This window comes from Imbroritus primus, assembly GCF_964332355.1.
Classification (GTDB): Bacteria; Pseudomonadota; Gammaproteobacteria; order Burkholderiales; family Burkholderiaceae; genus Imbroritus; species Imbroritus primus.
Genome location: NZ_OZ201293.1, coordinates 568,527 through 683,869, shown reverse-complemented (window position 1 = coordinate 683,869; position 115,343 = coordinate 568,527). Strand labels below are relative to the sequence as shown.

105 protein-coding genes (2 of these 105 cut by a window edge) are annotated in these 115,343 nt (G+C 63.0%); 35 read left to right on the top strand and 70 right to left on the bottom strand.

Going from position 1 to position 115,343, the window contains the following annotated elements:
- From ACQ3C8_RS03100 to rfbB, 23 genes are all read right to left on the bottom strand, one after another.
- Positions 1-406 carry the 5' portion of a KpsF/GutQ family sugar-phosphate isomerase gene (locus ACQ3C8_RS03100; protein ID WP_428852421.1) on the bottom strand. Its footprint begins 575 nt before the window's first position, so 406 of the gene's 981 nt are visible here — the first part of the coding sequence; its start codon is at positions 404-406; its stop codon lies off the left edge, out of view.
- Between the two features lie 38 nt (positions 407-444).
- Positions 445-1,518 (bottom strand): MraY family glycosyltransferase, encoded by a 1,074-nt coding sequence (locus ACQ3C8_RS03095; RefSeq protein WP_428852420.1) that lies wholly within the window; start codon positions 1,516-1,518, stop codon positions 445-447.
- Between the two features lie 4 nt (positions 1,519-1,522).
- A complete protein-coding gene (locus ACQ3C8_RS03090) occupies positions 1,523-2,302 on the bottom strand; it encodes a glycosyltransferase family 2 protein (protein WP_428852419.1) in 780 nt (259 codons plus the stop codon).
- Positions 2,299-3,258, bottom strand: a complete 960-nt coding sequence (locus ACQ3C8_RS03085) for a glycosyltransferase family 2 protein (protein WP_428852418.1) — start codon at positions 3,256-3,258, stop codon at positions 2,299-2,301. The genes ACQ3C8_RS03090 and ACQ3C8_RS03085 overlap by 4 nt, the downstream gene beginning before the upstream one ends.
- A 1-nt stretch (position 3,259) precedes the next feature.
- Positions 3,260-4,153, bottom strand: a complete 894-nt coding sequence (locus tag ACQ3C8_RS03080) for a glycosyltransferase (protein ID WP_428852417.1) — start codon at positions 4,151-4,153, stop codon at positions 3,260-3,262.
- Positions 4,154-4,171: 18 nt separating this feature from the next.
- Entirely contained in the window at positions 4,172-4,900 is a 729-nt protein-coding gene (locus ACQ3C8_RS03075; RefSeq protein WP_428852416.1) for a TylF/MycF/NovP-related O-methyltransferase, read from the bottom strand.
- 1 nt (position 4,901) lies between these two features.
- Entirely contained in the window at positions 4,902-5,969 is a 1,068-nt protein-coding gene (locus tag ACQ3C8_RS03070; RefSeq protein ID WP_428852415.1) for a polysaccharide pyruvyl transferase family protein, read from the bottom strand.
- Positions 5,966-6,517: a class I SAM-dependent methyltransferase gene (locus ACQ3C8_RS03065; RefSeq protein ID WP_428852414.1), complete on the bottom strand. Its 552-nt coding sequence runs from the start codon at positions 6,515-6,517 to the stop codon at positions 5,966-5,968. Before ACQ3C8_RS03065 ends, ACQ3C8_RS03070 begins: the two co-directional genes overlap by 4 nt.
- A gap of 65 nt (positions 6,518-6,582) precedes the next feature.
- Positions 6,583-8,427, bottom strand: coding sequence for an asparagine synthase (glutamine-hydrolyzing) (gene asnB, locus ACQ3C8_RS03060; RefSeq protein WP_428852413.1), 1,845 nt, complete (start codon positions 8,425-8,427; stop codon positions 6,583-6,585).
- A gap of 1 nt (position 8,428) precedes the next feature.
- Positions 8,429-9,742 carry an ABC transporter ATP-binding protein gene (locus tag ACQ3C8_RS03055; protein WP_428852412.1) on the bottom strand — a complete coding sequence of 438 codons (1,314 nt, stop codon included), beginning with the start codon at positions 9,740-9,742 and terminating at the stop codon, positions 8,429-8,431.
- On the bottom strand, positions 9,742-10,563 hold the full coding sequence (locus ACQ3C8_RS03050; RefSeq protein WP_428852411.1) for an ABC transporter permease: 822 nt from the start codon (positions 10,561-10,563) through the stop codon (positions 9,742-9,744). Before ACQ3C8_RS03050 ends, ACQ3C8_RS03055 begins: the two co-directional genes overlap by 1 nt.
- A complete protein-coding gene (locus ACQ3C8_RS03045; protein WP_428852410.1) occupies positions 10,564-11,451 on the bottom strand; it encodes a hypothetical protein in 888 nt (295 codons plus the stop codon).
- Positions 11,452-11,687: 236 nt separating this feature from the next.
- Positions 11,688-12,791: a hypothetical protein gene (locus tag ACQ3C8_RS03040; protein WP_428852409.1), complete on the bottom strand. Its 1,104-nt coding sequence runs from the start codon at positions 12,789-12,791 to the stop codon at positions 11,688-11,690.
- A gap of 2 nt (positions 12,792-12,793) precedes the next feature.
- Positions 12,794-14,194, bottom strand: a complete 1,401-nt coding sequence (locus ACQ3C8_RS03035; RefSeq protein ID WP_428852408.1) for an MBOAT family O-acyltransferase — start codon at positions 14,192-14,194, stop codon at positions 12,794-12,796.
- 11 nt (positions 14,195-14,205) lie between these two features.
- The gene (locus tag ACQ3C8_RS03030; RefSeq protein WP_428852407.1) at positions 14,206-15,021 is read right to left on the bottom strand and encodes a class I SAM-dependent methyltransferase; all 816 of its coding nucleotides are present in this window, start codon (positions 15,019-15,021) and stop codon (positions 14,206-14,208) included.
- Between the two features lie 263 nt (positions 15,022-15,284).
- Complete coding sequence (locus ACQ3C8_RS03025; RefSeq protein ID WP_428852406.1) at positions 15,285-17,645, bottom strand: glycosyltransferase family protein; 2,361 nt, start codon at positions 17,643-17,645, stop codon at positions 15,285-15,287.
- On the bottom strand, positions 17,642-18,568 hold the full coding sequence (locus ACQ3C8_RS03020; protein WP_428852405.1) for a glycosyltransferase: 927 nt from the start codon (positions 18,566-18,568) through the stop codon (positions 17,642-17,644). Before ACQ3C8_RS03020 ends, ACQ3C8_RS03025 begins: the two co-directional genes overlap by 4 nt.
- Before the next feature lie 14 nt (positions 18,569-18,582).
- On the bottom strand, positions 18,583-19,680 hold the full coding sequence (locus ACQ3C8_RS03015; RefSeq protein ID WP_428852404.1) for an NAD-dependent epimerase/dehydratase family protein: 1,098 nt from the start codon (positions 19,678-19,680) through the stop codon (positions 18,583-18,585).
- Entirely contained in the window at positions 19,677-22,115 is a 2,439-nt protein-coding gene (locus ACQ3C8_RS03010; protein WP_428852403.1) for a hypothetical protein, read from the bottom strand. Before ACQ3C8_RS03010 ends, ACQ3C8_RS03015 begins: the two co-directional genes overlap by 4 nt.
- Entirely contained in the window at positions 22,112-22,654 is a 543-nt protein-coding gene (rfbC, locus tag ACQ3C8_RS03005) for a dTDP-4-dehydrorhamnose 3,5-epimerase (RefSeq protein WP_428852402.1), read from the bottom strand. Before rfbC ends, ACQ3C8_RS03010 begins: the two co-directional genes overlap by 4 nt.
- On the bottom strand, positions 22,651-23,529 hold the full coding sequence (gene rfbA, locus ACQ3C8_RS03000) for a glucose-1-phosphate thymidylyltransferase RfbA (RefSeq protein ID WP_428852401.1): 879 nt from the start codon (positions 23,527-23,529) through the stop codon (positions 22,651-22,653). Before rfbA ends, rfbC begins: the two co-directional genes overlap by 4 nt.
- A gap of 19 nt (positions 23,530-23,548) precedes the next feature.
- A complete protein-coding gene (rfbD, locus tag ACQ3C8_RS02995) occupies positions 23,549-24,463 on the bottom strand; it encodes a dTDP-4-dehydrorhamnose reductase (RefSeq protein WP_428852400.1) in 915 nt (304 codons plus the stop codon).
- A complete protein-coding gene (rfbB, locus tag ACQ3C8_RS02990; protein ID WP_428852399.1) occupies positions 24,453-25,523 on the bottom strand; it encodes a dTDP-glucose 4,6-dehydratase in 1,071 nt (356 codons plus the stop codon). The genes rfbD and rfbB overlap by 11 nt, the downstream gene beginning before the upstream one ends.
- Before the next feature lie 263 nt (positions 25,524-25,786).
- On the opposite strand from rfbB, the gene ACQ3C8_RS02985 reads away from it, so the two are divergent.
- Complete coding sequence (locus ACQ3C8_RS02985; RefSeq protein WP_428852398.1) at positions 25,787-26,611, top strand: symmetrical bis(5'-nucleosyl)-tetraphosphatase; 825 nt, start codon at positions 25,787-25,789, stop codon at positions 26,609-26,611.
- A 107-nt stretch (positions 26,612-26,718) separates the two neighbouring features.
- Here ACQ3C8_RS02985 and ACQ3C8_RS02980 read toward each other — a convergent pair whose 3' ends face one another.
- The 7 genes from ACQ3C8_RS02980 to ACQ3C8_RS02950 all read right to left on the bottom strand — a co-directional run bounded on the left by ACQ3C8_RS02980 (position 26,719) and on the right by ACQ3C8_RS02950 (position 32,204).
- Complete coding sequence (locus ACQ3C8_RS02980; protein ID WP_428852397.1) at positions 26,719-27,465, bottom strand: lysophospholipid acyltransferase family protein; 747 nt, start codon at positions 27,463-27,465, stop codon at positions 26,719-26,721.
- A 6-nt stretch (positions 27,466-27,471) separates the two neighbouring features.
- Complete coding sequence (locus ACQ3C8_RS02975; protein ID WP_428852396.1) at positions 27,472-28,749, bottom strand: dihydroorotase; 1,278 nt, start codon at positions 28,747-28,749, stop codon at positions 27,472-27,474.
- Positions 28,750-28,862: 113 nt separating this feature from the next.
- The gene (locus tag ACQ3C8_RS02970) at positions 28,863-29,828 is read right to left on the bottom strand and encodes an aspartate carbamoyltransferase catalytic subunit (protein WP_009521448.1); all 966 of its coding nucleotides are present in this window, start codon (positions 29,826-29,828) and stop codon (positions 28,863-28,865) included.
- Between the two features lie 38 nt (positions 29,829-29,866).
- Positions 29,867-30,394 (bottom strand): bifunctional pyr operon transcriptional regulator/uracil phosphoribosyltransferase PyrR, encoded by a 528-nt coding sequence (pyrR, locus tag ACQ3C8_RS02965; RefSeq protein ID WP_428852395.1) that lies wholly within the window; start codon positions 30,392-30,394, stop codon positions 29,867-29,869.
- Positions 30,391-30,807 (bottom strand): Holliday junction resolvase RuvX, encoded by a 417-nt coding sequence (gene ruvX / locus ACQ3C8_RS02960; RefSeq protein WP_009521446.1) that lies wholly within the window; start codon positions 30,805-30,807, stop codon positions 30,391-30,393. The genes pyrR and ruvX overlap by 4 nt, the downstream gene beginning before the upstream one ends.
- Entirely contained in the window at positions 30,800-31,369 is a 570-nt protein-coding gene (locus ACQ3C8_RS02955; RefSeq protein WP_009521445.1) for a YqgE/AlgH family protein, read from the bottom strand. The genes ruvX and ACQ3C8_RS02955 overlap by 8 nt, the downstream gene beginning before the upstream one ends.
- An 85-nt stretch (positions 31,370-31,454) precedes the next feature.
- A complete protein-coding gene (locus tag ACQ3C8_RS02950; protein WP_428852394.1) occupies positions 31,455-32,204 on the bottom strand; it encodes a pseudouridine synthase in 750 nt (249 codons plus the stop codon).
- 164 nt (positions 32,205-32,368) lie between these two features.
- Here ACQ3C8_RS02950 and ACQ3C8_RS02945 point away from each other — a divergent pair, with 164 nt between their 5' ends.
- Positions 32,369-33,970 carry a cryptochrome/photolyase family protein gene (locus tag ACQ3C8_RS02945; RefSeq protein WP_428852393.1) on the top strand — a complete coding sequence of 534 codons (1,602 nt, stop codon included), beginning with the start codon at positions 32,369-32,371 and terminating at the stop codon, positions 33,968-33,970.
- A 77-nt stretch (positions 33,971-34,047) separates the two neighbouring features.
- Here ACQ3C8_RS02945 and ACQ3C8_RS02940 read toward each other — a convergent pair whose 3' ends face one another.
- Positions 34,048-34,218 (bottom strand): rubredoxin, encoded by a 171-nt coding sequence (locus tag ACQ3C8_RS02940; protein ID WP_009521442.1) that lies wholly within the window; start codon positions 34,216-34,218, stop codon positions 34,048-34,050.
- Between the two features lie 196 nt (positions 34,219-34,414).
- Here ACQ3C8_RS02940 and hemL point away from each other — a divergent pair, with 196 nt between their 5' ends.
- Positions 34,415-35,707, top strand: a complete 1,293-nt coding sequence (gene hemL / locus ACQ3C8_RS02935) for a glutamate-1-semialdehyde 2,1-aminomutase (RefSeq protein ID WP_428852392.1) — start codon at positions 34,415-34,417, stop codon at positions 35,705-35,707.
- A 78-nt stretch (positions 35,708-35,785) separates the two neighbouring features.
- Here hemL and ACQ3C8_RS02930 read toward each other — a convergent pair whose 3' ends face one another.
- Entirely contained in the window at positions 35,786-37,708 is a 1,923-nt protein-coding gene (locus ACQ3C8_RS02930) for a hypothetical protein (protein WP_428852391.1), read from the bottom strand.
- Positions 37,709-38,178: 470 nt separating this feature from the next.
- Here ACQ3C8_RS02930 and ACQ3C8_RS02925 point away from each other — a divergent pair, with 470 nt between their 5' ends.
- Genes ACQ3C8_RS02925 through ACQ3C8_RS02915 form a run of 3 tightly spaced genes read left to right on the top strand, consistent with a single transcriptional unit; the run spans position 38,179 to position 40,156 of the window.
- Positions 38,179-38,805: a LemA family protein gene (locus ACQ3C8_RS02925; protein WP_009521439.1), complete on the top strand. Its 627-nt coding sequence runs from the start codon at positions 38,179-38,181 to the stop codon at positions 38,803-38,805.
- On the top strand, positions 38,805-39,626 hold the full coding sequence (locus ACQ3C8_RS02920) for a TPM domain-containing protein (protein WP_428852390.1): 822 nt from the start codon (positions 38,805-38,807) through the stop codon (positions 39,624-39,626). The genes ACQ3C8_RS02925 and ACQ3C8_RS02920 overlap by 1 nt, the downstream gene beginning before the upstream one ends.
- 8 nt (positions 39,627-39,634) lie before the next feature.
- Positions 39,635-40,156 carry a TPM domain-containing protein gene (locus ACQ3C8_RS02915; RefSeq protein WP_428852389.1) on the top strand — a complete coding sequence of 174 codons (522 nt, stop codon included), beginning with the start codon at positions 39,635-39,637 and terminating at the stop codon, positions 40,154-40,156.
- A 98-nt stretch (positions 40,157-40,254) separates the two neighbouring features.
- Here the strand turns inward: ACQ3C8_RS02915 and ACQ3C8_RS02910 are convergent, their stop codons facing one another.
- Positions 40,255-40,728: a hypothetical protein gene (locus ACQ3C8_RS02910; RefSeq protein WP_428852388.1), complete on the bottom strand. Its 474-nt coding sequence runs from the start codon at positions 40,726-40,728 to the stop codon at positions 40,255-40,257.
- A gap of 341 nt (positions 40,729-41,069) precedes the next feature.
- On the opposite strand from ACQ3C8_RS02910, the gene ACQ3C8_RS02905 reads away from it, so the two are divergent.
- On the top strand, positions 41,070-42,386 hold the full coding sequence (locus ACQ3C8_RS02905) for an ankyrin repeat domain-containing protein (RefSeq protein WP_428852387.1): 1,317 nt from the start codon (positions 41,070-41,072) through the stop codon (positions 42,384-42,386).
- A gap of 138 nt (positions 42,387-42,524) precedes the next feature.
- Here the strand turns inward: ACQ3C8_RS02905 and groL are convergent, their stop codons facing one another.
- Positions 42,525-44,171, bottom strand: a complete 1,647-nt coding sequence (groL, locus tag ACQ3C8_RS02900) for a chaperonin GroEL (protein WP_009524222.1) — start codon at positions 44,169-44,171, stop codon at positions 42,525-42,527.
- A 32-nt stretch (positions 44,172-44,203) separates the two neighbouring features.
- A complete protein-coding gene (groES, locus tag ACQ3C8_RS02895) occupies positions 44,204-44,494 on the bottom strand; it encodes a co-chaperone GroES (RefSeq protein ID WP_009524221.1) in 291 nt (96 codons plus the stop codon).
- A 579-nt stretch (positions 44,495-45,073) separates the two neighbouring features.
- Here groES and ACQ3C8_RS02890 point away from each other — a divergent pair.
- Complete coding sequence (locus ACQ3C8_RS02890; protein ID WP_428852386.1) at positions 45,074-46,444, top strand: MFS transporter; 1,371 nt, start codon at positions 45,074-45,076, stop codon at positions 46,442-46,444.
- A 79-nt stretch (positions 46,445-46,523) separates the two neighbouring features.
- Here ACQ3C8_RS02890 and ACQ3C8_RS02885 read toward each other — a convergent pair whose 3' ends face one another.
- The 6 genes from ACQ3C8_RS02885 to ACQ3C8_RS02860 all read right to left on the bottom strand — a co-directional run bounded on the left by ACQ3C8_RS02885 (position 46,524) and on the right by ACQ3C8_RS02860 (position 51,981).
- Positions 46,524-46,859, bottom strand: coding sequence for a cytochrome C oxidase subunit IV family protein (locus tag ACQ3C8_RS02885; protein ID WP_428852385.1), 336 nt, complete (start codon positions 46,857-46,859; stop codon positions 46,524-46,526).
- A gap of 7 nt (positions 46,860-46,866) precedes the next feature.
- Entirely contained in the window at positions 46,867-47,547 is a 681-nt protein-coding gene (locus ACQ3C8_RS02880) for a heme-copper oxidase subunit III family protein (protein WP_428852384.1), read from the bottom strand.
- Between the two features lie 29 nt (positions 47,548-47,576).
- Positions 47,577-48,191, bottom strand: coding sequence for a cytochrome c oxidase subunit 3 (locus ACQ3C8_RS02875; RefSeq protein WP_428852383.1), 615 nt, complete (start codon positions 48,189-48,191; stop codon positions 47,577-47,579).
- Complete coding sequence (gene ctaD, locus ACQ3C8_RS02870) at positions 48,188-49,936, bottom strand: cytochrome c oxidase subunit I (RefSeq protein WP_428852382.1); 1,749 nt, start codon at positions 49,934-49,936, stop codon at positions 48,188-48,190. The genes ACQ3C8_RS02875 and ctaD overlap by 4 nt, the downstream gene beginning before the upstream one ends.
- Entirely contained in the window at positions 49,933-51,090 is a 1,158-nt protein-coding gene (locus tag ACQ3C8_RS02865; RefSeq protein ID WP_428852381.1) for a c-type cytochrome, read from the bottom strand. The genes ctaD and ACQ3C8_RS02865 overlap by 4 nt, the downstream gene beginning before the upstream one ends.
- Positions 51,091-51,471: 381 nt before the next feature.
- On the bottom strand, positions 51,472-51,981 hold the full coding sequence (locus tag ACQ3C8_RS02860) for a hypothetical protein (RefSeq protein ID WP_428852380.1): 510 nt from the start codon (positions 51,979-51,981) through the stop codon (positions 51,472-51,474).
- Positions 51,982-52,225: 244 nt separating this feature from the next.
- Between ACQ3C8_RS02860 and ACQ3C8_RS02855 the strand changes: the two genes are divergently transcribed.
- Complete coding sequence (locus ACQ3C8_RS02855) at positions 52,226-53,197, top strand: Bug family tripartite tricarboxylate transporter substrate binding protein (protein ID WP_428852379.1); 972 nt, start codon at positions 52,226-52,228, stop codon at positions 53,195-53,197.
- A gap of 38 nt (positions 53,198-53,235) precedes the next feature.
- Here ACQ3C8_RS02855 and ACQ3C8_RS02850 read toward each other — a convergent pair whose 3' ends face one another.
- The 6 genes from ACQ3C8_RS02850 to ACQ3C8_RS02825 all read right to left on the bottom strand — a co-directional run bounded on the left by ACQ3C8_RS02850 (position 53,236) and on the right by ACQ3C8_RS02825 (position 59,947).
- Positions 53,236-54,834, bottom strand: a complete 1,599-nt coding sequence (locus ACQ3C8_RS02850) for a phosphoethanolamine transferase (RefSeq protein ID WP_428852378.1) — start codon at positions 54,832-54,834, stop codon at positions 53,236-53,238.
- A gap of 196 nt (positions 54,835-55,030) precedes the next feature.
- Positions 55,031-56,311: a sensor histidine kinase gene (locus tag ACQ3C8_RS02845; RefSeq protein WP_428852377.1), complete on the bottom strand. Its 1,281-nt coding sequence runs from the start codon at positions 56,309-56,311 to the stop codon at positions 55,031-55,033.
- 13 nt (positions 56,312-56,324) lie between these two features.
- Positions 56,325-57,023, bottom strand: coding sequence for a response regulator transcription factor (locus ACQ3C8_RS02840; RefSeq protein ID WP_009524209.1), 699 nt, complete (start codon positions 57,021-57,023; stop codon positions 56,325-56,327).
- 100 nt (positions 57,024-57,123) lie between these two features.
- The gene (locus tag ACQ3C8_RS02835; RefSeq protein ID WP_428852376.1) at positions 57,124-57,546 is read right to left on the bottom strand and encodes a DUF3293 domain-containing protein; all 423 of its coding nucleotides are present in this window, start codon (positions 57,544-57,546) and stop codon (positions 57,124-57,126) included.
- Positions 57,543-59,159: a glucan biosynthesis protein gene (locus ACQ3C8_RS02830; RefSeq protein WP_428852375.1), complete on the bottom strand. Its 1,617-nt coding sequence runs from the start codon at positions 59,157-59,159 to the stop codon at positions 57,543-57,545. Before ACQ3C8_RS02830 ends, ACQ3C8_RS02835 begins: the two co-directional genes overlap by 4 nt.
- Positions 59,160-59,458: 299 nt before the next feature.
- The gene (locus ACQ3C8_RS02825) at positions 59,459-59,947 is read right to left on the bottom strand and encodes a hypothetical protein (protein WP_428852374.1); all 489 of its coding nucleotides are present in this window, start codon (positions 59,945-59,947) and stop codon (positions 59,459-59,461) included.
- Positions 59,948-60,250: 303 nt separating this feature from the next.
- Between ACQ3C8_RS02825 and ACQ3C8_RS02820 the strand changes: the two genes are divergently transcribed.
- Complete coding sequence (locus ACQ3C8_RS02820) at positions 60,251-60,754, top strand: acyl-CoA thioesterase (protein WP_428852373.1); 504 nt, start codon at positions 60,251-60,253, stop codon at positions 60,752-60,754.
- Between the two features lie 3 nt (positions 60,755-60,757).
- Here ACQ3C8_RS02820 and ACQ3C8_RS02815 read toward each other — a convergent pair whose 3' ends face one another.
- A complete protein-coding gene (locus tag ACQ3C8_RS02815; RefSeq protein WP_428852372.1) occupies positions 60,758-61,543 on the bottom strand; it encodes an SDR family oxidoreductase in 786 nt (261 codons plus the stop codon).
- A gap of 169 nt (positions 61,544-61,712) precedes the next feature.
- Here ACQ3C8_RS02815 and dacB point away from each other — a divergent pair, with 169 nt between their 5' ends.
- A complete protein-coding gene (gene dacB / locus ACQ3C8_RS02810; protein ID WP_428852371.1) occupies positions 61,713-63,299 on the top strand; it encodes a D-alanyl-D-alanine carboxypeptidase/D-alanyl-D-alanine endopeptidase in 1,587 nt (528 codons plus the stop codon).
- Between the two features lie 19 nt (positions 63,300-63,318).
- On the opposite strand, the gene ACQ3C8_RS02805 is transcribed toward dacB, so the two are convergent.
- From ACQ3C8_RS02805 to ACQ3C8_RS02765, 9 genes are all read right to left on the bottom strand, one after another.
- Positions 63,319-64,308 (bottom strand): L-threonylcarbamoyladenylate synthase, encoded by a 990-nt coding sequence (locus tag ACQ3C8_RS02805; RefSeq protein WP_428852370.1) that lies wholly within the window; start codon positions 64,306-64,308, stop codon positions 63,319-63,321.
- A complete protein-coding gene (locus tag ACQ3C8_RS02800) occupies positions 64,308-65,549 on the bottom strand; it encodes a 5-(carboxyamino)imidazole ribonucleotide synthase (protein WP_428852369.1) in 1,242 nt (413 codons plus the stop codon). Before ACQ3C8_RS02800 ends, ACQ3C8_RS02805 begins: the two co-directional genes overlap by 1 nt.
- 83 nt (positions 65,550-65,632) lie before the next feature.
- Positions 65,633-66,139 carry a 5-(carboxyamino)imidazole ribonucleotide mutase gene (gene purE, locus ACQ3C8_RS02795; RefSeq protein ID WP_428852368.1) on the bottom strand — a complete coding sequence of 169 codons (507 nt, stop codon included), beginning with the start codon at positions 66,137-66,139 and terminating at the stop codon, positions 65,633-65,635.
- A 13-nt stretch (positions 66,140-66,152) separates the two neighbouring features.
- Positions 66,153-67,061, bottom strand: coding sequence for a phosphoribosylaminoimidazolesuccinocarboxamide synthase (locus ACQ3C8_RS02790; RefSeq protein WP_009524199.1), 909 nt, complete (start codon positions 67,059-67,061; stop codon positions 66,153-66,155).
- Positions 67,062-67,221: 160 nt separating this feature from the next.
- Positions 67,222-68,283 carry a class II fructose-bisphosphate aldolase gene (gene fba / locus ACQ3C8_RS02785; protein ID WP_428852367.1) on the bottom strand — a complete coding sequence of 354 codons (1,062 nt, stop codon included), beginning with the start codon at positions 68,281-68,283 and terminating at the stop codon, positions 67,222-67,224.
- 52 nt (positions 68,284-68,335) lie between these two features.
- On the bottom strand, positions 68,336-69,784 hold the full coding sequence (gene pyk / locus ACQ3C8_RS02780) for a pyruvate kinase (protein WP_428852366.1): 1,449 nt from the start codon (positions 69,782-69,784) through the stop codon (positions 68,336-68,338).
- Between the two features lie 61 nt (positions 69,785-69,845).
- Entirely contained in the window at positions 69,846-71,042 is a 1,197-nt protein-coding gene (locus ACQ3C8_RS02775) for a phosphoglycerate kinase (protein WP_428852365.1), read from the bottom strand.
- Between the two features lie 184 nt (positions 71,043-71,226).
- Entirely contained in the window at positions 71,227-71,550 is a 324-nt protein-coding gene (locus ACQ3C8_RS02770) for an AzlD domain-containing protein (protein WP_009524195.1), read from the bottom strand.
- Complete coding sequence (locus tag ACQ3C8_RS02765) at positions 71,547-72,404, bottom strand: AzlC family ABC transporter permease (protein WP_428853019.1); 858 nt, start codon at positions 72,402-72,404, stop codon at positions 71,547-71,549. Before ACQ3C8_RS02765 ends, ACQ3C8_RS02770 begins: the two co-directional genes overlap by 4 nt.
- 354 nt (positions 72,405-72,758) lie before the next feature.
- Between ACQ3C8_RS02765 and ACQ3C8_RS02760 the strand changes: the two genes are divergently transcribed.
- The 14 genes from ACQ3C8_RS02760 to ACQ3C8_RS02695 all read left to right on the top strand — a co-directional run bounded on the left by ACQ3C8_RS02760 (position 72,759) and on the right by ACQ3C8_RS02695 (position 92,089).
- Complete coding sequence (locus ACQ3C8_RS02760; protein WP_009524193.1) at positions 72,759-73,679, top strand: branched-chain amino acid transaminase; 921 nt, start codon at positions 72,759-72,761, stop codon at positions 73,677-73,679.
- A gap of 14 nt (positions 73,680-73,693) precedes the next feature.
- Positions 73,694-73,909: a zinc-finger domain-containing protein gene (locus ACQ3C8_RS02755; RefSeq protein ID WP_009524192.1), complete on the top strand. Its 216-nt coding sequence runs from the start codon at positions 73,694-73,696 to the stop codon at positions 73,907-73,909.
- A 186-nt stretch (positions 73,910-74,095) separates the two neighbouring features.
- On the top strand, positions 74,096-75,118 hold the full coding sequence (waaF, locus tag ACQ3C8_RS02750) for a lipopolysaccharide heptosyltransferase II (RefSeq protein WP_009524191.1): 1,023 nt from the start codon (positions 74,096-74,098) through the stop codon (positions 75,116-75,118).
- Positions 75,119-75,149: 31 nt separating this feature from the next.
- On the top strand, positions 75,150-75,599 hold the full coding sequence (locus ACQ3C8_RS02745; RefSeq protein WP_428852364.1) for a YybH family protein: 450 nt from the start codon (positions 75,150-75,152) through the stop codon (positions 75,597-75,599).
- Between the two features lie 133 nt (positions 75,600-75,732).
- Complete coding sequence (locus ACQ3C8_RS02740) at positions 75,733-76,809, top strand: YheT family hydrolase (protein ID WP_428852363.1); 1,077 nt, start codon at positions 75,733-75,735, stop codon at positions 76,807-76,809.
- Positions 76,802-77,425 (top strand): DUF2946 family protein, encoded by a 624-nt coding sequence (locus ACQ3C8_RS02735; RefSeq protein ID WP_428852362.1) that lies wholly within the window; start codon positions 76,802-76,804, stop codon positions 77,423-77,425. The genes ACQ3C8_RS02740 and ACQ3C8_RS02735 overlap by 8 nt, the downstream gene beginning before the upstream one ends.
- Before the next feature lie 428 nt (positions 77,426-77,853).
- The gene (locus ACQ3C8_RS02730) at positions 77,854-79,710 is read left to right on the top strand and encodes a ShlB/FhaC/HecB family hemolysin secretion/activation protein (protein ID WP_428852361.1); all 1,857 of its coding nucleotides are present in this window, start codon (positions 77,854-77,856) and stop codon (positions 79,708-79,710) included.
- Positions 79,711-79,727: 17 nt separating this feature from the next.
- Positions 79,728-88,190, top strand: coding sequence for a hemagglutinin repeat-containing protein (locus tag ACQ3C8_RS02725; protein WP_428852360.1), 8,463 nt, complete (start codon positions 79,728-79,730; stop codon positions 88,188-88,190).
- Positions 88,191-88,201: 11 nt separating this feature from the next.
- On the top strand, positions 88,202-88,663 hold the full coding sequence (locus ACQ3C8_RS02720; RefSeq protein ID WP_428852359.1) for a hypothetical protein: 462 nt from the start codon (positions 88,202-88,204) through the stop codon (positions 88,661-88,663).
- A 36-nt stretch (positions 88,664-88,699) separates the two neighbouring features.
- Positions 88,700-89,245 (top strand): hypothetical protein, encoded by a 546-nt coding sequence (locus ACQ3C8_RS02715; RefSeq protein ID WP_428852358.1) that lies wholly within the window; start codon positions 88,700-88,702, stop codon positions 89,243-89,245.
- A gap of 50 nt (positions 89,246-89,295) precedes the next feature.
- Complete coding sequence (locus tag ACQ3C8_RS02710; protein ID WP_428852357.1) at positions 89,296-90,066, top strand: hypothetical protein; 771 nt, start codon at positions 89,296-89,298, stop codon at positions 90,064-90,066.
- A 10-nt stretch (positions 90,067-90,076) separates the two neighbouring features.
- Complete coding sequence (locus ACQ3C8_RS02705; protein ID WP_428852356.1) at positions 90,077-90,538, top strand: hypothetical protein; 462 nt, start codon at positions 90,077-90,079, stop codon at positions 90,536-90,538.
- 133 nt (positions 90,539-90,671) lie between these two features.
- Complete coding sequence (locus ACQ3C8_RS02700) at positions 90,672-91,481, top strand: hemagglutinin repeat-containing protein (protein ID WP_428852355.1); 810 nt, start codon at positions 90,672-90,674, stop codon at positions 91,479-91,481.
- A 374-nt stretch (positions 91,482-91,855) separates the two neighbouring features.
- The gene (locus ACQ3C8_RS02695) at positions 91,856-92,089 is read left to right on the top strand and encodes a hypothetical protein (RefSeq protein WP_009523090.1); all 234 of its coding nucleotides are present in this window, start codon (positions 91,856-91,858) and stop codon (positions 92,087-92,089) included.
- 147 nt (positions 92,090-92,236) lie between these two features.
- On the opposite strand, the gene ubiA is transcribed toward ACQ3C8_RS02695, so the two are convergent.
- The 6 genes from ubiA to recG all read right to left on the bottom strand — a co-directional run bounded on the left by ubiA (position 92,237) and on the right by recG (position 99,038).
- A complete protein-coding gene (ubiA, locus tag ACQ3C8_RS02690; protein ID WP_428853018.1) occupies positions 92,237-93,094 on the bottom strand; it encodes a 4-hydroxybenzoate octaprenyltransferase in 858 nt (285 codons plus the stop codon).
- A gap of 169 nt (positions 93,095-93,263) precedes the next feature.
- Positions 93,264-93,758, bottom strand: coding sequence for a Dps family protein (locus ACQ3C8_RS02685; protein WP_009523088.1), 495 nt, complete (start codon positions 93,756-93,758; stop codon positions 93,264-93,266).
- Between the two features lie 116 nt (positions 93,759-93,874).
- Complete coding sequence (locus ACQ3C8_RS02680) at positions 93,875-95,338, bottom strand: catalase (RefSeq protein ID WP_009523087.1); 1,464 nt, start codon at positions 95,336-95,338, stop codon at positions 93,875-93,877.
- Positions 95,339-95,403: 65 nt separating this feature from the next.
- On the bottom strand, positions 95,404-95,538 hold the full coding sequence (locus ACQ3C8_RS02675) for a hypothetical protein (protein ID WP_428852354.1): 135 nt from the start codon (positions 95,536-95,538) through the stop codon (positions 95,404-95,406).
- 132 nt (positions 95,539-95,670) lie between these two features.
- Positions 95,671-96,672 carry a LysR substrate-binding domain-containing protein gene (locus tag ACQ3C8_RS02670; RefSeq protein ID WP_428852353.1) on the bottom strand — a complete coding sequence of 334 codons (1,002 nt, stop codon included), beginning with the start codon at positions 96,670-96,672 and terminating at the stop codon, positions 95,671-95,673.
- 206 nt (positions 96,673-96,878) lie between these two features.
- The gene (gene recG, locus ACQ3C8_RS02665) at positions 96,879-99,038 is read right to left on the bottom strand and encodes an ATP-dependent DNA helicase RecG (protein WP_428852352.1); all 2,160 of its coding nucleotides are present in this window, start codon (positions 99,036-99,038) and stop codon (positions 96,879-96,881) included.
- 212 nt (positions 99,039-99,250) lie between these two features.
- On the opposite strand from recG, the gene queA reads away from it, so the two are divergent.
- From queA to secF, 5 genes are all read left to right on the top strand, one after another.
- Positions 99,251-100,363 (top strand): tRNA preQ1(34) S-adenosylmethionine ribosyltransferase-isomerase QueA, encoded by a 1,113-nt coding sequence (gene queA, locus ACQ3C8_RS02660; protein ID WP_428852351.1) that lies wholly within the window; start codon positions 99,251-99,253, stop codon positions 100,361-100,363.
- A complete protein-coding gene (tgt, locus tag ACQ3C8_RS02655) occupies positions 100,357-101,496 on the top strand; it encodes a tRNA guanosine(34) transglycosylase Tgt (RefSeq protein WP_428852350.1) in 1,140 nt (379 codons plus the stop codon). The genes queA and tgt overlap by 7 nt, the downstream gene beginning before the upstream one ends.
- 134 nt (positions 101,497-101,630) lie before the next feature.
- Positions 101,631-101,957, top strand: coding sequence for a preprotein translocase subunit YajC (gene yajC, locus ACQ3C8_RS02650; RefSeq protein WP_428852349.1), 327 nt, complete (start codon positions 101,631-101,633; stop codon positions 101,955-101,957).
- A 138-nt stretch (positions 101,958-102,095) separates the two neighbouring features.
- Positions 102,096-103,970: a protein translocase subunit SecD gene (gene secD / locus ACQ3C8_RS02645; RefSeq protein WP_037030331.1), complete on the top strand. Its 1,875-nt coding sequence runs from the start codon at positions 102,096-102,098 to the stop codon at positions 103,968-103,970.
- An 84-nt stretch (positions 103,971-104,054) separates the two neighbouring features.
- Positions 104,055-105,026 (top strand): protein translocase subunit SecF, encoded by a 972-nt coding sequence (secF, locus tag ACQ3C8_RS02640; RefSeq protein ID WP_009523079.1) that lies wholly within the window; start codon positions 104,055-104,057, stop codon positions 105,024-105,026.
- A 95-nt stretch (positions 105,027-105,121) separates the two neighbouring features.
- Here the strand turns inward: secF and ACQ3C8_RS02635 are convergent, their stop codons facing one another.
- The 4 genes from ACQ3C8_RS02635 to purB form a co-directional block, all read right to left on the bottom strand.
- Positions 105,122-105,709, bottom strand: coding sequence for a YceI family protein (locus tag ACQ3C8_RS02635; RefSeq protein WP_009523078.1), 588 nt, complete (start codon positions 105,707-105,709; stop codon positions 105,122-105,124).
- A 40-nt stretch (positions 105,710-105,749) separates the two neighbouring features.
- Complete coding sequence (locus ACQ3C8_RS02630; RefSeq protein WP_428852348.1) at positions 105,750-106,331, bottom strand: YceI family protein; 582 nt, start codon at positions 106,329-106,331, stop codon at positions 105,750-105,752.
- Positions 106,332-106,446: 115 nt separating this feature from the next.
- Positions 106,447-107,004, bottom strand: coding sequence for a cytochrome b (locus ACQ3C8_RS02625; RefSeq protein WP_037030330.1), 558 nt, complete (start codon positions 107,002-107,004; stop codon positions 106,447-106,449).
- A gap of 251 nt (positions 107,005-107,255) precedes the next feature.
- Positions 107,256-108,626, bottom strand: coding sequence for an adenylosuccinate lyase (gene purB / locus ACQ3C8_RS02620; RefSeq protein WP_428852347.1), 1,371 nt, complete (start codon positions 108,624-108,626; stop codon positions 107,256-107,258).
- A 224-nt stretch (positions 108,627-108,850) separates the two neighbouring features.
- Between purB and ACQ3C8_RS02615 the strand changes: the two genes are divergently transcribed.
- Positions 108,851-109,465 (top strand): glutathione S-transferase N-terminal domain-containing protein, encoded by a 615-nt coding sequence (locus ACQ3C8_RS02615; protein ID WP_428852346.1) that lies wholly within the window; start codon positions 108,851-108,853, stop codon positions 109,463-109,465.
- Positions 109,466-109,521: 56 nt separating this feature from the next.
- On the opposite strand, the gene mnmA is transcribed toward ACQ3C8_RS02615, so the two are convergent.
- Positions 109,522-110,607: a tRNA 2-thiouridine(34) synthase MnmA gene (mnmA, locus tag ACQ3C8_RS02610; protein ID WP_428853017.1), complete on the bottom strand. Its 1,086-nt coding sequence runs from the start codon at positions 110,605-110,607 to the stop codon at positions 109,522-109,524.
- 5 nt (positions 110,608-110,612) lie between these two features.
- Complete coding sequence (locus ACQ3C8_RS02605; RefSeq protein ID WP_428852345.1) at positions 110,613-111,104, bottom strand: NUDIX hydrolase; 492 nt, start codon at positions 111,102-111,104, stop codon at positions 110,613-110,615.
- 236 nt (positions 111,105-111,340) lie between these two features.
- On the opposite strand from ACQ3C8_RS02605, the gene panD reads away from it, so the two are divergent.
- The 4 genes from panD to ACQ3C8_RS02585 all read left to right on the top strand — a co-directional run bounded on the left by panD (position 111,341) and on the right by ACQ3C8_RS02585 (position 115,221).
- A complete protein-coding gene (panD, locus tag ACQ3C8_RS02600; RefSeq protein WP_009523071.1) occupies positions 111,341-111,703 on the top strand; it encodes an aspartate 1-decarboxylase in 363 nt (120 codons plus the stop codon).
- A gap of 323 nt (positions 111,704-112,026) precedes the next feature.
- Positions 112,027-112,449 (top strand): hypothetical protein, encoded by a 423-nt coding sequence (locus tag ACQ3C8_RS02595; RefSeq protein ID WP_428852344.1) that lies wholly within the window; start codon positions 112,027-112,029, stop codon positions 112,447-112,449.
- Between the two features lie 340 nt (positions 112,450-112,789).
- Positions 112,790-114,184, top strand: coding sequence for a sensor histidine kinase (locus ACQ3C8_RS02590; RefSeq protein WP_428852343.1), 1,395 nt, complete (start codon positions 112,790-112,792; stop codon positions 114,182-114,184).
- Complete coding sequence (locus ACQ3C8_RS02585) at positions 114,181-115,221, top strand: response regulator (RefSeq protein ID WP_428852342.1); 1,041 nt, start codon at positions 114,181-114,183, stop codon at positions 115,219-115,221. Before ACQ3C8_RS02590 ends, ACQ3C8_RS02585 begins: the two co-directional genes overlap by 4 nt.
- A 45-nt stretch (positions 115,222-115,266) precedes the next feature.
- Here ACQ3C8_RS02585 and cqsA read toward each other — a convergent pair whose 3' ends face one another.
- On the bottom strand, positions 115,267-115,343 hold the end of the coding sequence (gene cqsA, locus ACQ3C8_RS02580; protein WP_428852341.1) for an alpha-hydroxyketone-type quorum-sensing autoinducer synthase. Its footprint extends 1,270 nt past the window's final position; 77 of the gene's 1,347 nt are visible here — the last part of the coding sequence; its start codon lies off the right edge, out of view; the stop codon is at positions 115,267-115,269.

Here is a 115,343-nt window from a genome sequence, read left to right as displayed (position 1 = left end):
CGGTGATGGCGATGATCTGGTTGCCGAAATCCTCCAGCGACGGCAGCAGGCGCAGGACCTCCTCGGTCTCGCCGCTGTTGGAAATCAGGATCACCACGTCGTCGGGCTGGATCGCACCGAGGTCGCCATGCAGCGCCTCGCCCGGATGCAAAAAATAGCTCGGCGTCCCGGTGGAAGAAAAAGTCGCGGCAATCTTGCGCCCGACCAAGCCGGACTTGCCCATGCCGCTGATGATGACGCGGCCACGGCAACTGTAGATCAGCTCGGCAGCGCGTTCGAAGGATGCATCGACCGAGGCGGCCAGATGCAGAATGGAATTGCCCTGATAGCGCAGGGCGTCGCGTGCGATTTCCCGTGCGTGCGCGTACGTGACGTGAGACGGGCCGATGCTATCGGCGGGATTCATTTCGACTCCTAGTGTATTCGGGCCGGACGGGCCACCCGTCATGAGCGGCGGCGCAGCACCCGCCGGCCCAGGCGGATGAAGCGCCATGCATTGCGCATGACCAGCAGATGCAGCAGCGCCACGAGCAGGAAGCCAAGAAACAGCACCTGCTCCGACACGCCCTGCTTCCAGCCCATGACACCGATCAGGCCAAGCAGTGCATTGCTGAACAGGATGATCCAGACGATCATGTCCTGCGGCACGTTCAGGCGCTGCAGGATGTGGTGCATGTGCGTGCGGTCGGCCTCCAGCGGGTTGCGCCCCTTGACCACGCGGCGCGTCACCACCGCCAGCAGGTCGATCAGCAGGAAACCGGCAATCCACAGCATGACGACAGGCGGAACACTGCGCCCGTGGTTGTAGGCCGGCTGCGACAGCTCGACCGCGAACCAAACGATGCCGTAGCCGAGCATCAGGCTGCCGGCATCGCCCAGGAATACGCGCCTCCGCCCACGCAGAGGTGTCCGCATGTTGAACAGCAGGAAACCCAGCAGCGCACCCGAGAACACCGCGCACATGCGCTGGGCAGGAATGTTGCCGATCTCCGTGGCGAGGTACGTCATCCAGGCAAAGATGATGAAGGCCATGCCGCCGGCCAGGCCATCCAGCCCGTCGATCATGTTCATGGCGTTGATCACCGCGACGACGGCGAAAAGCGTCAGCGGAATGCCCCAGTTGAGCAGCTCGATCTCCCGGCGGCCGACGATGTCGCCCAGCGACATGAGGTACACATTTCCCCATGAGGTCATCAGGATGGCCGCGAAAATCTGGATCGCCAGCTTCGGCAACGGCGAGATCCCGCGCAGGTCGTCCACCATGCCCGCCACGGCCAGCACCGCCAGCCCGCCCAGCAGCGCGATGTAGTACCCCTTCGAACTGAGGAAGAACATCGCCGCCACGCAGACGGAAAAAGTGACTGCAATCCCACCCACCAGCGGGACCTCGCCGTCATGGCGCTTGCGGCCGCCCGGGCGGTCCAGCAGGCCGCCCCGCAATGCGAGCGGACGAATCAGCAGGACCGTGGCGGCGCTAAAGACGAGCGCGAACAGGGGAACCCAAAAATATTCGTACATAGCGTTATTCCCGGCTGGCTGGGCGTGTGGAGGTTTTATGCATATACGACCGGTACGGGCGGGAGTTTACCAACCGGAACATACTCCGCAAGTGCCACAAGAGGGGGCGCAGGCTGCGCCGGCTGCCCCGCTGGGCATCATGCACGATCACCGCCTCCTGCACCCACTGTACCGCGCATCCAAGCAGGTGGGTCCGCAGGCAGATATCGACATCTTCGCAATACATATGGAAGCGTTCGTCGAACCCCTCCAGCGCCGCAAACGTGCCGGCATCGAACATCAGGCACATGCCGGCCAGCCAGTCCACCGGCTGGACCGGAACCGCCGGATCGTAGTCCGGCTGGTACCGGCGCAGCGCATGGCGCGCCAGCACGCCGGTCAGCGACGGCACATGGCGGGCGCTGTCTTCCACCGTCCCCCTAGGCGATAGGACGCGCGGGCCAGCGACGCCCGGCGTGGCCGCTACCTGCGCACGCAAGGGCTCGAACGGATTGCCCTCGAACCGCACGTCGGGATTGAGCGCACAGAAATAACCACTGGTGGCATGCCGGAACGCTGCATTGTGATTGGCACCGTAGCCCACCGCCTGACGGTTGCGCACATGGGTCACCGCGGCGTGGCGGAACGTTACCGGACAGGCTGGCGCATCCGCCAGATTCTCCGTCAGGATGATCTCCAGCGGGTAAGTACCGGCCAGTGCGTCGAGCTGCGCGAGCAAGGGCGCGGCCAGCGCGGCCTGCCCATGGCTGACGACTGAGATGGAGACGCGCGGAACGCCATTCATGACCGGACCCGCCCGCCGAGGTAACGCAACACGGTCCAGGTGGATGCCTGCCTTGCCGCCTGAATCTCGCGGCGCGAGCGCCACATCTCGGGCAGCATGCGCACGGCGTCGCGCTTGGCGCGCCACATGACGGCGCCACGGCCGGTGAGCGCGGCCGCGACCAGATAGCCGGCATTCAGGGCGAGGTGCAGGGGCAGGCAAAGCCAGAACAGCAACGGCGGCATGTTCTTGACATAGTTGCCGACGAGGTTGCGCTGCCCGTGATAGATCGAGAAATCGCTGCGCCGGCCGGTCAGCGCCGAGCCCATATGACGCACCACGGCATCGGGAACATAGCGGCAGGGCCGGTTCTGCAGCAGCAGCCGGAAGCCGAGATCGACGTCCTCCACGTAGCAGAAGAAGCGCTCGTCAAAGCCGCCTGTACGCTCGAGATCGGCTCGCCGGTAGAGTGCCGCCGCCGCACAGGCAGCGAACACCGGCTCCGGCGACTGATAGCGACCGCTGGCGGGCTCCCCATAGCCCCGGCGCCGTGGCTTGCCGGCGAGGCTCAGCGTATCGCCCGCGCCATCGAGCAGCGTGTCATTGGCGTGGTCCAGCATGCGGCTGGCGAAGCTGCCGTATTGCGGATGCGCATCAGCGGCTGCCAGCAGCGCTTCCAGCCAACGCGGCTCGGGAAACGCATCCGGATTGAGCAGCACGATATGCTCGCTGTCGCCACAGCGGGCGATTCCTGCATTGTTGGCAGCGGCAAAGCCCGTGTTGCTGCCCAACGCCAGCAGCTCGCATGCCGGAAAGCGCGCGACCGTCTCGGTGAGTTGCGCCAGATCGTCGCTGCCATTGTCGACCACCAGGATGCGGTCGGGCCGCACCGTCTGCGCCGCGAGCGCGGCCAGCACGTCCGCGATCAACGGTGCGGCGTTCCAGGTGACGATGATGATGCTGGCGCGCACTGCCACGTCAGTTGAACCAGTGCTGGATGCGCAGGCCGCGCGCAATCTTCCGCAGCGCCGCTTTCACAAATGCGCCCGGCGATGTCCAGGGCGAGGCGCTGCCGCTCTTGAGGGCCTTGTAGGGCGCGGCATAATCGCTATCGAGCTGTCCGGCTTCCCGTCCGAGTTCACGGCTCGACGCAATGCCGCGCTCCAGTTGCACGATCAGCGAAGGGCGGATGTGGCCCGCACGCGCTTCGCGGCGCAGCTCATCCATCGAGATGAATCCGGCCTTGACGGCCCGCATCAGGCAGTTGACCCAGACCGGTTCGAGCGGATTGTCACGTGACACCCATGGCTGGGTATTCATGTCAGTGTAGTGCACCAGCGCAGTGCATCCCGCCTCGTAGTGCTCGAGCGAATTCCACTCTGGTGGAATATCGCGGCCGACCCGGTGGGCGACACGCATTTCGTACATCAACTGCTCGTAGTTCAGTTCGCCGCGATCAAGCGACGCCACGATTGCGTCGATATCCCATCCTAGCGCGGCGCAATCCAGCACCATCACGCTGAACTGGCCGCGCCGCCCTTTGCCACCCTCGGCCACGGTCTGCAGATCGCAACCCTGCATCGGGAATGACCAGAGTTCCAGGATATCGCGAAACACCTGCATGTCGGCATCGAGATAGATCGCCTGCCCGCGCTGGCCGCAGAGCTCGGGAATGAGAAAGCGCTGGAAGGAAAACGGCGTGCGTGGGCGGTTCTTCAATTCGGCCGGGGTACGGATCGGCCGGTCGAAAGTATGCAACTGCGCGACTTCCACCGCGGCCTGCGTCGTCTCACGGATCGAAAATTCGAGGACGCGCGCCGGCAGCCATTCGGCTGGCGTGGAAGCGATGAAGACGCGGATCGGTTGCATCATGGCGTGATTCCGGTCCCGTCAGCCGATGCGCTTCACGGCCAGCGAGCGGCGATGGAACAGTTTCTCGAAACGGGCATCCCGCTCGAGCCATTCGTCCACGGCGCGACGGCAACCGGAATACGACGAGTAGTCGTCAAAAATGATGATGCCGCCCTTCGACAGCCGGGGCGTGATGCGGTCGATGCAGACCTTGACCGAATCAAACCAGTCGCAATCCACGTGAGCGAAGGCGATGGGCCCTGCCGGATGCAGCGTATCCTCGAACAAGCCCGGCACGCACTCGATACGGTCCGCTTCGAGATCCAAGCCCGCATCGCGCAGGTTGTGCTTGACCACGTCGAGCAGGTTGTCGACGTAGCCGTAGTACGTCTTGCCACCGAGGCCGGCGGATTGGCCCGAGCGGATCTCTTCATAGCGCTTGTGCGCGTCTTCACCGTCGTTCGCGCCTGGCGCGGGAATCATGGCAAAGACATCATAGAGCGCGAGCGGCGCCTCCTTGGGCTTGATCTTGCCGAGCAGGATGGCCGACCCGCCGAGGGCGACGCCCGCTTCGAGATAGGCGCCGGGAACACCGGCCTGCCGCACGGCAAGGACCGCCTCGGCAATGTTCTCGAGTTTCGGCTTGCCGCAATACGAAAGGTTATTGCCACGGATCCGCGCGATCATCGCTTCCGCTTCCGTCATGGTCGGAATCGGGGGTGTAGCGGCGGCGGGTTGCCCGAACAGGCGTGCAAGCAGCTTCTTCATGTCATAGGGTCCGCAAAAAACGTTTCATGTGTTCAAAGCCGGCCTGCGCCCGCGCACGCACCGTCTCGAAATCGAAGTCGAGATACGTCTCGAAGCGGGCCGGGTCGCACAAGGGGAAGCCGAGATATTCGGCCATGCCGGTTGCCCGGCCATCCACTGCCACCAGAAACGTCCGTTTGTTCTGGCTGATGAAATGCAGATGGGCGTGCAGGCGGCTGCCGATATGCAGGTCGATGGTGCGGTAGAACGCCAGGCAGGCATCCGCGGTGGACGGGCTGATGATGCGGAAGCCGCGCTTGGCGGCATACCAGCGCAAACGCTCGTAGGGGTTAGCCACCTCTGTATACGGCAGAAGCCGATGCTTGAGCGACTCGAACCGCCCCACCGGCGAATAATTCTGGTGCAGCACGAGAAACCGCTCGGCACGCGGAAACCGGCGCGCCACGAAATCGATCGTGCGGGTCTCACGTTCCCAGAAATCGTTGCGCTCTGTTACGGTCACTGCCACACGGTTTTCCGCCTTCAGGAAACGCGTGCCGTTGAGCAGCGGATCGTCGTATGTCACCGGACAGCCGGTCATCAGCATCCGACCTTTGAGTTCAGGCAATTGCTCTTCGAGAAACCGGACGGTCGGCGGGCAGCGCCATGAGGAATATTCGATCCGCTCATGGATGGCCCGGAGGATCTCGAGCGTCTCGGCACTGAGTCCGTCCGTATACCCGACTTCCCCGTGCAAGCCGATGCCGAATGGAACGAAGCGCATGCCGCTTGCGCGGACATCATCGGCCCTCAGGCCGGGCCAGATGCTGTAGCGGTCGTTCAACTGGTTGGCACCAGCCAGGATCACGCCCTTTCCGCGCGCCAGGGCGGCCTGTTCCGTGGCGCTGGGTTTCACGCGCGGCGACACGGTGCGCTCCGGTGCGAACTTTCCGACCCGGCGCTCGATAGCGCGCAGGATAAAGCCGTCGCCAAGGTTGACGACCTTCTTGCCGGCCAGCGCAGGCGGAATCAGATACGGCGTCAGGACGCTGTAGTCGCTGGCTGGCGTGGAAGACGGCCGCGCGCTCACTTGCGTCCCGCTGCGACAAGATAAGGGTTCGGTTCGCGGCGCACGATGATCTCGTCCGTCACTTCGCTGTAGCCCTCGAAGAAGACCTCACGCACTGCCTGCTCGCTGAAGCGGTAGAAGTCGGCGTTATAGGCCAGGCCATGTCGCGCGTAGGTCAACGTGGTGTAATCCTTGTCAGTGGGCAGCGTCATGTAAATCGGCGCGCCGACGATGAACAGCCCGCCTTTTTTCAGGACGCGCTTGGTCTCGGCGACACTTTTCCAGAAGTACTTGTCATGCTCGATGGCAGAGCAGCTCATTACACAGTCGAACGTCTCGTCCGGAAAATCCATGGCATTGGAATTGCCGATGACGCGCTCGGTCTGTTCGAGCTCCTCGGTCAGCTTGTCGAAGCGCAGGTTCAGCGCGACCCGGCGGGCTTGTGCAAATGCGGGGATCGACAGCAGTGTCCACCCGCCGGCGCCAATTTCGAGTGCGGCGCTCAGTGCACGGCCGCCAAGCCGGCGTTCAACGACATCGGCAAAAGTATCGAAAACAAGTGGGCTCATAAGTGCTCTTCGAATCAAAATTGAATCAGGATCGCGCGCCTGTCTCGGCCAGGTGCGCGACACGATCAGGACACCGCATGCAGCACGAAAGGCTGCGCGCCGTCCGGGGCATCCAGCCCGCATACATGAATATGGGTGCACATCAGCATCAGCATCAGTGCGAACTTCCGCTTGGGCGGCAACTTGCCGGCATCCAGCGTATTCCATGCCACGATATGCGCCAGCCGCTCGCGCGCGGCCGCATAACGCGGTGCCTGCAGCATCCTCTCGAAAGTCTCCGGCAGTTGCCGGACGAGATTGGAGTCCCAGAGGTTGACCGTGCCTCGCGCGCCGAACTTGGGACGCTGCCGGACTTCTCTCGGCAGAAGCCGGCCTGCGGCCTTGGCCAACGCGATCTTTCCATCCCGGCCGAATCTCTGGTACCAGCGCAACCGGATTTTCTCGCTGTCCTTCAAGGCCGCGCTCGCCTGGGCGACCCGCTCGTACAGAAAGGGCACGCGCGCTTCCACGCCGTGCGCCATGGTCATGCGATCGACCCGCAGCAGCTGCGAGAACTGCAGCTGGTAGGTCTGATCGAAATACAGGAACCGGTTCAGGCACGAGGCTGACATGGCGCGCCACTGCTCCACGAACGTTCCGGCCTGAGCCTGTTCGCGCTGTGCCAGGCGCGCCTGCGCATCGCGCGTCAGGATCTGTTCGAAGCGCCTCTGGGAACGACGCTTGCGGTATGCCGCAAAGATCGCTTCCGGCTTGCCCCGCAGTTCAGCATCACGGCACAGCGCATACCATGGGTATCCCGCAAAAATCTCGTCGCCGCCCTCGCCCATCAGGATCGCCTTGAACCCGGCCTGCCGGACGGCCGCGGCGAGCCCATAGGTCAGCATGACGTTGATGTTGGCGACAGGTTCTTCCAGATGATAGGCAATTTTTCCCAGGAAGGTCTCGAAATCGGTCACTTCCATGCGCACCACACGGTGCGCCAATCCTGCCTTGCGGCAGACCTGTGCGGCATGCCGGACCTCTTCGTCCTCGCCTTCCGCCAGCGTCAGCGTGAAAGCGGTGAGGTGGTGCGACTGCTGCGCCGCAAGCGCAGCCACGATGCTGGAGTCCAGGCCGCCCGACAGGGCAATCGCCACAGGCACGTCGGCGATCAGGTGATCCCGCACGGCATGATCGAGGACATGCCTGAGGCTGGCACCACTGTCGTGGCGGTTTTCGAATGTTGCACGCAAGCGGTGCGTGTCGGTCAGGACGCTCTGGAGACTGCCATCGGCATCCCGCGCGATGCGCAGCACGGCGCCCGGCGGAAAGTGAATGGCCTCCTCGTAGGACGACCGGTGGCTGATCTGGAAACCCCAGGTCAGCATGTCGAACAGCGTATCCTCATGCAGCGTGCGCGTCCTGGCTGACGGCAGCGCCTTGACCTCGGATGCGAAGGCAATCGAGCCGTTCGAAGCGCGCTGCATGTAGAGCGGCTTGATGCCGAACAGGTCGCGCGTCACGAATACTTCGCCGGACGCACGGTCCAGCAGCACGATGGCGTACATGCCTTCGAGACGGTCGAACAGCGCCACGCCCCAGTGCTCGAAACCGCGTGCAATGACTTCGGTGTCACCCGACGAGACAAAGGTTGCCCCGCTGGCCGCCAGTTCCGCACGCAGTTCCTTGTAGTTGTAGATTTCGCCGTTGAAGACCAGTGTCACGCGCTCGGTGTGAAACGGCTGGTCGCTGCGCGGCTGTGGATCGACGATGCTGAGGCGCGTGTGTCCCAATGCCACGCCATGCTCCGGGCAATGCTCGGCATTGGCGGCATCCGGCCCGCGATGACGTAGCGACGACACCGCGCCATCGAACAGGACCGGATCAATCGTCACGCCAGCGGGCGCGATGATTGCGACAAGACCGCACATATCAGAAATCCTCTTCCTGCACGATTTCTTCCACCACGGGATCGGGCGGCTGCGTCACGGCTGCATCGACCAGCGCCCAGTTGCGCGGCTGATAATAGAGCGCATTCGACGTCAGGCCGCCATCCCGGACCACCAGCTTGAAGTTGTCGACGACATCCAGAATGTCATGCATCTTGCCCTGCGTCAGGCTCATCTTGATGCGATAGGTCCCGGGGCGCAGGCCGACGGCATCCAGTTCCAGTACGAACCGCGAGTCGCCGGCATCGGCGCGTACCCAGCCGATATCCTTGGCGCTCATGAGGAACTGGACGGTCTCGCCCTGTTGGTACGTCAGGTCAAAGATCATCAGGTTGACGCTGAGCTCTTCGCTGGCAACCGGCGACTCCAGCGACACGGACATACGTCCCGGCTTGCCCGATACCCAATAGCCGGCATCCTCGGCCCCGTTGATTCCCAGGCCGACGTGCTTGATCCGGATCTGTTCCGGCGCCGACGATTCGCCGCGCTCCGCCAGCCGGTTTGCGGCGCGCTGGTTGTTTTCCAGCGCAATCTTCAGCCCGTCCGCCTCATACGCCTTGAGCACCTCGGCCGGCGCACCACGCGCGGTGACGACACCGCTCTTGAGGTAGATGCATTCATCGGACAGTGTTTCCACCAGCACCGCGCTGTGCGAGACGAGCAGCATCGACGTGCCCTGCTTGCGCAGCTGGTTGAGGTGGTTGCGGCACTTGGCGCGGAACTTGGCATCGCCAACGGAAAGCACCTCGTCCACGACGAGGATCGAGGGATTCGTATGGATGGCGCAGGAGAACCCCAGGCGCGCCAGCATGCCCGAACTGTAGGTACCCAGCGGCGCATCGATGGCATCCCAGATTTCAGCGAAGTCGATCACGCTGTCCAAGCGCTTGACGATTTCCTGATGCGGCACGCCAAGGATGGACATGTTCAGGAAGATGTTCTCGCGGCCCGACAGCACGGGCTTGAAACCCGCGCCCAGTGCCAGCATGGGGGCGATCCGGCCGTGGATGGCGATTTCGCCCGCCGTCGGCTTGAGAATTCCGCTGACCATGCGCAGCAGCGTCGTCTTGCCGCTGCCGTTCAAGCCGACGATGCCGATCGATTTCCCCGGCTCGAGATCGAACGATACATCCCGGATCGCCCAGAACTCGCTGGTCCGCAGCTTGGTGGAAGGCGCGCGGCCAAGCAGCGCTCCGCCGATATCGCGCGCGCCATAAACGAAAGAGCGCTTGAGCGAGCGGGCAAATTTCTTGGAAACGTTGCGTACCGAAACACAATACTGTTTGGAATCCGTCATCATCGGCCTCCGATCAGCATGCGTTCGATCAGGATCGGCGACGACATCCGCAGCAGTGCAAGTCCGGCCAGCACGAGCACCACGGCCGCCACGGCCACGACGCAGAACGAGATGGGCGAGCCGAGCATGCCGGAGGCGGCGGCATCGCGCACCCCATGCATCAGCGGAGACACCGGATTGGCGTTGACGATCGTGGAGAAGAGCTCGCCAGCCTTGGGCGAGTACAGCGCCGGAGTCAGGAACAGCCCGTAGCTCAGGATCAGTTTGACCGTATTGTGCAGGTCGGAAAACAGCAGCATGAAGGGAGCCAAGATCGCGCCGATGCCGATCCCCAGAAAAGCGGCGAGGAAAAACCCGCCGATGATGAGCGCCGTGCCGATCACCGTCAGCTTGTGGAAAGCGGCAATCATGATCAGCACGACGATCACCCGTACCAGCGTGGTGATCAGGGATTCATACGACTGTGCCAGGATGATCGCCGTACGCGGGAAATTGACACGCGTCAGATACGAGCGCGCGCCTTCGAATGCCTGGTAGGGGATCTCGACGCCCTCGGCAAACACCTGCCACACGAGCGTGCCCATCAGGACATACAGGGGATACGGCAAATCGATCTGTCCCGGATTGATGATGCCAGCGCGGCTCGCCATCGACACGCCGCCAGTGATCAGGAGTGCCGGAAACACCATCCAGAAATAGCCGAGAAACGACTTGCGGTACTTGGCACCGATGGTGCGCCGGAAGAGGCGCAGGGACAGCAGCAGAACGCCGGCCACGCTGCCGAGGCGCGAGCTTTCCTGTCCGTATGTGTAACCGCTCATTCACTCATCCTCATCTTTCGTTACCACAGGCGCTTCACGGGCTGCTTTCCATGCCAGCGATTTCCGCATCAGGTACGCACGCACCCGCCGCAGCAGCGTGCTGCGCTCGCGAACCTGTAGATGCGCCACCCAGTAGGCCTGCATGAAGCGCTTGCGGTAGCCCTTGAAATGCAGTACTACGGCCCGGCGAATCGGGCTCGTCACGGCCGCGAAACTGTCCTCTGGCGAGAAGTTGTACTGATCGCACGGCAGGAACAGGATCTTGCAGCCATTGACCTCGACCAGCTTGTGCTCCCGCATTTCCCGGTAAGTCATGCCGCAGAGATCGCGCAGAGCGAGCTGGTCGCCATACCAGCCGGCACCGTCCATGTATTTCTCGCGATAGATCGCGACAAAATCGTCAAAGAATTTCCGTGCCACCTCCGGGCGGCGATTGTTCAGGATCAGCAAGCCGCCGTTGATCGGCATGTTGACACTCGCACGCCACGTCAGCGCGACGTCGAAATCCTGTTCGAACACGGGCTCGAGGCTGCCGTTCATCAGGATATCCGAATCGATCAGGACGATCGGCAGGCTGAAATCGTCGTGATCCACCATGTCCTGCTGTGCAAGCGAGCGGCTGAGCATCAGGGCCTTGGGATCGATTTCGGAGTCCAGGCGCCGATAATCCATCTTCAGTGCCGAGAGATCGGTCCTGGCCGAGGTCAGCAGGCACAGCGTCGAACCCGGATGAAACACGCCAACCGACTTGAACAGCAGCTCGATATTGCGCACATAGCGCAGGTTATGCAGGTTCGCCTTGGGGTGCGGCCCTTCTTTTGAGTCACCTGCCCCGACATCCGCATGGAAGGTCGCAAAGCAAAGTGGCCGGGCAGGGGCTAGGTTCATATTCGTCATCATGTCATTCAGCCGCCACTGTCCGGGCGACGCTGTCGTTGCTTCTTTCAATCGTGTTGCAGTTCAATTCACGTCTTTCTGGTGGCTGTCCATCGGCGCTGCTTCCCGCGTGTGGCTGTGCCTGGCGAATGGGCCACATCCGAGCTCCATACCGTCAAAGCCCGCGGCCATCCACGCCGTGGTTCGCGGCAGCACGTACACGCCAGCAAAGGCCTGGCACATCGAACCTAGCGACGCACTGCCTCCGGCGCCGCCTGGCGATTTTCGTGCAACCGTGCTGCCAGCGCCTTGCCCAGCCACTGCGAATAATGCAAGGCACCCTCGCCGCTGAGATGACGCATGTCGCTGAAATAATTATCCGGATTGGGCACATCCCGGATACCAGCGTCAAGGAATATGACGCCTCTTTGCTGCGCCCATGCGGCGAGCAGTGCCGAGTTCCTGCGATAGTCATCGCGGCGGCCGAATGTATCGATCACCAGGGGATTGGTCGGCAAAGCGAACAGGACCAGGGAGCGCCCCTGTTTGCGCACGACCTCGTTCAGCTGATCGAAGAACTCACCTGACGCGGTCAGCTTGATCCAGGCAGCTTCAGGCAGCGGTCCGAAATCACGCTCCGGGTTGTACTGTGCCTTCCAGCGCGCGAATTCGCTTTCGAAGGAGTCTTTGTCCTGCGCGATGCTGCGATGTGGCTCGAAGCCCCGCACCGATTCACCGCTCTTGCGCGAATTGAAGCGGAGTTCATGCGACGTCTGCCGAAAACTGGGCAGGATCAGCGCACGAACGGAAGGCGCATGCCTGACAGTCCACAGTGCACCGAATACTTCCTTGCCAAGCCGGCCATCCCAGGACTGATCGCGGCATAGTCCGTCGACACCCAGATCCTTGGCAAAAGGCGACGTCAACACCGGCTTCTGCAGGGCGCCGCAGTCTTCCCCGGAATCACGGATCCGGCGATGGACATCGATCATCTGCACACCGACCGCGACATACTTCACATTCTTCAGCGCTGGCTCGGCCAGCAGCTTTGGCAGCAAGGCGGGCCACCACGAGGCGCCGAAACCATCGAATGCATGATTGAAGGCATGCATCCGCAGGCCACTGGCGGCAAGCTCCGCATCGATGACTTCCGGATTGATGCCCCACCTGGTCTCGCTATCGCCGACAAACAGGATGTTCCAGTCCGAGCGTGCATTGCGCTCCTTGAGTTGCCGGTCGATGCTCTCGCTGTTCGAATACGACACATGGCGAAACAGGACGGACCTCAGCGTTACCTCGATGGCAAGCAGGATGACCACGCACGCGATCAGGGTCAGGATGATTTTGCGCATCGTCAGAACTGGAAATAAATAAATGGCACGGCGATCGGCGCGCCAAGTATCACGGCAGCGATGATCGCCCAGAATGCGATCCCGACGGCGACGTGGGGCGCGAGGCGCTCACGACGCAAACGGGCTAGCAGCCATTCAATGGGAATCTGCAGCAACGCCAGCGTCACCACAAGGAAGGCGATCTGCTTGATCTCGGCCGGTAGGGCCCGGACGCTGAAGACGGCCGGCTGGAACATCGCGGAAACGATCTGCGTTGCCTGATGTATGTCAACCGCCCGAAAAAACACCCAGGCGACGAATACGACGAGGAAGGTATAGATCCAGCCGAAGACGGCCGTGACCGACCATCCCTTATGCGAGGTCCTGACCTGCCTGCGGCCCAGCAGATGCTCCAGCACCTGGGCCGCGCCATGAATCGCGCCCCAGACAATGAACGTGTAGTTGGCGCCGTGCCAGATCCCGCCCAGCAGCATCGTCGCCATCAGCGCGAAAATGGTGCGTGCCTTGCCGTGGCGCGAACCGCCCAGTGGTTTGTACAGGTAATCGCGCAGCCATTGCGACAGCGTAATGTGCCACCGCCGCCAGAACTCCCGAAGCGAAGTTGAGAGATACGGCAGGTTGAAGTTGACCGGAATATCGATGGCGAACATGCGTGCCAGCCCGACCGCCATCGTGGAGTAACCCCAGAAGTCCGCGTAGATCTGGCCGCCAAAGCCAATGGATGCGGCCCAGGCGTGCTGGAACGAGTAGACATCCTGGCGTGCATAGAGCTGGTCGACGAGCGGCGCCAAGCCGTCGGCAAAAAATTCTTTCAGGAACAGGCCGAGGGCAAATATCGCCAGCCCGGAGGTGAACTGATCCAGCCGGAACTGGAAGTTGCCTTTCAGCTGCGGCATCAGTTCATGGGCGCGGCAGATCGGCCCCGCAATCAGCTGAGGAAAAAAGCCCTTGAATAGCAGCACGACACTGAATCGCTTCTCGGCCGGGAATTCACGTCGGTAAACGTCCACTACGTAGCCCAGGGCCTGGAACACGATGAAACTGATGCCAAGCGGCAAGGCAAGCTGGTGGACCCGGAATCCGCTGTCCGCAAGCCCGACATCGACCGCGACATGCGCAAGAAAGCTGGCGTACTTGTAGTACGCCAGACTTCCCAGCAGCAGGATGCTGGCCACCCACACCGGCCAGGCCGAGCGTGTCCGGTCCGCCTGGATCGCGCAATACCATGCAATTGCCACAAACCCCACCAGCAACAGCAGATAGCTGGGAAGCCAGTAGCTGTAGAAGAACAAGCTGCTCACGAGCAAGACGATGCGCTTTGCCCGCGGCGACGGGGCTCCCCAGAAAAGGAGCAGCGTCAGCGGCAGGAACAGGCCGGCAAAAACAAAGGTATTGAATAACACGAGGGGCGATCTCAGCTAGCGCGTTCTTTTTTTGCGACCAGAATAGGACGGTAGGAGGCGTTTTCCCAGCCGAACGGATGCGGCGTCAGCACCTTGAGAATCAGCGGGAATCCGGCAGACCTGAGCGCATCGATCAGCACTTCTTCCTTGGCCCAGAACGAAAATGTGTTGTCCAGCGACGCGCGCACCTGCTGCTCGCGCTGCTCGGCGGTCGCATCGTCCTTGTGTTCGCGGAACAGATAGCCTTCCCGGCCGGCCGGGGTGAACTGCGGCCCCTGCAGGCGATGGTTCTTGACCGCCAGATCCGAGCCGACGTGCGTGTAGATCAGCAGCATGTCCTCGGTCAGGCGGCCGAGTTCGGCGATCATGCCGTCAAAATCCTCGATGCCGAGGTGATGCAGGATCCCCGAGAAGACCACGACGTCGAACTTGCCCAATTGCGGATCGAGCTTGCGGACATCACCCTGGATGAATTTGATATGCGGCTGGCCCATGGCTTCCGCGGCGAAACGCGCACGCTCCATATAGAGCGAACGTCCTTCGACACCGACCACCTGGGCGCCTTTTTCCGCGAACTGCACCGAGTGGCCGCCTTCGCCGCATGCCAGATCGAGCACGCGCTTGTCGGCGAGCGAATGGCCATGCACCTGCATTTCCGCGATCTGCAGCAGCACGTCGCCAACACGCTTGAGGCCTGTTGCTTTCTTGAAGAATTTCTCGTTTTCGGGGGTCACGCTGAACACCCCAGGGGCAAATTCAAACAAGTGGGCCCAAGGCGTTTCCGGCGACAGTTCGGCAAGGCGGCGTTCAATTTCGGCGGGGGTCATTTCTGTTCCTTTTTGATGACAGAACCAACGGCAATGACAAGCTGCTACTAAAAAACTTCACTCACGCATTCAGGCCACAGTAGCTCGCCAACACCGCGGCGGCAGGTCAGCCGACGACGGACGAATCATACCAGCCGCCCTGCTCATGAGCTGTGAAGTGCGGGACGATATTCTACTCATAGTCGGAGTGGGCGAAGATACTCCCACCCCGGAAAAACATTGAGCATGACGATCCGCCAGCACCTGTAGAAACGAGGGCGAATTCATGTAGGCAATCGACGTGAATGCACTGCCCGCTCAAGGACCCGGGTTACTTGTTCACGCAACTTTGATACCGAATATTCATTTTCGAGTTTACGTTGAGCGGCTCGTACCATTTCATATCTTTCTTGATCGCTCTCAATGAGATGAGAGAGAGCCCCGGCCCATTCAGATGAATGCTCGACAAGCACTCCGCAACCACTGGCGCAGCAATCGTCGTAAACCGTGCCGCTACTTGCAATAACGGCTGCACCAGCGGCGGTATATTCAACCCATTTGGTATTAGCTTTAACGCCATTGAATTCGGATTTTTCAAGCGGGCAGATTCCGATATCCCATTTAAGCGATGCGAGGCGTTTCATGAATTCGCCATAGCCTCTTACCGGTGGTATGACTCCGACCCGTGCGCCAAAACGACGAAGCTCTTCTGGCAATGGAATCGAACCAAAAAGCTCAAAACTGACCGAAGGATAGGTGTCCAGCATTTCTATGATTGCTGGTAAAGCAATTTCGAAATCGTGCGCGTGGTCGAACCCCATGTACCCCACTTTAGTCGCTTTTCTTGATTCTGCGCGCTCCACCACCTCACCAGAGCAATAAATATCGCCGGCATAGGTTTGGCTATTCGCACAATGCCGCTGCATGCGTGCACGCAGTTTTTCAGTCGAAAAATAGACGAGATCACTTTCCGCAAGCAGATATCGGACAGCCTCAAGCCTGTGGGGTTGATTGTGATACGCGAATTTCTCTTCGCCTAATTCCTCGGGCACGTTCAATAAGTCATCGTCGATATGATAGACCACTGGAATGCCATTTTCTGACGCGTAGTCACGCAATGCATTGGCATGTGGTCCGCTGTAACGGCAAAACACCACCACTGTTGGATTGAAGCGTCGCACTCGGCTCAGAACCCACTGTAGGGCCACCCAACCTCTACGTTTTCGCCCGAAAACGTTACTCATCTGACGTTCTGACAAAACGTCAATGGCCATTTCACCGCTTTCCACCAGAGAACGAAGGGGCTTGATAAAACTCAACTGAAGTGTCGGAATAAAGTCATTTGCCACAAACAATACCCGTGTCCGCGCCCCTTCTCGGTTCATTGACACATGTGGAGACGCATAGCCAAATATGCGGCCAATCACAGCTCGCGAGAGAGCGATGGCTTTCTCGCGATGAAATAACAGTTTCATTTTGGACGGTACCCCAACGTGGCGGAGCGCTTCGCCTATCTGAGCTTGAAGAGCATGCAGGCTAAATCGCTTCGCACAATATTCGTGAGCTCTGCATTGCTGCTCCACCAAGCCGCTCGTATCTGACAACGCCTTCGTCATTGCCTGGTACCAAGCATCGTCTGATACAAAGGTCGCGGCATCAGGTGGCACAGCCTTGTTATAAACAACCATGTCAGAAGCAAGAACGGGAATACCGCTCGCGGTGTACTCGATAAGCTTGGTGGGTGCCTTGCAACGATTGAATGGCTCATCCACCAACGGCGCCAGACCAAATTTCCAGCCAAGCCCTTTCAACGTTTGAAGGAACTCGCGGTAGGAAACCTGAACCCGGTGTGTCGAGATGCGACTACCGAAGCGTTCAAGTTCGGCAGGCATCTGAATCGTGCCAAAAAGCTCGAATTGAAGATCCGGATGCTCTTCCATAACACGAACGAGAGCTGGCACGACGAGAGCCAGATCTTCTCCGTGTCCTTTGGATCCCATATATCCGATGACGTTTCGCTGAGACGGTCGTTCGACCGATGACAGGAAATCGCCCATATACGATGTGTATATGGCTCCATGCAAGACGTTTGCTTCCGGAATTTTTTGAGCCAGTTGCGCGTGCAATTCAGCGGTCGACGCGTATACAAGATCCGCCTTACTGATGAGGGCACGGCGAGTAGCCACTATCGCTTCCGCTCCCTGCCGCGCTGATATCTCCTTACCCAAGGAGGGAGGTATATCGAGCAGGTCATCATCAATGTGATAAATAACGGGAACGCCCGCTTCCTGAAAAAACGCCATAATCTGCTGGCCATATGGCTCGCCGTAGCGTGTCATGATGACAGCATCAGGCCGCACGGCCGCGAGCACCTTGCCCAGAAAGGCGTGGCGATCCTTGCCTGGTATTGCTTTGATCTTCTGCTGGGAAAGCGTTGCGAAATTTACTGTTCCTTGCTCATACAAGGGCAGCAGTGGTATTTCGAAACTGATGAAATAGGTTGCGTTTACATTCTCCGTGAAAATTAGAACGCACGGGACCCTTCTGTTACCCAGATGGAATGCATCGAAAGCCGCAACATCGATTGCAGAACGGTCAGGCATTGGTCGCCAAAATCTGGTACCGGCGGGCAGCGTCAGCTTCATGCGTCATTGCTTCTTTTTGCCGCGAGTTGCGCCTCATAAGCCTTGATAGCTTGCTGGCGGATCCGCTTCTGGGCGTAGACCTCCTTATGCGGAACGTAGCGCGAAAGCTTGTCCTTGACGATATTGCGCTTGTCGAGCCATGACCGTGCCCAGGAAGGAAAGCGCTGCCGATACTTGAGGTCGGTGAGCAGCGAGGGACGAAAATATCCCAGATCGACCTCTTTCCTGACCATCTCCCAAGTCAGAGCACCCGTCCGCAGCATCAAGCGGACTTCATCAAGCCAAAGATCCCCCCAAGGATTACCTACAGCTGTCCATGGTTGCGTATAGACATCCGTGTAGTGAATCAGCCGGGTTTCCGAATCATAATGTTCGAGACTGTTCCATTCGAAGGGAACGCCGAATTTGACCTCGTCTTCCGCGAGAATACACAGGTCGTACATCAAGCCTTCGTAGTCGTATTTTTCCTCGTCCATCTCGCGGACAATATGTTCAATATCCCAATCGAGCCGGCCACAGTCGAGCAGCATGACCGCGCACTGCTTCTTGCGCTTCTTCGGCGCGCCGGCCTTGTTCAGCGTGACATCTTCGTGCTTGACCTCTTTCTGGATGATCACCTTGGCTCCGTCGAACGGGATATTCCACAGTTCACGGATATCCCGGAACACCAGCATATCGGCATCCATGTAGATGGCCTTGCCCTGGTAGCCAGCCAGCTTGGGAATGCAGAAACGGCTGAAGGAAAAGCCCGTGCGCTGGCTGTTGCGCGGATCCTTTGGCGCGGGCACCGGCAGGTCGAGCATGGGAATCACTTCCACCCGGGCATCGGTATGCCGCTTGATGGAATGCTCAAGGACAGGCACGGCCAGCATCTGGGAGCGGTCGGCCCCCACGAACACACGAATCACTTCATCATTGGCCATATTGAAACTCCAGTTCAGTGCTGGGCTGCCGCATATTCGTCGCGCGCCCACTGGGCGAGGCGCGACAGTCCCTCCTCGACGGCAACGGCAGGAGCCCAGGCAAGCAGTTCACGCGCGGCTGAAATGTCTGCCGCAGCGTACCGGATGTCGCCCACGCGAAACTGTCCCGTGACCTTCAGTTCACGGTCGGAACAGCCAAGGAACTGCATCAGCAATTTTGCCGTACGCAGAATGGTCGTCGGTTGACCTAGACCAATATCCACGGTGGTACCGTGCGGCAAATCGGCCTGTCCGGCGGCCACGAGGGCGCTGACCACGTCGTCGACATATACGAAATCCCGGGCGATTTCGCCGTCTTCATAGATGTTCAGGCCCTGGCCCGACAGCAGTTGCTGGGCGAAGATCGACAGTACGCCGGTATAGGGATTGCGCAACGACTGGCCCGGCCCATAGACATTCTGGAAACGCAGCATCGTGGCCTTCCACGGCGCGCCCTCGCCCGCCTGCTTCAGCAGGTATTCCTGCATCAGCTTGGTGGAAGCGTAGATCGATGCCGGTGCAGGCGGCAGACCGGCATGGCTGGGCATCGGCTGCGCTGGCAGGCGGGCAGAGGCCGGCATCGGCACGCTGAAGTCGCCGGCAGACATGGCGGCCGCATCACGCGGCAGCCCGACATGCTCGCGTCCGTCCGCATCGCGATAGCCGCCTTCGCCGTAGACGGCCCGCGAGGCCGCGAGGACGACACGCCGCGCCGGATGCTGCGTGGCCCGCAGCGCTTCGATCAGGTGCGCGGTACCGGAGACGTTGACCTCACAGTAGCGCGAAACTTCATCATACGACTGGCCGGTCCCGGTTTCAGCCGCCAGATGGTAGACCAAGTCCGGCTGTGCCTCGGCAACCACCTGGCGTACCGCCTGGGCATTCTTGACGTCGCCAAGACGGAATGTCGTTCCTTCGGGCAGGACCGGCGGCTGGGCGCCCGCGCCATGCACCTGTGGATGCAGGTTGTCGAATACCCAGATCCTGTCGCCCGGCACAGCCGCATGCAGTGCCTTGACGAGACGGGAGCCGATGAAACCGGCGCCGCCGGTGATGAGAATGCTTTGGGTCATGCTGCTAAGCCTTGTGCGTCTAAATCAGGGTTCAAGAGATGCTCCACGATGCGCGCGGCCGCGTCGCCAGGCAACACGACGCGTGCCACGAATGCCGCACTGGCGTCGACCAGCGCCTGCCGGTGCGTGCCATCGAACAGGCTCGTAGCAAAATCGTTCCAGTGCGCGGTACTCTGGATGAGATACAACGGCGCGTAGTTGTCCAGCTTGAGGTCGTGGGCGACCACTGCCACTGGCAGGCCGACGCGGGCAGCGTCGAGCGCCACGGTGGAAGGAGAAGTGATGACGCCGCTCAGATGGGGCAGCATGCCGGCGGCCGTCAGCCCCTCCCATTGCGCCTCCGATGGGTCGGCGATCAGGAGATTCGCCGGCAGCGACAGTTCCCCATCGAAACGGGTCGTCAGCCAGCGCCCCGCATTGTGCGGCTTGACGATGAACGTCACGTCCGGATGTGCCACTGCCAGACGCGATGCACCATCGAGGAAGAAGCTGCGGTAGGCATCATCGTAGCGATGCCAGTGCAGGTTCTCGAAAATGCCGACGACCGGTTTGCCGGCAGGTACGATGGAAGGCAGCACCGCCTCCGCAGTCTCTGCGGCCTTCGGACATCCGACGGAAATGCATTTGAGGCGCGTCTTCTCGCTGACACGGGGGTGCAGCAGGGATAGATTCCCCCACACAAAGATGCGGCGGGCGTCGAACTCGATGCGTTCGATGACGTGCAGGTCATCCGAATAGGTCAGGCCGACGTTCTCGAAACCATGCTGCAGCGTACCCGTGACAATGCCAGCCTTGTTGGCTGCCTGCGTGATGCTATTCGAAAAGCGGTGCGGACCGAGGTTGGTGTCGGCCACTGTCAGTACCGCGCGGACCGAATGCGGAAAGCGCGGCACCACGGCGCCACTCTTCGTTTCCGCGAGAACCCGCAGCGGCGCACCGGACTCCGCCAGCGCCGCCAGCGTGTACGGCCAGCGGCAGATCATGGATGTACTCGCCCAGATGGCAACCGGAATCCCGCGTTCTCGTGCCACGGCCACCAGCGGACGAATGAATTCGACATCCTGCACCAGGTTCGCGACGAGGACCAGTTCCGGCTGCACGAGTTGAGCCGCGCCAAGCACATGCGAACGCACCGCATCCAGCACCGACAGCCATGCCCCAGCGATGGCAGCCTGCCCATAGAGTTGCTCGCAACGCTCGCGCGCGATGGCGATATGTGCAGCTACACGCTGCGGATCAGTCAGGTAACGCCGGATCCCGATATAGAAATCCCCTGCCTCGATACAGTCGCCGAGCGGCACGAGCGCCGGTGTGGGTGTTGCCACGACCGGATGGCCGGCCATCAGCGCGAGGGCGGTCCGGTTCGCAGACTTGCCCAGGCTGAACGCATCGCAACTGTTCGGCACCAGCACGATATCGGCCCGCGCCAGTTCTTCCTGCACGCGCGCGGGACTCCATTCGACATAGCGCGAGGGAATGGCGAGCGGAGCAATCAATTGCTCGAACTTCTTGGCATGGTTGCTGACCACGACCAGTTCGACATCGAACTCGCGGGCGATGCGTTCCAGCGCGGCCCGGTTATCGACAAGGTCGATCATGCCGAAACGGCCGCCATGCAGTGCACCATGGTTGCCGTACCAGAGCAGGCGCCGGGCATCGGGTGAAGCCGGTTTCCCCTCGAACGTCACACCCAAGTCGGAAGCCGCCTGCGGGGTGGATCGATCGTTCTGTGAGCGCGGCAGCAGGGCTGGCGCCATCGGCCGCGGCGCCACACGCGAGGCGCGCCCCAGTATCCGGGCCCGCACGGGCTCCAGCTTGCGATAGGCATACTTTGCCAGGCGGTGCGCGATCCCTCGCACCGATCCTGTACGCAGCAGTTCAAGGAATTTACGGACATCCTGCGAATCGCGGATGCGTTCAATCAGCGGACGGCGACGCGCAGCCTCGAGCGTCTGCTCGATTTCTGCAGCTGCGGCTTCTGCAAGCGGCCCTGTTTCGATGCCATCCGGCACCACATAGACAGGCAAGCCATCGCGCAGCTGGTCACGCATGACATCGGCAAGCACGTCAGTCGGTGTCACGAAGGCAGTGGCGATCATGCCGATCTGGCGCACGATATCGGCAGGCGCGGTGACGCTGCCGTACCCATATCTTTCGGCAAACACGTTGTCGCAAAGATCGTAGATAACCGGAATCCCTTTCTCGACTGCCGCATGTGCGAGTGCAATATCGTCCGCGGTAAAACTCTTGACGATCACGAGCGCATCGATGCCGGTCAGATTCCTGACCGACCCCGACGCGAACACCTTGCTGGAGACGCCCTGCTCACGCAGCGCCAGCAGTGGAAACAGCGCCCGATAACGGACGCTTGCCACCTTCGCATTCAGCGAGGACAGTTTCCAGCCAATCACCAGAGGTTTCTCGTCTGCACTCAAAACGTTTCGGCTCCTTTCAGGGATTGTGCGGCCGCATCCTTGCCCGACAGTACGGGCTCGCCCTCGATGGGCCACTGGATGCCGATGTCCGGATCGTTCCACAGAATGCTGCGCTCGAATGCGGGCGCATAGTAATCCGTCGTCTTGTACAGGAATTCGGCATGGTCCGAGGTCACGACGAACCCGTGGGCAAACCCTTCCGGTACCCAGAGCTGGCGCTTGTTTTCCGCAGACAGCGTGACGCCAACCCATTTGCCGAAGTTAGGCGAGTTCCGGCGGATGTCGACCGCGACATCGAACACTTCACCAGCAACCACGCGTACCAGCTTGCCCTGCGGCTGCTGAATCTGGTAGTGAAGTCCGCGCAGCACATTCTTCGCCGAGCGCGAGTGGTTGTCCTGCACGAACTGCCGCTTGAGTCCAGTGGCTTCTTCGAAGGTACGGGCGTTGAAGCTCTCGTAGAAGAAGCCGCGATCATCGCCGAACACTGTCGGCTCGAGGATCAGGACTTCCGGCAAGGCGGTTTGAACGACATTCATGCCACACCCTCCGCGACGATCTGCTGCAGGTACTTGCCGTAACCATTCTTGCTCAGGGGCGTTGCCAGCCGGGCGACCTGTTCGGCGTCGATCCACTTGTTGCGGAAGGCGATTTCCTCGGGACACGCAACCATCAAGCCCTGGCGACGCTGCAAGGTGGCAATGAAGGCGGACGCCTCGAGCAGGGAATCGTGCGTGCCTGTGTCGAGCCACGCATAGCCGCGGCCCATGATCTCCACGTTCAGCTGGTTCTGTTCGAGGTAACGCTTGTTGACATCGGTGATTTCGAGTTCGCCGCGCGCGGAGGGCTTGATGTCGGCGGCGATGTCGCACACCTGCCGGTCATAGAAGTACAGGCCGGTCACGGCATAGTTGGAGCGCGGCTTGACGGGTTTTTCTTCCAGCGACAGCGCGCGGAAATTGTCATCGAACTCGACCACGCCATACCGCTCCGGATCATGCACGTGATAGGCGAATACGGTCGAGCCAGCCTCTTGTACCGAGGCCCGCTTGAGCTGTTCGAACAGGCCGTGACCGTAGAAGATGTTATCGCCCAGGATCAGGGTCGAGGGATCGTTGCCGATGAAATCCCGGCCGATCAGGAAGGCTTGCGCGAGGCCGTCCGGGCTCGGCTGCACGGCGTACTGGAGATTGAGCCCCCAGTTGCTGCCGTCACCCAGCATTTCTGCGAAGCGCGGCGTGTCTTCGGGGGTGGAGATAATCAGGATGTCGCGGATGCCCGCCAGCATCAGCGTGCTGAGCGGGTAATAGATCATCGGCTTATCGTAGATGGGCAGGAGCTGCTTCGATACGGAGCGTGTGATGGGATACAGCCGCGTACCGGAACCTCCGGCCAGGATGATGCCTTTGCGCATACGTCCTCATGAAAGGTAATCAGGGAATGATCTGCTCGAGCACGTGGTGCAGGCCTTGCTCCCAACGTGGCAGATGCACACCGAATGTCTGTTGCAGGCGGCTCGTGTCCAGCCGCGAATTGGCCGGTCGCGGGGCCGGCACGGGATACTCGCGCGCGGCGATGGGTTCGACAGCGCCTTCACCCACCTTGAGCGCGGCGCCGCGAGCCCGGGCGATGCGGAAAATCTCCTGCGCATACGCATGCCAAGTGGTCTCGCCACTGGCGGCAAGGTGATACGTACCGGCCGGGAAACGGCTGCGGTCACCATGCAGCCAGAATCGTCCGATGATCTGCGCGGTCACGTCGGCGATCAAGGCGGCCGAGGTCGGTGCGCCATGCTGATCCGCCACCACACGCAAACTCTCGCGCTCGCTGCCCAGCCGCAGCATGGTCTTGGCAAAGTTGCCGCCATGCGCACCGAACACCCAGCTCGTCCGCAGGACCAGCGCCGTGGCACCGGATGCCGCAATCGCCTGTTCCCCAGCCAGCTTCGACTTGCCGTAGACGGATTGCGGATTGACATCGTCCATTTCCTGGTAACGCCCACTGCCGTTGCCATCGAAGACATAGTCAGTCGAGTAATGCACCAGCAAGCTGCCGAGCGCACGCGCCTCCTCGGCCAGCACACCTGGTGCGACACCATTGACAGCATGGGCCAGCGCCGCTTCCTGCTCGGCTTTGTCGACTGCAGTATAGGCGGCGGGATTGACGATGACATCAGGCCGCAGTTCCCGCACGATCTGCCGCAAGGCATCGGGGCGGGTCAGATCGCAAGCCGTGCGGTCCATTGCCAGCACCTCGCCAAGCGGCGCGAGGCTGCGTTGCAGCTCAAAGCCGACCTGGCCATTGCAGCCGGTGACCAACAGGCGGGGCATGGCGCGCTCAGGCTGCATATTGCTTGCTGACCCAGTTGCGATATTCGCCCGACATCACGTCCTGCACCCAGGCCTGATTATCCAGATACCATTGCACGGTCTTGCGTAGCCCGGTCTCGAAGGTCTCCGCCGGCTTCCAGCCCAGTTCGCGTTCGAGCTTGCGCGCATCAATGGCATAGCGGCGATCGTGGCCGGGGCGATCTTTCACGAAGGTGATCTGGTCGCGATAGGAACCAGCTGCCTTGGGTTGCATCTCGTCGAGCAGGTCGCACAAGGTGTGGACCACTTCGAGGTTGGTCTTTTCGTTCCAGCCACCGACGTTGTACGTCTCACCCAGACGTCCGCGCGCCAGTACCTCGCGGATGGCAGCGCAGTGGTCGCCAACGTATAGCCAGTCGCGTACGTTCTTGCCATCGCCGTAGATCGGCAGGGGCTTTCCGCCCAATGCATTGGCAATGACAAGAGGAATCAGTTTTTCGGGGAAATGATAGGGGCCGTAGTTGTTCGAGCAGTTCGTCGTGAGCACCGGCATGCCATACGTATGATGATAGGCACGCACGAGATGATCGGACGCTGCCTTGCTGGCCGAATATGGGCTGTTCGGTGCGTATGCGGTGGTTTCCGAAAACTGCGGATCCGTTTCCGACAGCGATCCGAAGACTTCGTCGGTGGAAACATGCAGGAAACGGAACGCTGCCTTGTCGCCGTCATCCAGGGTGTTCCAGTAGGCGCGCGCCGCTTCGAGCAGCGTGAAGGTGCCGACGATGTTGGTCTGGATGAATTCCGCCGGACCATGGATGGAACGGTCGACGTGGCTTTCCGCCGCAAAGTGCACCACGGCACGCGGCTTGTACTGAGCGAACAGGGTATCCAATGCATCCCGGTCACAGATGTCTGTCCGGGAAAAAACATGGCGCGGGTCGGATTCGAGCGGCGTCAGCGTCTTGAGGTTGCCGGCATAAGTCAGTTTGTCGATGTTGACAATCCCGTCGGCGTGCGCGCCTTGGGTGGCAAACCAGTCCAGAACAAAATTACCGCCGATGAAACCCGCCCCACCCGTCACGAAAATATGGGCCAAGTCGAGTACTCCCTGTGAGTGAGAAAACGCATCACGTCGCGGAGAAAACCGCCTGCCTCATGCACGAGGCCTGACCGATGTGTGCGTATGTTATAAATTTGCCGCTATTCTAACCGAGGGAACCCTGCTCGTTACCGCACTTTCTGCTGATTTTGTACCGGGGTGTAACACATGCGGCCTCCCCGGATGTCGGGATTGCGTCAGGGTTCCATTCATGCTCCCCTATGTGATCCAGAGTGCCTGACATACCGTTACATTCCGAAATGCTTCCTTACGCCATCGGCGACCTCCAAGGTTGCCATGCCTCACTGTTGCGCCTGCTAGACCGCTTGCCCGCCAATGCACCGCTCTGGTTCGCCGGCGACCTCGTCAATCGCGGCCCTGGCTCCGCCGCCACGCTGCGCGCTGTTCGAAGCATGGGCAAGCGTGCCCGGACTGTCCTGGGCAATCATGATATCCACCTGCTCGCCGTGGCCGCCGGCGTACGCAAACCCGGCCGCCAGGACACGCTGGACGAGTTGCTGCACGCGCCGGATGCGGAAGAACTGATCACATGGCTGCGGCATCAGCCCTTGGCCATCGCTGACCATGGGTTTCTGATGGTGCATGCGGGGGTGCTGCCGCAATGGACCACATCGCAGGTGCTCGCCCTGGCTGCGGAAGTCGAAGCACAGCTGCGCGGGCCGGACTGGGAGGGCTTTCTGGGGCGGATTTTCGGGCCGGGTGGCGAGCGCTGGCAGGATGATCTGGTGGGCACGGAACGCCACCGCGTCATTGTCAATGCGCTGACACGCATCCGCTTCTGTACCGCCGATGGGGTGATGGACCTGAAAACCAAGGAAGGCGCGGGTGGCGCTCCCCCCGGCCATCTACCGTGGTTCGACGTGCCGGGGCGCCAGACTCGCGACACGGTGCTCGTCACCGGCCACTGGTCGACTCTTGGCCTGGTGTTGCGCGACAACCTGGTGGCGCTCGACACCGGTTGCGTGTGGGGAGGCTGCCTGTCGGCAGTACGCTTGCATCTCGATCCCGCACAACGCACGGTTGAACAGGTGAAATGTCCGCAGATGCAGGATCCGCTCGGCTGAATCCAGCCGCTCGGGGCCGGTGACCGCCCCCAAACCAGGTGGATGATGGGGATGTGAAGGCACGCCCTACGCAGGAACGCCTGCACACCAGGCAGGCTGAGACCTGCCTACAGCAACCGCCGGATCGCGTCGCTGCCCAGCTCCGCCAGTTCGCGCCGGGTCCGTTCGTCGGTCGGCAGCGGTTCGCCCACGGTGAGCCGCGCGCGTATCGGGGGCGCCCGCAGAATGGCATCGAGCGATTGCAGCAAGGTCAGCTCGCCGATGTAGGCGGGCGCGGGCGTCCATTCGCCGGTTTGCTCATCGAGATAGCGCAGGCCCACGGGCTGCACCGGCACCCCGGCATGCAGCGGCGCCTGCATCAGGTTGGCATGGAACGGCAGGACATCGCGTCCGTCGCCGGTCGTGCCTTCGGGGAACACGCACACGATATCGCCGTGCTGCATATGCTCAACCAGGTCGTGCATCATGCGCCGGGCGTCGCGCTTGCGGTTGCGGTCGATGAAGAATGTCCCGGTCTTGGCGCACAGCCAGCCGATCACCGGCCAGTTGCGGATCTCCGACTTGGCGACAAAGCGCACTGGCTGCCAGGCGTTGATCAGGTAGATGTCGAGCCACGAGATATGGTTGGCGATCACCATGAAGCCGCGTTCGCCGCCCGTGTCATTCCTGCCACGGGCCAGCGGGGCCAGTTCGCGGACCTCCAGACGCACGCCGCACAGTTCAAGCAGGCGCTGCGACCAGCGCCGGATGTGGCGGTGACGCGCGGCATGGCCGGACCACGGGAACACCACCGCACAGATGGTGACGCCCCAGACGATATGGCCGGCCAGGCGGGCTTTCTTGAGCCAGATCACGATGGATCAGTGCGCGCCGAATGCGATGTGGCCGCCTACGATGGTCATGCGGACGCGGCCCGGCATCTCATAGCCAAGGAACGGCGAATTCTTGCCCTGACTCTTGAGTTGCCTGGCCTCGACCTTCCACGTCGCAGTGGGATCGAAGACACACAGATCGGCTGCGGCACCGACGGACAATGTGCCAAGCGGCAGGTTGAGCACGCGCGCCGGATCCGCGGTAATGCGCGCCAGCGCTTGCGGCAGCGGAATGCGGTATTCGGCGGCCCAGCGCAGCACCAGCGACAGCAGCAGTTCCAGGCCGGTCGCGCCGGGCGATGCCTCGGCAAACGGGAGCAGTTTCTCGTCGTCGTCTACCGGGGTGTGGTCCGAACAGATCGCGTCGATGGTGCCATCGATGAGGCCGGCGACGATGGCATCGCGGTCGCGTCCGCTGCGTAGCGGCGGCACGAGGCGCATCTGCGGATCGAAGTAGCCGATATCGACATCGGTGAGGGCCGTGTGGTGGACATTCACGTCGCACGTCACGTTCAGCCCTTCGGCCTTGGCCTGCCGGACCAGCGCGATGCCTTCGGCTGAGGACAAGCGGCACAGGTGCACGCGCCCGCCGACCATGCGCATCAGTTCGAAGATGGTGTGCAGGCGCACCGTTTCGGAAATCACCGGCACACCCGACAGGCCGAGCCGCGATGCCACGGCGCCGCTCGCGGCGACACCGCCCTTGCCCAGGTACGGGTCCTCGGGGCGCAGCCAGACGGTAAAGCCGAAGGTCTGCGCATACTGCATGGCGCGCATCAGGATCTGGCTGTCGACAACAGGAGCGTTGGCCTGCGAAAAACCCACGCAGCCGGCATCGGTCAACTCTGCCATTTCGGTCAGCACTTCGCCCTTCAGGCCGACGGTCAGCGCGCCGAGTGGGTAAACATGCGCCTGGTTGAGGTTGCGCGCGCGGAACTTGAGCATTTCCACGAGACCCGGCTCGTCAAGCACCGGGTCGGTATCGGGCGGGCATACCAACGAGGTCACGCCACCGGCCATGGCCGCGGCCATTTCCGATTCGAGCGTCGCCTTGTATTCCTGGCCCGGCTCGCGCAGGCGCGCCGACAGGTCGACGAGGCCCGGCGCCACGACTAGCCCGGAAACGTCGACCACCTTGTTGGCATGGAAATCCGCCGGGGCCTGGCCTACGCCGACGATTTTGCCGGCGGCCAGAAACACGTCATGCTGGCCGTCGATCCCGTTCGCCGGATCAATGACACGTCCACCCTTGAGTTGCACTTTCATCTGCTGTTTGCTCCGTCATCCCCGCTTGGCGGGAACCCACTCATCTGTTGCTGTTCCAGGCCACGTGCCGCGTATGCGACAAGCACATGCCATGGCCGTACGCATACCGGTCATCAGTCGCTGTTGCCCGCCACGATGCCCATCACGGCCATGCGCACGGCAATGCCGAATGTCACCTGGTTGAGGATCACCGACTGCACGCCGTCGGCGACCGCCGAGTCGATTTCCACGCCGCGGTTCATCGGCCCCGGGTGCATCACGATGGCATCCGGCTTGGCCAGCGCCAGGCGCTCCGGCGTCAGGCCATAAGCCTTGAAGTATTCCTGCGCGGAGGGCAGCAAGGCGCCGCTCATGCGCTCGTTCTGCAGGCGCAGCATGATGATGACGTCAACGCCCTTGAGGCCTTCGGCAATGTCGTGGAACACGCGCACGCCCATCTGCTCGAGCGCACCCGGCAGCAGCGTGCGCGGGCCGATGGCGCGCACCTCGGGCACGCCCAGCGTGGTCAGGGCATGGATGTCGGAGCGCGCCACGCGCGAATGCAGGATGTCGCCGACGATCGCCACCGTCAGGTTGGTGAAGTCCTTCTTGTAATGCCGGATGGTGTACATGTCCAGCAGGCCCTGCGTGGGGTGCGCATGGCGACCGTCGCCGGCGTTGATCACGTGCACGTGCGGCGCGACGTGCTGGGCGATGAGGAACGGCGCCCCCGAGCTGGCATGGCGCACCACGAACATGTCGGCATGCATGGCCGACAGGTTGTTGATGGTGTCGAGCAGGGATTCGCCCTTGCTGGTGGACGAGGCATTGATGTTCAGGTTGAGCACGTCGGCCGACAGCCGTTTGGCAGCGATCTCGAAAGTCGTGCGCGTGCGCGTGGAGTTCTCGAAGAACAGGTTGAAGACGCTCTTGCCACGCAGCAGGGGCACCTTCTTGACCTCGCGGTCGGAAACCGAGACGAACTGGCTCGCGGTATCGAGGATGTGCGTGAGCATGTCGCGCGACAGCCCCTCGATCGACAGCAAATGCTTCAGCTCGCCGTTGCGGGTGAGCTGGGGGTTGCGGAACATCTTGTTCATGCGTGTTTTCCGGCGATTGGGTGACAACTAGGCGGCAATTAAGCAGAGGGTGCGGCGGACGAAACTGTATCGAACACGAAGCGACCATCGGGCTCCTGGCGCAGCGCGAGCTGCGCATCGGCCGGCAGGCTGACGGTGCCGCCGACGAAGGTCGTGTCGATCGGCAGTTCACGTCCGCCACGGTCGGCCAGCACGGCCAGCGCCACGCGCGCGGGGCGGCCGTAGTCGAACAGTTCGTTGACGGCGGCGCGGATCGTCCGGCCGGTCGCCAGCACGTCGTCCACCAACAGGATCGAGCGATCGAGCACATCGAACGGCAAGGTCGTCGGCGCGGCCTGGCTGTGCAGACCTTTCTTGGCATAGTCGTCGCGGTGGAACGCCACGTTGATCACGCCATGCTCGGGCAATCCGAGGTCGGCCGCCAGGCGCGCGGCAATCCACGCGCCGCCGCTGTGGATGCCGGCAATGGACCAGGACCCGGCTGCGAGTTGCGGGCCGAGGGCGGTCCGCAGTTGCGCCAGAAGCGTCTGGTACAGGGCTTCTGCGTCGATCGAAGAAACTGTCATGCTGTCGCTTGCTCGTCGAAGTACTGTTGAAGGATGACGCGCGCCGCCTCGGCATCGAGCGCCCCGCGTTGCGCCCCGGCGGAGCGCGCGGCAACCGAGGAGAAACTTTCATCGACCCAGGTGACGGGCAGGCCGAAGCGGCCGTGTAGCTGGTTGCCGAAGCGCCGTGCGTAGCCGATGGCCGGCTGCGGACCATCCGGTCCTTCCGGATGGTGCGGCATGCCGACCACGAGCTGCACCGGCTGCCACTCGGCAATCAGGCGCGCCACCGCATTGAAGCGGGTCGCGGTATCGAGGTTCTGGATGATTTCGAGCGCGCGCGCGTCGCGCGTCACGGTATTGCCGACCGCAACGCCGATCCGCTTGGCGCCGTAGTCAAAGGCGAGCACCGTGCCCGCGGGCTGCTCAGGCATGCCCGGCCTCACCGGAAAGCATGGTGAGGTCGATGCCCAGGAGGCCGAGGGCGGCGGAAAAGCGGCCGTCGGCAGGCACATTGAAGATGATGTCCGGATCGGCTTCCACGGTCAGCCAGCCATTCTGGCCCAGCTCTTCCTCGAGCTGCCCGGCAGTCCAGCCGGCATAACCCAGGGTCATCAGGAAGCGGTGCGGGCCGTTGCCATCGGCCACGGCCTCGAGTACGTCCTTGGAAGTCGTCATTTCCAGCCCGCCCGGCACCGTCAGCGAGGACGAGAACGTCCCCGTCGCGTCATGCAGCACGAAACCGCGCTCGGTCTGCACCGGACCACCGTAGTACACGGGCTGTTGCGCCAGCGGCTGGATCTCGAGCTTGAGGTCGACCTTGTCGAACAGGGTCGCCAGGTCGAGGTCGATCGGACGGTTGATCACCAGCCCGAGCGCACCGCGTTCATTGTGCTCACACACATACACGACAGTTCCGGAAAACAGCGGATCGGCCATGCCGGGCATGGCAATGAGAAACTGATTGGTCAGGTCGATGGGTGCGTCGGAACGCATGGCACTGGACATAGTGGCTATATTTTATCAAATCGGATCGCTGCCGGGCGATTCCGGCCTAGCAATTGCCGCAGGAATCGGCACATCACCCTGCTACGCCACCGCCCTGGCCTGCCTGCGTCACGTCCTCCGCCTCATCCGCCAGCCTGTCCAGGTCATCCGCCTCCAGCCACATCCATGCGCCACGCGGCAGGTCGCCGGGCAGGACCAGCCCACCCACCTGGCTGCGGTGCAGCGCTGCAACGTGGTTTCCGGCCGCAGCCACCATCCGTTTCACCTGGTGATATTTGCCTTGCGTCAGGGTCAGGCGCAGGCCATGTGACCCGGTCTGCTCACAACCTTGCGCGACAACCGGCTGTGGCTCATCCTCGAGCAGTACGCCGGCCAGCAGGCTCGCCACCTGCTCAGGCTGCACGGCCTCGCTGGTCTGGACTTCGTACACCTTCGGCACTTTGCGCCGTGCGGAACTGTAACGGTGGATGAACTGCCCGTCATCTGATAGCAGCAGCAGGCCGGTGGTGTCCTGGTCGAGGCGGCCGATGCACTGCACGCCACGCAGGCGCAGTTCGGCCGGCAGCAAGGTCAGCACCGAGGGATGATGCTGGGGCTTCTGCGAACATTCGTAGCCGGCCGGCTTGTGCAGCGCCACGTAGGCGTGTGCACGATAGCGCCAGTCGACGCCATCGACCGTCAGCATGCGGCCGTCCGGCACGAAATCGGCGCGGGGGTCGTCGCACGGCACGCCGTCGACCAGCACGTCACCGGACAGAATCATCTGCGCGCACTGGCGGCGCGAACCAAAACCCTGGGACTGGAGAATGCGATCAAGTGTCATGGGGCGAAGGGTAACGGATATTCATGGCCACGGCATGATTTGAAGCACGGGCATGCATGGACAGGCCGCCACGCGATGCCGATAATGCCGGGAAAGCGGCGACACAGACCTTTTCCGGTCGTCCCGCTCATTCCCAGCCGTCCCCGCCCCTACCGCCATTGCCTATGCCCGCCCGCCGTGCTCCCGACGACTCCCGGACTGCTTCCGCAGCCCAGCCTGCGGGCTGCTCCCAGCCGTCCCGTCCCTTCCGCCGAGGGCTCGTCTGGTTCCGCCGCGACCTGCGTTGTGTCGACCACGCCGCGCTGCACCACGCCCTGGCGCAATGCGAAACGGTGTTGTGCGTCTTTATCTTCGACCCGGACCTGCTCGAACCGCTGGCCCGCGCTCCGGACCGCGCGGGGCATCGGCGCGTGGCCTTCCTGCATGGCTGCGTGGCGGCGCTGGATGCGGCACTGGCAGCGTCCGGCAACCGGCTGATCGTGCAGCACGGCCGGGCCGTGGAGTCGCTCGCGTCGCTGGTCGAGACGCTCGGCATCGATGCGCTGTTCTACAACCGAGACTATGAGCCTGCCGCCATCGCGCGCGATGAGGCGGTGACGGCGCGTCTGCAGGCGCTGTCCTGCGTCTGCTTCGATTTCAAGGATCAGGTGATTTTCGAGCGGGGCGAAGTGCTCACGGCTCAGGGGCAGCCATTTTCGGTCTTCACGCCGTACAAGAACGCCTGGTTGCGGCGATTGACGCCGGCCGATCTGGCGCCGCGTGACATCGTCCTGCGCGCCGCTCCTGCTGCCGAACCAACAGCGGCAGCAACCATGCCGACCCTGGCGCATCTCGGCTTTGATGCAGCGCCGGAAACACCGCCGCTCGCCCCGGGCAGTGCCGCCGCCGAGGCCCTGCTCGACGATTTCCTGGCGCGACTGGACGATTACCATGTGCGGCGCGATTTTCCGGCCGTACGCGGGCCCAGCTATCTCTCTGCGCATCTGCGTTTCGGTACCGTATCGATCCGCACACTGGCGGCCTGTGCCCACCAGCGCATGCTGGCGGGCAGCCGTGGCGCGGAGACCTGGCTATCGGAACTGATCTGGCGCGAGTTCTACATGATGATTCTGGCGCATCACCCCCGCGTAGCGGCAGGCGAGTCCTTCAAACCCGAATACGACCGGATCCGCTGGGCAGAGGGTGCGGCCGCGGAAGAGGCGTTCGCCGCCTGGTGCGCAGGCCGCACCGGGTACCCGCTGGTGGATGCCGCCATGCTCCAGCTCAATACCACCGGCTACATGCACAACCGGTTGCGCATGGTGACGGCCAGCTTCCTGTGCAAGGATCTCGGCATCGACTGGCGGCGCGGCGAAGCATATTTCGCGGCGCGCCTCACCGACCACGATTTCGCCGCGAACAATGGCGGATGGCAATGGGCCTCGTCCAGCGGCTGCGATGCGCAACCGTATTTCCGCATCTTCAACCCGGTCACGCAGTCCACGCGCTTCGATCCACAGGGCAAGTTCATCCGGCGCTACCTGCCGCAACTGGCCAAATTACCGGACCGGGACATCCACGCCCCATGGGCTGCGTCCGCCACGGTGCTGGCCGAGGCCGGGGTAAAACTCGGGAAAGACTATCCGTACCCGCTGGTGGACCACGCCGAGGCTCGGCAACAGACGTTGGAACGCTACCAGGTAGTCAAGGCCACGTCCGGTCCGCCGCAGGAGGCAAAACGACCAGTCAGGAACTCAGGCAAGCACGCTGGCAGCAGTCAGGGCTAGACGACGGGAGAACTGGGAATGGCCGGCATCCGGCCAGTAGGAGGCAGCGCCACGGGACGCGGCGCTGCGGCGTGGCCTCAGAGCGCCACCATCTCGAAGTCTTCCTTGCGGGCGCCGCACTCCGGGCAGGTCCAGTTGATGGGCACGTCTTCCCACTTGGTGCCGGGGGCGATGCCATCGTCCGGCGCACCGGTTGCTTCATCGTAAATCCAGCCGCAAATCAGGCACATCCAGGTCTTGTATTCCATAACTCCACGTCGATTCGGCGTCGATCCATTAAAATTCAGCGCAGATGGTACCCTAATCGGTGCAGTCGAGACCAGAAATCTCCGCTGCGCCACTCAACTTCCCGGGTGATTTGCGCCGCAGATGCCAGACATTGCGCCGCCAATCCGCCAGGATCGGGTCCGGTTTCCCCACTTCTGTTTTTTTCAGGTCAGCAACATGTCCCGTAACCAGCAACTCTTCGAACGCGCGCAGCAAACCATTCCCGGCGGCGTCAACTCACCCGTGCGCGCCTTCCGCTCGGTCGGCGGCACGCCCCGCTTCATCGAGCGCGCCAGCGGCCCGTACATGTGGGATGCCGATGGCACGCGCTATATCGACTACATCGGCTCGTGGGGCCCGATGATCGTCGGCCATGCCCACCCCGAGGTGGTGCAGGCCCTGCGCGAGACGGTGGATCGCAGCTTTTCGTTCGGCGCCCCGACCGAGGCGGAGATCACCATCGCCGAGGAAATCTGCAAGCTGATGCCGTCGATGGAGCAGGTGCGCATGGTGTCGTCCGGTACCGAGGCCACCATGAGCGCGCTGCGGCTGGCGCGCGGCTTTACTGGCCGCGACCTCATCATCAAGTTCGAAGGCTGCTACCACGGCCATGCCGACAGCCTGCTAGTGAAGGCCGGTTCCGGCCTGCTAACCTTTGCCGACACCACCAAGAATGCGCCGTCGTCGGCCGGTGTCCCAGCGGACATCGCGAAGCACACGATGGTGCTCGAGTACAACAACGTCGAACAACTGAAAGAAGCATTCGCGAAACACCGCGGCGAAGTCGCCGCCGTGATCGTCGAGCCGGTGGCCGGCAACATGAACCTGGTGCGCGCCTCGCAGGACTTCCTGCAAGCCATGCGCGACCTGTGCACGGCCGATGGCGCGGTGCTGATTCTCGATGAAGTGATGACCGGCTTCCGCGTGGCGCTCGGCGGCGCGCAAAGCCTCTATGGCATCCGCCCCGATCTCACCTGCCTGGGCAAGGTGATCGGCGGCGGCCTGCCGGCGGCGGCCTTCGGCGGCCGGCGCGACATCATGGCGGCGCTTGCGCCGCTCGGCGGCGTGTACCAGGCCGGTACGCTATCCGGCAATCCGCTGGCGGTGGCGGCCGGCCTAACCACGCTGCGCCTGATCCAGAAGCCGGGCTTCCACGACGCTCTCGCGGCCCAGACGCGCAAGCTGGCCGATGGCCTCGTGGCGCTCGCACAGGCAGCAGGCGTGCCGTTCAGCGCCGACACCGTGGGGGGCATGTTCGGCCTGTACTTCCGCGCCGAAGTGCCGCGCAGCTTTGCCGAAGTCACGCAGAGCGACACGGCTGCCTTCAACCGCTTCTTCCACGCCATGCTGGATGCCGGCGTGTATCTCGCGCCATCGGCCTTCGAAGCCGGTTTCGTCTCCGCAGCGCACGACGATGCGGTGATCGCAGCCACGCTGGAGGCGGCGCGCACGGCGTTCGGCAAGCTGTAAGGACACCCTGGCGGGAGGGCGGGCAGCGATATGCCGCTGGCAAGCGGTGTCCCGCGCGTCAACATCTGGCCACCCCGGTCATGCGGCTCCTGTGCGCAACGCGAGGGCGTTAGCCCGCTGGCGTCCAAGCGCCCGAATGTCTTCCGTTGCGTCAGGGATCACCGACACCAAGACGGACATGGCCGCGTTCAGTGCGGCCTCGGACACCTGCTCTGCAGCAGGGGCCGGCTTCGAAAACAGGATGTGTGTCTGCCGCTCATGGCGCTTGTCACGCGCTGGATCAAACTGGTGGCGAAGCGCGCCGAGCGTTGCACGGGCCAGCACGCTGCGTTGATGCGCCTGCTGGTCATCGCTCGGTGAGCGCTGCAATGTCTCGACAATCAAAGCAAGAAGCTCACCTTGATGATTCGCCCCGTTGAGGGAGAACGCAAAGGACTCGGCGGCAAGTGTCCGCGCCAGCTGCTCTGTCAGGTGCGGGACCAGGTCAGAGCACAGTGCATCCGTCAACTGATGTGGCACGTGCCGTGCAAATAGCCCAACCATCAGGAGAAACGATTCGCGGCAGCGCCCATCCATGATTTTCGCGACATCGAGTTCGTGCAGCTTCCATGCGGCCGGAAGATTGCCCTGGATCACCGCGTCGCGCATGCCAGCGGTCTGTTTGCCAACTTCGGCGCCCTCCAGCCGTGGTCCGGGCGTCTCCAGCAGATATTCCAGAAAGCGCACCAGCGCATGGGCGCCGACGGAATAATCGCGCCTGAACGACGTCATGTAGGGATGCTTCTGGCCGGCCGCCTCATCGAGAGGAAACGAAGCTGCCAGGATATTGCGTAGCCGCGCGACACCATCCTCCTCGCTCGCCAGTTTGCTCATCTTGCCGAGAAAATCAAAATTGATCAGCTGGCGACACTTACAGTTCTTGTCACGCAGCAACACACGGAGCAACGACGCCGAAGGACCACAATGAACTCTCACATCGGGGTATTCATGCACGCGTCCGCCATCGTACTCATGCTTGCGGAACTCCCGTTCGATCGAAGCATAGCCACGCTGTGCCGGCTTCAGGACCTGGATCGTCGCAACAGGGCCATGTGCGAAGTAGCGTGCCAGCTTCTTGTCTGAAAGCAACTCACGCAGCTGGAGGCCGCTACGCTCACGCGGCGCAAGATCGATCCGCACTTCACGATGAGTGTCGTTAGGATCGAACAATGCAATCCTGTCCTTGCGGATGCTCAGCAACATGGTATGGCCGCCCGTGCGCAGAAAGGCGACATGCTCTTTTTTGTCGCGGTCCAGACTCCATCTGAGTTGATCGATAACCGCGTCGAACTGCTCCATCGAAAACACGTGACTCTGTGATGCCCGTCTGCGCATGTGTTCAGAGAGACTTTCGATATCGGGCGGCATGTTGCGCGCAATGGTTTCCGCATCCCGGAATCTCTCCGCGAAGTTGAATTCCTGTCCAGGGTGCTGCAGACGCCAATGCGCCGCAGCTGCGGTGAGATGACGGCAGGCCGCCGGCATGGATACGCCGCTGCGTTCGCCAGGCACCGTAGCGGCACCGTTCAGATTGATTTTTTTGGCATCCGCCGGCCACTGGTATGTTCTTGCCTTCACCGCTGCCGTCTGGGCACTTTCTATTTGCGCTGCCCGTACCGGCGACCCGCCGGTACGTCTCGCCCGGGATGATGACTCATTTCCGCCAACCGCCGAGCGGGTAACGTTCCGGGCTGGCGTGTTGGTCGCACGCGCCTTGCGCTGGGGCCGCTGAACACCTGCATCGTCCCGTTGTTCAAACGCGGTCGTTTTCTGCTCGGCATTCCTGGGACTGCCGGATGTTCGGGATTTCGCGCCGGAAACATGGCCGCGATTTCGCGCGGAGGATGAGGTCACCGGCGTACGCTGGGCCGCAACAGTGCTGGCGCCGGCTTCTGCGACAAGATCCTGCCGTTGCGTGACCTTGCGATCTGGGGGCCGTGGAAAATTCGTGTCACTGACCACGGTACTCGGCGCGGTGCTCACTGGAGATACAGTCCGCCTGCTCGACACAGCGACGGCCACCGGCGGCGCCTCTCGCTCCCCGGATGCCGAGGTACACGAAAACCCGGTACTGAAAAAATGTCTGATCCTCTGCAACATGGCCCGCCCGGACAAGCGTCCGCCTCCTTGAAGTGTTTTGATGAGAATTTGTTTTCATTTATAAAGAGACTTTGCAGGGTTGACTGGAAACAACTGCAAGTTCGGGCCGTCGGATGTCCGGAGAGGATGAAACAAAACGAAAAATGCATGCCGCGGGGGAGCAGGCGGACTGCCACACGGCGCCTTCGGTCATCGGGACAGTCCCCCCTCGAGGTATCTGCGCGCCGCGACCGCCTGGCGAAAGCTGTCAGCGCCACCGAAATTCGGTATGCTTGAGTGCCGCGCCTTCATCCGCGGATGTTGTTTGGAACCCCAGCCGGAGTACGCCCAAGATGACCTCGCTTTCCATCTCTTTCCCGCAACGCCCAGCCTTCTTTTCAATCGCGCGCTGGCTATGCGTGGCCTGGCTGCTTTCCCTGCTCAGCGCCTGCGGCTACAACGATTTCCAGGCGAAGGACGAAGCCGTGAAGGCGGCCTGGGGCGAAGTGGTCAACCAGTACAAGCGCCGTGCCGACCTGATTCCCAACCTGGTGGCCTCGGTCAAGGGTTATGCCTCGCACGAGCGCGAGACCCTCGATGCCGTCGTCAAGGCGCGCGCTGCGGCCACCAGCATCCAGGTCACGCCCGAAGTGCTGAACGACCCCGAAGCGATGCAGCGCTTCCAGGCGGCGCAGGGCCAGTTGAGCAGCGCGCTGTCGCGCCTCATGGCTGTGGCGGAAAACTATCCGCAGCTGAAGGCCGATACGCTGTTCCGCGATCTGCAATCACAGCTCGAAGGCACCGAGAACCGTATCACGGTGGCGCGTCAGCGCTTCATCGCGGCAACACAGGAATACAACGTGCTGGCGCGTAGCTTTCCGACGAACCTCACGGCGATGGTGTTCGGCTACAAGGTCAAGCCGACGTTCACGGTGGAAGACGAGAAGGCTATTTCCGCTCCACCGGCGGTGAAATTCTGATGAAGCGTCTGTCGTTCCTGCAGTGGTGCGCGGGTATCTGTCTCGCGCTGCTACTGCATGTCGCGAGCGCCCAGGGACTGGTTGCCGTCCCGCCGCTGCAGGCGCGCGTCACGGATCTGACTTCGACCCTCGATGCCAACCAGAAAGCCTCGCTCGAGCACGTTCTGGAAACATACGAAACGGAACGCGGCAGCCAGATCTTTGTGCTGATGCTGCCCAGCACCGCGCCGGAACCGATCGAGATGTTCAGTATCCGCGTCGCGGATGCGTGGAAAGCAGGCCGCAAGGGCATCGATGACGGCGTGATCGTGGTGATCGCCAAGAACAATCCGTCTGACCTGCGCAAGATGCGGCTGGAAGTCGGCCGCGGGCTCGAAGGTACCCTGACTGATGCCATGTCAAAGCGCATCCTGCAGGACGTGATGGCGCCACACTTCCGCCAGAACGATTTCTATGGCGGCCTGAGCGCCGGGGTGGCGGCCATCCAGGCCACCATCGACAAGGAAGCGCTGCCGGCCCCGGAACGGCGTGCGGCAGCCGGCGCCAACGATCTCTATGACTGGTTCAGCGTCGCCTTCGTGATCTTCATCATCGCGATGTTCCTGATCCGCGCCATGGCCGGCGGCGGGCGACGCGGCATGGTGGTGCGCCCGGGACGCGGCCACGTCGTGACCGGCGGGCTGGGCGGCCTGGGTGGACTCGGCGGCATCGGTCATGGCGGCTTCGGTGGCCGTGGAGGCGGCGGTTTCGGCGGCGGTGGCGGCTTCGGCGGTGGAGGCGGCGGCGGCTTCAGCGGCGGCGGCGCCTCTGGCAACTGGTGAGGACGTCGATGCCGGCCCATCCTTCACGCCTCAAGCGCCTGTGCACCCACCTGTGCACCACGCACGCCCATGTCCGGGCGCTCTTTCCCGATGCCGAGCTTGACCGGATCGAGCATGCCATCCAGGCGGGCGAACATGGCCACCAGGGCGAGCTGCGTGTCGTCATCGAAGGCAGCCTGCCGCTTGCGCAGGTATGGGGCCGCGTCTCGCCGCGTGAGCGTGCCGAGCATATCTTCCGTGAACTCGACATCTGGGATACGGAAGCCAACAGCGGCGTGCTGCTTTATCTCAATATCGCCGACCATGCCGTGGAAATCGTCGCAGACCGCGGCTTTGCAGCGCGCGTGCCAGCCACGACGTGGGACGAGCTGTGCGCCATCCTCACCAGCGGTTTCACACGGCAGCAGCAGACGGCAGCGCTGCACCAGGTCATCCACGCCCTGCATGCGCTGGCCAACCGGCACTTTCCAGTTGACCCTGCCCGCGGCGGCAACAGCAATGAGTTGCCGGACCGGCCGCTGATTTGCTAGCTCGCCCGCTGCCCAACGACACGACGGGCACTCACCTTCTGCGCCTGTTCTACGCCGGTTCTGCGCCCGCGCATGCGGGCGCACTCCTCACACGCGAATCAGCGTTGCTGCGCCCTGGCACGCAGCTGGATGCCGATGGTCGCCACCCCCACGGCACAAGTGAAAAGCGAATCGCTCGCCATATCATTCTGCGCCCAGCCGCTCGTGATCTGCTCGACCGACTGAACGCCGGCCACGCGCGCCTTGTTCTGCAAATCCTTCAGGGCCTGTACGAAAGTGAGCTGGCATACTTCCTTTTCCGTCATCTGCGACTCGGGAAACTCCGTATGGCTGACGCCATTGACCGGCCGACGGTTGCGTGCCACGACCCGCCACTCGTCGCGGCGATTGCCGCGTACCACCTCACTCGCCTGCCTGGCGAAATTGAGCTGGATCCGTGGATCGAGCTTGTCCCGGGCAACCTGCGTGGCAAGCGCCTCGGCAAGCGGGTACGTGACAAGGTCGGTGGCCAGCGCGCGGCTCGTGGCAAACAACGCTATCACTGAGACGAGCAGTAGACGAAGCGGTTTCATCGGACTGTCTTTCCTGTTCGAGGGGATGCAGCGATGCCTTGGGCCGGCAATACCTAGGCCGGCACTATCGGGACAGCGATGGCACAAGCGCGGAAACGTGGCCGCTGGAATACGGCGTAAAAGAACTACGCCGGACTGCGGGACTGCGGGACTGCGGAATGCTTCGGCGATGCTAGCCAGTCCATCGACATGCAACTGTGAATTCTTGTAAATTTCCACCGCAAACGCCTCCAAACCGGCCCAAGCCGGACGCTACGCCGCTCCCCGTCACGTTTGTTTGCGGTACGCCGCCGCACCGCGATCTATGCTGAAGTCAATCCAATTCACACAGGAGATGCATCATGCGTTTCCATACGACTGACCTGCATGACGCCCTGCGTTGGTTCAACCCCAGTCCGGTCTCATCGCTGCATGCGCGCCCTGTGTCCACACGTTTCCTGCGCAGCCTGACGACACCCCTGATGCAGCGTACCCTCGATCGCCTGACCGCCATGCGCGCGTTCGTGGCACCGCCCGCCGCCCCGACTGCGCAAGACATTCAGCGGCGCCGCCAGATCATCCTCGCCATGCCGGCCCGGCACGGAGCTGATCTCCGCCGCAAGCTGCTTGCCATGGTCCATACCGATGCGCGCCTGCTGCCTGCGGATACGAACGTGGCCCGCCTGATGGAAGCGCCGGAGAAAGCGCGCTGCCTGTGCGATACCGCCGTTATCGTCAGCATGATGCGCATGCGTGATGAAGGCCTGACACTGCTGCCAGAGCATTTTCTGGCACTGGATCCGGCCTATGTGCCATACCGCAATGGCCGCGTCGATTTCAGCATGCTGGAGTCGCTGGTAACGCAGATGCTGGCGTCAGGCGAATGCTACGGCCCGGACGACGCACGCGTCATCGCCCTCAACAGGTTGCTGCAAAGCGGCCTGTTCAACGGCTTTCTCGATCAGGAGGGCATGGCCTTCCCGCTGCGCCTGCACCTGCGCGCCGGCATTGAGCGGCTTGCCACGTGCTACCGCAACGACTTTCCGGCGCTGCTCAACCACCTGCCCCGGCAGACGCTCAACTGTCCCGACCGTAGCGGCACCACCCCGCTGGCCACCGCCATTGCGTTGCACAGCGTGCCGCTCGTGACTGCCCTGCTACGGCGCGGCGCTGAAGCTTCACTGAACGAGACCGACCGCACCGGCGCCACGCCACTGCTCACCGCCGTGCGCAGCGCACAGCCGGGCGTGGTCCGTGCCCTGCTGATCATGGGCGCGGATGCCTCGCTCGAGCAGGCTGATTACGATGGCATCACGCCGCTGCGCGCCGCCATCGCAGCCGGCGCCACCGAGATCGTGCAGCTGCTGCTGCCGTATGGCGATGCGGCGGCCCTCAACCGCCCCGATCCGCGCGATGGTGCAACACCTCTGCTGATGGCAGTGCGCAGCGGACGTGTGGAGCTTGTGCGGATGCTGCTCGCCAAAGGTGCGGGCAGCTCGGTCAACCAGCCGGATGCAAAAGGTCTCACGCCGCTGCGGGCGGCCGGAGATTGCGCCGAACTGGTGATGCTCTTGCTGGAACATGGCGCAGATCTCGCCCACCTGCATAGGCCTGCCCAGGACGTGACCGCAATGGCCGCCGCCCATCCCGCTCCGCAATCGCTGCCGCAGATGTGCTGACAGCCGTGCCGTGATGTTGGCACGCACGAGCGCACCATGCTCCAGCCAGCCCCAGAACGAAAAACCCCGTGATGCTCACGCATCACGGGGTTGATGGCACACCGGGCCGAAGCCCGGCAGGACCGATGGTCCGGCAGATTACATCATGCCGCCCATGCCACCCATGTCGCCCATGCCGCCCGGCATTGCCGGAGCAGCGGACTCGTCCTTCGGTGCTTCGCACACGGCGCAGTCGGTGGTCAGCATCAGCGATGCGACCGACGCGGCGTTCTGCAGCGCGGTGCGGGTCACCTTGGTCGGATCCAGCACGCCCATTTCGACCATGTCGCCGTACTCGCCCGAGGCGGCGTTGTAGCCGTAGTTGCCCTTGCCTTCGATGACCTTCGACACGACGACCGAAGCTTCTTCACCGGCGTTGGTCACGATCTGGCGCAGCGGCTCTTCCATGGCGCGCAGCACGATCTTGATACCGGCGTTCTGGTCGGCGTTGTCGCCAGCCAGGCCGGCGATCGCGGCACGGGCACGCAGCAGGGCCACACCACCGCCCGGGACGATGCCTTCTTCCACGGCAGCGCGGGTGGCGTGCAGCGCGTCTTCCACGCGTGCTTTCTTTTCCTTCATTTCGACTTCGGTGGCAGCACCAACCTTGATCACGGCAACACCGCCGGCCAGCTTGGCCACGCGCTCTTGCAGCTTTTCACGGTCGTAGTCGCTGGTCGCTTCTTCGATCTGGGCGCGGATCTGCTTGACACGGCCTTCGATCTGCGAGGCATCGCCTGCGCCGTCGATGATGATGGTGTTTTCCTTGCCCACTTCGATACGCTTGGCCTGGCCGAGGTGCTCCAGGGTTGCCTTTTCGAGGGTCAGGCCGACTTCTTCAGCGATCACGGCACCGCCGGTCAGGATGGCGATGTCTTCCAGCATGGCCTTGCGGCGGTCGCCAAAGCCCGGAGCCTTGACGGCGCAGGTCTTCAGGATGCCACGGATGTTGTTGACCACCAGCGTGGCGAGGGCTTCGCCTTCCACGTCTTCAGCGATGATCAGCAGCGGACGGCCAGCCTTGGCGACTTGCTCGAGCACCGGCAGGAGGTCACGAATGTTCGAGATCTTCTTGTCGAACAGCAGGACAAACGGGTTCTCCAGGGCAACAACCTGCTTTTCCGGATTGTTGATGAAGTACGGCGACAGGTAGCCGCGGTCGAACTGCATGCCTTCCACGACTTCGAGTTCGTCGGCCAGCGACTTGCCGTCTTCGACGGTGATCACGCCTTCCTTGCCAACCTTGTCCATGGCTTCAGCGATGCGGTCGCCGATCGAGGTTTCGCTGTTGGCCGAAATCGAACCAACCTGAGCGATTTCCTTGCTGGTGGTGGTCGGCTTGCTGATCTTCTTCAGCTCTTCGACAGCGGCTGCAACGGCCTTGTCGATGCCGCGCTTGAGGTCCATCGGGTTCATGCCGGCGGCCACGAACTTCATGCCTTCCTTCACGATCGACTGGGCCAGCACGGTTGCGGTGGTGGTACCGTCACCGGCGTTGTCGCTGGTCTTGGAAGCCACTTCCTTGACCATCTGCGCGCCCATGTTCTGGAGCTTGTCCTTCAGCTCGATTTCCTTGGCCACGGACACACCGTCCTTGGTCACGGTCGGGCCGCCGAAGCTGCGCTCGAGCACCACGTTGCGGCCCTTCGGGCCCAGGGTCACCTTGACCGCGTTGGCCAGGATGTTGACGCCCTCGACCATCTTGGCGCGGGCGGAATCTCCAAATACGACGTCTTTTGCTGCCATGTTCTGTATCTCCGGTTACGTTGAGAGAAAGCTTAGGCCTGGACCACAGCCATCAGGTCTTCTTCGCGCATGACCAGCAGCTCCTGGCCATCGACCTTGACAGCCTGGCCGGCATACTTGCCGAACAGCACACGGTCACCCACCTTCACATCCAGGGCAATGTTCTTGCCGCTGTCATCCTTCTTGCCCGGGCCGACGGCCACGACTTCGCCCTGATCCGGCTTTTCAGCAGCCGCATCCGGAATGATCAGGCCGGAAGCCGTCTTGGTTTCTTGCTCGAGACGCTTGACGATCACGCGATCGTGCAAAGGACGCAGATTCATACGAACTCCTCTATACAAAGTGAGTATGTGTTCACATTTAGCCGCCAGCTTGGACGGCCAGCAGAATTCGAAAGCGCCGGGATGCGCTGTTAGCACTCACCCCGAACGAGTGCTAAGTATAGGGGTGGGGCATGACATTTTCAAGGCGCGCCATTGCCAAATTTTGTTGGGGCGACAACGGCGGCAGCCTAGGGAAAACCAGTAGGGCACAGCCTCCGCACTCCTGCCAGCGCCTCTGGCAAAACCACCGACACCGGCAAGCAGTGTCGCCGGCCTACCGTCTGTACGACCGCCGCCCCAGGCCGGGCAACGCGATTAGACAGTCGCACCCAAACCGGATCACGACGGTTGCAGTACAATCCCGCATCGCCTGCATGAGAGTGCGCCGGCGTACATTTCCCCCGGCGGGGCTCTCCCCGCCTCGATGCGGCTTCCACCGCACTTCTATCAGTCGGTTTTCGCCTGCGCCGGGAGACATGCCCCGGCACCCCTCTCTGCCCCGGATACGCATCACGCCGATGGCGCCACTATGCGCTGACGCTCCGGAGGCCGCCCGGCCCAGACCTTTCTCAATACATCATGTCTCAAACCTCCACCGCTTCCTCTGCGCAACCCGTTGCGTCGGCGCCCGCGAACCGTCCCGCGCGCGTCATCATCGCCAGCCTGGTCGGGACGACAATCGAGTTCTACGATTTCTACGTCTACGCCACCGCCGCCGTGCTGGTCTTCCCGCACCTCTTCTTCCCGCATGGCAACGAGACGACCGCCCTGCTCGCATCGTTCGCCGTGTTCGGCGCGGCGATGATTGCACGCCCCCTCGGCGCGATCTATTTCGGCCACCTGGGCGACAAGGTCGGCCGCAAGACAACGCTGGTGGCGGCACTGCTCACCATGGGCATCGCCACGGTGCTGATCGGCTTTTTGCCGACCTATGAAAGCGTGGGCTGGCTGGCACCGCTGCTGCTGGTGGTCCTGCGGCTGGCGCAAGGTTTTGCGATTGGCGGCGAGTGGTCCGGTGCCGCGCTGGTGGCCACCGAGAACGCACCCAAGGCCAAGCGCGCGCTGTATGGCACTTTCCCGCAACTGGGTGCGCCGCTCGGCTTCATCATCGCCAATGGCCTGTTCCTGATCGTCGCGGCGATGCTGCCGTCCGATGATCCTTCGCGTCCGTCCGAGGCCTTCCTCGCCTGGGGCTGGCGTATCCCGTTCATCTTCTCGGTGGTGATGGTCGTGATCGGCCTGTGGGTACGCCTGAGCCTGGTGGAAAGCACCGCCTTCACCAAGGCCGTGAAGACCGGCAAGGTGGTCCGCCGTCCGCTCGGCGAGGTGGTCCGCAAGCATTGGCGCGAACTGGTGCTGGGCACCTTCTACATGCTGGCGACCTACGTGCTCTTCTACCTGATGACGACGTTCTCGCTCAGCTATGGCCGCGCGCCCGTGGATCCCGCTAACGGCCAATTGCCCGGCCTGGGCTACAGCTACAACACCTTCGTGCTGATGCTGATCGCGGGCGTGGTGTTCTTCGGTATCTTCACCCTGCTCTCCGGTCCGTGGGCGGACCGCTTCGGGCGACGCCGCACGTTGATCGTCGTGACGCTCGGCATCATCCTGTTCGGCTTGTCGTGGGTGCCGCTGCTCAACGCAGGCTTTGCCGGCGTCATGCTGTGGCTGATCCTCGGCTTCAGCCTGATGGGTGCGACGTTCGGTCCGATGGGCGCCCTGCTGCCGGAGTTGTTCCCGACGCACGTGCGTTACACGGGTTCCGGCATCTCCTACAACATCTCGTCCATTCTTGGCGCCGCGGTCGCACCGTTCATCGCGGTCTGGCTGTGGAGCAAGGCCGGCGGCAGTCCGGTGCTGGTGGGCGTATACCTGTCGGTGATGGCACTGATTACCCTGCTCGCACTGCTGTGCGGCAAGGAAACCAAGGACGTCGAAATCGAGCAGTGAGCGAAGATTCCTGCCCGGCAAAAGCCAACCAGTACGGTTGGCTTTTTTATGCCGCTCGCGCTTCCGCGACACAACGCCGCTAGCGGAAGAACACGCCGCGCGTCACGAACGTATAGTCCGCCTCGGCGGCCATCAGCCAGACGAACACGAGCAGCGCCGCCGGCGGGATAAGGATGGCGCAGACCAGCGCCATGCGCTCCCACGCCATGTGCATGAACACAGCGATGATCAGTCCGGCCTTGGCGATCATGAAGACGACGATCAGCGTCCAGCGCAGCATGCCCTGCAGCTGGAAATAGTCGACCAGGTACGAAAGCGTGCTGAGGACGAACAGCAGCCCCCAGATCTTCAGGTACAGGCTGATCGGGTGTTGCTGGTGTTGCTGCTGATGTTGCGGTTCATGTGCGGTTTCCATGATGGCCTCACCACAGGTAGAAGAACGCGAAGATGAAGACCCACACCAGGTCGACGAAGTGCCAGTACAGGCCGGCGATCTCGACGATCTGGTAATCGCCCCCGCGCTCGTAGTCGCCGCGCGTCAGCTTGAGCGCGACCGTCATCAGATAGATCACGCCGGCCGTGACATGCAGGCCATGGAAGCCGGTGATCATGAAGAACGCCGACCCGAACTGCGCCGCACCCATCGGGTTGCCCCAGGGCCGCACGCCTTCCTCGAAAATCAGCTTGCTCCACTCGAACGCCTGCATGCCGACGAAGCACTCGCCGAGAATCGCAGTGATCACCATCAGCAGGGCCGCACGATAGCGGTCGCGCTGGTAGGCGTAGTTCACCGCCATCGCCATGGTGCCGCTGCTGGTGATCAGCACGAAGGTCATCAGCGCGATCAGCAGCAGCGGCACCTCCACTCCACCCACGTTCAATCCGAAGACGATGCTCGGGTTGGGCCACGCCACCGTGGTCGACATGCGTACCGTCATGTAGCCGATCAGGAAGCAGCCGAAGACAAACGTGTCGCTCAGCAGGAAGATCCACATCATCGCCTTGCCCCACGACACGCGGAAGGCGGTGCGGTCCGACGACCAGTCGGCGACGAAGCCGCGCCATCCGCCTGCGGGATGCGCGGCATCAGGGGAAATTGCCATCGAGGTGTGTGCCATCGCCATGCTCCGCATCAACCGGTGCCGCAGATGCGCCGCACCAGCTCGGGGGTCAGCCAGCCGAGCGCGGCAAACAGCACGAGCCACACCGCCAGCAGGAAATGCCAGTAGCGCGCGCACAGCGTCATCAGGCGCACCTCGTCCGGCGCATCGTCACGCGTGCCGTCGGCGCCGCGGCGCCACACCACCGTCCAGGCCCATAGCCCGCCGAGTACATGCAGGCCATGCAGGGCCGTCAGCACATAGAAGAAGCTGCTGGCCGGCGTATCCGCAAACGACTGGCCCAGCACGCGCCACGCCCACAGCTGCGTGCACAGGAACAGCAGCGTGCACACCCCGCCGGCCAGCATCGTCTGGTGCGCTGCCTCCATCCTGCCGCGGCGCGCGATCATCACGGCTGCCTGCATCGTCAGGCTGGCAAGCACCAGCCATGCAGCGCTCAGCCATAGCACGTCGGGCACAGGCAACCGGCGCCAGTCCGGTTGATCCATGCGCATGGCATAGGCCATCAGGAACAGCATGAACAGCGACGTTGCCACCAGCATGAAGAACCACAGCGCGGTACTCGCCGCCGAGACGGACAGAGACGGCAGCGCTGTGCTGCGCCGCTCGAGGGTCGCCTGGGTCATGACAGCACCTCCGTCCGGTGTGGCACATACGGTTCGTCCTCGATGCCGGGCTGGGGTGGCATCTGCTGGGGAATGAAGTCCTCGGCGGCGCCCGGTACGCTGTACGCGTAGGCCCAGCGATACACCACCGGCGTTGCTGCACCCCAGTTGCCATGGGCGGGCGGCGTCTGCGGCGTCTGCCATTCGAGCGAGGCGGCGCGCCACGGATTGGCGCCTGCCGGCCTGCCATGGCGTACGCTCCACGCGAGGTTGAACAGGAACATCAGCTGCGCGGCGGCGACGATGAAGGCGATCACCGAGATCCACATGTTCAGCGTATGCGCGGATTGCGGGATGAACGCGTAGTTCTCGAAGGCGTAGTAGCGGCGCGGCATGCCAAGAATACCGAGGTAGTGCATCGGAAAGAAGATGGCGTAGGTGCCCAGGAAGGTGATCCAGAAATGCGCCTTGCCAAGCGTGTCGTTCAGCATGCGGCCGGTCACCTTGGGATACCAGTGGTAGATGCCGCCGAAGATCACGAGGATCGGCGAGACACCCATCACCATATGGAAGTGCGCAACGACGAAATAGGTATTCGAGAGCGGGATGTCGACGCTGACATTGCCGAGAAACAGTCCGGTCAGCCCGCCGATCAGGAAGGTGCTGATGAAGCCCAGCGCGAACAGCATCGGCACGGTGAGATGGATATCGCCGCGCCACAGCGTGAGTACCCAGTTGTAGACCTTGATGGCAGTCGGCACGGCGATGATCAGCGTGGTCGTGGCAAAGAAAAAACCGAAGTACGGGTTCATGCCGCTGACGAACATGTGGTGCGCCCACACCACCACGCTCAGCCCGCCGATCGCGAGGATGGCCCAGACCATCGTGCGGTAGCCGAAGATGCATTTGCGCGCATGCACGCTGATGAGGTCGGACACGATCCCGAAGGCCGGCAGCGCCACGATATAGACCTCGGGGTGGCCGAAGAACCAGAACAGGTGCTGGAATAGCAGCGGGCTGCCACCCTTGTAGTCGAGCGGCGCGCCCATCGACACGATCGCCGGCATGAAGAAGCTCGTGCCCGCCAGCTTGTCGAGCAGCATCATGATGCCGCTCACCAGCAGGGCAGGAAACGCGATCAGCGCCAGGATGGTCGCCATCACGATGCCCCATACCGTGAGCGGCATGCGGAACAGCGTCATGCCCTCGGTGCGTGCCTGCAGCACCGTGGTGACATAGTTCAGCCCGCCCATGGTCGCGGCGACGATAAAGATCAGCAGCGACACCAGCATCAGGATGATGCCCCAGTCGTGTCCCGGCGTGCCAGGCAGGATCGCCTGTGGCGGGTACAGGGTCCAACCGGCGCCTGTCGGACCGCCTTGCACGAAAAAGCTGGCCACCAGCACCAGCACCGATAGCAGGTAGCACCAGAAGCTCAGCATATTGAGATACGGGAACACCATGTCGCGCGCGCCGATCATCAGCGGAATCAGGTAATTACCGAAACCGCCCAGGAACAGCGCCGTGAGCAGGTACACCACCATGATCATGCCGTGCATGGTCATGAACTGGTAATAGTGCTGCGCGTCGATAAAGGCGAACTTGCCGGGAAACCCGAGCTGCATGCGCATGAGATTGGACAGCACCAGGCCCACGATGCCGATGGCAATGGCCGTAATGGCGTACTGGATCGCAATCACCTTGTGATCCTGGCTCCAGACATAGCGCGTCCAGAAGCTGTGCGGCGCGTGCGCGTCACCCGTCATGGCTGCCTCCCTGCCGCGGCATTCGTTCCGCCCGCCCCGGTGGTTGCCGGGGCACTGCTGAGCGACTGGATATAGCCCACCAATGCGGCGACCTCCTCATCGCTGAGCACGGTCTTGGGCATGATCGGCGGATAGCCCTTGACCACGCTCGCCTGCGGTTCGCGGATGGATTCGGCAAGATAGTCGGCGTCCGCCTGCCGGGTACTGCCGTCGGCCAGCGGTACGCTGTGGTTGAACAGGCCGCGCCAGGTCGGCCCCACACTGGCCGAGCCATCGACCGAATGGCAGGCCACGCAGCCCTTGCTCTGCGCCAGCGCCTTGCCCAGCATCGTGCCGGCTGCCTGCGGTGCCGCGCCGGCCTGGCGCAACTGTGCAAAGGTGTGCTGGCCGGCCAGCCAGGCCTCGAACGCCGCAGGTTCTGTGACGCGCACGTAGCCGCGCATATTGTGATGGCCCACGCCGCACAGTTGCGCGCACAGCACCTCGAAGCGCCCTGCCTGCACGGGCGTGAACCAGAAACTGGTCACCATGCCTGGCACCAGGTTCATGCGGGCCCGGATGTTCGGCAGATAGAAGTCGTGCAGCACGTCCTTGGAGCGGAGCAACACCTTGACCGGCACGTTCAGCGGCAACTGCGTCTCGTTGCCTTCGACCACCACGTCATCGAACCCCGCGGGATCATCCGGATTCAGCCCGAGCGGGTTGTCAACGGAGACAAAGCGCGCATCCGTGGTGCCGAGTCGGCCGTCCTTGCCGGGAAAGCGGAAATGCCATTGCCACTGCTGGCCGGTGACTTCGAGCAGCATCGCCTGCGATGGCGGGGCAACATAGTTGGCGTAGACGAACAGCCCCGGTGCCAGCAGCCCGACAATACCCAGCGTGCTCAGCCCGATGAGCCACCATTCGAGGCGGCGATTTTCCGGTTCGTACGCAGCGCGCCGGTCCTTGCCAGGGCGGTGCCGGTGGCGCAGCAGGATGTAGGCGACGAACAGGTTGATGGCAATGAAGAACGCCCCCGTTACCGCAAGCGTCATGAGGAGCGTGTCGTCCATCTGTTTCCAGTTGGACGCCAGCGGTGTGGACCACCAGGGGCTGAGGATGTGAAACAGCACCGAGGCGACCACGATCAGGAGCAATGCGACAGCCATCCCCATGGCAACCCCCACCACGCGCGGTGCCGATCCGACCGGATGTCGACTACAAGTGCTTCAAGACTAGTTCGTGGAACCGGGAGGTGCAAGAAAGGTGGCGCGACGCCCGGATACCCGCCTTCCGCAGGGGGAAGTCGCAAAAAAATCCGGAGAAAATCCGGCGGACGCCAGATAATCCCAATATATCGGATATTCCCGGCATATCCCCGTCCCAATATATCGGACAATCCAGGGAAAATAATATGGAAGACGCCGATCAGGATAATCCCATCCCAATATATCGGACAGGTACCGATAATCGAAATCCTAAAATAGTGGACGCGCGGAATAACCGCGCGTCCGGGCACCGCCTAGCGGCGCCATGGGCTGGAAAAACGGTGAATGTCAGGACATGCCCGTTCCCCGTCTCTCCAGAAGCCAGTACATCCAACTGCTGAACATGCCGAACACCAGATGGGCGGCGAACGTCGCCCACCCTTGCGTCGGGGCGAACCAAGTGAAGACGCGCGACATGCCGACGATATTGACCAGATAGACCACGACACCGAACAGCAAGCCAGCCACCAGGACCAGTGCCACGTTCGAATCGAGGCGCAAGGGCGCGGCCACGAGGGCGAACAGCACGCCCAGCACGCTTCCCAGCAGGAAATGGACAAACAGCGACACCGCGATGACCCACACGTTGAAGGTCGCGGGCTCGAGTACGCCCGGCCCCAGCAGCATGGCCGCGATCATGCGCGGGCCGATCCACGGGCTGATGCCCATGACCAAGGTCACCCACAGCAATTCAAGGACCATGACCAGCGCGCCCGCGGCAAAGCCGGCGACAACGGCCGCAGGCCAGTCCGGCAGCCGGGCTTCCCACAGATGATGAGATCGCAAGTGAAGTTCCATGATGCCCTCCGGTGATGGACCGTGGATTCACGTGGCCTTGCCGGCACCTTCTGGGCAACGGCGCAAGCCGGTTTTTCTCGAATGATAGTACATATGCTGCTTGCGCAAAGAAGTTTAATCGGGTAAATGTTATATGTGTTTTTCTCATATCAATGCGAAAAATACTTCTCATCAACACGACAAAAAAACAATAAGCTCGGCCCATCCCTAAATGCCGAGTTTGGAGATCTCAATGTTTGCGCGCATGACCCGTCATCCCCGCGCCGCCATTCTGGCGGGCGCGGCACTATCCCTTTGCTCCGCTTTCGCGGTTGCTGCCGATCCCTACCCAACCAAGCCGATCACCATGATCGTGTCCTACCCGGCCGGCGGCAGCGTCGACGTCGCAGCCCGTATCATCCAGGAACCGATGGCCAAGGCACTCGGCCAGTCCATCGTGGTTGAAAACCGCGGCGGCGCAGGCGGCACGATCGGCACCAACGTGGTCGCGAAGAGCGCCCCCGATGGCTATACCGTGCTGCTGACGCTGTCGTCGCACACCATCAACCCGGCCATCTACAAGAAGCTGTCGTTCGATACGCTCAAGGACTTCAAGCCGGTTAGCCTCGTGGCATCGGCCCCGCAGGTGCTGGTCGTGCATCCCAGCGTCGCGGCGAACAACCTCCGCGAGCTGATCGCCTACGCCAACACCCTGCCGAACGGCCTCGACTATGGCTCGGCCGGCACCGGCTCGCCCAGCCATATCGCCGGTGAACAGCTGCGCCTCAAGACGAAAGCCAAGCTGACGCACATTGCTTATCGCGGCGGCGGCCCGGCTGTCATCGACGTGCTCGGCAACCAGATTCCGGCGCTGTGGGTCTCGCTGCCCGCCGTGGCCGAGTTCATCAAGCAAGGCAAGCTGAAAGGCATCGCCGTGTCCACGGCCAAGCGCAGCCCGGTGTTCCCGGATATGCCGACCGTCGCAGAAACGGTACCCGGCTTCGAGGTGGATTCCTGGTACGCCATGTTCGTACCGGCCAAGACGCCGCAAGCCGTGGTCGACAAGCTCCAGGCCTCTGTCGCCAACGCTGCCAAGGATCCGGACATCCAGAAAAAATTCCTGGCACAAGGCGCCGTGGTGGTTGGCAGCAGCGCAGCGGACCTCGACAAGCGCGTGACGCGCGAGATCGCCGACTGGAAGAAGCTCGCTGCCGAAGCCAAGATCAGTATGGACTGATCCCGCCCCGCCTGCCGCACCGATCGTACGAGCCACCCTCAGGCAGCGTGGCGGCAGGCATGCACCATATCGAGGGCCGGACTGTAGACCGCGGTCTGCACGTTCAGCATGCCCAGCACGGTATGGAACACATTGTCGTGCGAGAACGTCTGGCCGCTGCGTGCGGCCAGGCACTTGCCGTCGATCTGGTAACGCTCTCCGAAACTGCGTGACATCCACAGCATGAAAGGCACGTGTCGCTGCTCGACCGGCGCGATCATATACGGCGCCCCGTGCAGGTACATATTGTTCTCGCCGAGCGATTCACCGTGATCCGAGAAATACATGAGTGCCGTATCCACCCCTTTTTCCGCCCTGAGCATGTCGATCGCCCGGCTGATAAAGTGATCCGTGTACAGAATGGTGTTGTCGTAGGCCGCGACAATCGAGGCGGTTGAGCACTTGGCAAGGTCATTGGTATCGCACACCGGGCCGAAACGCCCGAAGCCTTCCGGATAGCGCTTGGCATAGGCCGGCCCATGGCTGCCCTTCTGATGCAGCACGATCACCATATCGCGCTGCGTGTCACGGATGATCTCGGGCAGCTTTTCCAGCATGCGTTCGTCATAGCATTCGCCATTGACGCAGAATGCATCACGTGTGGCAGAGGAAGAGTAATCCTCGTAGCGCACACGGTCGCATACGCCCTTGCACCCCGAATTGTTATCGCGCCACAGGACATCCATGCCCGCATGGCTCAGCACGTCGAGCAAACCCTGCTGGCTCTTTGCCTTGCTTTCCGAATAATCCGCGCGTCCCAGCGCCGAGAAGACGCACGGCACCGATACGGCAGTGGCGGTGCCGCAGGAGTAAACCTCGCGGAAATTGACCAGCCCATCTTGCCGCGCCAGTTCAGGATTGGTCTGGCGAGCATAGCCATTGAGCGAGAAATTCATGGCGCGTGCTGTCTCGCCGACAACAATCACCATCACCGTACGGCGCGGGCTCGAAGCCGCCCACAACGGACCGCGCACGGCATCCGTTCCCAGCGGAGCAACTACGAGGGGCCGGCTCAGCTTGCGTTTGACGAAGCTGTTGGTAGCCTGGATATAGTTGAGCGGCGTCAGCAGGAAGCGCAGTTCACGATGCTCCCGAAAGGTCGGGGCAAACGTCTTGAAGAACACCAACAGCAAGGCCACGGCGACCGCCAGCGAAATGCCGAGTGCGCTGCCACGCGACAGGGTCTCGCGGCGGAAGGATGCATAGCGCAGCGGCACGCGCCACACCAGCACAGACGGCAACAATCCCAGCAGCAGGAAGGTCGCGGCGAGCTTCCAGTTGAACAGTTCGGAGGCTTCGCGCGGATCGGTTTCGAAGACGTTCTGGATCATCGCCGCATCGATCACGATCCCGTAGTGATTCATGAAATAGCTGGCCAGCGAGGTCACGCACAGCAGGACGATGATGACGGGCTTGAGCACCGGCCGGAATGCCAGCAGCGTCAGCGTGGCATTGAGCAGCAACACGAGGATGACGAAGGTCGCCATGTACAGCAGCAGGTTACCCGCCGCCATCCCGCCGGTGGCCGTGACCAGATGCCGCCAGAAGGCCACGTTATATACCGCGACCAGCAGCACCGAGACGGCCAGGGTCAGCATCCATGGACGCAAACTGAAGCGTGACTGTATGAACTGCGACGGTGCCTGCATGCCTTCCCCAAGGACCGGCCGCGGGAGCCAGTCACAATGACCATGCCGGCAGGACATCCGCCGGCTGCCGCAAACGTAACCGGGCAGCCGTCAGCGCAGCGTGAGGAAGATGTTAGGAATATGTTAAGAAGGGGGAAAGTAACGTTCAGGTGACGCGCGGCGCAGGCGAGAACACGATACGAAAACAGCTACCGCCGCCAGGCGGGTCGCTTACCTGCAACTGCCAGCCGAGGTGCTCGCAGATGCGGCGCACCAGTGCCAGTCCCAGGCCCGTACCCGCCGAACCATTCGCGCCGACCGGGCGCTGCCCGCCGGCCCCGGCGGGCAGCGGCGCATCCTGCAGGCGCGCGCGGATCACCTCGGGCACGCCGGGGCCCGTATCGCTCACGTTGACGCCGTCCGCATCAAGCTGCACCAGCACCTGTCCGGCCGCCGTGTACTGGCAAGCATTGCGCAGCAAATTCCCGATGGCCGTCGCGGCCAGTTCGCCATGTGCAAATACCGTGCGCTGAGGGAGTCCTTCGAACACCAGACTGACCGGCTTGTTCGCCAGTAAAGGCTGGCAATGCTCCATCTCGGTCCGGATGATATCGGCCATATCGTTGGCCGGCGCATCGATCCGCTCGGGCGCACGGGCCAGCAGCAGGAGAACGTTAATGCACTCCGAAGCTTCCTGTACCGCCCGCTGGATACGTGCCACGGGTGCGTGCAGGGTCGGCGTCTCGGTGGTGCGCTGGGCCAGCAGTTCCGCCGCACCCGTGATCACGGTCAGCGGTGTACGCAGTTCGTGGCTGACATCGCCGGTAAAGAAGCGCTCGCGCGCCAGATACTGCTGCAGTTCAGCCGTGCGCGCGGTAAATGACCGCGCCAGCGCCCCCATCTCATCGTCGCGCGCGAGGAGCGGCTGGATCGCCTCCGGCGTATCGCGCGCCACCGCCTCGGCCAGTTCGGTCACCGGCGTCACCAGCCAGTTGGCGGTGAGCCGCCCCAGCACCAGCGCCAGTCCGAGACATCCCAGGAAACCAGCGCCGACGATGGTGTAGACCACCAGTTCGATTTCCTCGTAGTCGCTCTCGTGATCGACCACAACGTATTCTCCGGCAGCATCGCGCCCGGCCAGCACGTGCAGTCCGACGCCATCCACCGTCTTTTCCTGGATGCCCGGCGACAGACCGCGCAACGACAACGGGATAGACTCGCCATGATAGAAACTGACGCCCGCCGGCATCTCGACAGGCAGGCCGCCGGTGTGGCGCGGGGAGGCCCACTCGGCGATTTCGGTCAGGCGTTCGTCGACCAGTCGTACCTCGATACCTTCGACGGCAAACATGGCAATCACGCCGAACAGCGCACACACGCCCAGCGCAAACAGGAGATACGCACTGATGATCCGCCGGCGCAAGGCGCTCGAGGGGCGTGGCGGCATGGGAGGTAAATCGTCAAACGGCATCTTCGCTCACCAGACGGTAGCCGACGCCTTGAACGGTGCGCAGCATGGCGTGGCCCGGCGTGCTCTCCTGCGGCCGGTCGATGGCCTGGCGCAGGGCGTGGATGTGCGTGCGCAGCGCATCGCTGTCGGGACGGTCATCGCCCCACACTTCCGCTTCCAGCGTGGCACGCGACACTACCTTGGGGGCGGCGCGCATCAGGCAGGCAAGCAGTTTGTAGCCGGTCCGGGTCAGTTCGACCGGACGACCGCCGCGCCGGACTTCGTAGGTCGCGGTATCGAATACCAGATCGCCGACCTGCAGCCGGCCAGTATCGGTCTTGACCCCGTGCGCGCGGCGCACCAGAGCCTTGAGCCTGGCATCCAGCTCGACCAGGGAGAAGGGCTTGACCAGATAGTCATCCGCGCCGCTCTCGAAGCCTGCAACCTTGTCATCAAGCGTATCGCGCGCGGTCAACATAAGGACGGGCACGGACTGCTGCAGTTCATCGCGCAGCCGGCGGCAGAGCGTCAGCCCGTCGAGCCCGGGCAACGACAGGTCCAGCACGATGGCGTCGTACTCGTGCTGCGCCGCCAGCGCCAGCCCGGCGTAGCCGTTCGCGGCCGTGTCGAGGACATGCCCGAGCGGCTCGAAATAGCCATAGAGATTGGCAACGATATCGGCGTTGTCTTCGATGATCAGCAGGCGCATGGCGGGAGCATACGCGATTCGCGGGGGTTATGCTGTGCGGGAACGCTACACCCGAGCGCACCGGACGAACGGGCTGCCACGGGAAGTTCGTCGCATCGGTTCAGACGACGATCAGCGCAGGCGCGACCTCGCCCTGGGCATCGAGCTCGCTCCACAGGAAAGCATTCTGTTCATAGGCACGCGCCAGTTCGCGGGCGCGCTCGCGCGCCAGGCCAAGCACCAGCACGCTGGGCTCCTGCGGCCAGTTGCCCGTAGGATCGTTGCTGACACCGTCGTACCAGCGGCAGCCCGAGGCCACCACATCCTGCACCAGCCGGGACTGCGCCTCGATGTTCTGCGCCGCCGGCAGCTTGGCGCTGCGCGGATTCCAGGCGGTCAGATACGCGGCCGAACCGCAGTGATGGCGGCGCAGCAGATCCGCCAGCGGCGGGCACGGCTGGCCGACGCGCATGACGAAGGGCGGTACCGTGTCCACGCGGTAGCCGGCAGCCAGATAGGCCGCCAGCAGGGAAGGTTCGATCACGGCTTGCTCCACAGATTGAGTACCGAGGGAAAGGGATGGTACTGGAACAGCCAGGTTTCGGACAATGCCCGGTCACCGGTCTTGAGGAACAGGCGCATGTCGACCGGTGCATCGCCATCGACGGTCAGATCGAACTGCGCGCGCCAGTGGCCCGGCACGCCGTTGGGCACGGCTTCGGTGAAGATGTAGGAAAACGTTCCGCGCGACGCGCTCAGCACGGCCTCGGGCTTCACGCCGAACGGCAGGTCGGCCAGGGGGCCATCAAGAAACTCGACCATGAACTTGCGCACGCCCTGCGGCCGCGGCTCGCCCGGCTGGCCGCCATTGCCAAGCCGGGTGGCGACGCAGCGTGCCAGCGGGGATGGATACGGCTCTTCGGCATTCCAGTGCAGACGGTAACGCAGGCGATACTGCGCACCGGCACGCACCGGTTCGTGCGGCACCCACATGGCGACGATGTTGTCGTGGATCTCGTCGTCGGTCGGAATCTCGATGAGCTGTACCGCGCCCTTGCCCCATGCATCGAGCGGCTCGACCCACAGACTCGGGCGCTTCTCGTAGTGCACGCCGTCCATGTAGTTGTCGAAGGCGCGGTCGCGCTGCAACAGGCCGAAGCCCTTGGGCGCCTGGTCGGCAAAGCTCGATGCGGTGGTCCGTGGCGGATTGTTGAGCGGCCTCCAGATATGCTCGCCCGCACCGGTCCAGATCGCCAGCCCGTCGGAGTCGTGCACTTCCGGACGCCAGTCCACCGCCGTGCCCTTGGCGGTTTCCGAATACCAGTACATGGACGTGGCAGGCGCAATGCCAAGACGCGCGATATCGCGGCGGACGAACAGCGTGGCCTCGACATCCGTCACGATCTTCGCCGTGCGGCGCATGGTGAAGCGATACGCGCCCGAGAGGCTCGGGCCATCGAGTAGCGCGTGCACGATCACGGTGTCGCTGCCCGGCCGGGGTGTTTCGAAATAGACATGGGTAAAGGCCGGGAACTCCTCCGGCTTGCCCGCGACGGCGACGTCGATGGCAATGCCGCGCGCCGACAATCCATACTGCAGCAACTCGCCCACCGCGCGGAAGTAGGATGCGCCGAGAAACGCCACCCAGTCATTCTTGCGCCAGTCGATCTCGCCCGTGCGGCTCTCCTGAAAACGAAACCCGGCGAAGCCGCTACCGGCCGGCAATGCGCGCGCCGGACTGTCGGCGGGCATCTCGAAGTACGAGGCATCGTAGAGGATTTCCCGCGCCGTCTGCGCATCGCCTGCCGGCTCCAGCAGATACATGTGCACCGGGGTCTGGAAGAACCGGCCGAGGTGGAAGAACGTCACCGGAAACTGGCCGGGGCCGTCGGCGAACAGCGCGTAGTCGCTCTTGAAGCGCAGCTTGCCGTGCGCGGCATAGTCGATCTTTTCGAGGACCTCGCGCGGCGGCGCGGGCGGCGGCACATAAGGCCGGGCGGCCAGTGCGCGGGCGCGCGCCACCAGTTGCTCATGCGAGAAAGACGCGGCGCGTCCGAGTTTCATCGTGCGCGCGGCATGCGCTGCCGGGGTCCAGCCCAGCGCGGCCAATCCCAGCGACGCCGTTGCGGACGCCAGCACGGTACGGCGTTTCACCATCGAGGCTTTCCTGTCAAAACGGTTGAACACTCCAGGCCGCTTTCGGTTCCTCATCACAGTCCCTCGTCGATGCGCATGGGATGCACAACACCGTACGGATGGGTCTGCTATCGCGGCCGGATACGCTGCATGCTAGCACGCACCCTACGCCCGTCCGGGCCGACAAAAATTGGCGAAATAAGTTCGGTGACGCACGAGGAGCAAGCAGGAAACAAAAGGCCCACGCGAATGCGTGGGCCCCGGGTAAGGCAGCTTCGACCCAGTGTTCCCGTCGCGGCGAGAACAGTCACGACACCTGCTTACCAGCGGCCGTCGTAGTAGCGGTCATCGCCGGGCCTGCCATAGGTGACCTGGCGCGGATATCCCCGCCCGCCATCCTGCCAGACGCGATTGTCGCGCTGCCAAACCCGCTCGTCGCGTTGCCATGCGCGGTCGCGGTCGGGCTGGGCGCGATAGTTACGGTAATCGTCGCGATACCCGGGATGCGGATCGCGGCGGTAGTCGACACGGCGGTCGCCATGGCGGTAATCCCCGCGATAGTCGGTGCGGTAACCATAGTCATGGCGGTCGCGGGTCGCGACGTTGCCGATCAGGCCACCGGCTGCTGCGCCGCCGATCGTCATGATCGGGTCGCCGTTGGAAATCAGTGCACCACCGACAGCGCCAATCGCCGCGCCGATCAGGGTGTTGGTGGTCTTGCGGTCAGCCGCCTGCGCGCCACCGGCAAGTGTTGCAAGCACGGCGCCAGCAGCAACCAGACGAACGAGTTGGCGTTGGGACAGCTTCATGGGGTACTCCTTTTCACGTCACACCCGGTGGTGTATGAAGCCTATTTAATCACGTCAACCGCCAGATGCCTGTTTCCGCCGACCCAAGGCTGTAACGGCTGGTAACAGCCGGCGGATGCGGATCGGGTAATCTGGCGGTAGAGTGAGCGAACGCGGCCATACGCGGTTCCGGGGATCGCCCGGGCCAGCGTATGACTCCTTATGAGCCCACCTGATTGCTCACCTGATCACTCGCTTGACAGCCCATATTGCAGCCCGCGCACCTGCCGCATGGCGGTGTCTTTCCATGCCTGGACAACGACGATGAACGACAGCAAGCAGCAACTGACCATGACGGTCCTGATGACGCCCGACATGGCGAACTTTTCCGGCAATGTGCACGGCGGCCACATTCTCAAGCTGCTCGACGGCGTGGCCTACGCCTGTGCCAGCCGCTATGCCGGCTCCTATGTGGTGACGCTGTCGGTCGACCAGGTCATGTTCCGCCAGGCGATTCATGTCGGCGAGCTGGTGACCTTCCTCGCGTCGGTCAACTACACCGGCCGCACGTCAATGGAAATCGGCATCAAGGTGGTGACCGAGAACATCCGCACGCGCGTCGCCCGCCATACCAACAGCTGCTACTTCACCATGGTGGCGGTCGACGATGCCGGCAATCCGGCCGAAGTCCCACCGCTGCAACCGGCGACCGACGAGGAACGCCGGCGCTTCGAGAGCGCGCAGCAGCGCCGCCAGCTACGGCAGGAAATGGAACAGCGCCAGCAGGCGATCCGCGATACCGCAGCGCCCCCGCCGCCACACGCCTGATGCTCAGAAATGCGCCAGGTAGCCGCCATCCACGGCCAGCACGTGCCCGGTAATGTACGAGGCGGCCGGCGAGGCCAGAAATACCGCCGCGCCGGCAATCTCCTCTGGCTGTCCCCAGCGGCCCAGTGAAGTACGCCTTGCCAGCCAGTCGGCCACTGTCGGATCGTCGACCATGGCCTGGTTCGGCGGCGTAGCGAAGTAGCCTGGGGCAATCGCATTGACCGTGATGCCGCGCGGACCGAGCTCGGCAGCCAGGGCGCGCGTCAGGCCGGTCAGCCCGGCCTTGGAGGCGGTGTACGCCGCATCACCGCCACGGGCGATATGGCCGGCGATCGAGGTGACGTTGATAATGCGCCCGCCCTGCGTCATGCCCTGCGCCACGCGCCGGCACAAGATGAACGGCCCGACCAGATTGGCATCGAGCATTGTGCGCACGTCATCCGGCTGCAGGCGATCGAGCGTGTCGCGTTGCCGCAGCCCGGCATTGTTGACCAGGACATCCGGCGCCTGCGGCAACGACGCAAGCGCCCGCTCCACTGCCGTGTCATCGCGCACGTCGAACGGCAGGATGCCCACGCTGGCGCCCTCGGCGCGCAAGCGCCCGGCGGCGATTTCGAGACGTTGGGCATCACGCCCGTTGAGCCAGACGTGCGCACCCGCGCCAGCCAGGCCTGCGGCGATACTGAAACCCAGGCCTTGCCCGGCCCCGGTCACCAGCGCGGTGCGGCCCTTGAGGGAAAAATCGATCTGCATGGCAGCGATGATACCGGCAGCGGCCCGTAGCGTCATGCACGCTCCACACGGCCGGCCGAGCGATGCTGTCCGCGACGATCCACGCAACCGCCCCGGTGCGTGCCCGAGGACGTGGCACGCAGATGCCTTCCCCGGCGCGGTCAAAATGCACACGACACGTACTGTTGTCCCCCGCAAGCAGGACCAGACGCGTTAACATCGCACGATGCCGAATCCCGCGACCATGCCCGCCCTATTGCTCCCCCTTGCGCCCTGCTCCGTGCGCCTGCGCGATACACCGTCACCCGCCGTGCCCCACCGCTCCCGCCCCGCTTGGCGCGTCTGGCGCCAGTATGCCGCCCTGGTCCTGGCGACAGCCATCGTGGCCCTGCCCGGCCCTGCCGAGGCGCAAGCCAGGCGTCGCACCGCCGCGCCGGTTGCGGACATGCCGGCACCGCCAGCCGTGGCAACCGCGCTGCGCAAGGCGCGTGTGCCCGGCGAAGCGGTCAGCATCTATGTGGCGCGCGTGGGCGCATCGGCGCCGGCCGTGGCATGGCATGCCAGCCAGCCGATGAATCCGGCATCGACCATGAAACTGGTCACGACCTTCGCCGGGCTCCAGCTGCTCGGCCCCCAGTACCGCTGGCAGACCGCGCTGTATGCCGACAACGCGCCGGTCAACGGCATCGTCAACGGCAACTTCTATCTGCGCGGACGCGGCGACCCCAAGCTGGTGCCGGAGGAGCTCTCCAAGCTGATCAACCACGTGCAGGCAGCCGGGGTGCACACGCTCAACGGCAACCTGGTGCTCGACCGCAGCTATTTCGCCAACGATGTCTCGCGCGCTCCGTCGCTCGACGGTGAAGACCAGAAGGCCTATAACGTCGCCCCGGATGCATTGCTGTATGCCTTCAAGACGCTCAGCTTCATCCTCGCCCCGGATGTTGCCGGGCAAGGTGTGACCATCGGCGTCACACCACCGTTGGCCCAGCTGCGCATCGACAACCAGATGCGCTTGCGTGCCGGCGCCTGCGGCGACTGGCGCAGCCACGCGGCAGCGCGTCCGCAGCAGCAACCGGACGGCACGCTGCAGGTAACCTTCAGCGGCGATTTTCCGGCGGACTGCGGCGAACGCGGCTGGAATATCGCCGTGCTCAATCATGCGGATTTCATGTGGGGCGGTTTTGTCGCGCTGTGGCAGCAGCAAGGCGGCCGCTTCGGGCAGATCCCCGGTCTGCGCGAAGGCGTGGTGCCGCGCAGCGCCGTCCTGCTAGCGTCGCACTACGGGCAGACGCTCGGCTCGGCGGTACAGGACATCAACAAGTTTTCCAACAACGTGATGGCGCGCCAGCTGATGCTGACCATCGGCGCGGAGCTGGGCCACCGCCCGGCCACACCCGCCAAGTCGGCATTGGCAGTACGCCAATGGCTGGCCAGGCAGGGGCTGGACATGCCTGAACTGGTGATCGACAACGGCTCCGGGCTCTCGCGCATCGAGCGCATCAGTGCCGCCAACCTGGGCCGGCTGTTGCTGCAGGCGGCGGCCAGCGAGGTCGGCCCGCAACTGCGCGAGTCGCTGCCGGTGGTCGGCTTCGACGGCACCATGCGCAAGCGGCTGACCTCGGCCGGCGTGGCCGGCAACGCCTATATCAAGACGGGAACGCTCGAGGGCGTGCGGGCCATCGCGGGTTATGTGAATGCGGCGGATGGCCAGCAGTATGTGGTGGTCAGCATGATCAATCACCCCAACGCGAGCGCCGCGCAGGCCGCGCACGATGCGCTGCTGCAATGGGTCTATGCCGGGATGCGCTAATCCCGCGCGCCTGCCCGGCTCAGCCGTTGAAGGCTGCGGCGGCGCGCTGCAGGCGATCGCGTACGCCGTCCCACGCGCCGTCTGCGGGCACGGCTTCGACGAAGAGATACTGGTAGTGCTCCCGGTCGAGGCGGCGCAGCGTGCGATACAGCGCATGCGCGTAGGCTTCGGCGGAGGCCGGCGCCGCCACGTGCGTGACGCGCGGATCCTTGACCTCGGTCCAGCCGAGCCAGGCCACGCGGGCCTGTGCATTGAGCGTGGCGAGCTGCGTCGCCAGACCGGCCGCGTCCAGCATCGCAAGCGGGGTGTGTGGCGCGTAGTGGGCCTTCAGCGAGCCTGACACGCGTGGCGCGGCAGCATCCGGCAGCGCGGGCATGACGCCGAGCACCTTGGCCAGCATCTCGCGCGTGATCGCGCCCGGGCGCAGCAGCACCGGGCCGACACCCTGATCGAGGCGCGACAGGTCGACGATGGTCGATTCGATTCCCACGTCCACACCATCGCCTTCCAGCACGAATACGCCTTCGCCGAACTCGTCGCGCACATGCTGCGCGGTGGTCGGGCTGACCTGTCCGAACTTGTTGGCCGAGGGTGCGGCAATCCCGCCACGGCCGCGCCGGAAGCGCGACAGCAGCGCCTGTGCGACAGGATGCGAAGGACAACGCAGGCCGACGGTATCCTGTCCGCCTGCCACGGCCGCCGGGACATGCGCGGCACGCTTGAGGATCAGCGTCAGCGGGCCGGGCCAGAAGGCGGCAATCAGGCGTTCTGCTTCCGCCGGCACCTCCGATGCCCAGTACGACAAATCCGCGCCATCCACCACATGGACGATGACCGGATGACTGGAAGGCCGGCCCTTGGCAGCATAGATACGGGCGATGGCTTCCGGGTTCTCGGCATCGGCGCCGAGGCCATACACGGTTTCGGTGGGGAAGGCCACGATCTGTCCGGCTTCGAGCAGCGCAGCCGCCTCGGCGAGCTGCTGCGCGGAAGGCATCGTGCCAGACATCAGAGTGTGATCCCCAAGGTCACGGCAGCATGCTCGAAGGCGGCGGCCGCCTCATCGGGCGATGCGCCTACGCAGTTCACATGTCCCATCTTGCGGCCCGGCCGCGCATCGGCCTTGCCATACAGATGCAGCTTGGCGCCGGCGTGGGCCACCACCTTGTCCCAGGCCGGATCGCGCTCGAGACCAAATTCGTACCACACGTCGCCGAGCACGTTCAGCATCTTGCCGGCCGAATGCTGGCGCGTGCTGCCAAGCGGCAAACGGGCCGTGGCGCGCACCTGCTGCTCGAACTGGCTGGTCTCGCAGGCATCCATGGTGATGTGTCCGGAATTGTGCGGACGCGGGGCCATTTCGTTGGCGACCAGCGTGCCATCCTTGAGCACGAAGAATTCGACGGCCAGCACGCCAACATACTGCATTTCGCCGGTGACAATCGCTGCGGCCGCGCGCGCCTTGTCGGCAACGTCTGGCGACACGCTGCTCGAGGGCATGACGGTGCTGAACAGGATGCCGTCACGGTGCACGTTCTCGGCCAGCGGCCACGTCGCCGTACTGCCGTCGGCAGCGCGCGCGGCCAGCACGGAAACCTCGTAGGCCAGCGGCAGCATCTGCTCGAGCACACACGGCACATGTTGCATGGCCTTCCATGCCGTGGCCAGTTCCTCGCGCGTGGTCACGCGCGCCTGACCCTTGCCGTCGTAGCCCATGCGGGCAGTCTTGAGGATCCCCGGCAGCAGGTTCGCGGGCAACTGGTCGATGTCCGCCTGGTGCTCGATCACCCAGTGCGGGGCGGGCGACACACCGGTCTTCGGTGCGCACGCGGCGAAGAATTTCTTTTCAGCGATGCGGTTCTGCGCAATCGACACGCAGTTGGCGCGCGGCGCGACGAAGGCACCGAGCTGCTCGAGCCGGTCGAGCGCCTGTGCCGGCACGTTCTCGAATTCCGTGGTCACGGCGGCGCACTGCTGCGCCATGGCGACCAGCGCCGCATCGTCGGTATAGCCGGCACACAGGTGGCGATCAGCCACCGTGCCGGCCGGGCTGTCCTGGTCCGGATCGAGCACGCACACCTTGTAGCCCATGGCCTGGGCGGCATGCGTGAACATGCGGCCGAGCTGACCGCCCCCCAGCATGCCCAGCCATGCGCCCGGGAGGATGGGGCCGGCAGTGTCGGGGCCAAACTCGGCGCGCGACTCGGGCGTATGGGCTTCGGCCAGATGGGGATGGAGGTCGGTCGGCATAGGGGATTCCGGGTGGCTGCTACCGTCACTGCAACACAGCGCTGAGTCGTGTTGCAGGCAGCAGCATCGTTGCGTTCTTCGGTTCAGGCAGGCAGCTGCATATTGCGCGCCACATCGGTCTGCTTGGCGCGGAAGGCTTCGAGCGCCTGCGCCAGCGCGGCATCGGTGGTGGCCAGCGTGGCGATGGCGTGCAGCGCGGCGTTGGCGGCGCCTGCCTCACCAATGGCGAAGGTGGCCACCGGCACGCCCTTGGGCATCTGTACGATAGACAGCAGCGAGTCTTCGCCGCGCAGATACTTCGACGGCACCGGCACGCCAAACACGGGCACGATGGTCTTGGCGGCGAGCATGCCCGGCAGGTGCGCCGCCCCGCCCGCGCCCGCGACGATGGCGCGCAGGCCGCGCTCGCGCGCCGTTTCGGCATAGCGGTACATGTCATCCGGCATGCGGTGCGCGGACACGACCTGCGCCTCGTACGGCACGCCGAATTCCTTCAGCATCGCCACGGCATGCTGCATCACGTCCCAGTCGGAACTGCTGCCCATGACCACGCCGACCAGCGGTGCTGCGTTCTCGCCTTTCGCTTGCATCGTCTCGGTCCTCTCAGTGCAGGTCCTGGCCCGTCAGGCGCGTGAGTGCCTCACGGTACTTGGCTGCGGTCTTTTCGATGATGTCGACCGGCAGTTCCGGCGCGGGCGGCGTCTTCGGCCACGGCTTGCCGTCAATGCGCACGGCTTCGAGCCAGTCGCGCACGAACTGCTTGTCGAACGACGGCGGGTTGGTACCGACGGCATACGAGTCGGCCGGCCAGAAGCGCGACGAATCGGCGGTCAGCACTTCGTCCATCAGCGTCAGCGTGCCGTCCTGATCGAGGCCGAATTCGAACTTGGTGTCGGCGATGATGATGCCGCGCGTGGCCGCGTATTCGGCGGCCTCGGTGTAGAGGCGCAGGCTGATCGTGCGGATCTGTTCGGCCAGTTCCGCGCCGATGCGCTTCGACATTTCGTCGAAGGTGATGTTCTCGTCGTGCTGGCCGAATTCGGCCTTGGCAGCCGGGGTGAAGATCGGCTGCGGCAGCTTCTGCGCGTTCTGCAGACCGGCGGGCAGTTGCACGCCGCACACTGCGCCAGTGGCCTGGTAATCCTTCCAGCCGCTACCGGCCAGGTAGCCGCGCACCACCGCTTCCACGAGAATCGGCTTGAGGCGCTTGACCACCACCGCGCGGCCCGCGACTTGCGGCGCTTCGGCCGGGGTCACCACGCTTTCGGGCGCAATGCCGGTCTCGTGGTTCGGCACGATGTGCGCGAGCCGCTTGAACCAGAAGCTGGCCATCTGGTTGAGCACCTTGCCCTTGTTCGGAATCGGCTGCCCGAGGATCACGTCGAAGGCCGACAGGCGGTCGGTGGTGACGATCAGCAGCCGGTCTTCGCCGACCGCATAGTTGTCGCGCACCTTGCCATGCCCCAGCAGCGGCAGAGAGGTGATGGAGGACTGATGAAGCGCTTGGGACATATCGATTCCGCTCAGACAGAAATGGGTTGTCCCCGCCGCGGCGGGGACAATGGTTGCTCAGGATACGGCAAACGGGCTACCGGGCCTGCCTGCCGTCAGGTTCCGGCACGGATGCCGGGGTTGATTTGATGACTTCGGTTACTCACCTCAGTCGGCCGCCTCAGTTGACCACGTGCGTCAACTTGCCGGCCTTGTACATGGCGGCGATCTCGTCGAGCGGGATGCCCTTGATCTTGCTCGCCTGGCCTTCGCAACCGAACGACACGTAGCGCGCCTTGCACACCTGCTTGGCGGCTTCGCGGGCCGGCTTGAGGTATTCGCGCGGGTCGAACTTGCTCGGGTTTTCGACAAAGAACTTGCGGATCGCGCCCGTCATTGCCAGGCGGATGTCGGTGTCGATGTTGATCTTGCGTACGCCGTGCTTGATGGCTTCCTGGATTTCTTCCACCGGCACGCCGTAGGTTTCTTTCATGTCGCCGCCAAACTGACGGATCTCGGCCAGCAGTTCCTGCGGCACCGACGACGAGCCGTGCATCACCAGATGGGTGGTCGGGATGCGGCGATGGATTTCCTTGACGCGCTCGATCGACAGGATGTCGCCCGTGGGCTTGCGGCTGAACTTGTAGGCGCCGTGCGAGGTGCCGATAGCGATGGCCAGGGCATCGAGCTGGGTCTGCTTGACGAAATCCGCCGCCTGCTCCGGATCGGTCAGCAGCATCGAGTGATCGAGCTTGCCGGCTGCACCGATGCCGTCTTCCTCACCGGCTTCGCCGGTTTCCAGCGAGCCCAGGCAGCCCAGTTCGCCTTCCACCGTCACGCCCACGGCATGCGCCAGTTCCACGACCTTGCGGGTGGTTTCGACGTTGTAGGCGTATTCCGACGGGGTCTTGCCGTCTTCAAGCAGCGAGCCGTCCATCATCACCGACGAAAAGCCAAGGTCGATGGCACCCTGGCAGATTGCCGGCGACTGGCCGTGGTCCTGGTGCATCACCACCGGAATGTGCGGATAGGCCTCGACGGCAGCCTGGATCAGGTGCTTGAGGAAGTGTTCGCCGGCATATTTGCGGGCGCCGGCCGAGGCCTGCATGATCACCGGGGCGTTGACCTCGTCGGCGGCCTGCATGATGGCCTGCACCTGCTCAAGGTTGTTGACGTTGAACGCGGGAATGCCATAACCGTTCTCGGCGGCGTGATCGAGTAGCTGGCGCATTGAAACAAGCATGACAACTCCTTAAGTCAAGATAAGTCTGGCGGACGGCGCAGCGGCTTGCATCTCAAGCCGCATGCGTGCCGACCCGCACGATTTTCAGGGTATTGGTGCCGCCCGGCTGGCCCATCGGCTCACCAATCGTGAGCGCGATGAAATCGCCGGGCTGGACCACGCCCTCGCTGAGCAACAGCGCTTCGGCCTGCTCCAGCGCGGTATCGCGGTCGGTACTCGTTTCCATCGCCAGCGGACGCACGTTGCGGTACAGCGCCATCTTGCGCTGCGTGGCCACGTTGGGCGTCATGGCGTAGATCGGCACGTGGATCGAATGCCGGCTCATCCACAGGGCCGTGGCGCCGGAATCGGTCAGCGCGGCGATGGCCTTTACCTGTAAATGATAGGCGGTGAACAACGCACCCATCGCGATCGACTGGTCGATGCGCGAGAATTTCTGGTTGAGGAAATCGGCATCGAGCCGCACATCCTCGGATTTTTCCGCTTCCAGGCAGATGGCCGCCATGGCGCGCACCGTTTCCACGGGGTAACGACCTGCCGCCGTCTCGGCGGACAGCATCACGGCGTCAGTCCCGTCGAGCACGGCATTGGCCACGTCCGACACCTCGGCGCGCGTGGGAATCGGATTGACGATCATGCTCTCCATCATCTGCGTGGCCGTGATAGTGAGCTTGTTGGCCTCGCGGGCCAGCTTGATCATGCGTTTCTGCAGCGCCGGCACGGCGGCATTGCCGACTTCGACCGCCAGGTCGCCGCGCGCCACCATGATGCCGTCGGAGGCCGCCAGGATGCTCTCGAGCACGCCCGGCTGGATGGCCTCGGCCCGCTCGATCTTGGCGATCAGCTTGGTCTTGTGGGCATGCAGCTCGCCCGCCACGGTGGCCAGCTGGCGCGCCAGTTCCATATCGGTCGCGCTCTTCGGAAAACTCACCGCCAGATAGTCGGCGCCGAGCGCCATGGCGGTCTTCATGTCTTCCATGTCCTTGGCCGTCAGCGCCGGCGCGGACAGGCCGCCGCCCTGGCGGTTGATGCCCTTGTTGTTCGACAACTCGCCGCCGACGATCACGGTGGTGTGGATCTCGTGCCCCACCACGCGCGCCACGCCAAGCACGATCAGCCCGTCGTTGAGCAGCAGCACGTCGCCGGGACCGACATCGCGCGGCAACTCCTTGTAATCCAGGCCGACGCGCGTCTCGTCGCCCACCTGGCAGGTGCTGTCGAGCACGAAGGCGTCGCCCGCCTGCAATTCGATCTTGCCGTTGGCGAACTTGCCGATGCGGATCTTCGGACCCTGCAGGTCGGCCATGATCGCCACTTCCCGCCCGCACTGCTGCGCCACCTCGCGCACCAGGCGCGCCCGTGCCAGATGGTCATCGGCGCTGCCGTGCGAGAAGTTGAGCCGGACCACATCCACCCCGGCTTCGATCATCCGGGTCAGGACGTCCTGCGTACTCGACGACGGGCCGAGGGTCGCAACGATCTTGGTGGCACGGCTGCTCATGGGCAATCCTGTGGGATCAATGAAACGTCAATGAAACCGGGTCAGCGAAACACCACGCCTGTCACGCTGCCGCGCGCTGTTCCAGCACGGCCAGGGCCGGCAGTGTCTTGCCCTCGAGGAATTCCAGGAAGGCGCCGCCGCCGGTGGAGATATAGCCGACGCGGTCTGCGATGTTGTACTTGGCGATGGCCGCGAGCGTGTCGCCGCCGCCGGCAATGGAGAAGGCCGGCGAAGCGGCGATGGCCTCGGCCAGCACACGCGTGCCGTGGCCGAACTGCTCGAACTCGAACACGCCGACCGGGCCGTTCCACACGATGGTACCGGCCGACTTGAGCTGTTCGGCCAGGCGCTGCGCGGTTTGCGGGCCGATGTCGAGGATCATGTCGTCGTCGGCGATGTCCTTGACGTCCTTGACGGTGGCCGTGGCCGTGGCGCTGAATTCCTTGGCGCATACCACGTCGGTCGGGATCGGCACCGAGGCGCCGCGGGCCGCCATGATGTCCATGATGGCGCGTGCTTCGGCCACCAGGTCGGCCTCGACCAGCGACTTGCCGATGTTCAGGCCAGCCGCGACCATGAAGGTATTGGCGATGCCGCCGCCGACAATCAGGTTGTCGACCTTGTCGGCCAGCGCCTTGAGGATGGTGAGCTTGGAGGAAACCTTGGAGCCGGCGACGATGGCCACCAGCGGCCGCGCCGGCTGGCCCAGCGCCTTGCCCAGCGCATCGATCTCGGCCGCCAGCAGCGGGCCGGCGCAGGCGACCGGGGCAAACTTGGCGATGCCGTGGGTGGTGGCTTCCGCACGGTGGGCGGTGCCGAAGGCATCGTTGACATAGACGTCGCACAGCTTGGCCATCTTCTGCGCCAGCGCGTCGTCGTTTTTCTTCTCGCCCTTGTTGACGCGGCAATTCTCGAGCAGCACGACCTGGCCGGGGGCAACATCCACGCCGTCGACCCAGTTCGCCACCAGCTTGACCTCGCGGCCGAGCAGTTCCGACAGGCGCTGCGCCACCGGGGCGAGCGTGTCTTCCGGCTTGAATTCGCCCTCGGTCGGGCGGCCCAGGTGCGACGTGACCATAACGGCGGCGCCGGCATCGAGGCACTGGCGAATCGCCGGCACCGAGGCACGTACGCGCGTATCTTCGGTGATCTTGCCGCTATCGTCTTGCGGAACGTTCAGATCGGCGCGGATGAATACACGCTTGCCAGAGAGTTTGCCTTGGGAAATGAGATCGGAAAGTCGCAGAACGGAGGTCATGGGGAAAACCGGGACGGTGCATTCTTGGGAAACGGCCATTTTACCCGATCCCGCCCCGCATTCCACGGAAAATCGCCTTGCAAACCGCCCCGACGGATGAGTACGGGCGGGACTACGCTATTGACACACCGTCGGCCTACTCCTGGGGGTAGGTTCAGCGCCGCCCGAGTGGAGCGGAATCATCCTAGGCCAGCAGCCGCAACGCCGTGTAGATGGCCATGCCCAGCGCAATGGTCGCCAGCATGCGGCGCGTGGCGGCATAGAAGGCAATCGCCGCCACGCCGGCAATCAGGCGGTAGTTGTCGAGTCCCAGGACCAGATGCCCCTGCCACGTCGCCAGATCCGGCATGATGATGGCGACCAGCGCGGCGCCGGGCGCGTACCGCAAAGCGCGCTGCAGGCGGTCCGGCAGCGCCACGTGCGACCCAAACATCACAAACATGGCGCGCGTGAGGATGGTCATCACCGTCAGCAGCGCGATCAGGATCCAGATTTCCAGCGCGCTCATGACCGCTCCTCACGACCATTGCCGGATCCGCGATGCGTGTTATCCGCGTGATACGCGCTGCCCGCCCTCCCGGCGTTGCCATCTGCTGCGCCGTCATCATCCCCGTCATGCGCATGCCGATGGATCGCCCGCAGCGTGGCGCGGTCGGCCAGTTCGTCGCCAGCCATGCCGATGGCAATCGCGCCGATCACCGCCGCCACCAGACTGAGCCGGTATGGCAGATCGAACAGCAGCAGCGACAGCACCGCCGCGACCCCGACCGCCAGCAGGCTCGAGCGTGAACGGATGGTCGACACCATCACCGGGATCAGCGCCAGCGTGCCGGCCAGGCCGACACCCCACGACTCCGGGAAGGCGCTCGCCACGAGAATGCCGAGAATGCTGGCGACCTGCCAGGTCACGAAGTTAGTGACCGCAATGCCCCAGAAATACCCCTGCTTGCCTGGCGCGTAGCCCGGTTCCGTGTAGCGCGCCATGAACAGCACGAAGGTGATGTCGCCGTTGAACGAGCCCAGCAGGGTGCGGCGCAGAAAGGGCAGATAGGCGAAATGCGGCTGCAGCGCGGCACTGGTGATAATAAAGCGCAGATTGACCAGCATGGCGGTGAGCAGCGAGGTCCAGATCGGCAGGCCGGCTGCCATCAGCGGCAGGATGGCCAGTTGCGCCGCGCCGGCATACAGGAACAGCGACATGACGATCGCCTGCGGCACCGTGAGCACCGACTTGCTCATGGCGATGCCGGTCACCAGCCCCCAGGAAAACACCGCCGGAATGGTCGGCACGAAGGCCCGCACACCCTCGAGGAAATGGGTCCGCTCGATCTGCGGGCGCCCGGCCCACAAGGTGACCCACACCCGGTCGCGGAGCGTTCCCGGCACACCACGCCGCGGCCGATCGCCCTGAAACTGCGCCTGGAACAGGGCTAGGAGCCGCATGCGCAGAAGCGCGAACCACCGCGGGGGATTCATGGATGAAACGACCGGTTGCATCAAGGGAGGGAAGCCGCGAGTATAACCCGGGACACCCCGCGCCACATGGCGCGATCATGGTATGGAGGAGCATACCGATACACCACATCGGCACATGCGGCATGGCGTCCACACTGCCCCGCCGCATCCGCCCGCCGCGCCGCCTTCCGGCGCACAAATCGGTGCCGGCGGCTTATAATGCAATGCTTTGCACCCCGCACACAGGAACAGGAGAAGCGCATGTCAATGGCCGACCGCGACGGCAGTATCTGGATGGATGGCAAACTCGTTGACTGGCGCAGCGCCAACGTGCACGTGCTCACGCATTCGCTGCACTACGGCATGGCCGTGTTCGAGGGCGTGCGTGCCTACAAGACGCCGGAAGGCACGGCAATCTTCCGCCTGCAGGAACACACCCGCCGCCTGCTCAATTCCGCCAAGATCTTCCAGATGAAGGTCGGCTACGACGCCGATACGCTGATGGCTGCGCAGTGCGAAGTGGTGCGCGCCAACAAACTCGAATCATGCTACCTGCGCCCGCTGATCTGGGTCGGCTCGGAAAAACTCGGCATCTCGGCGCGCGACAACACCATCCACACCGCCATCGCAGCCTGGTCGTGGGGTGCCTACCTCGGCGAGGAAGCGCTGGCGCAAGGCATCCGCGTCAAGACCTCGTCGTTCACGCGCCACCACGTCAACGTCTCGCTGGTGCGCGCCAAGGCCTCGGGCTACTACATCAACTCGATCCTCGCCAACCAGGAAGCCACTGCGCTCGGCTATGACGAAGCCCTGCTGCTCGACACCGAAGGCTATGTGAGCGAAGGTTCGGGCGAGAATGTGTTCGTGGTACGCGACGGCACCATCTACACGCCGGACCTGGCCTCGTGCCTGGACGGCATCACGCGCAACTCGGTGCTGCAGATCGCCACCGACCTCGGCATCCCGGTGCGCGAGAAACGCATCACGCGCGACGAGATGTACTGCGCGGACGAAGCCTTCTTCTCCGGCACCGCCGCCGAAATCACGCCGATCCGTTCGCTCGACGACCGCGAAATCGGCAGCGGCGCGCGCGGCCCCATCACCAAGCAGATTCAGGAAACCTTCTTTGCCGCCGTTGCCGGCAAGAATCCGAAATACCGCCACTGGCTCACCCTGGTGTGACACGTACGCGAACCATGACACAAGCCCAACAGAAAACCGCCGGACCCGATGCCTTCGTCGAAATCGGCGCCGATGACATTCCACTCCATTGTCCCAACCGCAACACGCCGGCGTGGAGCTACCATCCGCGTGTGTTCCTGCCGCTGGAAGCATCCGGCGACGCCAAATGCCCGTACTGCGGCACGGTGTACCGGCTCAAGCCGGGTACGGTGCTGAAGGGTCACCACTGAGCGCGCCACGCGTCCGCTCCTTCTACCGGTCTCGCGGCCCACGGGCCAGCGGGGCGGGATTCGATCCGCGACAGTGCGGCGCACGCATGCGCCCGGTCCCATCATGAAGAATAGCCACTACGCTCCACCGCTACGCGGGTCGCTGCTTCCCGAGGGAGCCATGTTTCAGTATGGGGCTACCCTGATATGAAAAAAGCCCTGATCGTCGCCCCCAACTGGATCGGCGATGCGCTGATGGCGCAGCCGCTGTTCGCGCTGCTGAAAGCACGGCAACCGCGCCTGCAGCTCGATGTCCTGGCGCCCAAATGGGTCGCGCCGGTGCTGGCGCGCATGCCGGAGATCACGCAAGTATTTCCGACCGAACTGGCGCACGGCAAGCTGCAGCTCGGCGCGCGCATGATGTTCGCGCAGCAGCTCAAGGGCGAGCAGTACGATGCCGCCTACATCCTGCCCAACTCGCTCAAGTCGGCGCTCATTCCGTGGCTGGCGGGCATTCCGCTGCGCATCGGCTATCGCGGCGAGGCGCGCTGGGGCCTGCTGAATGTGCGCCACGCCAACCCGCCGCGCAAGTCGCGTCCGCCGATGGTGTCGCACTACGCCGCGCTTGGGCTCAAGCCTGGCGCACGCCTGCCCGAGACACTGACGGATCCGGTGCTGAAGGCCTCGCCGCAACAGGTTGGCGACACCGCCACGCGCTTCGGCATCGACCACCACACGCGCGTCATCAGCTTCTGCCCCGGCGCGGAATACGGCAGTGCCAAGCGCTGGCCCGCCGAGCACTTCGCCGAACTGGCGCAGATGCTGCGCCGCGCCTATCCGTACACCCAGATCATCGCCCTGGGCTCCTCAAAGGATTCGGCCATCGCCGAGGAAATCGTCAACCGCGCGCCGTTCGTGCGCAACCTCTGCGGGCAAACCAGCCTGGATGACGCCATCGACCTGCTGGCACGCTCCGAGGCGGCCGTCTGCAACGACTCCGGGCTGATGCACGTGACCGCCGCGCTGGGCCGTCCGCAGGTCGCGGTGTTTGGCTCCAGCGATCCGCGCCACACCCCGCCGCTCTCGCCCGCTGCGAGTATCATGTGGTTGCAGCTGGAGTGCAGCCCGTGCTTCGCGCGCGAGTGCCCGCTCGGCCACCTCAACTGCCTGAAGCAGATCGGCCCCGAGATGATCTTTGTCGAACTGCGCAAGCTGCTGCAGCGTTCCTGACCTTACGCGCCCATCTTTCGAGCCCATTCACATGCCACGTTTCGCCCGCCTGTTCGAAGCCGCCGAGGACACCCTGGAGTCGTTCCGCGAAGCCATGAAGCGGCGCGATGCCGAGGCCGTTCTGCGGCTCTGGCTGGACGACGAATCGGTCAGCTGCATCCTGCCGGACGGACAGCGCGTGGTCGGGCTGGAGCGCCTGCGCACGGTATTCACCACCCTGCTCGAAAGCCAGCCGGTGTGGATCGAAACCGTCGGCATCGAAAGCACCTCCACGCTCGGCGTCTCGGTGTTCCAGGCCACCGAAGCCATGCGCTTCAACCTCGACGCCATCGAGGCCGACCTATACGTGCACACCACCTACGTGCTGATGCAGAACCATGAAGGCTGGCGTTTCAGCCATATCCACTGCAGCCCCGCCAGCGAAACGCAACTGGTCAGCGCCGATGGCATCGGGACGCCGGTACGGCACTCGATGCATTGAGCGGCGCAAGCAATATGATCTGGCGTGGTTATCTGGCCGTGCCGTGCCGCAGTCCTGCCTGCGGCTGCTGGTCTAACCAGAACCGCATCGCTTCATTTTGATCGCGCCCCTCAGCCGGCAGAGTCCCCATCCCGTGACCGCACCTCCCGATCCCGGCCCTCCTTTCGACGACACCTGCGCTGCGCCCTGGTGGCTACCCGGCGGCCATGCGCAAACGATCATCCCTGCCCGCCTGATGCCCGCGCCGCGCGTGCATTACCGGCGCGAACGCTGGGACACGCCCGATGGCGACTTCATCGACCTTGACTGGAGCACGCATGCCTGCGTGACCGACACCCCGCTGGTGGTGCTGTTCCATGGTCTCGAAGGCAGCTCCGCAAGCCATTATGCGCGCGGCCTCACGGCGGCGCTGGCGGCGCGCCAGTGGGAAGGCGTGGTGGTGCACTTTCGCGGTTGTTCGGGATCGCTCAATCTCGCCCCGCGCTTCTACCATTCCGGCGATGGCGACGAAATCGACTGGGTCCTGCGCCGCCTGTACCAGACGCATTGCGCTGCCACGCGCCGCCCGCTGTATGTCGTCGGCATCTCGCTCGGCGGCAACGCGCTGCTGCGTTTTCTTGGCGAACGCCGGGAAGACGCCGCGTTCGTCACGGCCGCCGCCTCCGTCTCCGCGCCGCTCGATCTCACGGCGGGCGGCATCGCCCTGTCGCGCGGTTTCAACATGCTCTACACGCGCATGTTCCTGCAGACGCTCAAGACCAAGGCGCTTGCCAAGCTCAAGCAGTATCCCGGCCTGTTCGATGCCGATGCCATGCTCAAGAGCCGCGACCTGTATGCCTTCGACAATATCGTCACCGCCCCGCTGCATGGCTATCGCGATACCGACGACTACTGGCACCGCGCCTCGGGCAAGCTCGTGCTCGACGCCATCACCGTGCCGACGCTGGTGCTGAACGCGCGCAACGACCCCTTCCTGCCAGCCGCGGCCCTGCCACGCAGCGCGGATGTCTCGCCCGCCGTCACACTCTCCCAGCCCGCGCACGGCGGCCACGTCGGCTTCTTCGCCCGCCATGCCGGCTGGCGCGGGCACCTTCCGCCGCTGGGCCAGTCCAACTGGCTACCGCTGCGCGCACTGCGTTTCTTCGATGCATGCGCAACGCCATCGATCGCTACCGCGCGCACGACAGACACGGAGACCGCCCATGGATGACATCGTCAAACAGGCCATGCGCAAATGGCCCGATGTACCGAACTGCTTCGGCTGGCTCGCACTCGACCGGCGCGGCCAGTGGCGCATGCGCGACGATGCCGCACAGCAGGCAGGCGCAGCTGGCGACCCGATCCGCCATGACGGCCTCGTGCAGTTCATCGCGCGCAACTATCAGTGCGATACCGACGGCCGCTGGTTCTTCCAGAATGGCCCGCAACGGGTTTTTGTCGAACTGGAATACACCCCGTGGGTCGCGCGCTTCCACGCAGGCCGCGTCACGGTGATGACCGGCGATGCGCTCCAGGTCGAGACATGCCTGCTGGATGAGCACGGCAATCTGCTGCTAGCCGGCACGTTTGGCACACTCGATGGCATCGCCGGGCAATCAGCACAACATCGGCATATTGCACTGCTCAGCGATACAGACTTGCAGGCCATCGAAACCTGCATCGCCTGGCGCGATGGGTACGATGAAGGCGACCCGGACGCCAGCCCCGGCGATCTCGTCATGCCCGACGGCACGCGCCTGCCGATTGCACGCATCCGCGCCGACGCAGTCGCATCCCGCTTCGGATTCATCACGAGCCCGCAACGGCATCCGCACGCCAACGACTGAACGCGAGCGGCCGTCGTAACGCCGGGCCGGCATGCGTCGGATGCCGACGGCCATCTCATCTAACGTCGCTTCACAGCATGCCTCGCGGCGCGCTCCGTATCGTGTCGCATCGCACCGTCCACACTACCTCACACAGCGTCATCCAAACGCGTCACAACGATCCCAGGCTCGCAATCCGCGTCGCAACTACGCAACGTAAGAATTGCTTTGATCAGAGAAAAATCTATCTGAATTCCTCTCCGCTATTGCATCTATCAGGGACATAAGATTCGTCAATTTAGTTAACAAATTTTGCAGAACGCGAAGACACACTAGTTTTCGGTTCGTTTCACTATTCAACGTGGCAAGAGCAGGCCCAGCCTTCTAGCATCCGAATCCTCTGCACGTCGTGCGATACGCACCCGACGGCACCATTGGATGAGGATGGCATGGCCCACAAAGCAGTTCCACCGACAGCACACCTGCCCCGCTTGCAAGGCGCACCTCGTACGCTGCCGATGATGCTTCGGGCCGGTTGCTCGTTGCTGGTCGTCGCACTACCAGCGCTTGCACAGACCATACCGGCGCTGCCCTCAAGCAATCCACGTACCGCTGCCGAAGAGGGCTTGCGCCGCCAGGAAGACCTGACGCGGCAACAGCAACGCCAACTCGCGCCGCAGGGTGGCGATACGCTGCAGCCCGGTGAACGCGTTGCCGTCAGCACGCAACTGCCGGAAGAAACGCCGTGCTTCGTGCTGCGCGACATCCGTATCGCTGCGCCTGATGGCCCACCCAGTGACGCACCACACGACGCACCGGACACCACCTCGCCAGCCGCACGCTTTCCCTGGCTCGCTACAGTGACCGCGCCATTTCTCGGCCAGTGCGCGGGTACGGCCGGTCTGCGGCAGATTGCCTCGGCGATCGACGGCGCATTCATCGAGCGTGGCTATGCCACCACGCGTGTGCTGCTGCCCGAACAGAATCTGGCCGATGGCGTGCTGCACCTGCAACTGCATGTGGGCCGTGTATCCGGCGTACGCATCGAAGAGCAGCAGGCCGATGGCACCCCGAAGCCCGTCGCATGGGGCACCTGGCGCAATGCGTTTCCCGTGGACGTGGGCGAACCGCTGAACGTACGCGACCTCGAACAGGGCGTGGAACAGATGAACCGCGTGCCTTCGCAAAGCGTCGGCACGCGCATCGAGCCGGGCACCGAACCCGACACCAGCGAAGTCGTCATCGTGCGCCGCAACGGCGACCTGCCGCAACGTGTGCGCGGCGGCCTCACCGTCGACAACGCCGGCAGCAGCACGCTGGGACGCACACAGGCCGCCGCCTATCTCGCGCTCGACAACCCGCTCGGCCTGAACGACATCGTTACACTCTCCGGCAACACCAATGCCGAACGTACGCGCAGCGACCACCGCAGCCAGAGCGCAGGCATGTCGTACAGCCTGCCGTTCGGCTATCACACCTTTACGGTCAGTGCCTCGCGCAGCCGTTTCGCCCAAAACGTCCAGGGCACCACCGTGTCCTTTCTGTCGAGCGGCCAGAGCAGCAATCTCGACTTCCGCTGGCATGCGACCGTGTGGCGCTCTGCATCGGCCAAGCTGGGCGTATTCGCCGGCATTGGCACACGACGGGCCAGAAGCTGGCTCGACGATGTGGAACTGCTGGTGCAGCGCCGCCGTACCACCAATGCGGAACTCGGCGTCACCTACCGCCAGTTGTTCGGCGATGCCACGCTCGATATGGAAGCCGGCATGCGCAAGGGTGTGTCCTGGTTCAACGCGCAGGACGATCTGCCCGCACAGGAAGGCGTGCCGACCTTGCGCCCCCGTATCGTCACGCTCTCGGCTGGCTATGTGCAGCCCTTCCACATTGGTAAACAGCCGTTCCGCTACAGCGGCACGGTGCGCGCACAGTTCACGCGCGATACCACGCTCTCCATCGACCAGATGGCCATCGGCAGCCGCTACACCGTGCGCGGTTTCGATGGCGACAACGTCCTGCTGGCCGAGAACGGCTATGTCATCCGCAACGAATGGCTCATGCCGGTACGCATCGGCGCCCTGCCTGACGGTTTCGACAGCGCGCTCTACCTCGGCCTCGACGCAGGCCGCGTCTGGGGCCGTTCCGACGTCATGCTCGCCGGCCGCTGGCTGGCCGGTGCCGCACTCGGCCTGCGCGCTGGCTGGCGCGGCTGGCAGGCCGACATCGCCATCGCTGCTCCGCTGTATTACCCGAAAGGCTTCCGCACTCGCGGCTGGAGTCCTTATCTCTCTCTGACCTACGGTTTCTGATCCGACAGGAGTCCTCCATGAATCAGCATTGCCACCGCGTTGTCTTCAATCGCGCCCGCGGCCAGATGATGGCGGCCCCGGAAACGGCTACCGGCCAGCACAAGACGGCATCGGGACAGCGCCGCGCCGCACGCGCCACCCTTGCCACACAACAGGTCCGCCGGATGACTGCCGGCGCATTGGCCGCGCTGGCACTCTGCCATGGCTTGCCGGCGTACGCGCAACAGCCGATCAGCGCCGCACCCGGCGCGCCCGCCGGCCAGCGCCCGATCATGGACGCCGCCGGCAACGGCGTACCACTGGTGCATATCGCTCCGCCCAGCGCGGCGGGTGTCAGCCGCAACCAGTACGACCAGTTCAACGTCAACCAGAACGGTCTGATCCTCAACAACAGCAGCGGCCCCGCGCAGACACAGCTCGGCGGCTGGGTCACCGGCAATCCCCAGCTCGGCTACGTACCCGCGCGCATCATCCTCAACGAGGTGGTGTCGTCCAACCCCTCGCAGTTGCGCGGCACCATCGAGGTCGCCGGACAGCGTGCCGGCATCGTGGTCGCCAATGTCAACGGCATCACCTGCAATGGCTGCGGCTTTCTCAACACCGACCGCGTCACCCTCACCACCGGCCACGCGCAATTCGGCAGCGGAGGCGCGATCGCCGGTTTCGACATCCGCCAGGGCACGCTCTCGGTCGGCGGCGACGGCCTCTCTGCCACGCAGGTCGAACAACTCGACCTGCTGGCACGCGGCCTGGTCATCGAAGGCGAAATCTGGACACGCAACCTCAATGCCATTGCCGGCGCCAACCAGGTGCTGTATGCCTCGCTGCAGTCCACGCCGCAAAGCGGCAACGGCACGGCGCCCACCTTCGCCATCGACATCAAGGATGTCGGCGGCATGACGGCCAACCAGATCTACCTCGTCTCCACCGAGGCCGGCCTGGGCGTCAACAGCACGGGCCGCCTCGCTGCCCTGCAGGGCAACCTCACGCTGTCCGCCAACGGCGATCTCACCGTGCAGAAAGCCTATGCCCAGCAGGATCTCGCTGCGAGCGCGGCCGGCAATGCGCGCTTCACCGAAATCGCCCAGGGTCAGGGCAACACCACCCTCAGCGCCGGCGGCACGCTCAGCGCGAGCGGCATGCTGGTGGCCGGCAAGGCGCTCGAGCTGCGCGGCGCCAACCTCGCCCTGCACAACGCGCAGGCCAGCGCCGGCCAAACGCTGACACTCAGCACGTCCGGCACGCTCGACACAACCAGCAGCCAGCTTGCCTCGGGCGGCACGCTTAACGCCACCGCCGGCGGTGCGGTGCGTACTACCGGCAGTACCTGGAAGAGCGCCAGCGGCATGCAAGTTAGCGGTGCATCGCTCGACAACCGCCTGGGCCAGCTCATGACCGGTGGTGCGCTTGATGTGGCCACCGCCCAAGGCATCGACAATCGCAGCGGTGCACTCCTCGCGCAGGGCCCTGTACAGATCGATGCAGCCAGCCTCAACAACGCGGGCGGCACGATTGCTTCCACGCGGAGCAGCGTCGCTGCGCGCACAGGGAACGGCGCCTTCGACAATACACAGGGACAGCTACAGGCCGGCGGCAATATCGCGTTGACCACAGGCACGCTCACCAACCGCGCCGGGGTGATCAGCGGCGGTTCCATCACACTGGCGAGCGGGGGCTTCGACAACACCGGCGGCCAGCTTCTGGCCGGCTCCACGCTCCAGACCACCACCAGCGCATTCAACAATGATGGCGGCATCGTGCAGGCCGGCAGCACAGCGCAACTCGATACGCAGGGCAATGCCTTCAGCAATCGCGCCGGTAGCGTTACCGCCCTTACCGGCACACTGGCCCTGAACACGCATGGTGCAACCCTCGACAACACCAGCGGCAAGCTGCAATCTGCCGGCAACCTGGCACTCGACAGCGGTACCCTGCTCAACCACGATGGCCTGCTCAGCGGGGCCGATGTCACTCTGCACAGCGGGAATGTCGACAACACTGCCGGCAGCATGCTGGCCAGCGGCCGCCTGCTAGCCACCACCGGGGCATTCGACAACACCGAGGGGCTGGTGCAAGCCGCCAGCGGACTCGCGCTCGACACGCAAGGCCAGGCATTCACCAATCGCGACAGCGGCACCAGTGGTGGCATCGTCTCCGGCGGCACGCTCGACCTGCGCGCTGGCTCGCTCGACAACACGGGCGGCTATATCGGTAGCCAAGGCAACCAGACCCTCGCCATTGCCAACACCGTCAGCAACGACGCCGGCCACATTACCTCCGACGCCAATCTCACGCTGAATGCCGGCATTGTCGACAACGGCACCGGCCTGCTCAGCGCCACGGATACCCTGCAGATCACCAGCGACGATCTGCGCAACAGCGGTGAAATCAGCGCCACCACCACGCGCCTGCGCATTGCCGACACACTCGACAACACCGCTACCGGGTTGATCGATGGCGTGCAGACCGACATTCGCGCCGGCACCACCAACAACACAGGTCGCATCTACGGCGATACGCTGAATCTCGCTGGCGGCACGGTCAACAATACCGGCACTGGAACCATCGCTGCCCGCGACACACTCCAGATCGGCGCACAGGCCCTCAACAATACTGACGGCGCGCTGATCTACAGCCTCGGCGACATCGGCATCGCTGGCGACATCGACGCCAGCGGCAACCTCACGGGCCGCATGCAGACGCTGCTCAATGCCTCGTCCACCATCGAAGCACGTGGCAACCTCAGCATCCAGTCCGACACCATCCTTAACCGTAACGATCATCTGGTCACCGGTTCGACCACCACGACCACCACCGTCTCCGAACGGCTGATCCAGCCCAACGGCAGCACCGAGAAATACGATCCCGCTATTCTGGGGTGGGATCCGTACTACAAGGACAATGGCCGCTACGTACTGCCGAGCGAGCAGTATCCGTTCAGCCGCTATGGTGCTTCACCGCGCAAATCGGCTACCTACGAGATCTGTGAGAATGGCGGCGACATATTCAACTGCACCACGGCCTACCGCTACAGCGACACTGATCCGATCTGGGCGACCTTTGGCGTCGCTCCTCCGGATTACAGTGGCCTCACCCTGCCTGTCGAGCCTGTCGGCGGGGGCGGCTGCATGCTCGCCAACGAAGGTGGCACTGTACGCAACATGATGGGCGCCTGCGGCACCTACTGGAACGCCTACGACGCATACAACGAAGCTGTCGCCGAACGCAAGCAGCTCGCCGCAGCAGCCCTCGATCAAAAGCTCACTGCCTTCAACAACGATGTGCAGTCGCGCGGCTTCGAGGTCTGGAACGAATATGAAATCACCAGCCGCACCGTGACCGAGCCCACCGTTACCGACAGCCGGCCTGCCCGCCTGCTGGCCGGCGGCGACATGCTGCTCGACGGCAACGGCGTCAAGCGCAACGACAGCAGCGAGATCGTCGCGGGTGGCACACTTACCGTGCGTGGCGGCACGGTCCAAAATACGGGCGTAGAAGGTATTCGCTCCGAAACGGAAAACGGGCGTGTGCGCTTCCGGCGTATCGAGCATCACGGCAACTGGAGCGACAACTACACCGAAGAACTGAGCGCGTGGAGCGACTTTACCCCCGCGCCTATCACCAGCACCGTCACCCTCGCCAACTACCGCTATGAGGACCACGCCGCCAACCCGACCGCCGCACGTGATGTGCAAAACGCCAACGGCAGTGCGCCTGTCGGTGGCACCCACCCCTTCGCCCCGCCCGTCATCAGCATCACTCCTGGACCCGACGGCAGCCAGATCCTCACTGGCGGCTTCAACCTCACCCTGCCCGGAGGTTCGCTGTTCCACATCAATACCAATCCGGGCGCGCGCTACCTGGTCGAAACCGATCCACGCTTTACGCAGTTCCGCAACTTCATCAGCTCGGACTACTTCCTGCAGACACTCAAGCGCGATCCCGAGCGTGAACTCAAGCGCTATGGCGACGGCTTCTACGAACAACAGCTGATCAACGACCAGATTCTCGCGCTCACCGGCCGCCGTTACCTCGACGGCTACCGCGATACCGAAGCCGAATACAAGGCCCTGATGGACGCCGGCGTGCTGTTCGCCCGCCAGTACCAGCTCACACCAGGCGTGGCGCTCAGCGCGGAACAGATGGCGCTACTCACCACCGACCTCGTCTGGCTCACCGCCCGTACCATCACCCTTGCTGACGGCAGCACCACCGAGGTTCTGGTGCCGCAGGTCTACCTGCGCCGCACACGCACCGACGACCTGCGCCACAGCGGTGCGTTGATGGCTGCCACCGACATCGACGTGCACACCACCGGCGACCTGGTCAACAGCGGCACCATCAGCGGCAACGGCGTGACCCTGCGCTCTGACCGCGACATCGTCAACGAGGGCGGCACGCTGCGCGGGCAATCGCTCTACGCCCGTGCGAACAACGATCTCAAGAACATTTCCGGGCGCATTACGGGCATCACTGATGTGAATGGCAATGGCGGCGATGTGACCCTGCTCGCAGGCCGCGATCTGGTGCTCGACACCCGCACCCTGCAATCCGCCAACCCGAACGGCACGCGTACCAGCATCGACCGCATCGCCACCGTCGAAGGCGGCGCCATACGCATGGACGCAGGCCGCGACCTGATTGCCCACGGCGCGGATGTCACCGCAGGCAAGGATCTCATCGCAACTGCCACGCGCAACGTCGATGTCGGCACGGTGGAAGCAGCCGTCAGCACCCGCGTCGAGCGCTGCGGCAATGTCAACGGCCGCAGCGGCTACATCGAGGAAACCGCCAGCGCACATCGCGGCAGCGTGTTCAGTGCCGGTGGCAATCTCGCCCTGGTCGGCAACAACAATGCCGACAACAGCGGCGGCACGGTGCGACTGCATGGCAGTACGGTCGCCGCGGGCGGCAATGCTCTGATCCAGGGCAGCGAGGTCAGCATCGAAGCCGCGCGCGACCGCACCATGGTCGATGTACAGAACGTGAGCCGCGACCAGTACACGCGCACCATGCGGGATATGGAGACGGCCAGCGGTGGCAAGGTCACCGCCGGCAACAATCTGACCATCCTCGGTAAACGCGATGCCAATGGCGAAGGCGGAAATATCTCGCTGCGCGGTGCCTACGTCAGTGCCGAACACCGGCAAGCGAGCTTGATTGCCGACAACAATCTGACTGTCGACACCCTCACCTTGCAGGATCGCAGCATCGATGAAAGTTTCATGCGCAAGAGTGGCTTCCTCAGCAAGACGGCGATTGAACAAGGCTCCTACGCCGAAGGCACGCGTGCTGCAGGCAGCGCCATTACCGGTAACACCGTACTCCTCCAGGCGGGCGACAAAGACAAGAAACAGGGCGATATCCTTATTCGCGGCAGTCAGGTGATTGCCGATGAGGGCATGCGTATCAGCGCCGGCCACGATCTGCAGATCGATACGGCACAGGAAACGCGTAATCTCGCCTCTCACTACGACAAGAAGACAAGCGGGCTATTCTCCAGCGGCGGGGCGAGCGTTACCATCGGTAAGCGGCAGATCACGCAGGACACGGATACCCGCAGCATTAGCCATATCGGCTCGGTCGTCGGCAGCCTGGCTGGAGACGTGGAGCTCAGCGCCGGAAACCGTTACATCCAGACCGGCAGCCAGGTCAACGCACTGGCCGGAGACGTTCACATCGACGCCATGCGTGCCACCATCGACAACGCAGTTGATACGGTGGACCACGCGAGCGATTACCGTTTCCGCCAAAGCGGGCTGACCGTCGCAGTGTCAAGCCCGGTCATCGCTGCGGTGCAAACCGCGCAGCAAATGCAGCGCGCCAGCCACAAGACCGATGACCGCCGCATGCAAGCCATGGCTGGCGCCACCACCGCCATGGGCGCATACAATGCCGCACAGGCGGTGCAAGCCGACCCCCAGTCCGCAGGCGGCCTGAGCATCAGTGCAACCATCGGCAGCAGCAAGAGCGAGAGCCACACGACACAGCAGAGCCGCACCGCCGTCGGCAGCAGCATACGTGCTGGCGGCAACGTCAGCATCCGCTCTACCGGCGGCCGCGCGGACAGCAACATCGATATCATCGGCAGCAGCATCGCCGCAGGCAACGATGTCACCCTAAAAGCCGATGGCAAGGTCAACCTGCTCGCCGCACAGAACACCTTCGAACAGCACAGCACCAACCGCAGCCGGAGCGCCGGTGTGGGCGTAGCAGTCACACTTGGCAGCAATGGTACCTCCTTTGGCGTCACCGCCAACGCCAGCGCCGGGCGCGGGAATGCAGACGGCCGCGACGTTACACACACCAATACCCACGTCACTGCAGGCAACACCCTCACGTTCGACTCCAAGGGCGACACCAACCTGATCGGCGCCGTCGCCAAAGGCCGGCGCGTCGTCACCGATGTAGAGGGCAACCTCAATAGCGAAAGCCTGCAGGACACCAGCACCTACAGCAGCAAACAGCAGCACATCGGTGGCAGTGTTACGGTTGGCTACGGCTTTGCAGGTAGCGCTAACTACAGCAACAGCCGTGTCAATGCCGACTACGCCAGTGTCACTGAACAGACTGGCATTTTTGCGGGTGACGGTGGTTACCACGTGGATGTCAAAGGCAATACCAATCTCAAGGGTGCAGTAATCACCAGCAGCGATCAGGCCATCGCTGACGGCAGCAATTTCTTCCGTACCAGCACGCTCACGCACAGTGACATACAAAACACGGACCAGTACAAGGCGTCGGGCATCAGCCTCGGAGGCGGATACGGCAAGAGCACGCAGCCGCAGGGCACGACCCAGCGTTTCCTGCCAGGCACAACCGGCGCCGCTGCCGGCGTCAGCCAAGAACGCAACAGCCTGAACAGCACGACACGCAGCGGCATCAGCACAGGCACCGTAGTCGTGACAGGACAGGATGCCAGTCAAGCGCTCGCCGGACTAGAGACCAACCTTGGTGGCAGTGCCTCGGTCAACAGCCTCGCAAAAAACTGGGATGGCCAGAAGCTGCAGGAGAAGGTCGAAGCCCAGGCCCAGATCACCGGGCTGTTTGGGCAAAGCGCCGCCAAGGCCATTGGTGACTACGCAACCGGCAAACTACGCGAAGCACTGCAACTCAGAACGCAGGCATCGCAGGAATCCGATCCACGGAAGCAGGCAGAACTCGCGGCACAGGCTCAAGATATCGAGAATCACTGGGGCGAAGGCGGTGCCTATCGGGTTGCCCTGCATACCGCCACAGGTGCGCTGACCGGGAACCTCTCAGGGGCAGCCGGTGCATTGACATCGAGCACGATCATGCCTGCGCTGGCAGAGCATCTGGACCAGATGGGCGCACCCGAAGCGGTACGGCAAGCTGCCACAGTGGTTGCTGCCACCGCCCTCGGGGCAGCGACCGGCGGTGCTGCGGGCGCGGCTGCCGCGATGAATGTGGATGTGAATAACCGGCAGTTGCATCCGGACGAGCAGCGATGGATCAGGCAGAATGCCAAGCGCTTTGCTCAGCAGCAGGGTATCTCGGAAATGGAAGCTGAACGGCGGCTGGCACAACAGGGATTCCGCCAAGTGCAGGCAGGCGTTGAAGGTCCAGATGACGGCGCAGCCCGTGCATTCCTCTCGCAGGCAAAAGGAATGCTTGCACCCGACGGCAATAGCGGTCCCGGCTATATGTTCTACGCCACACCAGATCAGAAGGCGAATATCAACATGTATGCCAGTACGGTCATCAACAATCCCGAGTCACAGGCGTTCTATATTCGGAATCAGTTGGTGCAGCCGTCTTCCCAGAAAATTGCAAGTGCCAGTCAGGCGGACCAGCAAGTCCGTGAACTGCTGGCGAAGGCAACCCTCGGCGCAGGAGCTGCTGCTGTAGCCACGGCAATACCGCCCGCCCTCTCGTTCTGCCTGAGTAATCCTGTGGCATGCAATCGGATCGTCATTGCCGGTGGAGAAATCGCTGCGGGGGATGCGCTCGGGCCGGCGGGGTTGGCTGTCGGGACGATTGCGGGAGTAAAGGCAGTACGCTCTGCCGAGGAAGTCAATGCGGCGATGAGAGTTCGTGGCTGGGAGCCGGCGTGGTCGCCGGGAACACCTGTTATCAATACGGTTCTACAGCCTGGCACCAAGGTCAATATGATTGTTGATGCAAAAACGGCAGAAGCGATTTCGAAAGGGAAAGTGGATGAATTTGCCCCGGGAGGCTGGGCAACATTCGACGACATCACTTCGACTGCAATCGATATGCGTCAGCGAGCAGCAATTACCAATCAGTTCAAACCAAGTGGAGATGGGCCCTTCTATGTGGTTCAAATGGAGATCACTCAGTCTGTTTCTTCTAACATTGGATTCGTAGGGAAACAGACCGACACAACAGGTAACCTACTGCGCGGCGGCGGCACGCAAGTGCAGTTTGATGAGGCAATCAGAGCTCAAGATAGAAATTCATTTCTTAGGCCAATCTCTGTCCCGAAGTTACTGAATTAAAAGGATTCAAGATGGACAAAATCGAAGACTTGAGAGATATCTGGGACAATGGTGCTGTTTCTCCAGCATCTTTGTCTGTAGACGAAATCGAAAAATTCAAAAACCAAACAGGTGCAACGAAAGTTATCGGAAGGAAATGGAAATTCCAAGAACAAGAGCATGAAATCGCATACTACGTTTGTATCCTGAAGGATAAAGATGGACTGGTGCATTATGAAAATGATGATCTGCGCACGGGACGCTTAGTTGTTCTTAATGGTGATGGTACACAGCGTGTAGTGATTGGAGTACCTCACGTAGACGCAAATTCTCGACCTGAAGATGGCTATTTGGCACTCCCCCCTAGCTCTGCCCGCTTCGGCGGCATCGAATGGGGCTGCGAAGGCAATGATGGTTACACGGACTACTTGTTTGATTTTGATTGGGATACAGGTGCACTACTACGGTACGCCCGACCAACACGTCCTTGGTAGGCACTTTTTAGCGCCAAGATCAGTTAGCATTCAAACTTGATTGACCATGTTTATCTAAAAATCAAGATAATGAACAAAGTTAGCAATGTGATTTCTATTTGGGACAATGGCGAAGTTTGGCCATGTGGCGCACCTATTGCCCTAGAAGTCTCCGGTCGAGGAGCAAAAAGAATCTCTACTCAGACTTGGGTTTATCGCGATCAGCGACACTGCCTAAGTATGCATGATAGAGGTTACAGGAGTTTTTATGTCCTCCCGGATCACACAGGCTTCGTTGCAATCGATGGTAGCCCGGGAAAGCACGCTCACATCCTCAATGGAGACGGCTCTATCCGCTTCATTCTTACACCGTCTTTCAATGTGCGCAGATTGAGTTTGGAGCAGCTTGCAAAGATTAAAAAACTCCAGAGAGAAGGGTTACTATTTAAAGATGGAGAAGACAGCACGCTTTTTCACTACGTCAGTAATAATACCGAAAAGTTAGAGATATTCGGTGACGATGGCTTTGGTGACTGTTACTACACTTACGATTGGAACACTGGCGCACTAATTTCCGCGCGAGCCTTACCGTATAGGACATAAGAAAGGCAGCCCCATTTATACACAAACTGGATTAGCAGGCGAATATCAACATGTATGCCAGTGCAGTCATCAACAATCCCGAGTCACAGGCGTTCTATATTCGGAATCAGTTGGTGCAGCCGTCTTCCCAGAAAATTGCAAGTGCCAGTCAGGCGGATCAGCAGGTTCGCGAACTGCTCGCCAAGGCAACCCTTGGCGCAGGAGCTGCTGCTGTAGCCACTGCAATACCGCCTGCCCTCTCGTTCTGCTTAAGTAATCCTGTGGCATGCAATCGGATCGTCATTGCGGGTGGGGAAATCGCTGCGGGGGATGCGCTCGGGCCGGCGGGGTTGGCTGTCGGGACGATTGCGGGAGTAAAGGCAGTACGCTCTGCCGAGGAAGTCAATGCGGCGATGAGAGTTCGTGGCTGGGAGCCGGCGTGGTCGCCTGGGACGCCTGTTATCAATACGACTTTGCAACCAGGAACGAAAGTCAACATGATTGTGGACGCCAAGACAGCGGATGCAATCAAAAAAGGAGATTCGATCGTCCCCGGCGGTTGGGCGACGTTCGACGACGTCACTTCGACAGCGATCGACATGCGCCAGCGAGCTGCAATTACCAATCAGTTCAAGCCAAATGGGGATGGGCCTTTCTATATGGTTGAAATGGAGATCACGCAACCCATCTCATCCAACATTGGATTCGTGGGCAAACAAACAGATACAGCAGGAAGCCTACTGCGTGGTGGTGGTACGCAGATTCAATTCGATGAGGCCTACAAGGGCATCGAGCGAAATACCTTCCTTAAGATAGTCTCAACACCCAAACCACTACAGTAAGGTATTGACCATGGAGAAGATTGAAGATCTGCAAGATGTGTGGGATAACGGAGCTACTGCTCCGGCCACACTAACAGGTAATGACATTGATCAATTCAAGCAGAACACGAATGCGGTGCGGGTAGTTGCTCGGAGGTGGCTGTATCAAGGTAAGTTGCACCAGACGCCATATCACGTACGCCTATTACCTGATCAATCAGGCCTCGTTCACTATGAGAATGGAGATCCGCGTACCAGACGCCTTGTTGTTATGAACGGCGATGGCACAACGCGCCTCACGATTGGCGTGCCGCGCGTGGATGCGAATTCTCGACCTGAGGAAGGCTACTTGGCACTCCCCCCTAGCTCTGCCCGCTTCGGCGGCATCGAATGGGGTTGCGAAGGCAATGACGGTTACACGGACTACCTGTTTGACTTCGATTGGAACACTGGGACATTACTACGGTACGCCCAACCAACGCGCCCATGGTAGATAAATCGAACAGCGTTTCCATATCACAGATCTCGTGGTGGATCTGCGCATTTTTCACAGCTCTATTCGGCACTCTAGGGACAATTTTTAAGAAGGATCTTTTCTTCTTGATCGGAGGAGTCTTCGCTTTCGCATGGCACTTGATCTGGGTGGCGAAGCGCCGTCGGTAAATCACGCACTCAGTTACATCGAATATCAGGTTTGTAAGGAAGCGAGCAGCAAGAGCATGCAGCTGAGCACGGCCATGCAGTCGCTCGGCGACATGGGCCGGGCCATGACGGGCGGCCCGAACAGCAGCGGCGTGTCGCAGTCGCCGTACAACATGAGTCGCAGCAATGCCGAAGGGCGACTGGAAGACGTCACGCAAACGCCCAGCCTGATCCTGGCCGACCGCGTGGTGATGAACAGTCGCCACGGCAACATCCGCGTGGCCGGTTCGGCCGTGGCTGCGGAACGGGATGTCAGCCTGATTGCGAAGGAAGGCAAGATCGATATCGTCGCCGGTCTCGATACCGGCTCGGAGCATCGCAGCAGTTCCAGCAAGACAATCGGCAATCTCGGCAGCGACGGCAATGGCAACGGCACCAGCAGCACGATGGGCGTGCGCAAGGAGAGCCACAGCTACGACCGCGACAGCGCCACCCAGGGCGATATCCGCAGCAGCATCGTCAGTAACAACGGTAATGTCACGCTGGACGCCAAGGAAGAGATCACACTGCGCGGTGCTGATATTGCCGCGCGGCGCGATCTGACGATGGTCGGCAAGGAGGTGATTCTCGATCCGGGTGCGGATACCCATCACATCGTCGAATCGCACAAGACAAGCCAGTATGGCATCACCAATGCAATGGGCGGCATGGTGGTGGATGCCGCCAAGGCCGCCGACAAAGCCATGGAAGCGGCCTCGCGCGGTGATAACCGGCTAAGCGCGCGGCGGAACTGATCGACAAGGCCAAGTTTGGAAATGGCCTGTCGGATGCCGAGCGGATGGAACTGGCTGATCTGCGCCTGGCGGATACAGGCAGCACGCGAGGTAAGAAGCTAGAGAGAGTTGTACCCCGACACAAACTGTCGAAACACGAAGCAATCAATTCGGGGAAAAAATGAGTATTCAGGTTGGGCCCTGTCACCATGCGGGTTTCCGGCCGATATCGTTGTCCGGAATCGCAGTTGCCATTGTCAACGACCGAAACTTCTGCGAATCTCAGAGAGACCACGCATGCCGTCCGATGCGAGGCTTCCGAGCAGTCATGCAGTACCAGCCCGATGCGCTACGCATCGTCCATCACATCAAGAGCCAGACCCGGTGAGGCGATCATGAGCAACCCAGAGTTGTCGGTAGAAGAAGCTTATCGCGCGATGTTCTACTTTCTTGAGCATACGTACCATCAGGACGTTGCAGACGGATTCGAGACCGAGATGGCGACGTTGCCGTGGCGTATTCTGGAAAGCGCGCGCGGCACGGTGGATCCGATTGCATGGCAGGACTGGCTGAATGCCGTGGCCAAAGCCAAGACGATTCCAGAAAACGTGTGGACGCTCGTCCATTGATCATCGTGCACGTGCCGCAGGCGCGATACGGCGAGCCGTTATCGCGCGAAGTCTTCAGACGCGTGACGCCCTAGTCTGCACTTCTCTCCGCGCTCTTTCGAGCTATACGTTCTCTCCGCATGCCGTTCCGGCAGATTCGCCTGGGTTCTATCTGAGCCAGTAGGCGCCGGCGACACCCGCAAACAGAAATGCTCCCAGCCAGTTGTTGTGCCGGAAGGCGGCAAAGCACGCCATGCGTTCGCGTGTGCGGATCAGGGTGTAGTGATACAGCGCGCAGGCAACGGCGCAGAGCCAGCCGAGCCAGTACGGCCAGCCGAGCGCGAGGCTTTGGCCTGCCCAGGCCATGACGGCAAGAAACCCTGCGTAGCAGAGCATGATGGCAAGTACGTCGAAGCGGCCAAAGGTAATGGCGGAGGTGTGCATGCCGATCTTGAGATCGTCGTCGCGGTCAACCATGGCGTAGGCGGTGTCGTAGGCGATGGCCCACAGGATGTTGCCGGCGAGCAGGATCCACGCCAGTGCGGGTACGTGGTCGGTAAGGGCGGCGAAGGCCATGGGAATTCCGAAGCCGAAGGCAATGCCAAGGTAGGCCTGGGGAATGGCAAAGAACCGCTTGAAGAACGGGTAAGTGCCGGCGATGACTACGGCGACGACTGCCAGCGATTTTGTGAGCGCGTTGAGCGGGGTGATGAGCGCAAACGCTACGAGTGCGAGTGCGGCGGCGACCGCCAGCGCTTCCCACGGGGCGATAAGGCCAGCGGTGACGGGACGCTGTGTGGTGCGTTTGACGTGCTTGTCGAAATCGCGGTCGGCCCAGTCATTGATGGCGCAACCGGCGGAGCGCATGAGGAAGGTGCCGATGATGAAGATCCACAGCACTTGCGCGCCGGGCGTGCCTTCAGCAGCAATCCACAACGCCCAGAGCGTCGGCCAGAGCAGGAGCAAGGTGCCGATCGGTTTGTCGAGACGGACGAGGCGAAAGTAGATGGCGAGACGCTTGAGCATGACCAGAAAACGGTAGAAAGCCCCGCGCGTGCCGCTCACGGCTGCGCTGCCCCTTGGGGAAATCTATTGCCGTGGGGCGGTCCGGCGGCAATGAAAAAGCGCCTGCGGTGGCAGGCGCTCTATTGTAGCGCCGGGCGGTTGGTCCCGGCGGTGGTGCGTCGGCTGGTGCTTACTTCTGCAGCAGCGAGCGCAGCATCCACGCGTTCTTCTCGTGCGTCTGCATGCGTTGCGTGAGCAGGTCGGCGGACGGTTCGTCGCTGGCGGCGTCGACGGTCGGGAAGATGGAGCGCGCGGTGCGCGTCACGGCTTCCTGGCCTTCGACCAGCAGGCGGATCATCTCTTCGGCGTTCGGCACGCCTTCGGTCTCCGCGATGGACGACAGGCGCGCGTATTCCTTATAGGTTCCCGGCGCCGGGTAGCCCAGGGCGCGAATACGTTCGGCGATGAGGTCGACGGCCAGCGCGAGTTCGGTGTACTGCGTCTCAAACATCAGATGCAGGGTATTGAACATCGGGCCGGTCACGTTCCAGTGGAAGTTGTGCGTCTTGAGATAGAGCGTGTAGGTGTCGGCCAGTAGACGCGACAGCCCGTCGGCGATCTTCTTGCGGTCCTTGTCGTTGATGCCGATGTTGATGCTCACGCTGCTCTCGTTTTTCTTTGCCATGATCATTCCTTCTGGTCAGGGGGTCACTCGACTCGGGCGGGCCTGCCGTGCGCTTGGGGCATCGCGGCAGGCCGGTCTCAGCATTATGGCACCAGAAGCGCCATGCGGGGAGCCTCTTACTTCAGGCCCAGTGCCTGGGCAACACCAGCGCCATAGGCCGGATCGATCTTGTTGAAATGATCGATGGCGGCACGCTGGATGTCTTCAGGCACCGATGCCATGTGGCGGGCGATGTTGCCGAACAGGCGCTCGCGCTGGGCGGCGTCGAACAGGGCAAACAGTGCGGCGGGCTGGCTGTAGTAGTCCTCGTCATCCTCGCGGTGGTTGTACCGGTCCGCAAACCCGCTGATGGCAAGCCGCGGATCTTCGGCGTTGGCGTCCTGGGCAAACGTGCCAAAGCGATTCGGTTCGTAGTTGGTCGCACCGCCAAGGTTGCCGTCGGTCCGCATCGCACCGTCGCGGTGGAACGAGTTGTGATACGGGCAACGCGGCGCGTTCACCGGAATCTGGTGGTGATTGATGCCGAGGCGATAACGCTGCGCGTCGGCATAGGCAAACACGCGGCCCTGCAACATGCGGTCCGGCGAGAAGCCGATGCCGGGCACGACATTGCCCGGGTTGTGGGCGGACTGCTCCACATCGGCAAAGTAGTTCTCAGGGTTCTTGTTGAGTTCCAGCACGCCTACGTCGATCAGCGGATAGTCCTTGTGCGGCCACACCTTGGTGAGGTCAAACGGGTTGATGCGATACGTCTCGGCCTCGGCTTCCGGCATGATCTGCACGCGCACGGCCCACTTCGGGAAATTGCCTTTCTCGATGTTCTCGAACAGGTCGGCCTGCGCGCTTTCACGATCGCTGCCCACCACCTCCGCTGCTTCCGCGTCGGTGTAGTTCTCGATACCCTGCATCGACTTGAAGTGGAACTTGACCCAGAAGCGCTCGTTGGCGGCATTGACGAACGAGTAGGTGTGCGAACCGAAACCGTGCTGCTGGCGATAGTTCTTGGGAATCCCGCGGTCGCTCATGAGGATGGTGACCTGGTGCAGCGCCTCGGGATGACGTACCCAGAAGTCCCATGCAGCGGTGGCGTTGCGCAGGTTGGTCTTCGGGTCGCGCTTTTGCGTGTGGATGAAGTCGGGGAACTTCAGCGGATCTCGCACGAAGAATACGGGCGTGTTGTTGCCCACCACGTCCCAGTTGCCCTGGTCGGTATAGAACTTGATCGAGAAGCCGCGCACATCGCGCTCGGCGTCGGCCGCACCGCGCTCGCCGGCGACGGTGGAGAAGCGGATGAAGATCGGCGTCTGCTTGCCGATTTCGGCAAAGACGGAGGCCTTGGAGTACTTGGTGATGTCATGCGTGACGGTGAACGTGCCGAAGGCACCCGACCCCTTGGCGTGCACTACGCGCTCGGGAATGCGCTCGCGGTTGAAGTGGGCGAGCTTCTCGAGCAGCCACACGTCTTCCAGCAGCACCGGGCCGCGCTTGCCAGCGGTCTTGCTGTTCTGGTTGTCGGCCACGGGCGCGCCTGCAGCATTGGTCAAGATATTCGGCTGAGTCTGCTTGTTGGTGTCTGTCATCGTCGGCTCCTACCGTGAGGGGGAATGGAAATGAGGAAATCGGGGCAATGCAGGTGGCTTGCGGCTCAATGCGACAGTGCGTAGCTGGCCAGCCAGCGCATGGCCGTTGCCGCCAGCGTCGTCCGCCCGGATGACCGCGCCGAGTCGGCCGGGGCGACTGGGGCGGCGAAGGGGTGCGAAGCGGTAGCGGTGCGGTTCATGATCACTCCTGCATTTGACACTGTTGAGTCAGTGTAAACCGCTTCTATTGATTGTCAAATTTGATTATTTAAAACTATCAAATTAAGAAAACCTATGACGACCTCTGGCATGCCGCTGTGTGACGGCGCTGGTCAGGCTGCTTGCGGGGTGGCGCCGGATTTGTCGCCCCCGCCCTTGGCAGCCGGCTTGCGCGCTGGTGCACTGGGCAATGGCAGATGCGTGACGCCAGGCAGCACACAGGCGGACACGGCCTGCGCCACCGCATTGATGGCCTCGACGCGCGTGAAGCTCTTGCGCCATGCCAGCACCACACGCCGGTCCGGAACCGGCGCTTCAAAGGGAATATAGGTCAGCAGGTCGTGCGGACCCGGTGTTTGCGGCACGGAGGTCTGCGGCAGCACGGTGATGCCGACACCGCTGGCAACCATGTGGCGGATGGTTTCGAGCGACGAGCCTTCGAAGGTCTTCTGGATGCCGTCGGCGGTCTGCGAGAAGCGCGACAGCTCCGGGCACACGCCCATGACGTGGTCGCGGAAGCAGTGGCCATTGCCCAGCAGCAGCATGGTCTCGTCCTTGAGCGCATCGGGATGGATGGCGCTTTTTTTGGCCCAGGGATGGGACTTGGGTACGGCTACCACGAACGGCTCGTCGTACAGCGGCAGCACCGTGAGCCCAGAATCCGGGAACGGCTCGGCCATGATGGCGCAGTCGATCTCGCCCTGCTTGAGCAGCTCGATCAGCTTGACGGTGAAGTTTTCCTGCAGCATCAACGGCATCTGCGGCACCGTCTCGATCATCTGCTTGACCAGTGCCGGCAGCAGGTACGGACCGATGGTGTAGATGATGCCGAGGCGCAACGGGCCGGCTAGCGGATCCTTGCCTTGCTGGGCGATCTCGCGGATCGCCATGGTCTGCTCCAGGACCAGTTGCGCCTGCGCGACGATCTGCTCGCCGATGGCTGTGACGCTGACCTCCGAGGTGCCGCGCTCGAAGATCTGCAGGTTCAGTTCTTCTTCCAGCTTCTTGATGGCGACCGACAACGTCGGCTGCGACACGAAGCAGGCTTCGGCGGCACGCCCGAAATGCCGTTCGCGTGCGACGGCGACGATGTACTTGAGTTCGGTCAGAGTCATGGCTTATCAATCCCGCAGTTTCAATAGATTTTATCTTTACTCGGGAAAATTTTCAGGATGAACCATGAACTGTGCCGTCCGGTTCGCTCTTGAGGTCTCCAGAGGGAGCGCGCGGTTGGAACAGCAGGAGGCACACTGGGTAGACGCAAAACGGTATGGCATGCCAGATGACATACACCACCTGCCATCACCCAGGTACCCGTGCGCTAGGCCTTGAGGTAATGCTCGCGGCCGCCCAGCCAGCGGTGTAGGTGCGCCTCCACCGCCTCCGGAAAGGATTGCAGCATGTGCTGCGCCGCGCGTGCCGCGTATTCCACCAGCCAGGCATCGTGCTGCAGATCGGCAAAGCGCAGCAGCGCATCGCCCGACTGGCGCGCGCCGAGGAATTCACCGGGACCGCGGATATCGAGATCGCGCCGCGCAATCTCGAAACCGTCCGTGGTCTCGCGCATGGTCTGCAGGCGCAGCCGCGCCGTGGGGGAAAGCGGCGTCTGGTAGAGCAGCACGCACACCGACTCCGCGCTGCCGCGCCCCACCCGGCCACGCAACTGGTGCAACTGGGCGAGGCCGAAGCGCTCCGCATGCTCGATTACCATCAGCGAGGCATTGGGCACGTCCACGCCGACTTCGATCACCGTGGTTGCCACCAGAACCTGGATCTCGTTACGGGTAAAGGCCTCCATCACAGCCGCCTTGTCGCCCGGTGACAGTCGACCATGCACCAGCCCCACGCGCAGACCCGAAAGCGTATTCGCCAGCGTCTCGAAGGTATCGACGGCGGTCTGCAACTGCAGCGCCTCGCTCTCTTCGATCAGGGGGCACACCCAGTAGATCTGCCGCCCCTGCCCGGCCGCCACCTGCACGCGTTCGATCACCTCCGGCCGGCGCGCGTCGCTGACGAGACGCGTGACAACCGGCGTGCGACCCGGTGGCAGTTCGTCGATCACCGACACATCGAGATCGGCGTAATACGTCATGGCCAGCGTACGAGGGATCGGCGTGGCCGACATCATCAACTGGTGCGGCGTCCAGGGTGGCGCGGTTTCCTGGCCTTCGCCCGCCATCTTGGCGCGCAAGGCGAGCCGCTGCGCCACGCCGAAGCGGTGCTGCTCGTCGACCACGGACAGGCCGAGGCGCGCGAACGTCACGGCATCCTGGATCAGTGCATGCGTGCCGATCACCAGTTGCGCCTCGCCCGATTCCACACGCGCAACCGCCTCGCGCTTGTCCTTGGCCTTGAGACTGCCGGAGAGCCAGGCAATGCGCACGCCTAGCGGCTCCAGCCACGCGGACAGCTTGCGATAATGCTGCTCGGCGAGGATTTCCGTCGGCGCCATCAGTGCAGCCTGATAGCCGGCATCGATGGCATGGCACGCGGCGAGCGCGGCGACGATGGTCTTGCCGCTCCCCACGTCGCCCTGCAGTAGGCGGTGCATCGGGTGCGGCGACGTCAGGTCCGCACGGATCTCAGCCCACACGCGCTGCTGTGCGCCAGTGAGCGCGAACGGCAGTGTTTGCATGAAGCGCGCGAGCACGCCATCGGCCACGGGTGGCATGGGCGGCGCATTGCGCTCGCGGCGTGCGGCCTGCGCGCGCTTGAGCGACAGCTGCTGCGCCAGCAGCTCATCGAACTTGATGCGCAGCCACGCGGGATGCGTCCGCTCGGACAGGGCTGCCTCGTCGACTTCGGGCGGTGGCTGATGCAGCAGGCGCACGCAACTGGCCAGCGGCGTGAGGTGTAATCGCGCCAGTTCGCCGTGGAGAATGGATTGCGGCAGGGTTTCCGGCAGCGGCACCTTGTCGAGCGTGCTCAGGATGGCCTTGCGCAGGTAAGCCTGGGGCACGCCGGCGGTGCTCGGGTACACAGGAGTCAGGCGATCCGGCAGCGGCGTATCGTCGGCCACCGGCTTGACCGTGGGATGGACCATCTCCGCGCCGAAGAAGCCACCACGCACCTCGCCGCGCACACGCAGGCGTACGCCCTCGGCCATCTGCTTGACCTGACTGCCGTAGAAATTGAGAAAGCGCAGTACCAGTTCGCCGCTGTCGTCAGCCACGCGCACCACGAGCTGGCGGCGGGGGCGAAAGGCGACTTCGTTGCTCGTCACCACCCCTTCGACCTGCGCCGGCTCGCCGATGCCGGCGCGCGCCACGGCCTCGGCAATCGTCAGCACCTGGGTTTCATCTTCGTAGCGCAGCGGCAGGTGCAGCACCAGATCGATATCGCGCTGCAGCCCGAGCTTGGCGAGCTTGCTGCGCGTGGTCGATGTCTTGCTGGCGGCAGCCTTCTTGGTCGCTGCCTTGGCGTCGGGCTGGGTGCCGGAATCGGGAGCAGGAGCTGCTGCGGTGCTGGAGCGACTAGGCATGCCGGAATGAGTGAGCAAACAGCACAGAGGCCGTCGGCACATTGCCGGGATACCGCTCGACCGGAGCAGAGCGGCGCCACGAGGCGCTGACGGGGCCATGCACACGCCGCCAGACCCTGCTTAAGGCATGCACGGCGCATGGCGCGCGGTGCTGCAGGATAGCCCGGAGGCACGACGGCGCATTATAACGTTGCCCCGCCGGGCCGTTTACAATGGCGGGTTCAGACCATTTTCCGGAATTTCCGTTGCTGCTCTCCGATTTCGACTTCGATCTGCCGCCCGAGCTGATCGCCCAGAGCGCCCTGCCCGATCGCGCCGCCAGCCGTCTGCTGGTGGTGGAAGACGTGGCAGGCAATGACGCCACGGCCGAGGCCGGCGTGCGCCTGCATGACCGCCAGTTTCGCGACATCGTCGGCCTGCTGCGTGCCGGCGACCTGCTGGTGTTCAACGACACGCGCGTGCTCAAGGCACGCTTTTTCGGGCAGAAGGCCAGCGGCGGCCAGGTCGAGGTGCTGGTGGAGCGCGTGCTGGATACGCACACGGTGCTGGCCCAGATTCGCGCCAGCAAGTCGCCGCGCGAGGGCAGCACACTGCGCCTTGCCGATGCGTTCGACGTGACCGTGGGGCCGCGCGCTGAGCCGTTCTTCACCCTGCGCTTTCCCGAACCCTGCCTCGACCTGATCGAACGCCATGGCCGGCTGCCGCTGCCGCCGTATATCGAGCACGATCCCGACAGCGTGGACGAAACGCGCTACCAGACCGTGTATGCGCGGAATCCAGGCGCCGTGGCCGCCCCCACGGCCGGCCTGCACTTCAACGACGAACTATTTGCGGCGCTCGACGCCAAGGGCGTGCAGCGCGCGTTCCTGACCCTGCACGTGGGCGCTGGCACGTTCCAGCCGGTGCGCGTGGAAAACGTCGCCGAGCATCGCATGCACAGCGAGTGGTACAACATTGCGCCGGAACTGGCAGCCCAGATCGCGACCACGCGCGCGGCCGGCGGGCGCGTCATCGCCGTCGGCACCACGGCGCTGCGTGCGCTCGAATCGGCGGCCGAGCCGGATGGCACGGTGCGCGCCGGCAGCGGCGACACCGACATCTTCATCACACCGGGCTACCGCTTCCGCGTAATCGATGCGCTCATCACCAATTTCCACCTGCCCAAATCGACCCTGCTGATGCTGGTTTCCGCCCTCGCCGGCATGGAACCGATCCGCCGGGCCTACCGTCATGCCATCGCACAACGCTACCGCTTCTTCAGCTACGGCGATGCGATGTTCCTGACGCGCCGCGACCCTGAACCTGCCCCGGGACAGCCATGCTGAAATACGAATTGCTCAAGACCGACGGCCACGCGCGCCGCGGCCGCCTTACGCTGAACCACGGCGTGGTCGAAACGCCCATCTTCATGCCGGTGGGCACCTATGGCTCGGTCAAGGCCATGTCGCCGCTCGAACTCAACGAAATCGGCGCGCAGATCATCCTCGGCAACACCTTTCACCTGTGGCTGCGGCCCGGCCTGGAAGTGGTGGCCACGCACGAAGGCCTGCACGGCTTCATCGGCTGGGACAAACCCATCCTCACCGACTCCGGCGGTTTCCAGGTATTTTCGCTGGGCGACCTGCGCAAGATTACCGAGGATGGCGTGACCTTCGCCTCGCCCGTCAATGGCGACAAACTGTTCCTGTCGCCCGAGATCTCGATGCAGATCCAGCGCACGCTCAACAGCGACATCGTCATGCAGTTCGACGAATGCACGCCGTACGAGATCGACGGCCGCCCGGCCACGCGCGACGAAGCGGCCAAGTCGATGCGCATGAGCCTGCGCTGGGGCAAGCGCTCGCGTGACGAATTCGACCGCGGCGAAAACCCCAATGCCCTGTTCGGCATCGTCCAGGGCGGCATGTTCGAAGACCTGCGCGAGGAATCGCTCGCCGGCCTGCAAGCCACCGGCGACGGCGGCTTCCACGGCTACGCCATCGGCGGCCTGTCGGTGGGCGAGCCCAAGGAAGACATGCTGCGCGTGCTCGAACACATCGGCCCCAAGCTGCCGGCCGACAAACCGCACTACCTGATGGGCGTCGGCACGCCCGAAGACCTGGTGGCCGGCGTCGCCTCAGGCGTGGACATGTTCGACTGCGTGATGCCCACGCGCAATGCGCGCAACGGCTGGCTGTTCACGCGCTACGGCGACATCAAGATCAAGAACGCCGCCCATAAGAACGACCCGCGCCCGCTCGACGAAAGCTGCGGCTGCTACACCTGCCGCAACTTCTCGCGCGCCTACCTGCACCATCTGCACCGCGTCGGCGAGATCCTCGGCGCGCGGCTGAACACGATCCACAACTTGTCCTACTACCTGGAACTGATGCGCGAGATGCGCGATGCCATCGACGCGGGACAGTTCAGCGCGTTTGTGGCGCGGTTTCATGCGGATCGGGGGCGTGGGGCGCAGTAAAGGAGACAACCGGCGGGAACACCAGCAGCCTCAACCGCTCAAACGCTGGATCCTGCCGGCCAAACATTGGCTTGACAGGCATTTCACGATGGTAGAATGCCCGATTCACGAATTAAACCAAATGGAGAAGTAACGTGCTGATTTCCAACGCTTTTGCGCAATCCGCCGGGGGTGCGGGTGGTGCCGCTGGCCTGATGAGTTTTCTCCCCATCATCCTGATGTTCGTGGTGCTGTGGTTCATCATGATCCGTCCGCAGATGAAGCGCCAGAAGGAAACCAAGGCCATGCTGGAAGCCCTGGCCAAGGGCGATGAAGTGATTACCGCTGGCGGCCTGCTGGGCCGTGTCACCAAGGTGGGCGACCAGTACGTGTCTGTCGAACTCGCCGATGGCATCGAAGTGAGCATGCAGAAGAACGCGGTGGTCAACGTGCTGCCCAAGGGCACGCTCAAGAGCATCTGATGATGTGATGTTCCCGCCCGCGCGGCGGGGACGCCCCGCAAACGCTGTATCCGCCATGTGGCGCGGCAGCGTCTTGCCAACCGGTTGTATCCGGTTCCCGTGCGGGAACCCGCGACGCACCTGAACGCCTGGTCGAAGATGAACCGTTATCCGCTCTGGAAATACCTCGTCATTCTGGTGGCGCTCGCCATCGGGCTGATCTACACCCTGCCGAATTTCTTCGGCGAAGCGCCTGCCGTGCAGGTCTCGTCGGCCAAGGCCACTGTCAAGATCGACGCCAGCATGCAACAGCGTGTCGAAGACATCCTGGATGCGGCGCAACTCCGGCCTGATGGGCTGTTCTTTGACATGGTCGGGCCCACCGGCAGCGTCAAAGCGCGTTTTCGTACCACCGACGAGCAACTGCGTGCCAAGGATGCACTGAGCCGCGCGCTCAATCCGGATGCCGCCGATCCCACGTACATCGTCGCACTCAACCTGCTGTCCGGATCGCCGCGCTGGCTCACATCGCTGCATGCGCTGCCGATGTACCTTGGCCTGGACCTGCGCGGTGGCGTGCACTTCCTGCTGCAGGTTGACATGAAAGGCGCGGTCGACAAGAAGCTTGAAGGCCTGGCCGGCGACGCCCGTACCCTGCTGCGCGATGCGCGCCTGCGCCACAACGGCATCGAACGCAACAGCCAGGGCGTGACGATCCGCTTCGAATCCGCCGACGATGCCAGCAAGGCTCGCAGCATCCTCGCCAACCAGCTGCGCGAACTGGCGTTCCAGAGCAGCACGGCGGATGGCATGACCATACTGACCGGCACCTTTACCGATGCGGCGCGCCGCGAGGTCCAGGACACGGCAGTCAAGCAGAACATCACCACGCTGCACAACCGCGTGAACGAACTCGGCGTGGCCGAGCCGGTGATCCAGCAGCAAGGCGCCGACCGTATCGTGGTGCAGTTGCCGGGCGTGCAGGACACCGCCAAGGCCAAGGACATCATCGGCCGTACCGCCACGCTGGAAGCCCGCCTCGCCGATCCGGACGCGCCGCGCGTGCCGCGCGAGGGCGACCCGGTGCCGCTGGGTAGCGAACTGTTCCTGCATGGCAATGGCGCCCCGGTGATCCTGAAGAAGCAGGTGATCTTCACCGGCGACCGCATCGAAAGCGCCTCGGCCGGTTTCGACCAGAACCAGCGTCCTTCCGTGAACATCAAGCTCGACAGCCAGGGCGGCCGCGTGCTGCGCGACGTGTCGCGCGAGAATATCGGCAAGCCGATGGGCATCGTGCTGTTCGAGAAGGGCAAGGGCGAGGTACTGACGGTGGCGACGATCCAGTCGGAACTGGGCACCAGCTTCCAGATCACCGGCAACTACAGCACCACCGAGGCCAATGACCTGGCCCTGCTGCTGCGCGCCGGCTCGCTGGCCGCACCGATGGAAATCATCGAGGAACGCACGATCGGCCCGTCGCTGGGTGCGGACAATATCCAGAAGGGTTTTGATTCGGTGCTGTACGGCTTTGCCGCGATCGCCATCTTCATGATCCTCTACTACATGCTGTTCGGCATTTTCTCGGTGCTGGCGCTGGCGTTCAACCTGCTGATGCTGATCGCCATCCTGTCCATGCTGCAGGCCACGCTGACCCTGCCGGGCATTGCCGCCATTGCGCTGGTGCTGGGCATGGCCATCGATGCGAACGTGCTGGTCAACGAGCGGATCCGTGAAGAACTGCGTGGCGGCGCTTCGCCACAGGCTGCCATTACGCACGGTTTCGAACGCGCCTGGGCGACGATTCTGGACTCCAACGTGACCACGCTGATTGCCGGCCTGGCACTGCTGGCATTCGGCTCGGGCCCGGTACGTGGCTTTGCCGTGGTCCATTGCCTGGGGATCCTGACGTCGATGTTCTCCGCCGTGTTCTTCGCGCGCGGCTTGGTGAACCTGTGGTACGGCCGCAAGAAGCGCCTGCAGTCGATTTCGATCGGCACGGTGTGGAAGCCAGATCCAGACACCGCCACCAAGTAAGCATCGACACACTGACGACTGGCTGGCTGCAGCAATACGCATTGCGATACGCAGCCCGCCGCAACCGGTAACCAAGGGCAACACATGGAATTTTTCCGAATCCGGCGCACCATCCCCTTCATGCGGCATGCGCTGATCTTCAATGTGATCTCGTTCGCCACGTTCTTTGCTGCGGTGTTCTTTATCTGGCACAAAGGCCTGCACCTGTCGATCGAGTTCACCGGCGGTACGGTGATGGAAGTGACCTACAGCCAGCCAGCCGAGCTCGACAAGGTGCGCGGCACGGTGTCCTCATTGGGGTATACCGACGTGCAGGTACAGAATTTCGGTACCTCGCGGGACGTCATGATCCGCCTGCCGCTGCAGAAAACCGCCACCGGCGAAGTAGTGTCGACCGCCAAGCAGAGCGAACAGGTCATGTCCGCACTGAAGGCTGGTGATGCCACGGTCGAACTCAAGCGCGTCGAGTTCGTCGGCCCACAGGTCGGCAAGGAACTCGCAACCGATGGCCTGATGGCATTGCTGTTCGTGATCGTCGGCATCATGGTCTACCTGGCGTTCCGCTTCGAATGGAAGTTCGCCGTGGCAGGCATCATTGCCAACCTGCATGATGTCATTATCATCATGGGGTTCTTTGCCTTCTTCCAGTGGGAATTCTCGCTGTCGGTACTGGCCGCCGTGCTCGCAGTACTGGGATATTCGGTGAACGAGTCGGTGGTGATCTTCGACCGGATCCGTGAAAATTTCCGCAAGTACCGCAAGCTATCGACCGAGGAAGTAATCAACTCCGCCATCACCGGAACGATCTCGCGCACCATCATCACGCACGGCTCGACCGAGATGATGGTGGTCTCCATGCTGATCTTCGGCGGCGCGACGCTGCACTACTTCTCGCTGGCGCTGACGATCGGCATCCTGTTCGGCATCTACTCGTCGGTGTTCGTGGCGGCTGCGATCTGCATGTGGCTGGGCGTGAAGCGCGAGGACCTGGTCAAGGCCGATCCGCGCAAGGACGACTCGGGCCAGGAAGACCCGAACTACGGCGCACAGGTCTGAGTACTGCAGCGTCCGGCACAAAAAAAGCCCGTCCACAAGGACGGGCTTTTTCTTTGGCGGCTGAACCGGTTGGCCCGGATCTGCCATCACGGTCATCAGTCGGCTTTGACGCCTTCCACCTGAATGGCCAGCTTGACCTCCGGTTTGAAGCCCATCTTCACGCCGTAATCGATGCCGAAATCGGCGCGATTGAAGGTACCGTACACGTCCGCGCCGCAAGCTTCACGCTTGAGCATCGGGTGCTGGATGCACTTGAATTCGCGAATCTCGAGCTTAACCGGCTTGGTCACGCCATGCAGCGACAGCTCGCCTTCAGCTTCCGTCGGCACATCGCCATTGAACTTGGTGAACTTGCCCTTGTAGGTGATATCGGGATAAGCCTCGACATCGAACATATCCGGCGACTTGGCGTGCTGCGTCATCTTGGCGTGGCCGAAGTCGATGGAAGCCGCATCGATCTTCACGTCGATGCTGCCGCTCTTGGCCGCGCGGTCCAGCTTGACCGTGCCCGATGTCTTGGTGAACTTGCCGCGCCACTTCGAGATGCCCATATGATCGGCTTCGAAGCTCGGGTAGGTGTGGCTCGGATCGAGGTTATAGGTGACCGGAGCGGCAAAGGCGATGCCAGCGGTCAGGGCGGCAACGGCGGCGGCGGTGGCAACCACGGCGGAACGCAATTTCATCTTTTCTCCTGATGGATACATGGGTTGAGGAACAGGGACCTTACTTCTTGGCTGCGGTCCCCGCAGTGACGATCCGGAACTTGATCTGGACTTCATCGGCCACGACGGACGTGTCCTTCCATTCGCCGTCACCGATATTGAAGGCATTGCGCTTGATCGGCAGCGTGCCTTCGAACACCTGGCTGGCGCCTTCGGCGCGGTATGTGGCTGGCACGACCATATCCACGGTCTTGCCCTTGATGGTCAGTTTGCCGGCGACCTCGTAGCGGTTTGTGCCGGCCGGCTTGATGCTCGAGGAAACGAATGTGGCCTTGGGGTACTTGGCGGTGTCGAACCAGTCCTTGCCGCGCAGCTCCTTGGTCGTAACGGCGTCACCGATCTCGAACGAGGCCATGTCGATCTCCACGCGGGCGTGCGAGCTGGCCAGCTGGGCAGTATTGAAATTGACGGTCGCGTCGAAACGCTTGAACTTACCCTCCATCGGCACGCCGATCTGGCGCGCCACGGCGGTCACGGAACTCTTGGCAGCATCGACCTGCGCCACGGCCAGGTGGGACGCCAGGGCGGCAGTCGCTAGCACGGCGCTGACAGCAAGTGCACGGCCATGGAAGAATCGTTTCATTGCGGATGACTCCTGTGCTTGGAAAGATGAGCGGCATGAAGCAAGGCAGACCGGCGCATGGCGACCGTCGCATCCGGTACAGGTAGCCGTGCCTGCATCATGTCGTCCGTATCGCTTACGATTTGATAAAAGGCAGCATGCGCGCCAGCGTGCCATCGCGATGGATGAAATGATGCTTGAATGCTGCCAGCGCATGGACAGCTACCAGCGCCGCCATCAGGTAATTCAGTATGACATGGGCCTGCTGCATTCCCGCCTTGAGTGCTTCGTCGGAAGCCACCACGGTGGGCAGCTCCCAGAGCCCGAAATAGACTACGGGGATACCCGCAGCCTGACTCATGAGAAAGCCGGTAAGCGGCACAGCCACAATCAGTACATACAGCAGCAGGTGGGCAGCATGCGCTGCACGCGCCTGCCAGGCCGGCATGCCCGGCACCACGGAAGGCGCGCCATGAACGAACCGCCAGATGACGCGCAGGAGCGCCAGCAGGAAGACCGTCACGCCGATCCATTTGTGCCATGAATAGAGTTTCAGCTTGGTCAGCGACAGGCCTTCCAGGCTGGTCATGTACAGGCCGACCGCAAAGCCGCCGATGATCAGCAGGGCAATCAGCCAGTGCAGACCGATAGCGGTACGCGTATAGCCGGAGGTTGCTGCCATGGAGAACTCCATTGATTGTGCAGTTGCGATTATTGCCTGCGGTTGGGCTGCCCGGAACAGGTGAAGTTCACGGATTTGTTCAAATTTTGTGATGCTGTTGGACACCCGTAATCCACGCCTCGCCCGCGTTTGCGTCATTGTGGGCGTTGAGAAATGGCTCGCTATCCGGATAGCGTCCCGCAACGAAAAAAGCCGCAACGTTGCCGTTGCGGCTCCAGACACCGGCATGCGCCAGCGAGACGCACCTGTTGTGCTGTTGTTCGTTACACCCGGCGCGCCAGTTCGACCGCACGGCCAATATAGCTGGCCGGCGTCATTTCCAGCAGGCGGGCCTTTTCGACCTCGGGAATCGCCAGCGTGGCGATGAAGGCGCGCAGCCCATCCTGCGAAATGCCCTTGCCGCGCGTCAGTTCCTTGAGCTGCTCGTACGGGTTGGGCACGCCGTACCGCCGCATCACGGTTTGCACCGGTTCGGCCAGCACCTCCCAGCAGTTGTCGAGGTCTTCGTTGAGGCGCTCGGCATTGGTTTCCAGCTTGTTCAGGCCGCGCAGGCAGGCCTCGTAGGCCAGCAGGCCATAACCCAGCGCCACGCCGATGTTACGCAGCACGGTGGAATCGGTGAGGTCACGCTGCCAGCGCGACACCGGCAGTTTTTCCGAGAGGTGGCGCAACACAGCGTTGGCGAGCCCGAGGTTGCCTTCGGAGTTCTCGAAGTCGATCGGGTTGACCTTGTGCGGCATGGTCGACGAGCCGATTTCGCCGGCCTTGGTCTTCTGCTTGAAGTAACCGACCGAGATATAACCCCAGATGTCGCGGTTCAGATCGAGCAGGATCGTGTTGGCGCGGGCCACGGCATCGAACAGCTCGGCCATGTAGTCGTGCGGCTCGATCTGGATGGTGTACGGGTTGAACGTGAGACCCAGGCGCTCTTCCACCACGCGGCGCGAGAACGCCTCCCAGTCGAAGTCGGGGTAGGCCGACAGGTGCGCGTTGTAGTTGCCGACCGCGCCATTCATCTTGCCGAGCAGTTCAACAGCCTCGATGCGCTGCATGGCACGCGCCAGGCGCTGTGCCACGTTGGCGAGTTCCTTGCCCAGCGTGGTCGGGCTGGCCGGCTGGCCATGGGTGCGCGACAGCATCGGCTGGGTAGCATTGGCGTGGGCCAGCTCGACCAGGCGTGCATGCACCTTGCGCAGGGCTGGGAGCACGACTTCGCTACGCGCGCCCTTGAGCATCATGCCGTGCGAGGTATTGTTGATGTCTTCCGAGGTGCAGGCGAAATGGATGAACTCGCTGGCGGCTTCCAGCTCGGCGTTGCCCTTGACCTGTTCCTTGAGCCAGTATTCGACGGCCTTCACATCATGGTTGGTGACCGCCTCGATTTCCTTGATGCGCGCGGCATCCGCTTCGCTGAAGCGCTCCACGAGCTGCAGCAACGCCTGCTCGGACGCCGCCGAGAATGCCGGGACATCGGCGAGGCCGGCTTGCGACAGGGCGATCAGCCAGTGCACCTCGACCTTGACGCGATGTTTCATGAAAGCGGCTTCGGACAGCCAGTCGCGCAGCGCGTCGGCTTTGGCGGCATAACGGCCATCGATGGGAGAAAGTGCGGTCAGGGCGGAGAGCGTGGACATGCGGACTACCGGTGAAAAGTCGGGACAGGCGGCGCACGGAGACGGGCCGCCGCGGATAATGACAGCGAAGCAATGGGCCAGCGGCGGCTAGCCCATCGGACAAACCGTGATTTTACCACCGGGCGGGACATGCGCCCGTGTGCCCGATACGGCGAATACGCCACAGGTATCCCCCCAAGCGGGCGGGGAAAGGTATACTCGCCGGTTGTTGAGGAAGAACGACTATGAAGCTGATTGGCTCGCTCGGCAGCCCTTACGTGCGCAAGGTGCGCGTGGTGCTGGCAGAGAAAAAGATTGAATGTCCGCTGGTGCTGGAAGATGTGTGGTCAGCGGATTCCGAGATTCACCAGTCGAATCCGCTCGGCAAGGTGCCCTGCCTGATCATGGACGACGGCGGTGCGCTGTTCGATTCGAGCGTGATCGTGGAGTACATCGACACACTCTCGCCGGTGGGCCGACTGTTCCCGACCACGGGCCGGGAACGCATCGAGACCCGTTGCTGGGAGGCGCTAGCCGATGGCGTGCTCGATGCCGCGGTACTGGTCCGCCTGGAAATGACCCTGCGCGAGCCGCACCTGCGCAGCCAGGCGTGGATCGATCGGCAGATGCTGAAGGTTTCCGACGGCCTGGCGGCAATGAGCAAGGGCCTCGGCGATCGCACCTGGTGCATCAACAATCATCTGACGCTGGCTGACATTGCCGTGGGCTGCACGCTCGAGTGGTTGGACTTCCGGTTTCCGGAAATCGACTGGCGCGCCGATCATGCGAATCTGGCGGCCTACCAGGAAAAACTCGGCAAGCGCCAGTCGTTCATCGATACAGCGCCGCGCGCCGCCTGAGAGCGCAATGTCGCGTGCAAGGCGCCGCGTCGCAGCGCGCGTCCGCGCGCGCCCTGTCAGGCAGATTGGATGATGCCACCGCCCAGGCAGACGTCGCCGTCATACAGCACCAGCGACTGCCCCGGCGTGACGGCCCATTGCGCGGCGTCGAAATGGACATCGAGCGCCTCTGGTGCAGCACGCTGCACCACGCCTGGCGCGTCGGCCTGCCGATAGCGCGTCTTGGCGCCAATGCGCCGGCCTTCTGCAGGCGCTTCGCCGGCCACCCAGCTGAGATCCGCGGCGTGCACGGTGTCGCTCAACAGCCAGGGATGGTCATGGCCCTGGACGACATACAGCGTGTTCTCCGCCATGTCCTTGCGCGCCACATACCATGCATCGCCGCTGCCATCGCGGCTGCCGCCCAGGCCGATCCCCTTGCGCTGGCCGAGCGTGTAGAACGCCAGCCCGATATGTTCGCCGACGACCTTCCCATCTGACGTTTTCATCGGCCCGGGTCGGGTCGGCAGATAACGGTTAAGGAATTCGCGGAACGGCCGCTCCCCGATGAAGCAGATACCGGTCGAATCCTTCTTGGCCGCATTCGGCAGGCCGATCTGCGCGGCGATCTCGCGCACCCTGGTCTTGGGGATCTCGCCGAGCGGAAAGAGCGTGCGCGACAGCTGGTACTGGTTCAGCCGGTGCAGGAAATAGCTCTGGTCCTTGCTGGCATCACAAGCCTTCAGCAGTTCGAAACGGCCATCGCCGGCCTGCCGCACGCGTGCGTAATGGCCCGTGGCGATCTGCTCCGCTCCCATGGCGACGGCGTGGTCGAGAAAGGCTTTGAACTTGATCTCGGCGTTGCACAGCACATCGGGATTCGGCGTGCGGCCGGCGGAGTACTCGCGCAGGAAGTCGGCGAACACCCGGTCCTTGTATTCGCTGGCAAAGTTGACGGCTTCGACATCCACGCCGATCAGGTCCGCGACCGAAACGACATCGATCCAGTCCTGCCGCGTCGAGCAGTACTCGCTATTGTCATCGTCTTCCCAGTTCTTCATGAACAGGCCGACGACCTCGTAGCCTTGCTGCTTGAGCAGCCACGCCGAAACCGACGAGTCGACGCCGCCGGACATGCCGATCACTACGCGCTTCTTCGCGATGCTCGTCATGCGCCCTCCGGAGCCGTCAGCACGCTGGGGTGGGTATACAGCGCGTCGAGCGGCAGACGCCGCCCGGCCAGATAGTCATCGATGCAGGCCATCACGAGGGGGCTGCGATGCCGCTCCGGACAGGCTCGCACCTCATCCGCGGTCATCCACACCGTGCGGACGATGCCGTCGTCGAGCGGGCGCGCCGGATCGAACGCGCCGAGCTCTCCCACGAACGTGAAGCGCGTATAAGTCACATCTTCCTGCGTGCGCGACGAGTGGAACCGACCGAGATAACAGCCAAGCCAGCCGGTCGGGCGAAACACATGGGCGGTTTCCTCGAGCGTTTCGCGCGCCACGGCATCCGCCAGGCTCTCGTTGGGATCGAGGTGACCGGCGGGCTGATTGAGGCGCAAACCCTCGTGGGTATGCTCCTCGACGAGGAGAAAGCGCCCATCGCGCTCAATCACGGCGGCGACGGTGACGCTGGTTTTCCAGAGTGATGACATGAACGGATTTCAGGAAGCAATGCGGCATTTTATCGTCAGCGGCGCCTCGGCGCTGGCATGAGACGCTTTCCTGGTGCGCACAGTCAGATATTACGCAGTTGCAGCAATTTACGGTAAGCTGCGGGCACTCAAGGATGCAGCCTCAGACAGTACAACGAAAAGTACGGCAAAAGCGGCGAGGCGACATCACAGCATCGGAATCATTTTGAGCACATCTCTGACTGGAGTTTCGATACATGCAACGTAATATGCTGCGCGCCAAGCTGCACCGTGCGACCGTCACGCAGGCCGACCTGCATTATGAGGGCTCGTGCGGCATCGACGAGAACCTGATGGACGCCGCCGATATCCGCGAGTACGAGCGCATCGAGCTGTACAACGTCAACAACGGCGAGCGTTTTTCTACCTATGCCATCAAGGGTAAGCGCGGCAGCGGCGAGATTTCGCTGAACGGCGCGGCGGCGCGGCGCGCCCATCTGGGCGACCTGCTGATCATCTGCACCTACGCGCCGATGAGCGAGGCCGAGGCTGCCGAATACAAGCCCAAGCTGGTACTGCTCGGCGAAGGCAACCGGATCAACGAGATCAAGGCCATCTGAGCGGGCTGGTCCGGCAGCCGCCGAAGCGTCGCCCACATCCCCGTGGTACAGCATGTGTGGGCAGGGCCTGAGGCCGGTAGATCCTTCGCTAGCCATCTCGCCAGAATCGCGCCGGAATCGCCGCTCATCAAAGCCCGCATCCGCGGGCTTTTTTCACGCCGTGCCGGCATGCGGAACGTTTAACAATTTCTTAGAAATTTCACAAAAGCCATCGGCATCTCCCGGGAGCGATCTCTGCCAAGATGCGTCCATCGTGCTCCGGTATTCCCCCGGTTGCATGCGCCCCGTTTTTCATCACCGTTTCCCGTCCAGACGCCAAGGCCATGGAGTTTCAGTACCAGTACACCCCGCCCCATGAACCGGGCGATGCGCTCGCTCCGCTCTTCAGCTGCCTGCATTTCCTGATTACGCCTGCCGCCCCAGTGCATTTCTTCCTTGCCCAGGTATTGCCGCCAAACACGGGCTTCAGCGGCAAGGAGGGCTGGTCTCTGCGTATCGTGCAGCGTGACGATGGCACCTGCTACTACACCGCGAGCGCCCTGGCCCAGGCCGCAACCGGCGCCATGCCGTCGTGCGACTATGACGTGCGAACCGTCCGCCAGGCGATCCGCGCCACGCTGGACCGGTTTGCCCAGCATCACCCCGGCCGCAAGCTGGAAGTGGATGCCACGATCCGCCGCTTCAACCTGACCCGCGATGGCGGGCATGCGGAACCCTACCTGTTGCCGCCCTCAGAACTCGATTGAGTATCGATGCATCAGTTGGTTTGCGATTCATTCATCGCATCACGGCTGGCGATCGCCTCTACCTTGCCTCCAGTGTTTCTCCTTGCCCGTGCGGCCGTGCCGCCATGCCCATGCCACCGTGTCACACCGAGGCGCGCCTGCAAAGCGCCACCTCGACGGCCTGATGTGATAATGTGACAAAAAATACACTTTTTAATGCTTGCCTTTCTGGCATGCGCGGGATGCCTGCCAGCCACCCCACACGATGAGGCCGGCCAGCCGGGAAGGTATGGAATAATGGGGACCAGCGGATGTCCCGCTAGGCCACACCTCACGAACAAGGCGCTCCGACCGGCCATCCATGCTACCGTCCCTGCTGCTCAAATTCCGCCGCACCAGCCGCATATTGCTGACGCGCGCGCACGATATCGTCCCTCCTGGGTACGAGAAGCAGATTCGCCTGCACCGCCTGCTCATCATCGGCCTCGTCGCCCTGATCGGTTTCCCCTCGTACTACATCATCTGGCGCTATATCTTTCCGCAGCCCTACGAAAACCTGGGGCTGCGGGTGCTGGGCATGGTGCTGTTCCTGCCACTGCTGTTCATCCGTTATTTCCGCCCATCACGCTGGTTCGTGTGGTACTTCCACTTCGTGCTGACGTACGCCCTGCCCTTTTTCTTCACCTTCATGCTGCTGATGAACGGGGGCTCGGCGGTATGGGGCCAATCCCTGCTGATTGCGGTATTCGCGCTTTATTATTTCGACGATCGCATTGCGACGGCATCGCTGGTCATCGGCGCGCTGGCGGCCTTCGCGCTCTACTTCATCATCGGCGGCCCGCCCATCACCTCGACCTCGCCGGTGCTGGCCTATATTCCTATTGCGGGTTTTGCCATCGTCATCATTTACGCTGGCAAGATCGACCGCGAGATCCTGACCCAGGAAAAGCTCGACGGCATGGCAACGGCACTGAGCTCGGTCGCACACGAACTGCGCACCCCGCTGCTGAGCGTAAGCGGCAGCGTGCGCGGGCTGGAGAAGTTCCTGCCCACGCTGGTGCGGGTCTACGAGAAGAATCCGCCCGAGGCCATGGAGGACTACATTCCGGCCTCGCGCCTCGGCCACATGAATACCCTGGCGCAGCGCATCGATTTCGACGTGCGGCGCATGAATACGACGATCGAACTACTGCTGACCAGCGCCCACCGGCCGAATCCCGGCGGCGACGCCATGACCTTCGACATCGATGCGGCCGTGACCGAGGCCATCCAGCGCTACCCGTTCATGGACGGGCAGGAGAATCTGGTCCATTTCACACCCGGCGCAGGCCATATTGCCCATGGCAATCGGGAACTGTTTACGTTGGTGGTCACAAACTTGTTGAAGAACGCCCTGCGCGCGATCAAATCGGTACGCAAGGGCGAGATCGAGATTACCGTGCAACCGCGCAAGCGCGGCACCGTGATGGTCTTCCGCGATACGGGGCCCGGCATTGCCAAGGCCCAGTTGCCGCATATCTTCCGGCGCTTTTATTCGTATCCGGAAAGCAGCAGCACTGGCATCGGCCTGGCATTTTGCCGGGAGGTGCTGTCGACCTGGGATGCCACCATCCAGTGCCGCTCGGTCGTGGGAGAATTCACGGAATTCACGATCGCCTTTCCCCCGGTATCCAGCCCGAGCGGATCGCCGGCCACCTCCTCTGACAATTCGGGCGCCAGTCTGTCCAAGGCTGACCAAGGAAAAGCTGAAGCATGACAAACCCTCAGAAATCGACACAGCTCCCCGTTTGCTACCACCCGACATTGGTTGTGCTGGTTGACGACGACACTGCATTTCTGGAAAGCGCGGCTTTTCAGCTGTCGACGTTTCAGCCGGTCGTGACTTTCGACGATGTACACAAGGCGGCTGCCTGGCTCAAGAACTGGTTCGCCAACGAGCAGAAGTCAGCGCCACCGCTGCGCGTTTCGCACGACGACCTGACCTTCTCTCTCGAGCGCCGCACCGTCCAGCTGGAAGTGGACCACATCTTCCGGCAAATCCACGATATCCGCCGTTTTCTGCAGCCTGCCGTGGTGATTGTCGACTATGAAATGCCACAAATGGACGGACTGACGTTCTGCGAATCACTGCGCGACCTGCCCTGCAAGACGATCCTGCTAACCGGCACGGCCACCGAACTGGTTGCCGTACGCGGCTTCAACGAAGGCCTGATCGACCGCTATGTGCGCAAGGGCAGTGACGGCTCGCTGCCGACGCTGGAGGCCGACCTGGCCCAGTTGCAGAAGGAATATTTCATCGAGCAGACATACACCATGTACGACCTGCTGCGCCGGCACTCCTATGCCTTCCTGTCGGATCCGGCAGTGGCCCGGGCGGTGGAAGGCATCATGCAGCAGTACCAGCTGGTCGAGTATTACCTGTACCCGAATCCGTCTGGCCTGCTGATGCTGGCACGCGATGGCAAGGCACACCTGATGGTAATCGAGACGGAAGCGGGCCTGCTCACGCACGTGGAAGCCGCGGAGGCCTACGATGCGCCCGAGGCCCTGATCAGCGGGTTGCAGAACCTGGAACTGGTGCCGTTCTTCTGGCCGGGTGCCGGGATGTACACCCCGGCCTGTGTGGAATGGATCGACTACTGCGTGAAAGCGACGCCGATCGAAGGAAAGGAAACCTACTACTACGGCCTGTTCGAGATGCCCAAGCACCTGCTGCCGCAGAACATCACGAACCATTTCAGCTTCATCCGGGCGTTCGACAGCGACCCAGACCAGATGCTGGGCCTGCGCTAGGCACAGGCCCAGGGAAGAGCGGCGCCCACAGCACCGCCCTCTGCCTCAGTCGTGCCCGGCGCTCGTCAGTTGGGCAGCCGCGACCGGACGGTCATCCTGATGTTCGGCTTCCGGCATGCGAG

Coding starts and splice junctions, on each gene's coding strand:
- ACQ3C8_RS02730 (WP_428852361.1), top strand. CDS start 77,854: ATGGCCCACAAAGCAGTTCCACCGACAGCACACCTGCCCCGCTTGCAA.
- ACQ3C8_RS02845 (WP_428852377.1), bottom strand. CDS start 56,311: ATGCCGCCACGCCCCTCGAGCGCCTTGCGCCGGCGGATCATCAGTGCG.
- ACQ3C8_RS02885 (WP_428852385.1), bottom strand. CDS start 46,859: ATGGAAACCGCACATGAACCGCAACATCAGCAGCAACACCAGCAACAC.
- ACQ3C8_RS02735 (WP_428852362.1), top strand. CDS start 76,802: ATGGATGACATCGTCAAACAGGCCATGCGCAAATGGCCCGATGTACCG.
- ACQ3C8_RS02720 (WP_428852359.1), top strand. CDS start 88,202: ATGGACAAAATCGAAGACTTGAGAGATATCTGGGACAATGGTGCTGTT.
- ACQ3C8_RS02725 (WP_428852360.1), top strand. CDS start 79,728: ATGAATCAGCATTGCCACCGCGTTGTCTTCAATCGCGCCCGCGGCCAG.
- ACQ3C8_RS02745 (WP_428852364.1), top strand. CDS start 75,150: ATGCCACGTTTCGCCCGCCTGTTCGAAGCCGCCGAGGACACCCTGGAG.
- ACQ3C8_RS02905 (WP_428852387.1), top strand. CDS start 41,070: ATGCGTTTCCATACGACTGACCTGCATGACGCCCTGCGTTGGTTCAAC.
- purB (WP_428852347.1), bottom strand. CDS start 108,626: ATGTCCACGCTCTCCGCCCTGACCGCACTTTCTCCCATCGATGGCCGT.
- secD (WP_037030331.1), top strand. CDS start 102,096: ATGAACCGTTATCCGCTCTGGAAATACCTCGTCATTCTGGTGGCGCTC.
- tgt (WP_428852350.1), top strand. CDS start 100,357: ATGCTGAAATACGAATTGCTCAAGACCGACGGCCACGCGCGCCGCGGC.
- ACQ3C8_RS02760 (WP_009524193.1), top strand. CDS start 72,759: ATGTCAATGGCCGACCGCGACGGCAGTATCTGGATGGATGGCAAACTC.
- ACQ3C8_RS03030 (WP_428852407.1), bottom strand. CDS start 15,021: ATGACCCCCGCCGAAATTGAACGCCGCCTTGCCGAACTGTCGCCGGAA.
- ACQ3C8_RS03095 (WP_428852420.1), bottom strand. CDS start 1,518: ATGTACGAATATTTTTGGGTTCCCCTGTTCGCGCTCGTCTTTAGCGCC.
- ACQ3C8_RS03020 (WP_428852405.1), bottom strand. CDS start 18,568: ATGGCCAATGATGAAGTGATTCGTGTGTTCGTGGGGGCCGACCGCTCC.
- rfbD (WP_428852400.1), bottom strand. CDS start 24,463: ATGCAGCCTGAGCGCGCCATGCCCCGCCTGTTGGTCACCGGCTGCAAT.
- ACQ3C8_RS02865 (WP_428852381.1), bottom strand. CDS start 51,090: ATGGGGATGGCTGTCGCATTGCTCCTGATCGTGGTCGCCTCGGTGCTG.
- ACQ3C8_RS03080 (WP_428852417.1), bottom strand. CDS start 4,153: ATGATGCAACCGATCCGCGTCTTCATCGCTTCCACGCCAGCCGAATGG.
- ACQ3C8_RS02945 (WP_428852393.1), top strand. CDS start 32,369: ATGCCCGCCCGCCGTGCTCCCGACGACTCCCGGACTGCTTCCGCAGCC.
- ACQ3C8_RS02850 (WP_428852378.1), bottom strand. CDS start 54,834: ATGCTGACCCTGGCCGTCTCGGTGCTGCTGGTCGCGGTATATAACGTG.
- waaF (WP_009524191.1), top strand. CDS start 74,096: ATGAAAAAAGCCCTGATCGTCGCCCCCAACTGGATCGGCGATGCGCTG.
- fba (WP_428852367.1), bottom strand. CDS start 68,283: ATGCTTGTTTCAATGCGCCAGCTACTCGATCACGCCGCCGAGAACGGT.
- ACQ3C8_RS02975 (WP_428852396.1), bottom strand. CDS start 28,749: ATGAAAGTGCAACTCAAGGGTGGACGTGTCATTGATCCGGCGAACGGG.
- ACQ3C8_RS02925 (WP_009521439.1), top strand. CDS start 38,179: ATGACCTCGCTTTCCATCTCTTTCCCGCAACGCCCAGCCTTCTTTTCA.
- ACQ3C8_RS02675 (WP_428852354.1), bottom strand. CDS start 95,538: ATGAACCGCACCGCTACCGCTTCGCACCCCTTCGCCGCCCCAGTCGCC.
- ACQ3C8_RS02840 (WP_009524209.1), bottom strand. CDS start 57,023: ATGCGCCTGCTGATCATCGAAGACAACGCCGATATCGTTGCCAATCTC.
- ACQ3C8_RS02680 (WP_009523087.1), bottom strand. CDS start 95,338: ATGACAGACACCAACAAGCAGACTCAGCCGAATATCTTGACCAATGCT.
- ACQ3C8_RS02910 (WP_428852388.1), bottom strand. CDS start 40,728: ATGAAACCGCTTCGTCTACTGCTCGTCTCAGTGATAGCGTTGTTTGCC.
- ACQ3C8_RS02970 (WP_009521448.1), bottom strand. CDS start 29,828: ATGAACAAGATGTTCCGCAACCCCCAGCTCACCCGCAACGGCGAGCTG.
- ACQ3C8_RS02875 (WP_428852383.1), bottom strand. CDS start 48,191: ATGACCCAGGCGACCCTCGAGCGGCGCAGCACAGCGCTGCCGTCTCTG.
- ACQ3C8_RS02815 (WP_428852372.1), bottom strand. CDS start 61,543: ATGACGCTACGGGCCGCTGCCGGTATCATCGCTGCCATGCAGATCGAT.
- ACQ3C8_RS02790 (WP_009524199.1), bottom strand. CDS start 67,061: ATGTCCCAAGCGCTTCATCAGTCCTCCATCACCTCTCTGCCGCTGCTG.
- ACQ3C8_RS02630 (WP_428852348.1), bottom strand. CDS start 106,331: ATGAAACGATTCTTCCATGGCCGTGCACTTGCTGTCAGCGCCGTGCTA.
- ACQ3C8_RS02770 (WP_009524195.1), bottom strand. CDS start 71,550: ATGAGCGCGCTGGAAATCTGGATCCTGATCGCGCTGCTGACGGTGATG.
- ACQ3C8_RS02605 (WP_428852345.1), bottom strand. CDS start 111,104: ATGTCATCACTCTGGAAAACCAGCGTCACCGTCGCCGCCGTGATTGAG.
- ACQ3C8_RS02695 (WP_009523090.1), top strand. CDS start 91,856: ATGAGCAACCCAGAGTTGTCGGTAGAAGAAGCTTATCGCGCGATGTTC.
- ACQ3C8_RS03065 (WP_428852414.1), bottom strand. CDS start 6,517: ATGAGCCCACTTGTTTTCGATACTTTTGCCGATGTCGTTGAACGCCGG.
- queA (WP_428852351.1), top strand. CDS start 99,251: ATGGCGGGTTCAGACCATTTTCCGGAATTTCCGTTGCTGCTCTCCGAT.
- ruvX (WP_009521446.1), bottom strand. CDS start 30,807: ATGCCTGAGCAGCCCGCGGGCACGGTGCTCGCCTTTGACTACGGCGCC.
- ACQ3C8_RS02590 (WP_428852343.1), top strand. CDS start 112,790: ATGCTACCGTCCCTGCTGCTCAAATTCCGCCGCACCAGCCGCATATTG.
- ACQ3C8_RS02890 (WP_428852386.1), top strand. CDS start 45,074: ATGTCTCAAACCTCCACCGCTTCCTCTGCGCAACCCGTTGCGTCGGCG.
- ACQ3C8_RS03050 (WP_428852411.1), bottom strand. CDS start 10,563: ATGAGCGGTTACACATACGGACAGGAAAGCTCGCGCCTCGGCAGCGTG.
- ACQ3C8_RS03045 (WP_428852410.1), bottom strand. CDS start 11,451: ATGAACCTAGCCCCTGCCCGGCCACTTTGCTTTGCGACCTTCCATGCG.
- ACQ3C8_RS02670 (WP_428852353.1), bottom strand. CDS start 96,672: ATGACTCTGACCGAACTCAAGTACATCGTCGCCGTCGCACGCGAACGG.
- hemL (WP_428852392.1), top strand. CDS start 34,415: ATGTCCCGTAACCAGCAACTCTTCGAACGCGCGCAGCAAACCATTCCC.
- asnB (WP_428852413.1), bottom strand. CDS start 8,427: ATGTGCGGTCTTGTCGCAATCATCGCGCCCGCTGGCGTGACGATTGAT.
- ACQ3C8_RS02805 (WP_428852370.1), bottom strand. CDS start 64,308: ATGTCTGGCACGATGCCTTCCGCGCAGCAGCTCGCCGAGGCGGCTGCG.
- ACQ3C8_RS02825 (WP_428852374.1), bottom strand. CDS start 59,947: ATGAAGCTGTCCCAACGCCAACTCGTTCGTCTGGTTGCTGCTGGCGCC.
- ACQ3C8_RS02920 (WP_428852390.1), top strand. CDS start 38,805: ATGAAGCGTCTGTCGTTCCTGCAGTGGTGCGCGGGTATCTGTCTCGCG.
- ACQ3C8_RS03015 (WP_428852404.1), bottom strand. CDS start 19,680: ATGACCCAAAGCATTCTCATCACCGGCGGCGCCGGTTTCATCGGCTCC.
- groES (WP_009524221.1), bottom strand. CDS start 44,494: ATGAATCTGCGTCCTTTGCACGATCGCGTGATCGTCAAGCGTCTCGAG.
- ACQ3C8_RS02775 (WP_428852365.1), bottom strand. CDS start 71,042: ATGACCTCCGTTCTGCGACTTTCCGATCTCATTTCCCAAGGCAAACTC.
- ACQ3C8_RS03040 (WP_428852409.1), bottom strand. CDS start 12,791: ATGCGCAAAATCATCCTGACCCTGATCGCGTGCGTGGTCATCCTGCTT.
- ACQ3C8_RS02820 (WP_428852373.1), top strand. CDS start 60,251: ATGAACGACAGCAAGCAGCAACTGACCATGACGGTCCTGATGACGCCC.
- ACQ3C8_RS02585 (WP_428852342.1), top strand. CDS start 114,181: ATGACAAACCCTCAGAAATCGACACAGCTCCCCGTTTGCTACCACCCG.
- ACQ3C8_RS02625 (WP_037030330.1), bottom strand. CDS start 107,004: ATGGAGTTCTCCATGGCAGCAACCTCCGGCTATACGCGTACCGCTATC.
- ACQ3C8_RS03090 (WP_428852419.1), bottom strand. CDS start 2,302: ATGAATGGCGTTCCGCGCGTCTCCATCTCAGTCGTCAGCCATGGGCAG.
- dacB (WP_428852371.1), top strand. CDS start 61,713: ATGCCGAATCCCGCGACCATGCCCGCCCTATTGCTCCCCCTTGCGCCC.
- recG (WP_428852352.1), bottom strand. CDS start 99,038: ATGCCTAGTCGCTCCAGCACCGCAGCAGCTCCTGCTCCCGATTCCGGC.
- rfbA (WP_428852401.1), bottom strand. CDS start 23,529: ATGCGCAAAGGCATCATCCTGGCCGGAGGTTCCGGTACGCGGCTGTAT.
- pyk (WP_428852366.1), bottom strand. CDS start 69,784: ATGAGCAGCCGTGCCACCAAGATCGTTGCGACCCTCGGCCCGTCGTCG.
- ACQ3C8_RS02635 (WP_009523078.1), bottom strand. CDS start 105,709: ATGAAATTGCGTTCCGCCGTGGTTGCCACCGCCGCCGCCGTTGCCGCC.
- ACQ3C8_RS02685 (WP_009523088.1), bottom strand. CDS start 93,758: ATGGCAAAGAAAAACGAGAGCAGCGTGAGCATCAACATCGGCATCAAC.
- ACQ3C8_RS02755 (WP_009524192.1), top strand. CDS start 73,694: ATGACACAAGCCCAACAGAAAACCGCCGGACCCGATGCCTTCGTCGAA.
- ACQ3C8_RS03025 (WP_428852406.1), bottom strand. CDS start 17,645: ATGAAGCTGACGCTGCCCGCCGGTACCAGATTTTGGCGACCAATGCCT.
- rfbC (WP_428852402.1), bottom strand. CDS start 22,654: ATGAATGTCGTTCAAACCGCCTTGCCGGAAGTCCTGATCCTCGAGCCG.
- ACQ3C8_RS03075 (WP_428852416.1), bottom strand. CDS start 4,900: ATGAAGAAGCTGCTTGCACGCCTGTTCGGGCAACCCGCCGCCGCTACA.
- ACQ3C8_RS02880 (WP_428852384.1), bottom strand. CDS start 47,547: ATGGCAATTTCCCCTGATGCCGCGCATCCCGCAGGCGGATGGCGCGGC.
- ACQ3C8_RS02800 (WP_428852369.1), bottom strand. CDS start 65,549: ATGCCGACCGACCTCCATCCCCATCTGGCCGAAGCCCATACGCCCGAG.
- ACQ3C8_RS02710 (WP_428852357.1), top strand. CDS start 89,296: ATGTATGCCAGTGCAGTCATCAACAATCCCGAGTCACAGGCGTTCTAT.
- ACQ3C8_RS02855 (WP_428852379.1), top strand. CDS start 52,226: ATGACCCGTCATCCCCGCGCCGCCATTCTGGCGGGCGCGGCACTATCC.
- ACQ3C8_RS03055 (WP_428852412.1), bottom strand. CDS start 9,742: ATGACGGATTCCAAACAGTATTGTGTTTCGGTACGCAACGTTTCCAAG.
- ACQ3C8_RS02950 (WP_428852394.1), bottom strand. CDS start 32,204: ATGACACTTGATCGCATTCTCCAGTCCCAGGGTTTTGGTTCGCGCCGC.
- pyrR (WP_428852395.1), bottom strand. CDS start 30,394: ATGACAGTTTCTTCGATCGACGCAGAAGCCCTGTACCAGACGCTTCTG.
- ACQ3C8_RS02700 (WP_428852355.1), top strand. CDS start 90,672: ATGGCACTTGATCTGGGTGGCGAAGCGCCGTCGGTAAATCACGCACTC.
- ACQ3C8_RS02830 (WP_428852375.1), bottom strand. CDS start 59,159: ATGGTGAAACGCCGTACCGTGCTGGCGTCCGCAACGGCGTCGCTGGGA.
- panD (WP_009523071.1), top strand. CDS start 111,341: ATGCAACGTAATATGCTGCGCGCCAAGCTGCACCGTGCGACCGTCACG.
- ACQ3C8_RS02940 (WP_009521442.1), bottom strand. CDS start 34,218: ATGGAATACAAGACCTGGATGTGCCTGATTTGCGGCTGGATTTACGAT.
- purE (WP_428852368.1), bottom strand. CDS start 66,139: ATGCAAGCGAAAGGCGAGAACGCAGCACCGCTGGTCGGCGTGGTCATG.
- ACQ3C8_RS02860 (WP_428852380.1), bottom strand. CDS start 51,981: ATGGAACTTCACTTGCGATCTCATCATCTGTGGGAAGCCCGGCTGCCG.
- ctaD (WP_428852382.1), bottom strand. CDS start 49,936: ATGACGGGTGACGCGCACGCGCCGCACAGCTTCTGGACGCGCTATGTC.
- ACQ3C8_RS02595 (WP_428852344.1), top strand. CDS start 112,027: ATGGAGTTTCAGTACCAGTACACCCCGCCCCATGAACCGGGCGATGCG.
- ACQ3C8_RS02955 (WP_009521445.1), bottom strand. CDS start 31,369: ATGCGTTCCGACGCACCCATCGACCTGACCAATCAGTTTCTCATTGCC.
- ACQ3C8_RS02985 (WP_428852398.1), top strand. CDS start 25,787: ATGCTTCCTTACGCCATCGGCGACCTCCAAGGTTGCCATGCCTCACTG.
- ACQ3C8_RS02915 (WP_428852389.1), top strand. CDS start 39,635: ATGCCGGCCCATCCTTCACGCCTCAAGCGCCTGTGCACCCACCTGTGC.
- ubiA (WP_428853018.1), bottom strand. CDS start 93,094: ATGCTCAAGCGTCTCGCCATCTACTTTCGCCTCGTCCGTCTCGACAAA.
- ACQ3C8_RS02705 (WP_428852356.1), top strand. CDS start 90,077: ATGGAGAAGATTGAAGATCTGCAAGATGTGTGGGATAACGGAGCTACT.
- groL (WP_009524222.1), bottom strand. CDS start 44,171: ATGGCAGCAAAAGACGTCGTATTTGGAGATTCCGCCCGCGCCAAGATG.
- secF (WP_009523079.1), top strand. CDS start 104,055: ATGGAATTTTTCCGAATCCGGCGCACCATCCCCTTCATGCGGCATGCG.
- ACQ3C8_RS02615 (WP_428852346.1), top strand. CDS start 108,851: ATGAAGCTGATTGGCTCGCTCGGCAGCCCTTACGTGCGCAAGGTGCGC.